At 37.5% G+C, this 106,854-nt stretch carries 87 protein-coding genes and 14 pseudogenes; 25 read left to right on the plus strand and 76 right to left on the minus strand.

Annotated features, from left to right (window positions below; genetic code table 11):
• Positions 1-15: 15 nt before the first annotated feature.
• The 6 genes and pseudogenes from PVV70_RS05170 to PVV70_RS05195 form a co-directional block, all read right to left on the minus strand.
• Positions 16-242, minus strand: a pseudogene (locus PVV70_RS05170) (hypothetical protein).
• A pseudogene (locus PVV70_RS05175) lies at positions 239-684 on the minus strand (lysozyme); the annotation flags it as partial. The pseudogenes PVV70_RS05175 and PVV70_RS05170, both read right to left, overlap by 4 nt.
• Positions 623-1,018: a hypothetical protein gene (locus PVV70_RS05180; RefSeq protein WP_273758233.1), complete on the minus strand. Its 396-nt coding sequence runs from the start codon at positions 1,016-1,018 to the stop codon at positions 623-625. The pseudogene PVV70_RS05175 and the gene PVV70_RS05180, both read right to left, overlap by 62 nt.
• Positions 1,019-1,180: 162 nt before the next feature.
• Entirely contained in the window at positions 1,181-1,600 is a 420-nt protein-coding gene (locus PVV70_RS05185; RefSeq protein ID WP_273758234.1) for a hypothetical protein, read from the minus strand.
• Positions 1,590-3,374 carry an MFS transporter gene (locus PVV70_RS05190; protein WP_273758235.1) on the minus strand — a complete coding sequence of 595 codons (1,785 nt, stop codon included), beginning with the start codon at positions 3,372-3,374 and terminating at the stop codon, positions 1,590-1,592. The genes PVV70_RS05185 and PVV70_RS05190 overlap by 11 nt, the downstream gene beginning before the upstream one ends.
• Positions 3,367-3,960, minus strand: a complete 594-nt coding sequence (locus PVV70_RS05195) for a hypothetical protein (RefSeq protein WP_273758236.1) — start codon at positions 3,958-3,960, stop codon at positions 3,367-3,369. Before PVV70_RS05195 ends, PVV70_RS05190 begins: the two co-directional genes overlap by 8 nt.
• 768 nt (positions 3,961-4,728) lie before the next feature.
• Here PVV70_RS05195 and PVV70_RS05200 point away from each other — a divergent pair.
• The 3 genes and pseudogenes from PVV70_RS05200 (at position 4,729) to PVV70_RS05210 (ending at position 6,523) form a co-directional block, all read left to right on the plus strand.
• Positions 4,729-5,370 (plus strand): annotated as a pseudogene (locus PVV70_RS05200) (integrase arm-type DNA-binding domain-containing protein).
• Between the two features lie 210 nt (positions 5,371-5,580).
• Positions 5,581-5,781, plus strand: a complete 201-nt coding sequence (locus tag PVV70_RS05205) for an AlpA family transcriptional regulator (protein WP_273758237.1) — start codon at positions 5,581-5,583, stop codon at positions 5,779-5,781.
• 103 nt (positions 5,782-5,884) lie between these two features.
• A complete protein-coding gene (locus PVV70_RS05210) occupies positions 5,885-6,523 on the plus strand; it encodes a hypothetical protein (RefSeq protein WP_273758238.1) in 639 nt (212 codons plus the stop codon).
• Between the two features lie 108 nt (positions 6,524-6,631).
• On the opposite strand, the gene PVV70_RS05215 is transcribed toward PVV70_RS05210, so the two are convergent.
• Positions 6,632-7,270 carry a hypothetical protein gene (locus PVV70_RS05215; RefSeq protein ID WP_273758239.1) on the minus strand — a complete coding sequence of 213 codons (639 nt, stop codon included), beginning with the start codon at positions 7,268-7,270 and terminating at the stop codon, positions 6,632-6,634.
• Between the two features lie 297 nt (positions 7,271-7,567).
• On the opposite strand from PVV70_RS05215, the pseudogene PVV70_RS05220 reads away from it, so the two are divergent.
• Positions 7,568-8,287: pseudogene (locus PVV70_RS05220) on the plus strand (DUF3987 domain-containing protein); the annotation flags it as partial.
• Between the two features lie 581 nt (positions 8,288-8,868).
• A complete protein-coding gene (locus tag PVV70_RS05225) occupies positions 8,869-13,848 on the plus strand; it encodes a type ISP restriction/modification enzyme (RefSeq protein ID WP_273758240.1) in 4,980 nt (1,659 codons plus the stop codon).
• 1,462 nt (positions 13,849-15,310) lie between these two features.
• Here the strand turns inward: PVV70_RS05225 and PVV70_RS05230 are convergent.
• The 12 genes and pseudogenes from PVV70_RS05230 to PVV70_RS05285 form a co-directional block, all read right to left on the minus strand.
• Positions 15,311-15,415 (minus strand): annotated as a pseudogene (locus PVV70_RS05230) (transcriptional regulator); the annotation flags it as partial.
• Between the two features lie 18 nt (positions 15,416-15,433).
• Positions 15,434-15,511, minus strand: a pseudogene (locus PVV70_RS05235) (Killer protein); the annotation flags it as partial.
• 13 nt (positions 15,512-15,524) lie between these two features.
• The gene (locus tag PVV70_RS05240) at positions 15,525-16,457 is read right to left on the minus strand and encodes a DMT family transporter (protein WP_273758242.1); all 933 of its coding nucleotides are present in this window, start codon (positions 16,455-16,457) and stop codon (positions 15,525-15,527) included.
• 11 nt (positions 16,458-16,468) lie between these two features.
• Complete coding sequence (locus PVV70_RS05245; protein WP_273758243.1) at positions 16,469-17,212, minus strand: SDR family oxidoreductase; 744 nt, start codon at positions 17,210-17,212, stop codon at positions 16,469-16,471.
• Between the two features lie 164 nt (positions 17,213-17,376).
• On the minus strand, positions 17,377-18,135 hold the full coding sequence (locus PVV70_RS05250; RefSeq protein WP_254492176.1) for an HAD family phosphatase: 759 nt from the start codon (positions 18,133-18,135) through the stop codon (positions 17,377-17,379).
• An 84-nt stretch (positions 18,136-18,219) separates the two neighbouring features.
• Positions 18,220-19,062, minus strand: a complete 843-nt coding sequence (locus PVV70_RS05255; RefSeq protein WP_273758244.1) for a hypothetical protein — start codon at positions 19,060-19,062, stop codon at positions 18,220-18,222.
• An 11-nt stretch (positions 19,063-19,073) separates the two neighbouring features.
• On the minus strand, positions 19,074-19,877 hold the full coding sequence (locus PVV70_RS05260) for an AfsA-related hotdog domain-containing protein (protein ID WP_254492178.1): 804 nt from the start codon (positions 19,875-19,877) through the stop codon (positions 19,074-19,076).
• A gap of 290 nt (positions 19,878-20,167) precedes the next feature.
• On the minus strand, positions 20,168-20,788 hold the full coding sequence (locus PVV70_RS05265) for a hypothetical protein (RefSeq protein WP_273758245.1): 621 nt from the start codon (positions 20,786-20,788) through the stop codon (positions 20,168-20,170).
• 86 nt (positions 20,789-20,874) lie between these two features.
• Positions 20,875-21,684 carry a carboxymuconolactone decarboxylase family protein gene (locus tag PVV70_RS05270; RefSeq protein ID WP_273758246.1) on the minus strand — a complete coding sequence of 270 codons (810 nt, stop codon included), beginning with the start codon at positions 21,682-21,684 and terminating at the stop codon, positions 20,875-20,877.
• Between the two features lie 767 nt (positions 21,685-22,451).
• The gene (locus PVV70_RS05275; RefSeq protein WP_273758247.1) at positions 22,452-22,736 is read right to left on the minus strand and encodes a type II toxin-antitoxin system RelE/ParE family toxin; all 285 of its coding nucleotides are present in this window, start codon (positions 22,734-22,736) and stop codon (positions 22,452-22,454) included.
• Positions 22,729-22,947 (minus strand): TA system antitoxin ParD family protein, encoded by a 219-nt coding sequence (locus tag PVV70_RS05280; protein WP_005773872.1) that lies wholly within the window; start codon positions 22,945-22,947, stop codon positions 22,729-22,731. Before PVV70_RS05280 ends, PVV70_RS05275 begins: the two co-directional genes overlap by 8 nt.
• Positions 22,948-23,435: 488 nt before the next feature.
• Positions 23,436-24,112, minus strand: a pseudogene (locus tag PVV70_RS05285) (DNA adenine methylase).
• On the opposite strand from PVV70_RS05285, the pseudogene PVV70_RS05290 reads away from it, so the two are divergent.
• Positions 24,084-26,158 (plus strand): annotated as a pseudogene (locus PVV70_RS05290) (type ISP restriction/modification enzyme); the annotation flags it as partial. The pseudogenes PVV70_RS05285 and PVV70_RS05290 overlap by 29 nt on opposite strands.
• Positions 26,159-27,267: 1,109 nt before the next feature.
• Here PVV70_RS05290 and ssb (PVV70_RS05295) read toward each other — a convergent pair.
• Positions 27,268-27,647: pseudogene (gene ssb, locus PVV70_RS05295) on the minus strand (single-stranded DNA-binding protein).
• 139 nt (positions 27,648-27,786) lie between these two features.
• Between ssb (PVV70_RS05295) and PVV70_RS05300 the strand changes: the two are divergent.
• The 4 genes and pseudogenes from PVV70_RS05300 to PVV70_RS05315 all read left to right on the plus strand — a co-directional run bounded on the left by PVV70_RS05300 (position 27,787) and on the right by PVV70_RS05315 (position 32,687).
• Positions 27,787-28,118, plus strand: a pseudogene (locus PVV70_RS05300) (type II toxin-antitoxin system RelE/ParE family toxin).
• Positions 28,099-28,416 (plus strand): addiction module antidote protein, encoded by a 318-nt coding sequence (locus PVV70_RS05305; protein WP_273758248.1) that lies wholly within the window; start codon positions 28,099-28,101, stop codon positions 28,414-28,416. Before PVV70_RS05300 ends, PVV70_RS05305 begins: the two are co-directional and overlap by 20 nt.
• A gap of 1,512 nt (positions 28,417-29,928) precedes the next feature.
• Positions 29,929-31,143: an NADP-dependent isocitrate dehydrogenase gene (locus tag PVV70_RS05310; RefSeq protein ID WP_273758249.1), complete on the plus strand. Its 1,215-nt coding sequence runs from the start codon at positions 29,929-29,931 to the stop codon at positions 31,141-31,143.
• Positions 31,144-31,259: 116 nt separating this feature from the next.
• Positions 31,260-32,687 carry an MFS transporter gene (locus PVV70_RS05315; protein ID WP_273758250.1) on the plus strand — a complete coding sequence of 476 codons (1,428 nt, stop codon included), beginning with the start codon at positions 31,260-31,262 and terminating at the stop codon, positions 32,685-32,687.
• A 43-nt stretch (positions 32,688-32,730) separates the two neighbouring features.
• Here PVV70_RS05315 and PVV70_RS05320 read toward each other — a convergent pair whose 3' ends face one another.
• The 7 genes from PVV70_RS05320 to ssb (PVV70_RS05350) form a co-directional block, all read right to left on the minus strand.
• Positions 32,731-33,930, minus strand: coding sequence for an MFS transporter (locus tag PVV70_RS05320; protein WP_273758251.1), 1,200 nt, complete (start codon positions 33,928-33,930; stop codon positions 32,731-32,733).
• A gap of 1,067 nt (positions 33,931-34,997) precedes the next feature.
• Complete coding sequence (gene tgt / locus PVV70_RS05325; RefSeq protein ID WP_273758252.1) at positions 34,998-36,116, minus strand: tRNA guanosine(34) transglycosylase Tgt; 1,119 nt, start codon at positions 36,114-36,116, stop codon at positions 34,998-35,000.
• Between the two features lie 1,341 nt (positions 36,117-37,457).
• Positions 37,458-37,970 carry a peptidylprolyl isomerase gene (locus PVV70_RS05330; protein WP_273758253.1) on the minus strand — a complete coding sequence of 171 codons (513 nt, stop codon included), beginning with the start codon at positions 37,968-37,970 and terminating at the stop codon, positions 37,458-37,460.
• A gap of 17 nt (positions 37,971-37,987) precedes the next feature.
• Positions 37,988-38,581: a peptidylprolyl isomerase gene (locus tag PVV70_RS05335; protein ID WP_273758254.1), complete on the minus strand. Its 594-nt coding sequence runs from the start codon at positions 38,579-38,581 to the stop codon at positions 37,988-37,990.
• Between the two features lie 2 nt (positions 38,582-38,583).
• Positions 38,584-39,090 carry a pantetheine-phosphate adenylyltransferase gene (coaD, locus tag PVV70_RS05340; protein WP_273758255.1) on the minus strand — a complete coding sequence of 169 codons (507 nt, stop codon included), beginning with the start codon at positions 39,088-39,090 and terminating at the stop codon, positions 38,584-38,586.
• Positions 39,091-39,114: 24 nt separating this feature from the next.
• A complete protein-coding gene (gene gyrA, locus PVV70_RS05345; RefSeq protein WP_273758256.1) occupies positions 39,115-41,892 on the minus strand; it encodes a DNA gyrase subunit A in 2,778 nt (925 codons plus the stop codon).
• 231 nt (positions 41,893-42,123) lie between these two features.
• Positions 42,124-42,630: a single-stranded DNA-binding protein gene (gene ssb, locus PVV70_RS05350; protein WP_273758257.1), complete on the minus strand. Its 507-nt coding sequence runs from the start codon at positions 42,628-42,630 to the stop codon at positions 42,124-42,126.
• 328 nt (positions 42,631-42,958) lie between these two features.
• Here ssb (PVV70_RS05350) and uvrA point away from each other — a divergent pair, with 328 nt between their 5' ends.
• The 4 genes from uvrA (at position 42,959) to PVV70_RS05370 (ending at position 49,470) form a co-directional block, all read left to right on the plus strand.
• Entirely contained in the window at positions 42,959-45,874 is a 2,916-nt protein-coding gene (gene uvrA, locus PVV70_RS05355; RefSeq protein WP_273758258.1) for an excinuclease ABC subunit UvrA, read from the plus strand.
• Positions 45,875-46,956: 1,082 nt separating this feature from the next.
• Positions 46,957-47,295, plus strand: a complete 339-nt coding sequence (locus PVV70_RS05360) for a P-II family nitrogen regulator (protein WP_273758259.1) — start codon at positions 46,957-46,959, stop codon at positions 47,293-47,295.
• Between the two features lie 56 nt (positions 47,296-47,351).
• Positions 47,352-48,761, plus strand: coding sequence for a type I glutamate--ammonia ligase (gene glnA / locus PVV70_RS05365; RefSeq protein WP_273758260.1), 1,410 nt, complete (start codon positions 47,352-47,354; stop codon positions 48,759-48,761).
• A 157-nt stretch (positions 48,762-48,918) separates the two neighbouring features.
• Positions 48,919-49,470 (plus strand): hypothetical protein, encoded by a 552-nt coding sequence (locus PVV70_RS05370; RefSeq protein WP_273758261.1) that lies wholly within the window; start codon positions 48,919-48,921, stop codon positions 49,468-49,470.
• 32 nt (positions 49,471-49,502) lie between these two features.
• On the opposite strand, the gene PVV70_RS05375 is transcribed toward PVV70_RS05370, so the two are convergent.
• Entirely contained in the window at positions 49,503-50,285 is a 783-nt protein-coding gene (locus PVV70_RS05375; protein WP_273758262.1) for an ATP12 family chaperone protein, read from the minus strand.
• A 659-nt stretch (positions 50,286-50,944) separates the two neighbouring features.
• Here PVV70_RS05375 and PVV70_RS05380 point away from each other — a divergent pair.
• The 4 genes from PVV70_RS05380 to PVV70_RS05395 are packed head-to-tail and all read left to right on the plus strand — an operon-like array spanning position 50,945 to position 54,893.
• On the plus strand, positions 50,945-51,502 hold the full coding sequence (locus PVV70_RS05380; RefSeq protein ID WP_273758263.1) for a prephenate dehydratase domain-containing protein: 558 nt from the start codon (positions 50,945-50,947) through the stop codon (positions 51,500-51,502).
• Positions 51,489-52,685 carry a DUF6421 family protein gene (locus PVV70_RS05385; protein WP_273758264.1) on the plus strand — a complete coding sequence of 399 codons (1,197 nt, stop codon included), beginning with the start codon at positions 51,489-51,491 and terminating at the stop codon, positions 52,683-52,685. The genes PVV70_RS05380 and PVV70_RS05385 overlap by 14 nt, the downstream gene beginning before the upstream one ends.
• A 4-nt stretch (positions 52,686-52,689) precedes the next feature.
• Entirely contained in the window at positions 52,690-53,637 is a 948-nt protein-coding gene (locus PVV70_RS05390; RefSeq protein WP_273758265.1) for a DMT family transporter, read from the plus strand.
• The gene (locus tag PVV70_RS05395) at positions 53,634-54,893 is read left to right on the plus strand and encodes an acetyl-CoA carboxylase biotin carboxylase subunit family protein (RefSeq protein ID WP_273758266.1); all 1,260 of its coding nucleotides are present in this window, start codon (positions 53,634-53,636) and stop codon (positions 54,891-54,893) included. Before PVV70_RS05390 ends, PVV70_RS05395 begins: the two co-directional genes overlap by 4 nt.
• A gap of 568 nt (positions 54,894-55,461) precedes the next feature.
• Here the strand turns inward: PVV70_RS05395 and PVV70_RS05400 are convergent.
• The 9 genes and pseudogenes from PVV70_RS05400 to PVV70_RS09825 all read right to left on the minus strand — a co-directional run.
• Entirely contained in the window at positions 55,462-58,215 is a 2,754-nt protein-coding gene (locus tag PVV70_RS05400; protein WP_273758267.1) for an autotransporter outer membrane beta-barrel domain-containing protein, read from the minus strand.
• Between the two features lie 608 nt (positions 58,216-58,823).
• Positions 58,824-59,274, minus strand: a pseudogene (locus PVV70_RS05405) (hypothetical protein).
• Between the two features lie 161 nt (positions 59,275-59,435).
• Positions 59,436-59,852 carry a hypothetical protein gene (locus PVV70_RS05410; protein WP_273758268.1) on the minus strand — a complete coding sequence of 139 codons (417 nt, stop codon included), beginning with the start codon at positions 59,850-59,852 and terminating at the stop codon, positions 59,436-59,438.
• A 365-nt stretch (positions 59,853-60,217) separates the two neighbouring features.
• A complete protein-coding gene (locus PVV70_RS05415; RefSeq protein WP_273758270.1) occupies positions 60,218-60,616 on the minus strand; it encodes a hypothetical protein in 399 nt (132 codons plus the stop codon).
• A gap of 11 nt (positions 60,617-60,627) precedes the next feature.
• Positions 60,628-62,423 (minus strand): annotated as a pseudogene (locus tag PVV70_RS09820) (hemagglutinin repeat-containing protein); the annotation flags it as partial.
• 358 nt (positions 62,424-62,781) lie between these two features.
• Entirely contained in the window at positions 62,782-64,158 is a 1,377-nt protein-coding gene (locus tag PVV70_RS05425) for an amino acid permease (protein ID WP_273758271.1), read from the minus strand.
• Positions 64,159-64,608: 450 nt separating this feature from the next.
• Positions 64,609-64,971, minus strand: a complete 363-nt coding sequence (locus PVV70_RS05430) for a hypothetical protein (protein WP_273758272.1) — start codon at positions 64,969-64,971, stop codon at positions 64,609-64,611.
• 432 nt (positions 64,972-65,403) lie between these two features.
• Positions 65,404-66,942 carry a histidine ammonia-lyase gene (gene hutH, locus PVV70_RS05435; RefSeq protein ID WP_273758273.1) on the minus strand — a complete coding sequence of 513 codons (1,539 nt, stop codon included), beginning with the start codon at positions 66,940-66,942 and terminating at the stop codon, positions 65,404-65,406.
• A gap of 100 nt (positions 66,943-67,042) precedes the next feature.
• Positions 67,043-67,177 (minus strand): annotated as a pseudogene (locus PVV70_RS09825) (class I SAM-dependent methyltransferase); the annotation flags it as partial.
• Positions 67,178-67,585: 408 nt separating this feature from the next.
• Between PVV70_RS09825 and PVV70_RS05445 the strand changes: the two are divergent.
• From PVV70_RS05445 to parE, 4 genes are all read left to right on the plus strand, one after another.
• Positions 67,586-68,212 carry a LemA family protein gene (locus PVV70_RS05445; protein WP_273758274.1) on the plus strand — a complete coding sequence of 209 codons (627 nt, stop codon included), beginning with the start codon at positions 67,586-67,588 and terminating at the stop codon, positions 68,210-68,212.
• A complete protein-coding gene (locus PVV70_RS05450; RefSeq protein WP_273758275.1) occupies positions 68,212-69,066 on the plus strand; it encodes a YgcG family protein in 855 nt (284 codons plus the stop codon). Before PVV70_RS05445 ends, PVV70_RS05450 begins: the two co-directional genes overlap by 1 nt.
• Positions 69,067-69,211: 145 nt before the next feature.
• Positions 69,212-69,949: a lipoyl(octanoyl) transferase LipB gene (gene lipB, locus PVV70_RS05455; RefSeq protein ID WP_273758276.1), complete on the plus strand. Its 738-nt coding sequence runs from the start codon at positions 69,212-69,214 to the stop codon at positions 69,947-69,949.
• An 82-nt stretch (positions 69,950-70,031) separates the two neighbouring features.
• On the plus strand, positions 70,032-72,098 hold the full coding sequence (gene parE, locus PVV70_RS05460; RefSeq protein WP_273758277.1) for a DNA topoisomerase IV subunit B: 2,067 nt from the start codon (positions 70,032-70,034) through the stop codon (positions 72,096-72,098).
• 17 nt (positions 72,099-72,115) lie between these two features.
• Here parE and recJ read toward each other — a convergent pair whose 3' ends face one another.
• Positions 72,116-73,900 carry a single-stranded-DNA-specific exonuclease RecJ gene (gene recJ, locus PVV70_RS05465; protein WP_273758278.1) on the minus strand — a complete coding sequence of 595 codons (1,785 nt, stop codon included), beginning with the start codon at positions 73,898-73,900 and terminating at the stop codon, positions 72,116-72,118.
• 294 nt (positions 73,901-74,194) lie between these two features.
• Between recJ and rplM the strand changes: the two genes are divergently transcribed.
• Together rplM and rpsI are read left to right on the plus strand one after the other, a co-directional pair.
• Positions 74,195-74,659, plus strand: coding sequence for a 50S ribosomal protein L13 (gene rplM / locus PVV70_RS05470; RefSeq protein ID WP_273758279.1), 465 nt, complete (start codon positions 74,195-74,197; stop codon positions 74,657-74,659).
• Between the two features lie 2 nt (positions 74,660-74,661).
• The gene (gene rpsI / locus PVV70_RS05475; RefSeq protein ID WP_273758281.1) at positions 74,662-75,147 is read left to right on the plus strand and encodes a 30S ribosomal protein S9; all 486 of its coding nucleotides are present in this window, start codon (positions 74,662-74,664) and stop codon (positions 75,145-75,147) included.
• A gap of 303 nt (positions 75,148-75,450) precedes the next feature.
• On the opposite strand, the gene PVV70_RS05480 is transcribed toward rpsI, so the two are convergent.
• The 6 genes from PVV70_RS05480 to PVV70_RS05505 form a co-directional block, all read right to left on the minus strand.
• Positions 75,451-75,816, minus strand: coding sequence for a response regulator (locus PVV70_RS05480; RefSeq protein WP_005773308.1), 366 nt, complete (start codon positions 75,814-75,816; stop codon positions 75,451-75,453).
• Between the two features lie 561 nt (positions 75,817-76,377).
• A complete protein-coding gene (locus PVV70_RS05485; RefSeq protein WP_273758282.1) occupies positions 76,378-76,575 on the minus strand; it encodes a hypothetical protein in 198 nt (65 codons plus the stop codon).
• A gap of 1,054 nt (positions 76,576-77,629) precedes the next feature.
• Positions 77,630-78,418, minus strand: coding sequence for an ABC-2 family transporter protein (locus PVV70_RS05490; protein WP_273758283.1), 789 nt, complete (start codon positions 78,416-78,418; stop codon positions 77,630-77,632).
• On the minus strand, positions 78,402-79,226 hold the full coding sequence (locus PVV70_RS05495) for an ABC-2 family transporter protein (protein WP_273758284.1): 825 nt from the start codon (positions 79,224-79,226) through the stop codon (positions 78,402-78,404). Before PVV70_RS05495 ends, PVV70_RS05490 begins: the two co-directional genes overlap by 17 nt.
• A complete protein-coding gene (locus PVV70_RS05500) occupies positions 79,201-80,220 on the minus strand; it encodes an ATP-binding cassette domain-containing protein (protein WP_273758285.1) in 1,020 nt (339 codons plus the stop codon). Before PVV70_RS05500 ends, PVV70_RS05495 begins: the two co-directional genes overlap by 26 nt.
• A 768-nt stretch (positions 80,221-80,988) precedes the next feature.
• Positions 80,989-81,972, minus strand: coding sequence for an RluA family pseudouridine synthase (locus PVV70_RS05505; protein WP_273758286.1), 984 nt, complete (start codon positions 81,970-81,972; stop codon positions 80,989-80,991).
• Positions 81,973-82,209: 237 nt separating this feature from the next.
• Between PVV70_RS05505 and PVV70_RS05510 the strand changes: the two genes are divergently transcribed.
• Positions 82,210-83,997 (plus strand): glucan ABC transporter ATP-binding protein/ permease, encoded by a 1,788-nt coding sequence (locus tag PVV70_RS05510; RefSeq protein WP_273758287.1) that lies wholly within the window; start codon positions 82,210-82,212, stop codon positions 83,995-83,997.
• A gap of 425 nt (positions 83,998-84,422) precedes the next feature.
• On the opposite strand, the gene alaS is transcribed toward PVV70_RS05510, so the two are convergent.
• The 32 genes and pseudogenes from alaS to PVV70_RS05670 all read right to left on the minus strand — a co-directional run.
• Entirely contained in the window at positions 84,423-87,095 is a 2,673-nt protein-coding gene (gene alaS / locus PVV70_RS05515; RefSeq protein WP_273758288.1) for an alanine--tRNA ligase, read from the minus strand.
• A 207-nt stretch (positions 87,096-87,302) separates the two neighbouring features.
• The gene (gene recA, locus PVV70_RS05520; RefSeq protein ID WP_273758289.1) at positions 87,303-88,346 is read right to left on the minus strand and encodes a recombinase RecA; all 1,044 of its coding nucleotides are present in this window, start codon (positions 88,344-88,346) and stop codon (positions 87,303-87,305) included.
• A 1,012-nt stretch (positions 88,347-89,358) separates the two neighbouring features.
• Positions 89,359-90,678, minus strand: coding sequence for a replication-associated recombination protein A (locus PVV70_RS05525; RefSeq protein WP_273758290.1), 1,320 nt, complete (start codon positions 90,676-90,678; stop codon positions 89,359-89,361).
• Between the two features lie 9 nt (positions 90,679-90,687).
• Positions 90,688-92,082 (minus strand): DegQ family serine endoprotease, encoded by a 1,395-nt coding sequence (locus tag PVV70_RS05530; protein ID WP_273758291.1) that lies wholly within the window; start codon positions 92,080-92,082, stop codon positions 90,688-90,690.
• A gap of 275 nt (positions 92,083-92,357) precedes the next feature.
• Positions 92,358-92,786 (minus strand): 50S ribosomal protein L17, encoded by a 429-nt coding sequence (gene rplQ, locus PVV70_RS05535; protein WP_273758292.1) that lies wholly within the window; start codon positions 92,784-92,786, stop codon positions 92,358-92,360.
• Positions 92,787-92,810: 24 nt separating this feature from the next.
• Complete coding sequence (locus tag PVV70_RS05540; protein WP_273758293.1) at positions 92,811-93,824, minus strand: DNA-directed RNA polymerase subunit alpha; 1,014 nt, start codon at positions 93,822-93,824, stop codon at positions 92,811-92,813.
• 95 nt (positions 93,825-93,919) lie between these two features.
• Positions 93,920-94,309: a 30S ribosomal protein S11 gene (gene rpsK, locus PVV70_RS05545; protein ID WP_005773294.1), complete on the minus strand. Its 390-nt coding sequence runs from the start codon at positions 94,307-94,309 to the stop codon at positions 93,920-93,922.
• 116 nt (positions 94,310-94,425) lie between these two features.
• Entirely contained in the window at positions 94,426-94,794 is a 369-nt protein-coding gene (rpsM, locus tag PVV70_RS05550; protein ID WP_100129410.1) for a 30S ribosomal protein S13, read from the minus strand.
• Between the two features lie 180 nt (positions 94,795-94,974).
• A complete protein-coding gene (locus PVV70_RS05555; protein ID WP_273758294.1) occupies positions 94,975-95,553 on the minus strand; it encodes an adenylate kinase in 579 nt (192 codons plus the stop codon).
• Complete coding sequence (secY, locus tag PVV70_RS05560; RefSeq protein WP_273758295.1) at positions 95,550-96,896, minus strand: preprotein translocase subunit SecY; 1,347 nt, start codon at positions 96,894-96,896, stop codon at positions 95,550-95,552. The genes PVV70_RS05555 and secY overlap by 4 nt, the downstream gene beginning before the upstream one ends.
• Before the next feature lie 162 nt (positions 96,897-97,058).
• Positions 97,059-97,526 carry a 50S ribosomal protein L15 gene (gene rplO, locus PVV70_RS05565; RefSeq protein WP_273758296.1) on the minus strand — a complete coding sequence of 156 codons (468 nt, stop codon included), beginning with the start codon at positions 97,524-97,526 and terminating at the stop codon, positions 97,059-97,061.
• A gap of 20 nt (positions 97,527-97,546) precedes the next feature.
• Positions 97,547-97,753, minus strand: a complete 207-nt coding sequence (gene rpmD, locus PVV70_RS05570; RefSeq protein WP_273758297.1) for a 50S ribosomal protein L30 — start codon at positions 97,751-97,753, stop codon at positions 97,547-97,549.
• 31 nt (positions 97,754-97,784) lie between these two features.
• The gene (gene rpsE, locus PVV70_RS05575; protein WP_005773287.1) at positions 97,785-98,333 is read right to left on the minus strand and encodes a 30S ribosomal protein S5; all 549 of its coding nucleotides are present in this window, start codon (positions 98,331-98,333) and stop codon (positions 97,785-97,787) included.
• Between the two features lie 112 nt (positions 98,334-98,445).
• The gene (gene rplR / locus PVV70_RS05580; RefSeq protein WP_273717727.1) at positions 98,446-98,808 is read right to left on the minus strand and encodes a 50S ribosomal protein L18; all 363 of its coding nucleotides are present in this window, start codon (positions 98,806-98,808) and stop codon (positions 98,446-98,448) included.
• A gap of 12 nt (positions 98,809-98,820) precedes the next feature.
• Positions 98,821-99,354 carry a 50S ribosomal protein L6 gene (gene rplF / locus PVV70_RS05585; RefSeq protein WP_273758298.1) on the minus strand — a complete coding sequence of 178 codons (534 nt, stop codon included), beginning with the start codon at positions 99,352-99,354 and terminating at the stop codon, positions 98,821-98,823.
• Positions 99,355-99,393: 39 nt separating this feature from the next.
• Entirely contained in the window at positions 99,394-99,792 is a 399-nt protein-coding gene (gene rpsH, locus PVV70_RS05590; RefSeq protein WP_273758299.1) for a 30S ribosomal protein S8, read from the minus strand.
• A 14-nt stretch (positions 99,793-99,806) separates the two neighbouring features.
• Positions 99,807-100,112 (minus strand): 30S ribosomal protein S14, encoded by a 306-nt coding sequence (rpsN, locus tag PVV70_RS05595; RefSeq protein ID WP_005773283.1) that lies wholly within the window; start codon positions 100,110-100,112, stop codon positions 99,807-99,809.
• A 24-nt stretch (positions 100,113-100,136) separates the two neighbouring features.
• On the minus strand, positions 100,137-100,694 hold the full coding sequence (gene rplE, locus PVV70_RS05600) for a 50S ribosomal protein L5 (RefSeq protein ID WP_273758300.1): 558 nt from the start codon (positions 100,692-100,694) through the stop codon (positions 100,137-100,139).
• Complete coding sequence (gene rplX, locus PVV70_RS05605; RefSeq protein ID WP_005773280.1) at positions 100,687-101,001, minus strand: 50S ribosomal protein L24; 315 nt, start codon at positions 100,999-101,001, stop codon at positions 100,687-100,689. Before rplX ends, rplE begins: the two co-directional genes overlap by 8 nt.
• A 12-nt stretch (positions 101,002-101,013) precedes the next feature.
• Positions 101,014-101,382 carry a 50S ribosomal protein L14 gene (gene rplN, locus PVV70_RS05610; protein WP_004855715.1) on the minus strand — a complete coding sequence of 123 codons (369 nt, stop codon included), beginning with the start codon at positions 101,380-101,382 and terminating at the stop codon, positions 101,014-101,016.
• 146 nt (positions 101,383-101,528) lie between these two features.
• Positions 101,529-101,768: a 30S ribosomal protein S17 gene (gene rpsQ, locus PVV70_RS05615; RefSeq protein ID WP_273758301.1), complete on the minus strand. Its 240-nt coding sequence runs from the start codon at positions 101,766-101,768 to the stop codon at positions 101,529-101,531.
• Positions 101,769-101,779: 11 nt separating this feature from the next.
• Positions 101,780-101,980: a 50S ribosomal protein L29 gene (gene rpmC, locus PVV70_RS05620; RefSeq protein ID WP_273758302.1), complete on the minus strand. Its 201-nt coding sequence runs from the start codon at positions 101,978-101,980 to the stop codon at positions 101,780-101,782.
• Between the two features lie 12 nt (positions 101,981-101,992).
• Positions 101,993-102,406, minus strand: coding sequence for a 50S ribosomal protein L16 (rplP, locus tag PVV70_RS05625; RefSeq protein ID WP_139413397.1), 414 nt, complete (start codon positions 102,404-102,406; stop codon positions 101,993-101,995).
• A gap of 36 nt (positions 102,407-102,442) precedes the next feature.
• A complete protein-coding gene (rpsC, locus tag PVV70_RS05630) occupies positions 102,443-103,153 on the minus strand; it encodes a 30S ribosomal protein S3 (RefSeq protein WP_005773275.1) in 711 nt (236 codons plus the stop codon).
• Complete coding sequence (gene rplV / locus PVV70_RS05635) at positions 103,153-103,542, minus strand: 50S ribosomal protein L22 (protein ID WP_273758303.1); 390 nt, start codon at positions 103,540-103,542, stop codon at positions 103,153-103,155. Before rplV ends, rpsC begins: the two co-directional genes overlap by 1 nt.
• 2 nt (positions 103,543-103,544) lie before the next feature.
• Entirely contained in the window at positions 103,545-103,823 is a 279-nt protein-coding gene (rpsS, locus tag PVV70_RS05640) for a 30S ribosomal protein S19 (protein WP_004855734.1), read from the minus strand.
• Positions 103,824-103,838: 15 nt separating this feature from the next.
• Positions 103,839-104,672 carry a 50S ribosomal protein L2 gene (rplB, locus tag PVV70_RS05645; RefSeq protein WP_273758304.1) on the minus strand — a complete coding sequence of 278 codons (834 nt, stop codon included), beginning with the start codon at positions 104,670-104,672 and terminating at the stop codon, positions 103,839-103,841.
• Positions 104,673-104,693: 21 nt separating this feature from the next.
• Positions 104,694-104,987: a 50S ribosomal protein L23 gene (locus PVV70_RS05650; protein ID WP_005773270.1), complete on the minus strand. Its 294-nt coding sequence runs from the start codon at positions 104,985-104,987 to the stop codon at positions 104,694-104,696.
• The gene (gene rplD, locus PVV70_RS05655; RefSeq protein ID WP_273758305.1) at positions 104,984-105,604 is read right to left on the minus strand and encodes a 50S ribosomal protein L4; all 621 of its coding nucleotides are present in this window, start codon (positions 105,602-105,604) and stop codon (positions 104,984-104,986) included. The genes PVV70_RS05650 and rplD overlap by 4 nt, the downstream gene beginning before the upstream one ends.
• A 2-nt stretch (positions 105,605-105,606) precedes the next feature.
• Entirely contained in the window at positions 105,607-106,344 is a 738-nt protein-coding gene (gene rplC, locus PVV70_RS05660) for a 50S ribosomal protein L3 (RefSeq protein WP_273758306.1), read from the minus strand.
• Positions 106,345-106,371: 27 nt separating this feature from the next.
• Positions 106,372-106,680 carry a 30S ribosomal protein S10 gene (gene rpsJ / locus PVV70_RS05665; RefSeq protein ID WP_005773267.1) on the minus strand — a complete coding sequence of 103 codons (309 nt, stop codon included), beginning with the start codon at positions 106,678-106,680 and terminating at the stop codon, positions 106,372-106,374.
• Positions 106,681-106,741: 61 nt separating this feature from the next.
• Positions 106,742-106,854, minus strand: a pseudogene (locus tag PVV70_RS05670) (elongation factor Tu); the annotation flags it as partial.

Raw genomic sequence — 106,854 nt, forward strand, 5'->3', positions numbered from 1 at the left:
ACACAAGAAACTGTCCTATTTGCCCCGCACCCAACGAGACAAAGCAGAACGCACACCAGCATCAGTTTTTTGATTAACTTCATTTTCTACCTCAAAACGGGTCCTTGCCGTCTTTAAAGCATGCTCTGTTTGCTTTTGCCGTTCGCTCTTCTTTCCAAGGTGAAAGGCTTTCGCTAAAGCCACTAAAAAACGGCTAAAGCCGCTAACAGAAGAGACAGATTTCTTTTGAACCAAAGCATCACAAGCGCTGTTCCTTAAACCGCTTGGCAACAATCACCAGTCCTGTACACGCCGCTAAAACCATAATCCCTGCTAACGCCCACTGAATCGGTCCATTACCAACCAAAAAGCCTCCAAAGCCTGAACAAGACCCTATAATCGGGGCTAGCGCTTCTACCTTTAACAGTCCTCTTGCCTCACGTGTTTCTACCCTGTGATAGTTCGAAGTAACATAAGAACCTTTTACCCACAAACCGGCTTCGGCTGCTCGACGGTTGGATAATCCCACAAGAGGCTTCCCCCTACCTTATTCCATTTCTGTAATTCACTAGGAACAGCTTCATAATCCCCTTGATTAAGCTTCTTCAACAACGTTGGCTTACAAAAAGCTTTCGTGCCTACGTTATAACAAAACGATACCAATGCCGCGAATTGGCAATCCGTTAACGAAACCGTCACCGATTCCTATCGTTTTAATAGATTTTATTAATCCAGAATTAATAATTTTAGCCATTTCAACTTTTTTAAAAAAATCTTCCAACCCAAAGAAATAGCTTAAAGAATTTGAAAAGTGTTTACTTTTATTTATTGATCTTTCATCTACAGATTTTATAAAATCGTCCGGCATTTCTCCGTAACTAGGTGACAATGGCAACTCCATAGCAAAGGGCGAAATAACTTTATCCCGAACAGTAAATAAAATTATTAGTTCTGTTTTTTCAACTAACACACCAGAAGAACTGTGAAAAGAATCCGATAGTTTATATTTATTGGTGTAAACTCTGATGCGTATATCCATATTTTATCTCACAGCCAGAAAAAAAATCCCGTATCATATTTAACTGAAATGTATTCTCGTACTTTTTTCTATTTTCAAAATTAACTAAAATAAACTCGGGAGTAGCGATACATATTAGAGCTAACACTTCTGCCAAATCGAATCTCTCCGATAAAGTAATCGTCACACTATATGGTACGCTATTTTTTTCATACATTCTATGTTACGCACCCACTTTTGTTTATATTTTTTACTGTCTAGATTTCTTATCTCTGAAATAACATCTGTGCCTATTTGTATCCCTAAAAAGAATGGATTGCTCTTTAATAGCTTCAAATATGGTTGAATATAGATGTGCCCCCCTGTTGCAATCCGAAAATATTTTTTACAAATGAGACACATACAAGTATATTTATGAAGTAAATTATTATCGAGCTCAAAAGGCTCTCCACCAGAAAGAATAATAAAATCAGATTTTATGTCATTTATTGTATATAAAGATTCAGGCAAAGCGTCATCTCCCACCATACATTCCATCGAATACGGACAATGATTGCATCCCGCACTGCAATTTTCATTACAAATTACAATATTATCGCCCATGAAATTTCTCATTCAAGTTCATATAATCCAATACTAATTGTTTCATGAAAATATTTTGGTATAGACAAAGATCAGAAATTTTTTTAGCTACAAACGCTTTTATCATTGGGAAAGCTTCATCCTTTGATATAGACAGCAAATGAGAAATATAGTCTACCCGTTCTTCTAAATTGAGAGATAATCTTGGACTGGTAAAAAATGTTAAGATATCCAATTCCGGACTGGCTTCTTGACATAAATCCCAATCCACTACCACAAAAGAACTATCAGGAGTAACAATGATATTATCAGGATGTAAATCTCCATGTGATAAGATTATATTCTTGCTTAATCGATCTTGAAAGATCTTATTGATTTGATCAATAATCGCCTTTTGATGTAGCAAATCCATTTGGCTCAATACAGTACCCCGGATAAACTCCCATTCGACTACTTCATCGCAAAGTGTTATCAAATTTGGTGCAGGATAGAGACTTTGTCGAAAAGAGCCATCCTTGATGTTTTCATTAATGCACGATGCTTCCGGATAAATTTGCCCATAGCAAAACTCTTGATGCTTGCGTTTCAAGAAATGTTGTTTTGACGATTGTGCATTTTCAGGCTGTAACCAAATGATTTCTTGTTTTCTGACAAAAATAATTAAAGCAGACACCCCAAAAATCACAGCCATAATCACTGCCAACCACAAATTAGCTTGCCAGAATGTTGAAAAAACATGACCGTATAAAAAACTGAATGCAAAGGATACAACAGCTGTAATAATGGCTGTAAATGATAAAACAGTCGCGATAGCTTTGCGATCAATCAGTGAATTTATAAGAAGAGACGACAGATAAGATCGATAAGCAGATTTAAAAACACATAGCAGTAAAAATCCTAATATAAGAACCGCAATGATTTGAAATGACATGAGAAAAAAAGCAATGGTTACCATACAACCAATCATTAAGACGGGAAAAATAGGATTTTGAAACTTTGAAAAATACTTCTGAAAGAATATATTGGAACTTGCTGAAAAAAAATTCCCAATGATAAAAATAATCGAAACCAAAATAGCAGGTTGAAATGGCAAAAAATCAGAAAATGCGATAGAAACAGTCCGATTATTAACCAAAATAGCAAAAGCTGAAACTGCACTTAAAAAAATAAGAGTGAAGCGATAAGGGTTTTTGACTTCTTTACGGCTGGCGCACATAACTGTGAAAATACTCGGATGAGCGTTGATATGAAAACTATCTAATCCCTTCGTCAGTTTTGAAAACATAAAAATAGCAAAAATTAATGAAAGGACTTGAAAAATCACAGGCAATGCAGGATGCACATAATAAAGTATTCCCCCTAAAAAAATAAGTACCGTTGTCACACTATAGGTAACAGCAGCCACTTCGGACTTAACGGAAAACAGTGTGCGATGCTTTGGTACTATAGAAAAGAGTAAACTATCTTCCGCACCTGAGAAACAAGCAGCTGCTAATGTAATACACAACAAATAAGTGGCGTAAGCAAAATATGCATAATTGATAAAAAGAGCTAAAAAACCGCAAAGAAAGAAAAACAGCCCAGTATAAATAACGCGCTTACTTCCATAAACATCTGATAATAAACCCAAGGGGACTTCTAAGACCAAAGGAAGCAATAAAAAATAACTACCGATTAAAACAATATCCGCTTGCGACAAATGCAATTTTTCCGACAAAAAAAGTGGTAAAACAGCAACCACTAGAGCAGTAGACTTGCTAACACTATAAATCTTAAATTGCTTAACCTTATCCACAAAATACCTTCCCACGACATCCGCTACATGCGCCAGATTCTTTCAAAGATTTTAAAACGCTTTGGGCAGACCAATCTATTGCCTCATAATTTTGTAGATTCCCAAAAGCTTCTGAATAAAAGCAATTTTTTAAATCTCCATTATAGTCCAACACCAAGGATGAAAATGGAAATAAACACATTAACGGCGACGAAACGTACGTAGAATTTTCGCCTAAGTAATAATTAATACAATTTACAAAATTTTGTGACGTCCATGAGATTTTCCTTTCTTGGAACTTTTTATCTATATAAATCTGGAGGGGAGATTCTTTCCTTGATAATTCATCTCTCAAATGAAAAAGTGAGGCGTTTGGCGGAAGAGTTTTGTTTCTCAAAGCCTTAGATCGATTCTCTGTATTATTTTTTCTAGAAAAACTAAATGACGACGTATCGAGCGTGCTGAATCCGATATAATCGACATCTTTGCTTATACAAAAATCGATAAAATTAATAATATTTTCTAGAATCTCTTTGGTAACTGTCGCTCTTATTCCTATACTTTGCAGAGGTTGAAGATTTTTAACGGTTTCAATGTTTTTCCACACGCGATCAAATTTATTCGCCCCCCGTATATCATCATAATATCCTCCTCATATTGTTATTGTGTACCTTATTTATATTCAAGACAATTAGTATTTTGTAAAAAGTCTAAGGACCTACAACTTTATAATTGTAAAGTCAATTTAACTGTATTACGCAATATTCAGTTTGGAAAACAAATTGGCCTATACCGATATAAATCGAAAAACTCTTGTACTCAGCTAATTTCCATTTTAATTATTAAGTTCATTCAAAAAGTATTATTCCTGATTTCAATGGCTATTTCACTTCAATCACAATAAGAAATATGCAATGCTCTGCTTGATCAAGTAATTTTAAAAAGTTTTTTTTGGGGCTAAAATAAAGAATAGTTGTTGCGTAAATCAGCTTCTCAGAAGAAAAATTTTTCAATTATTTTGCTGTTTTAATTGTAATTTTGTGAAATACTACTTGCGGTGAAATTACCTTTAAAAGAGGTTCTACTCGACACCAAAATACAAACTTTTATTTCTTATTAAAGATACAATCATATTGATTTATAATGATAATTTAGCGTTATTCATATTGGATGAGAGTCCCGAATACCGTAAGATTCTCTCATTCCAAACCTGTTTATCTTGAATCAATCAAAACCACTCGCTTGCATGTCATAAGCGGGGCTGGTGTGTGGGTAAAATTTGTATAAGAAAGGAGTAAAAATGGTCCTTATGAACCGTCTTAATGCAAGATCTGTCGCAACATTGGGGGCTGGCAAATAGTGTGATGGTGCCGGCTTGCTTCTTCATAAGCGTAAAGATGGCGGTGCTCAATAGATTTACCGTTATACCATTCACGGTCGGCGCCGCGAAATGGGATTAGGTGCTTTAAGACATGTCTCTTTAAAACAAGCCCGTGAATTAGCAAACCAATGGCGTGCTGTTTTACGTGAAGGACGTGACCCCATTAAAGAACGCAACAAACAAAAGCGTGAGGCAATAAGCAATCTTCATATTCATAAAGATCAAGTTGATGGGGATATATGGACAATTCCTGCTGAGAATATGAAAGGAAAGCGTGATGCTACAACAGAATTTCGCGTGCCTTTATCTTCTGAAGCATTAGACATTCTAAAACAAGCGCGCTCGCTTTCACGCAATGATTTCTTTTTTTCTGCTAAAGGTCGTGGTCCTCTTAGTGAGTGTTCCATGTCAAAATATATGAAACGTATTGGACTTGAAGCCTGCCCGCATGGGTTTCGCTCTAGTTTACGCGATTGGCTTGCTGAAACAACCGATGCCCCCTATGAGGTCGCTGAAACCATTCTAAGTCATACGGTAGGCGGCAAAGTAGAGCGTGCTTATCGTCGTACTGATTATCTAGAACAGCGCCGTGTCTATATGGATAAATGGGCGGCTTATGTCACGGGTCAATCTTAAGATATGGGGTGCATAACCCCATTATCTGTGGATAACTTTAGCTCTCTCTTCTCTCATTCTTTCTCAATGAGACTCATAAATTATCACATGAGAAAATGTATAATAAAATATTGTTTTCTATGAATAAAATACCTTAAAAAATGAACCAAAATGTGTTTAATAAATAGGCATGATTTGTTCTCATTTTTTAATATTTGAAAGGATTTTACGATGATAGAAAATGATATTCTTTTAACAGACCGTGAAAGTGCAAAATTACTTCATATGAGTGTTTCAACATTCCGCCGTCATGTGACCAATGGCTCTCTTCCAAAACCTTTAAAATTTGGTTTTTTATCCCGTTGGTTACAATCCGATCTTTTGAATGTCATAGAGCAAGCCAAACAGCAACGTTATAGCGACGTCGCATAAAAGAAAACCTTGTCACGTAAGGACGGACAAGGCTTTCCATTTTCACACGAGGTTTATGAATAGCAGAGTCCGTCCTATGATGCAATCATTATAGGATCAAAAAATGTCTTCTGATACAAATGCTCGGGGCATTACACGTGACTTGCGTGGAGTTTGGCATGGGCGTTATGGACTTGCCCGTTGTCCAGCCCATGATGATAGGTTGCCTAGCTTATCCCTTGCCAATGGACATGATGGGCGTCTTTTACTCACTTGTTATGCTGGCTGCTCTTTTAGAGAGATCATACAAGCGCTTAGAAGAATTGGCTTGCTTGGAAAACAAGCCTTTTGGGATAAAGCTTATGATCATACGCTTTCTTTCTCAAAACAGTTTTGTGCTGATCTCAAACGAGTAAAACAGAAAGCAGAAAGAGCAAGAGAGATTTGGCAACAAAGTCAACCGATCAAAAATACGCTAGCAGAAACCTATTTACGCAAGCGGGGTATTACCTGTGAATTACCTGCTGATTTACGTTTTCACGATAAATGTCCACACCCATTAGGAATAACACTGCCCGCGTTGGTAGCGCTTGTTAAGGGGGCTGGCTCTTTTGCCATTCATAGAACCTTTTTACAAGCCAATGGCTGCAAAACAGATCAGAAACCAGCAGATGATGGGAATCGTAAAGCAGGTTTTACCCTAGCAAAGCGTGCTTATAGGCAAGGCTTTGAAGTCTTTATCATGCCATGCAAGAGGCAATAAAAGAAGCTCAACATCTTTATAGACAGTATAACCTCTAAGCAGCACTACAATACCTCGTTATAGAAGATCAAGAGTTACCACATCTTGTAAGTTCACTAAGAGTTGCTTTTAATGCTCTTCAGAAGTACTTTTATTAGAGGTTTTATCTTCACCTTTATCTGAATTTATACTCTTGTAAATGCAATAGAAAATAAATATTATGACTAATATTAGTCCTACCGTTTCGAGCCAAAAAATTACACACCACATTATAGGTACTGCGCAATAAAATTTAACTATAAATTTACTATAGTTTTTAATATCGTTTTCAATATCTCCGTTCCAATGAGCAAGAGTGCGTATGAACGAAAAAACAGAATAGGTAAGCGCTGTCGCAAAAGACATGGTTGCTATATTCTCGATGTTACGGTAGTCTCCACCACTAGCTTTAATGCTGTTCGTCAAATCCGTAAAAACCCATGTAGTAAGCCATGACAGAAGCAGTGGTAAAAATAGTGTAGCGCAGTATAAAACTGTTTCTTCCCATGTTTTCAGGTTCGATTTAAGGGCATGAATTGCAATTAATATCATTGCTATGAACACTATTATTGAACATAATAGAAATCCTAAGGCGTTTGCTCCCAGTACGAGTAGGACAATAAGACCTATCGCTATAGCGCCCATAACTAAATAGCCTAAACCTTCCAGTATAATTCCAATAAATGGGATTAATAGTAGAATACACAAGATAATTAATACGATTGTCATGTTTATTACTTTTTAACTAGTTCTATTGGAAATATCGTCTAACAGATTCCCTTTAAAATTATCAATATGTGTTATTTTTGTGTTAAGAAAGTGATGCAAATCGTATTTAATGACATCGCTGTACTTAGGTGTATTGTATCTAAATGAGGGTAGGATACAGTTAAAATCCCCGCAAATGCGGGGTTTTTTTATTATCTGGAGGGAGGAATTTATGACATCAGAAAACACACAAAAGGTTTTACAACCGACCAAAAAGCCTCTGCCTCCTAATGCTAGAAAAGAGCGTGTTAAAGGGGTAGAATTATTCCCATTATTCAAGCCATGCACCATGGAACCAATAATGACGGTTTATTGTAACGGTTTCAAATGCTGGTCTTTCCCGATGAACTAAAAGAGCAGTTATGGATTGATAGACCTCCCAATCAAGAGGACTGGCAAAAGTATGAAAGCGTTTTTCGCTCTTTTCGTGATAAACGATTAGGTTCTCCCGAACAGCCGCTGATCATGCGTTTTATGCCAAAAGCACAAGAGAAATTTTATGAATGGCTAGAAAATCTTCACAGAGAGGCAAAAGGAGGTCATTTCTCAGAAAGCTTACAAGCGCATCTTTTGAAAATGGATAAAACCATACCAACCCTTGCGTTGATTTTTGAATTGAGTGAAGGCGGGCGTTTTGAAATCAATAGAGATGCCCTTGAGAGAGCTTTGTGTTGGGAAAAATATCTGATAAGCCATGTCAAAAGGCTCTATGCGGCGGGGAATACATTAACAGCAGAGCGTGCAAAATTGATTGTCGAACGCTGTGATTGTTTACCCGATGGTTTTACTTCACGTGATGTTTATAAACGTGATTGGAAATGTTTAAAGGACAATGGAGCCGTTAAGCAAGCTTTAGAGCTTTTATGCCGTTGTAACTATATTCGTGAAATCTCTGAAAACAATAACTCCCAAGGCGGTCGACCTACCATACATTATGAATGGCATCCTTTAGTGAAAAGTCATAAGACACCACAATGAACAATTTTAAATTCCGATAAAGCATCTAACTTTGTAGTCATAAAATAAACCTTCAAAGTACTCCCCACTCTATTGGTTTTGGAGGTTTAGGGGGTTTTGGGTGTTCTTTTTACACCCCCCTTTATATATTTTTTAGTCAAAAATAAAAGTTATTATATTTCAATAAGTTAATGTTTTAAATAAACAACCTATATTAAACACAACACATAAATACAATCTTTAATATATATTTAAGAGGGTTTTGTAGGTGTTTTGGGGGTTTTAAAAACCGACAAAACCTATCTATTAAAGTCACTCATAAAACCTATCAAAATACTCATTATGATGTTTTAAAAGCCCATAGTGTATTTGTTTTGATTGACAGGTCAAATAAATAGCAAATTTCACTATTGTGCTGATCTAACCATGCGTCATAGGCTGTGGATAAATAGCCTTTTAAAGCCCCTTTTGAAAAAATTTATCCATTTTTATGCATTTTTCTGCATTTTTTCTCATTTCTCTCAAAATGGATTTAATACGCTTCATTTTGATTCTTTTGAAAAGAATTAAACACATTATAAAAAAATGGGCTCTGTTATAATATGCTGCAATCTCTTAAGTCTGATAATAAACACGTCACGCTACGCTCTTTGTTGGAATATTATCGTAAACAGGCAAAATCACCCCGTGAATTAGGAACGCTGTTTGAAAATCTTGTCATGGCTTATCTGTCTGAAGACCCGTTGCAAAAGCAGGAATACGAAAAGGTTCAGACTTATTCGGAATGGGCTGAGGAACATGATGAAGATAGGCGTGATATCGGCATTGATCTGGTCGCTACAATCCGTGATCAAGGAGGTTATGCGGCTATTCAATGTAAATGCTATGATGCTTCTCACATCATTAAAAAAGAAGATATTAATAGTTTTATCGCTGCCTCTGGGAAGAAAATATTCACGCGTCGTATTCTGGTTGATAGCACCGAAAGCAATTGGAGTGATAATGCGAACAATACGTGTGATGGTCAAGAAGTTCGTATTCAACAGATTAATCTGTTTGATTTAGAAAATAGTCAAATCGATTGGGGGGCTTATAAAGAAAGAGGACAAGCTGTCCTTAAAGAACAACCGAAAAAAAAACTTTTAGATCATCAGATAGAAGCGCTTGAGAAAGTTTGTGAAGGTTTAAAAGAAGCAGACCGTGGCAAGCTGATTATGGCATGTGGTACAGGCAAGACGTTCACCAATCTTAAAATAGCAGAGGCTCTCGCCGGAAAAGGCAAGCGTGTGTTGTTTTTAGTGCCTTCTCTTGCTTTGCTGTCACAAACAATCCGTGAATGGACCCTTGATACAGAAGTGCCCTTGCGTTCCTTTGCCGTGTGTTCGGATACACAAGTAGGCAAGCGTCGTAAAGGAAAACATGATGATGAGGCTGGTCTTGATGCTTCTGATCTTGTTTTACCGGCTACCACGGATGCGAAAGAACTTGCACGTAAAGCCAATAAAACCTCTCTTGATGTGATGACCGTGGTCTTTTCGACCTACCATTCCATTCAAGTGATTTCCGATGCACAAAAGGAATATGATTTACCCGAATTTGATCTGATCATTTGTGATGAAGCCCACCGTACAACGGGGGTTGTATTGGGAACAGACAAGCATGAATCTGAGTTTATCAAGGTTCATGATAACAGCATCATTCGGGGTAAAAAACGTCTGTATATGACAGCAACCCCGAAGATCTTTAGTGACAAGCTAAAAAGGAATGCTGTCTTCTCCAATAACGTTTTGGTGTCCATGGATAATGAAAAACTCTATGGCAAACAACTTTACACTTACAACTTTTCACGTGCTTTAGAGGATAAGCTGTTATCACCTTGTAAAGTTATCATATTAGTTGTTAACGAAGAGGAAATAAGCCAATCCATTCAACATCTTATTACCGATAAGGATTATGAACTTATTCTTGATGATAGGACCAAGATTAATGGCTGTTATAGAGCCCTTACCAAAATGGATCTGAAACTTGATCTTGAAGATGACCCTAAGCCCATGCGTAGAGCTTTGGCTTTTTGCAAAGATATTGAGACTTCTAAACGCATATGCAAAAGATTCAAAAAAGAAAAAGTGCAAGAATCTTTGCGCGCTCTTCATAAAAACCATAAAGATATTCCCCCTCTTAACTGTACCCTTGCCCATATTGATGGAACCTTTAGTGCTAAAGAGCGTACAAAACAACTCGACTGGTTAAAGGAAGATGCGGGGGAGCATGCGTGTCGTGTGCTCACCAATGTACGTTGTCTTTCTGAAGGTGTTGATGTTCCTGCTCTTGATGCCGTTCTATTTTTACACCCGCGCAAAAGTCAAATTGAGATTATTCAAGCGATAGGACGCGTCATGCGTCGAGCAGAGGGTAAAAAAAGAGGTTATATCATTCTCCCCATTGGGATACCCGCTGATATTCCGCCGGAAATAGCCTTAGAAAAAAACCAAAAGTATAATGTCATCTGGCAAGTTCTCAATGCTTTACGTGCCCATGATGATAACTTTAATAAAATAATTCACCATATGCACAAAAAACAAGACGTAAGCCATGCTCTTGAAATCGTTGCTGCTTCTCAAGAACTTGCGTTAGAAGATACGACCACGGTTATTGATGATTTACCTACACGCTCAAAATTAGAATATTCAGGACTTAATATTGGGTTAGCAACTTATGAACCCTCTCAAACACACGAAGTACAAGGAGAACTCCCCCTTTTTTCTAAATGTAAAGATGTCATTAAAGCTGCTATTGTTAAGAGATTTTACGACCCTAGCTATTGGAAAAAATGGGCAATAAATGTTGGTGATCTTGCTCAAACTCATATCACACGCTTAACTGAAGTTTTGACGAAATCAGAAACTGAAACACGGCGGGTGTTTAATGATTTTATGACCGAATTGCGTAGCAATTTAAATACGAATATCTCAGAACAAAATGCGATTGAAATGCTTGCGCAACATCTTGTGACGCGTCCAGTCTTTAATGCTTTATTTGAGGGGCATCAGTTTGTTCAAGAAAATCCCGTATCTTGTGCTTTACAACGTGTACTCAATGCCCTTGATAACTTTACTCTTAAAGAAGAATCTCAAGATCTCAAAAATATTTCTAGGAGTGTACAATTTTACACGCGTGGAATTACCACCCTTGAAGCACAACAAAGCTTAATTGTAGAACTGTATAATGAATTTTTCCGTTATGCTTTTCCACGTACAGTAGAAAAATTAGGAATTGTTTATACCCCCATTGAGGTTGTTGATTTTATTATTCATTCCGTTGATGATGTCTTGCGCAATGAATTTGGAAAAAGCCTAGGATCACGTGGTGTTTCTATTCTCGACCCTTTTACAGGTACTGGTACCTTTATCACACGGTTGTTACAATCTAATCTCATAAAACCAGAAGATATGGAGTATAAATACCGTTATGATATCCATGCTAATGAGATTGTCTTGCTAGCTTATTACATAGCCGCCATTAATATCGAAGCAACCTATCATGGTCTTATGAAAGGGAATTATATCCCATTTAAGCATATTGGTTTAACTGATACATTCCAAATGCTTGAAAGAAAAGATTTGTTGCAAGAACTATTTAAAGAAAACAGTGAATATTTAGAACATCAAAAAAATCTAAATATTGAAGTTATCTTTGGTAACCCTCCGTATTCGATAGGACAAAAAAGTGAAAACGACAATGCAAAAAACACTCCTTATCCTATTTTAGATAAACGCATTGCTGAAACTTATGCTATTCAATCAAAAGCAAATCTATTGCAATCACTTTATGACAGTTATATCCGTGCTATTCGCTGGGCTAGTGACCGTATAAAAGACCGTGGTGTTATTGGTTTTGTCACAAATGCGGGTTTTGTAGATACGAAATCTATGGATGGTTTGCGAAAGTGTCTCGTTGAGGAATTTTCAAGCCTTTATATTTTCCATTTACGGGGGGATGCTCGGACTTCTGGAGAACAACGAAAAAAAGAAAGTGGTGGAATTTTTGGAGAAGGTTCTCGAGCGCCTATTGCTATCTCTATTCTCGTGAAAAATCCAGAATCTCAACAGCGTGGGAAAATATATTTCCATGCTGTAGAAGATTACTGCACAAGAGAAAAAAAGCTTAAGACAATTAGGCGTTTTGGTAGCATTGATGGTATTACACGTAATGGCGGTTGGCAAATAATTACACCAGATAAGCATGGTGATTGGATCAATCAACGTGATGACAGTTTTAAAACCTTTTTAGCCATGGGTTATAAGAGTTATAAGAAAGAACATGGTAAAAAGCTTTTTGAAACGTTTTCTTGTGGTATCGTAACTAGTCGCGATGCTTGGGCATATAATACAAGTCATAAAGCTTTAGCACAAAATATGAGTAGTATGATTGCTTTCTATAATAGTGAAGTAGAACGGTTTAATGAGATCTATTCACATGCTGACCGTAAAGAACGTATAAAGGCTGTAAATAATTTTATCAACACAGATGAAACAAAGATCAGTTGGAGTCGTTCTATCAAACAAGATTTGGCAAAAGGAAGGGTATACAAATTCGAAGAATCTTGCCTTACACAAAGTCTTTATCGTCCTTTTACGAAACAGAGGCTTTATTATAATCGCGCTTTCAATGAAATGGTTTACCAAATGCCGCGGATATTTCCGATAGGACAAGCGGTTAAAAATAGAATCATACAAATTACAGGTACGGGAGCAAAGAAAAATTTTTCTGTACTTATGATTAGTACTGTATCTGATTTCCAAATGATAGAGAACGGTCAATGCTTTCCAAGGTATTTTTACGAAAATGTTGAATCTTCAAAAAATAAAAAACAATCCCATTTATTTTTAATTTCTACAGAAGAAAGTAAAAATGCTGGTTTAAAACGACGTGATGCCATTACTGATGAGGGATTAGCACATTTTAAAGAAGCTTATCCTAATGAGATTATCACTAAAGATGATCTATTCTATTATGTTTACGGGCTCTTACATTCAGAAGATTATCGTGCCCGTTATGCTGATAACCTCTCTAAAGAATTGCCTCGCATTCCTTGTGTAAAGAGTGCTGATGATTTTTGGAAATTTGTTACAGCAGGGCGTGAACTGGGTCATTTGCACGTAAATTATGAAGATGTAGAACCTTATCCAGTGACCTTTAAAAAAGGTAATCCTAAACAGACTGATATTCTTAATCCCGAAGAGTTTTACTACGTTACAGAAATGAAATTCTTTAGCAAAAATAATGTAAAAGATAAATCTATCGTTTTTTACAACAGCAACATCATCATGACGGATATACCTAAGGAAGCTTATGAGTATATCGTGAATGGCAAACCCGCTCTTGAATGGGTTATGGAACGTCAATGTGTAAAAACAGATAAAAAGAGTGGTATTGTGAATGATGCTAATCGCTATGCTGTTGAGACCATTGGCAACCCTGCCTACCCTCTAGAGTTGTTTCAAAAGGTTATTACCGTAAGTTTAGAAACAATGAAAATCGTAAAAAACTTACCAAAATTAGAAATAAGAGAAACTGAATAACTTATAAAGCATGCTCACATAATGGGTATGTTAATCTCACAAGGGGTATAAGGTCTTATACCTATAGGTTCTATACCCCCTTTATACATTGCTTACATACAATCTTTAAAAGGAGTGTTTATATGCGTTATTCTAAAAAGAAGAAACTTGCACTTTTAGATACTCTCATTTGGATTGCTTTAAGACTTATAAGAAACCCCATCTTAAAGTGAATTAGATTTTTTTACATTGCCTTTAAGAGGTTATACCGTAATCTCAAATGAGTGCTTTATTGTTTTCAAAAGCTTTGTTTAAAGAGAGTTATGTATATTCATTTTACTTATAGGTTTTGTCTGTTCTTAAAACCCCCAAAACCCCTTTTTATATATATTATAGATTGTATTTACGGATTGTATTTAATATAGGTTGTTTCTTTAAAACATTAACATATTGAAATATAATAACTTTTATTTTTGTTTAAAAAAATAAAATAATACGTACAAAAAGCACCCCCAAAACTCATAACCTAATGATCTTGATAGCATTTCTTATGAGTTATAAACCATCTTTTGAAAAGCTTTAAAGGATCACATGCTTTTTATAAAGCACGTTGTAATCATTCTCTAAATCATAAGGTTATCATTCAAAAGAACTGATAAAATTCATAAAAAGGATTTTGATAACGTAATCAGTTTTTAATTTCATATGCTTTTCATAAGACACGTTTTAATGACTCATTAAAATGATCACTTTTGTCAGTTCAATTTACTGACACATAACTGACAAGTTTTAATCAATTCACATCATTGGCTATCTTTAAAGATTGTACTCTTGATATAAGTTATGTTTTAAAGATATTAACATATTGAAATATATTGATTTTATTTTTTACCATTCAAAAAAAATAATAGAGCGTCTAAAAAGAACTGACAAAACTGATATCACTGACAAAAGCCTATTAAAAGGAATTTTACTGATCTCTATAATTATCAATCTCTCTTTAGATGTTTTCATAACAGTCTATAAATTACAATTATCCTACTTATCGTTTCTCTTATGAAAATGAAAAATGATGCCATGGCTATAAAGCATATAACAGCTATAGAAAATGCGTAAAAACAGCAGCTTCAAATAACTAAACTGTAAATGAACGCATTGATTATAAAGAGAGCACCTATAAGAGGCTATTAAATTTTAAATGTATTATAAACAAAATTCACAAAAAAATTTAAATTCATTTAGTAAAAAAACTGATAGGTTATAAAGATAAAAATACGCATTATGAGAGCCTTTTTAAATATTATAGATTTATAGATTCAAAACATAACGCAATCGTTTCATAAAGCCCATAATATAGCTTTAAACGCATATAAATATAAAAGAAGCAATTCATAATCATAAGATATTATCAATACACAACGTATTTAAAAAATACAAAAAAACATCAAAAAAAGATAAAATATTACTTGACAATAAATACGTACTTTGTTACATGAAGACGATACGCTAATTTTTGTATTGTTATCCCCATCTCTTCTAAAAAAGCTACTTTTAGAACTTCACTAGAATGGGCGGGGTTATGCGTCATTTGTTTTCATTCCTTTCATCAATGGTAATCTTGATAATCAACAAGCTCTACATCTGTTCCGATAAAGCGAAAAATAACACGCCAATTTCCATTCATCTTAAAAAGTATATTACTCTTTATGCACATTGGGAACGGCTTTTCTAGATCCTAGTAAGCTGAATATATAGCCTTGTCCGATTAGAACTCCAAAAATCGTAACAAAAACGCCTATGATTTGCATGATTTGAGGGATGAAGCCGAACAGGATTTGCACCAATAAGGCTGAAATAGGTACAAAATTGAAAAATATCGCCGTCTTACCCGGACCTCGGATCGCTATTCCAATATTCCAAAATAGGTAGGCTAAAACTGATCCTGCAACCCCTATCCAAAGGAGTGCGAATAAACTAGCGCCGGACATAGACATCGTTTCTTGAAGAGGGGATTCGAATAAAAAGGTTAGGACGCCAAGGGCGACGGTGCCAGAGAGCATCGTCCAGCTTGTTGTTTCAAGCGGGGTTGCGTTCTTGACAAATGACCGCGTGCCAACGGTATAGAACGCCCAACCAATGGAACCTAAAAGAATCATAATATCTCCTTTGGCAAAGGAAACATGGTTAGACAAAAATCTCCCATTTGTTATGACTAAATAGACCCCGAACATGCTAATGAGCATCCCTATAACCCTCTCACAGGTTGGGAAAGATTTATTCATGATAGCTTCAATAATATTAGCACTAATAGGGGTTGTCGCCATGATGAGGGAGGCTGTTATGGGATTTGACGTTTGCAAGCCAACAAATAAAGCGCCATTAAACCCTGCCACACCGATAATCCCTAGGAAAATATAAGAAATAAAATTTTGCGATAAAACATGCCACCGCAAGCCTTCTTTGAAAATCATAATTAAAAATATGGCGATTACGGCAATGAGAAACCGCTCAAAAGAAGCGGTCCATGGAGAAACAGTCGTTAAAACTATCTTAGTGGCTTGGAAATTGGAACCCCAAAAAAAGGTTCCTACGAGGGTTAAGACAAGAGCTATTCTGGGCGTGATTTTCATTGGATAGATCCTTATACTTGATACCAAAGTGGAGCATCGAGACGTATGGAAGAAATTTGTGCGGTATTAGATGAGGAAAGAATAAAGTTGACCGCGGAAGCAATGTCATCTGGGTGAAGCATTTTGGCAAGATTCTCTGGAGGTATCTCTGGGAATCCTTTAAAATTGCGACGAAAATCCGTATTAACTTTATCAACTTGGATTGAACAAACACGAATATTTTGTGGCATTCCCCATAAGCGCAACCCACCAGTATAGCCCTCTACAGCAAATTTAGAAGAAGAATATGAAATTAAAGAAGGATTGTATTCTACACCCCATATGGATGAAATATTTATAATATCGGCGCGAATTTCCTTTTTTAGATAGGGTAAAGTAGCAGCTGTTATATAGAACATTCCTTTAATATTCACATCAAATGTTTCAGCACATTCTTGAGCATCAATTGTTTCTGGATCGCCACTATAACAAATGCCTGCTACATTAACTAAGACATCAAGACCACCAAATTCTGAGATAACCTTATGGACAGAAGAGTCAATGGCTTCTTTATCGCGGATATCAACAATCAATTTACATAAGCTTGCCGTATCGATGGAGGTTGGTAGTTCTATGTCAATGATGTCTGCACTTGCTACCTTATGACCATTTTTCAATAAGTTTAGAACAATTGCTTTACCGATGCCGCGAGCGCCTCCTGTGACTAAAATACGTTTCTGTTGTTGTGAGTAAATTCCGGTCGTGTTTTTTATCATTTCGTTTAGCATTTTCTATACCTGAAGTTGTAATCATTAATATTCAGCTAGTTTATTTTTAGCCATGCATTATGTATTACTGTATTATGTTTAATGTATTGAGTATTATTAAATTGTTTAAATAATAAGATAGCCTTAAAGTTTATTGTGATTAGGTTGAATAACTAAAGAACTGATATTTCATGTAAAGACGTCTCATTAAAAGGAAATACCTTTTTAGAGGAGAATGCTAGAGTTTGTGATTCTTTAGGTAGATTTAAACAGCGCCAACCATGCTTGTGAGCATACGCCTCAAGCAAAGGATCGCCAATAACAGCGACAGGATGACCTACAAGCTTCAGCATATGCTCATCGGAAATATCATCACCGTAGGCCCAGCAGTTCTTAAGGTCACCACCATGTTTTTCAATAAAATCCTGAATCGCAAGCGCTTTTCCAACGCCGATCGTTTGCGGAGGGACGAAACGGCCATTATATTTTTGCCCATCATGCAATAGTTTTGTGGCCAAGATGTAAGGTACACCTAGATGTTCTGCAATGGGGGCTAGAATTTCTATAAAAGAGCCGGATACTAAGACCGGCTCAATTTTTTGGCTATGATGGGATTTTAGTTCTGTTACTACTTCTTGGATTAAGAAAGTAGGATTAATCAACGCGCGCTTTGCCCAAGTTTCTGCACATCTTGTTACTTCTGCTACAGCACGTCCGGCAAAAAATTCATAAAAGCGACGGTTTATTACGCTGCGCGGACTCTGGTTATCATGGTGTGCACGTAAAATAGCAGTAGTATCTGCATATTCCTCTTGGTGAGCGTTGGTTGAAAAACCTAGCCAAGATTTATACCAGAAATCGTGGAAAGCGAGCATACTTTTGCTCCGAATAAGGGTGCCATCTACATCGAAGAATGCATACGCAAGGCTCATTATTAATTTCTCCCTTCAAAAAAAATTAAATACTTTATAATGTTGTTTGTTCTTTATAAGCATGGATATGATTTATTCGTAATATTAATCCTTTGTTGTGAATTCCCAGAAACCTGTTTTTTTGAGCTTTAGCTGCGCGTGGACATCCCCTCCTAAGCCATACCATCCGATCGCACCGCCTCGATTCATTTGATAACTCATCCAAAGCAAGACGATATTTACTATTCGATTAGCAGAGGGATCGTTCACAGATGGAAACGGATTGGGTAATATTGCTTGATAAAAGGCATGCCCATCAGCATCTGCCAGTAGTATATTGGGAAGACCAAGTGGGCCGGGTCGTGTAGGTGCATGGGGATTCAGATCATGTTGCCGTAGTGCCATAATTGTGTAAAGACTGTTAGGAATTAACCCCAAAAATTCAAAACGAAAATGTCCTGTTCGTTGGTCGTTAGGGACGGAAACTTCCATGGATCCTTTCGCTTTACACCATTGTTCAAGGGTTATCGGCGCAGTAATCTTTCTACCATCTTGGTTTCGAGCGTCTGGTATTGGTACTTCATGGAAGCCATAGCTTGGCAGATAAATATTTTTCGCATTAGGGCATTGCGCTGGTGCAAATATTACTGGATAATTATTGCATGGTAATGGTAAGGGCAGAGTATGTAATACAAGAGAGGCATCACTACTAGAAAGAGGATCTGAAAGTTCTTTTATGATATCGTAGGGAGCATTCTTGCCGAATTCAGGAGTTACAGTAGAGGTTGATACCAAAGCTCTTCCCCACTCTGAGGTAAGTTCTCCATGGGAATTCATGCGATTGATTTGTCCAATAACAATAAAATTTCCCTTTTCATCCATTACTTCGCTCGGAGGATAAGTTGGTCCTTGTGTAGTCAAACTTAGTTCGTACATTATTGTTTTCATAGATAATGCCTCTACGCAAGATAAACATTTTCAAGGTTCTCAGCTTTCCGCGAGACAGAGTCCCTACCTGTTTGCTTGTTAAGAAATTTAATCGCTTGTTTGTGTTCATTCTTCTTTAGTTTTTCTGCATGATAAGCAGTAAACTGAAAGGAAAGAGTAGCGGCGCTCGTGTCGCCTTGGTTAACTGATATAGTTATATCGAAGTGAAGGCGAGATAATCTGGATATATCGCTAGAGTTAATTCGATAGTTAAAAACAACGTCAAGAGGGAATACAAACCCTGTAAAATTGGCAGCCAGGCTATTTAACACGAAGTAATACGGCTCCGTCCAGTTATCTCCGATAAAATATTCCTCAGTAACTGCTAAAAACATTTGACGAGCTGCTTCAATCAACACCATACCTTGTATATGTTGTCCAGTTTGATGATCATTCATTAGTTCTGACCGTTCATCCAATATTAAGTGAGATTCAAAATTATGCTCATCTAAACGTTTCGGGTGAGAGATAATCGCATTTCTGATGTAGTGCTTATGACTTTGCAGGCGGCTAACGCGAAGTGGACGCTGTAGTAGAGGAGAAATATCAATCCCGTGGGCTGCGAGTGGATATAGTCCTTGGTCATAAAGAGCTTGAGCTTGAACTTCTGTTAACCCTTGACCGCTAACAAGTTGACTATTACTAGGTAAATTGGCAAAGGAATTTGTACGTATCATCTCTAAAATTTCCCCAAAAGTCTTAACGTTTTCATGTATACTAAATTCATGAAATTTATTGCCAACTATAAAAATTTTCTTATTAGATGTATTTTTCATTGTGCTCCCTGCCTCAAAATTATAACTAATTTTAACTCTCTTTTTATATCTCTTTGATTTATTTGAAATAAAAACATACTCTTCATAAAATTATTATATGGCTTTAAAAATCGGTAACTACGTTATTGATCAAATATAAGCAAAAATTTACCAAAATAATTACATTACTTACAACATATATGGCTTTTCGGTAATATTATAGAAGAGTAAGCGCTCATTTTTAGCAATCACTACCCTCCACTCAAACCAAAGCTGCAGCTTAGTTTTACAGCTGTCGCCGTAGTTCGTTGTTAATTAATAAAGCGTTTGTAAATTTTTGTATAAAGTCCACCTTCTCCACCCGTGATAAAATTGTCTCCGGCCTTTTTAATTATCTCTTGATAGCGCGGAGAAGAAAAAAGGCTCTTATAGATCTCAGGATCAACAGAAAAACCGGAGAGAAACATAACACCCGGCTCTGTACTAATGATGGAATGATAAGCAATAAACTCTTCAACCTCAGATGCCTTGCGTACTACGTCAAAAATGGTTTTGTCTCGCCATTGGCGGTAGGAGGTAAAACGGCTTGGAGGAACCTCAATATGACGCAGCTGCAGATACGGTGTGCTAGGCAAAGACTGCTTGAGCACTTTTACCGATTCAACATAGGTCAAAAGTTGACGACGAAAGTCGTTCACAAGATCTTCTCCCAATAATTTTAATTCAAGCTCCCATATCCCCGGCAAGCTCTCAATCTGTTTTAATGAGGGCAAGGCTCTCAACTGCAGAACAGTCCTATTATCAAGAGATACAAACACCGTAGCCTGCTGCTCAGATTTTTCTGCTGTGATCTGCCTCCATTTCTTAGCTACTGTAAGAGTTTGGTTTTCTTTAGGATATATTTCTGTAATTAAAAGATACGGTGTAGACATTAAATTCTCCTTGAAATTAAGAAAAAAATTAAATTCGTAAGTATCACGCTTTTGATAATAATGATGTTGCTGGCAAATAAATTTCTCTATGTCTCCTTGCGTGAGGCAAAAACTTCTTTAGCAATTTCAACGACATTAATCGCTGCAGGAAAGCCTGCATAAGGAGCAATGTGAATTGCTAATTCAATCACCTGTTCGGGCGTGCCACCTACATTAAGCAGACCCTGTATATGCAGCTTCAGCTGTGGAATCGCAGTTCCTAACGTTCCTAACGCTGCCACCGTTATAATTTCCCGTTCAAAGAAGTTGAGGATAGGCCGTGTGTAGATATCACCAAACCCAAACTCAACAACAAAACGAGCTAAGTCTGGAGCAATGCTACCCAGTGTCTTAATAATCATTTGTCCATCGGGGCCATCAATATGTTCTAGTGCCTTCAGTCCAGATTCGTAGCGATCCTCGCATACTAATGGCGAGCCGCAACTAGATATGAAGTCTAGTTTCTTTTCATCAAAGACCTCTTTTGCAGCAAAAACACTATTTAAGGCTGCTGGAAACCCTGCATAAAGTGCCAACTGTATCATTACTTCAATCAGCTCAGCAGGACTACACCCAATATTAAGAGCACTGGTAAGGTGGAATTTGAGTTGCCGTCTTGCATTACCGAGAGTTGCAAAGATGGCAACGGTGGCAAGCTGCCGAATACGGCTTGTTAAGTGAGGTCGCTCATAAATTTCTCCATACACAAAAGAGATGATGAATTTTGCGAGATCAGGGGCAACATCGGCCATTTCTTCAAGAATTGAAGGGGTCTCGACCAATTCCATAGAGCGTAAACGCTCCACGCCCAATTCATAAGCATTTTTCTTATAATTTACAAATGTTTGTTCTTGCATGTAATGGCCCCCTCCCCACGGAGCCTTAGGATAAGGCTTTTACTTTCCTTAAAAACTAAACCTTCAATTAAAATGCAATACCTTATCTCCTCTTGCGGACTTGCATTGCATGAATTATTGTACTTTAATATCCTAGTCAATCATTTTTGTAAATTTATTTTATATTATTTTTCATTTTTTACATTATAGGCAATCCTTATGAAGCTATAGCAGATAGTAAGGGATTTTTCTATGGCATTAATATTACGTTGATGCAGCAGGCACGTGTAGCCTTTCCAGACGTTGTACTTAAGACTGAGCTAAAATTAGCAAATTAAACCCTTCTTATTCGTATTTGCGCAAGAGAACTGAGGTGTAACTTGTTGAGCGTAGAAACACCATGCATGATTATGTGCGCATTGAGCTATAGGACTTAGTTGTATTTAGTATTTTGCGGCTTGAATTTACCGAGGAAAGTGCGAAGCGTTAAATTTATAACAGATGCTACTGACTTACCTCTAATCTAGTAAAGTTCTATCATGACAAAGCCATTTGTTGGGGTGTACGGAAGAGCTTTGTTTTTAACTCAAGTTAGAGGTATGTAATAGCAGATGAGTGCAGTACTCCTTTGCTGCAAAGTCCTCCAATCGCTTTAGCTAAAAATATTATGCCGCAATTAGGTGCCCAATATAGCTTGATCATGTCTATAAATTTTGGTTTAATACCTTTAGCACTGGAGAACTTTAGTAAAATTAATGCTGTGTGCCTCTATCAAGTTGTAAAATATATTATGCTTTAAGATCTCGGTAAAAATTTTCATGAGAGCCAAGTGCTAACAAGGTCAAAGTAATCGTGTGATCTTCATAGCCGTAAGCAAGCAGCGTCAATTGCTTGGCCATTTTAAATTTATAGACAAAAACACCAGAAAGATCACCTGTTTTGGCTTGACCAATGGTGGGCGTTTTCATAATGACGCGAACAGCTTGGTCTAGATCTTGTTTTTGGTTGGCATGCAGTTTTTTGATAGTTTTTTTAAATGAATGGGTTTGTAAAACTTGCATAGATTCAGCCAAATTCGAATGCTGTTACATCGCCATCTGCATTTTCTTGTTGTCCAAGTAAGATTGCTTGAATAAATTGAAAGGAGAGATCTGGATTTTCTTCGGCTATTTTGCCCATACGCGACCAATATTCAATTTGCTTAGGAACCGAGCGGCTATAAACAGACGCGTAACGCTTAGCCTCATTAATGAGATCATCAGACAGTTTAACAGTTGTAGCCATGACTATACTCCTACCTTACAATAAGGTGGTAATATAGTTCAAAAGGTGTTAAAAAGCAACCTTTGAAACACAATAACCTTAGCAGATCTCTAACACAATTCCTTCTCTCACAGCCATCTTTCTTAATATCTGAAAGAAGAGAAAATAAAAGATAAATTTAGAACTAAATGATCGAGAATAAGCTCTAAAAAGGTTCGGGATAGGCAGAAAATAAGTTAAAAGAATCAACGGTATCAAAATTCCCAAACTTCTATATAATCTATTGATTTTATATAAATATAGCATTCCTACCCCCTCCGCCACAGCACTTTTATCGTGCTATAAATTATTGATTCTATATGTCTTGTATGTAGCTTGTCAGCAGGTTTTGCAGCAATTCATTTTTAAAATTCACGTCTTTTTTAAAAAATTAAAGAGGTTTTCAAAGGGTCTTCAAAGACCTTTCAAAGATCATTTAAAGACCCTTTAAGGCAGCTTTTTCTCCTTTGCTAAAAGTCGCAATTTGAGATGATGAGCTCTTGAGCTGGAATTGGATTATTTGAACTGCATGTATAAGATATGGTGACCTCTTTTATCTTAAATGGGCTAAAGCTTTTGCGAATCTCCGGCACATCATTGAGTGACAGAAGAAACTTTCCCTTTAATTGTGCAAGCAGTGTGGATATCCTCTGATAATCCTCTCGCTTAAACAAATCCTTGCCATAGTAATCCTCAACACCCCAATAAGGCGGATCAAGGTAAAACAAGATGTTGGGACGATCATAGCGCCTAATAAACTCAAACCAATCTAAATGTTCAATGGTCACACCTGCTAAACGACGGTAAATAAGCTTTAAGGAGGCTTCAAGTTTGAGACTATTAAACCGTGCACCACGGTGTGGATCAACTCCAAACGTCTGTTTTGCCACTTTGCCACCAAAACTCAACCGCTGCAGATATAAAAACCGCAATGCCCGCTCTAAATCTGTCAGGGTCTTGGGATCTTGGGTGCGTAACCGTTCAAACGCCTCACAGCTACTCACCTGGAACTCCAACAGATCCATGAAAGGGTAATAATGGCGTTGCAACACCCGAAAAAATTCACCACATCACCTGAACGATCATTGATCACTTCATATAAAGGAACTAATTTTCTCCTTAAAGATATCCTTTCTGATAAAACCAGTAAAGCCTATCATGCCTTTGAGAGCTTTCATAAGGAGTTAAAGAGTAATTTAAACGACAGTATTACCCAAGAGGAAGCGCTTGAGATGTTAGGACAACATCTTGTGACGCGTCCCGTATTTGAAGCCTTGTTTGAGGGCAATGAATTTGTGCAAAACAATGCCATTTCGCAAGCCATGGATAAAATCTTAACTGAACTGGATAAAACAAATATTGAAGAAAAAACCAAAGATCTTGATAAATTTTACAAAAGTGTCACGTTCTATACAGCAGGGATTACCGAAACTCATGCAAAACAGAATCTTATTATCAAACTTTATGAAAGCTTTTTTGCCAAGGCATTTAAGAAAACCACCGATAGGCTTGGGATTGTTTATACCCCCATTGAAGTTGTGGATTTTATCATTCATTCTGTTGATGAAGTGTTACGCAATGAATTTGGAAAAAGCTTAGGATCACGTGGTGTTTCTATTCTTGACCCTTTTACAGGTACAGGGACCTTTATCACAGGACTTTTACAATCCAATCTTATAAAACCAGAGGATATGGAATATAAGTTCCGTCATGATATCCATGCCAATGAGATTGTCTTGCTAGCCTATTACATAGCAGCGATTAACATTGAATCGACCTATCATAGTCTTATAAAAGGAAACTATATTCCTTTCAAACATATTGGCTTAACCGATACGTTTCGGATGATTGAAAAACAAGATTTGATGAAAGGCATACTTAAAGAAAACAGTGAATATTTAGAACATCAAAAAATCTGGATATAAAAGTTATCTTTGGCAATCCTCCTTATTCAACAGGGCAAAAAAGTGCTAATGATAATAATCCAAATACATCCTATCCGATATTAGATAAACGTATTGCTGAAGCTTATGCCACTCATTCAACAACAAGTTTATTACAAGCACTTTATGACAGTTATATCCGTGCTATTCGCTGAGCGAGTGACCGTATAAAAAACCTTGGTGTTATTGGTTTTGTCACAAACGCGGGCTTCATTGATGGAAGTTCTATGGACGGGTTACGCAAATGCCTTGTTAAGAAGTTTTCGAGCCTTTATATTTTCCATTTACGTGGTAATCAACGAACCTCTGGAGAACTTTCTCGTAAAGAAGGTGGCAAAATTTTTGGTTCTGACTCTCGAGCTCCTATAGCCATCTCTATTCTCGTAAAAAATCTAAATGCACAGCAGCATGGTAAGATATATTTTCGTGATATTGGAGATTACCTTACGAGAAAAGAAAAGCTTAAGACAATTAAGGACTTTGGTAGCATGGATGGTATTACACACAAACAAGGATGGCAAATAATCGAACCGGATAAGCATGGGGATTGGATAAAACAAAGAGAAGCCGATTTTAATCAGTTTATACCCATGGGTATTAAAAATAACTCAATAGATGCTGCGCTATTTAGGAAGGCATCACGTGGTGTGAATTCTGCTCGAGATGCTTGGGTTTACAACTTTTCAAGTAATGCATTAAATTTATCTATTCCAAAAACAATTGAATTTTTTAATATACAAAAACGTCTTATTGCTGAGAATCCATCTGTACCTATAAAGAAGATTATTGATTATGATGCTACCAAAATTAGTTGGGCAAATGCTCTTATCTCTAAATTAAAGCAAGGAATCAACGCAACTTTTGATGTTCATTTAAAGGTTCCAGTTCTTTATCGCCCGTTTATGATAACATGGCATTATGCATCACCATTACTAAATGAAGCGTTAGGGCAAACTCATCAATTTTTTAATCGGGATATCCCTTATAACCTTGGAATTTGCATTTCGGGAGAAGGAAGTCAAAAAGCTTTTTCTTGTCTCATGACAAATAAGCCTATTAGTTTTGACACATTAGAAAAATCAAGATGCTATCCACTTATGCTCTATTGTGAAGAAGAAAAACATCATGAGCATAGTTTATTTTCTACAGAAGCAAAAAAGAAAGTTCGTGATGGCATTACAGATGCGGGATTACAGAAGTTTCAGTCTGCTTATCCTAACGAAAAAATCACTAAAGATGATTTATTCTATATCAAGTAACCTTTAAAAAGGTATACATTATAATATTTATAAACGCTCTCATCATACGTATTTTTAACTTTATAACGTATCTATTTTTTCACTAAATAGTTTTTAAGATTTCTGTTAATTTCTTTTATAACACATTTGCAATTTAATAGCCTTTTTAGAGGTATTATCTTTATAACTAACGCTTTTATTTGCATTGTGATTATAAAACCCTGCTTTTTTCACGCATTCTCTATAGCTGTTATCTTTTCTATAGCCACCGCATCATTTTTCATTTTCATAAGAGAAACGATAAATAGGATAATTGCGATTTATAGCTTTTTATGAAAACATCTAAAGAGAAACAGATAACTATAGAGATGAGCAAAATCCCTTTTAATAGACTTTTGTCGTTTTTGTCAGTTCTTTCTAAAGCCTATATTATTTTTTTAATGAAAAAACATTTAAAACATTATATTTTAATATGTTAGTATTTTAATGATACAACCTATGTCGACAATACAACCATAAATACAGTCTATAATATATATTTGTCAGTTATCTGCCAGTAAATTGAACTGACAAAAGTGGTTATTTTAGTGAGTGATTAAAACGTGCTTTATGAAAAGCATGTGATCTTTTAAAATCTTCAAAAGACAGTTTGTAATCATAAGAAATGCTTCAAGAGTATTATGGTTATGAGTTTTGAGAATTTTGAAGGTTTTGAAGGTTCTTTTTACGCCCCCTTACATATTTTTTTTCAATCAAAAAATAAAAGTTATTATATTTCAACATGTTAATGTTTTATTGACACAACCTATATCGACAACTCAACCATAAATACAACCCAAGATATATTTTTGAAGGTGTTTTGAGGGGTTGAGAAACCTTCACAACCTATAAGAAAACAAAACTTTTGAAAACAATAAAGCTATCATTTTAGATTACGGTATAATCTCTTAGAGGTAATCCAAATAAAAGTGTTTAAAAATGCAAATGTTCTTTTTTTAGAATAACGCATATAAACACTCCTTTTAAGATTGTAGGTAATCAACTTAATAGAAGAGGTATAGATTATGATTATAAGGCTCTATACCCCCTTATGATTAGCATACCCATTATATGAGCATACCTTAATAAGCTGATGACTGATCTTGATCATCATCATTTTTGCCATCTAAAAGCTTTAAGTCGTCTTTGTATTGGGGGGCAATATGATCTCTGTTACGTAGCGTTCACTACCGTTTTTATCTTGCCATTTACGAGTTTGTAAGCGCCTCTCGATATAGACTTTGCTACCCTTCTTAAGATACTGGAGTGCTACTTTTGCAAAATGTAGATTAAAGACCACAATAGAATGCCATTCTGTTTTGTCTATTTTCTTATTGGTTGCCTTGTCTGTATAGCTCTCAGACGTTGCCATGCGAAAATTAACTACCTCGCCACCCAAAGGCATTGTTTTACTTTCGGGGGTTGCACCTAAATAACCAATTAAAATCACTTTATTAAGCATGTTTGCAAGTTCCATTAAATGATGTAAAGATCATAATATATTTTATATGTTTTTACAATTATTTCAACAATATAACAACAGTATTCTCACATAAAAGATTAGAATTTACATTACTTATTTTGTAGTTTATAAACTACATATGTTTATTATTAAGAAAACAATATACTTCACTAAATGGTTAAATTCTTTAAGACTAAATGGTTAAATTCTTTAAGAGAAAAACAAGCACAAAAGAAGATTGCTATGCGCATTTTGCGTCTTGAATATGGTCTTTTAGGTGATGTTAAATTCTTTCATAGCATAGGGAAATTACGTATCCATTATGGTGCCGGATACCGAATTTATTTTGTAAAAAGAGAGAAAGAGATTATTTTATTATTAAACGCAGGCGATAAATCGACCCCAAAAAAGGATATCGAAAAAGCCCTTCAATTAGTAAAAGAGATTAACAATGAAAATAACACCATTTGATGCTAGCGAATTTTTTAAAACCACTGAAGATTTTAAAGAATTATTACAAGATGCTTTAGAAACTAAAAACAGTAGCTATGTTTCGTATGTATTAGGAATTATTGCACGTAAACAGGGAATGACTGCAATTTCTCACGAGACAGGGTTAAATCGTGAATCTCTTTATCGCTCTTTAAGCAAAAAAGGTGATCCACGACTTTCTACTTTCTTTAGTGTTTTAGATGCTTTAAATTTACAAATCAGTTTAAAACAAACTCCTAATAATGGTGAGAAAACAACAGCTTTAGAGAAGATTTAAAAGCTGTTTTAATATTGCATTTTGATACGATTTGTGCAATAAAAGAGATGTTTGTAATACTTATGAATAACGATAACGCTCATGCATTGCAAAACAGAAGCTGCATCATTATTTTGACGCGGCTTTATTATTTGAAAATAATAGAGAAAACCTATAGCTAACATAAAAGAAAACCCTGTTATGTAAAAAACATAACAAGGTCTTCCTCAATTTCTCAAGTCTCATGCAAGAGATAATACTTTGTGTGTAAAGTTACAAGCGCTAACACACAAAAGAACGCGTCTTTTAAAGGACACGGCTTTCTTTTGTAGCGATTTTTAAAAAGTGCATCATTTTAACCGAAGGAACGGTTAAAACACAACGCCATCATGACGTTGCAACAGAAAGTTTTTACGCTTTCTATATTTTAAAATATAGCACACTATGTTGATTAGTTCAATTTGAATAAAAACACACTTGCCTTTATACACAAAGTATGTAATCTACTAATGAAAAGATTTTTTTATTAAACTATATTTTCGTTGATTCTTTTAATATAAAAGCCGTATCAATTCATTTTGATGCGGTTTTTATGTATTAAGGCTTGGGATTTTACACGTTTTATGTAATAAAGAGATCTCCTTTTGAGAAAGTAAAATTATTAAAATCCATTCTAAAAAGACTAGCTCTTGAAGCTCCAAAAAAGTTAGGGATAGATGCAAAAAAACATAATAGAATCAAGACTCAACTATTCCCTTACCTTAAACATAAGTGCTGTATTTTACTTACTTTTTATTTGCCCCTTGAGCGTACCATTCCTTCTTTTCCTTCTATATAAGACATTCATTTTACTCATGTTTTTAAAGATGAGGGATCATAAATGAAAGGATAGTTTTTTAAAGAAGTCTTTTCATAAAAAAGGTGCAAGAGTGATCATGTGATTCATTTTTTGCTTCTTTTCAGGAAAAACGCTCTAATGTAGACGTCGATAGCAATATAAATCAATAAAATATAAGTTAAAGAGAGAGCTTTCTCTCGTAATAAGGTAATTTTATAAGCTACATTCATACGTATGCTGTTAATTTTTAAATAAAAACCGACCACAGCCTTTATGCATTTCTTTTAACTTTCAAAACTGAAATTGACCACTAAAAATCCATTTTAGTTGAATTATTTCTCATTATAAGGCCTTTGTATCACATTAAATTTCTCTATAAACAAACAGTCCGTAATTTTAGAATCAAATAGCGATATAAAATGGAAACTTGGAAAATAAAAATACATCCGTCTCATTCCCCAATGAGCTACTTACTTTATCGATTAAACAGACTTTTTATCCTTTATACAATGGTGATAAGTTTGCAAACACATCACTTCTTTTCAAAGAATTAAACTCTTTAATAAAAGTTTACACTCTATTGATCATATATTCTAACACCCATATTTACATATCCTTTTTCCCTTGTTTTTACTTTTCATTATAAACCTGAAGGTGCTATAAAGTAATATCACTTAAAAGAAAAAGGACTTCTAATGGCAAAGATCAAAGTAGAAAACCCTGTTGTTGAACTCGATGGGGATGAAATGACCCGTATCATCTGGAAATATATCAAAGATAAATTAATCCATCCCTATCTCGACATTGATCTCAAATATTATGATCTTTCCGTCGAAAACCGTGATGCAACCAATGATCAGGTAACGATTGATTCTGCCAATGCTATCCAGAAATATGGGGTTGGTATAAAATGTGCGACCATCACACCTGATGAAGCACGCGTCAAAGAATTTAACCTAAAAAAAATGTGGAAATCACCCAATGGCACCATTCGCAATATTTTAGGCGGAGTCATTTTTCGCGAACCCATTATCTGTAAAAACGTTCCCCGCCTTGTTCCTAACTGGACAAAGCCAATTATTATCGGGCGTCACGCGTTTGGTGATCAGTATAAAGCTACAGATTTTAAATTTCCAAGTAAAGGAAAATTAAGCATTAAATTTGTCGGGGATGATAATCAAGTTATTGAGCATGAGGTTTTTAATGCCCCAAGTGCAGGGGTTGCCATGGCGATGTATAACCTTGATGAATCAATTCGTGATTTTGCCCGCGCATCTTTTAATTATGGACTACAACGGAATGTTCCGGTTTATCTTTCAACAAAAAATACCATTCTAAAAAATTACGATGGTCGTTTTAAAGATATCTTTCAAGAAATATTTGATACGGAATTTAAAAATGAATTTGAAAACCGTCAATTATATTACGAACACCGTCTTATTGATGATATGGTAGCTTCTGCATTAAAGTGGTCCGGTGGATACGTATGGGCATGCAAAAACTATGATGGTGATGTTCAATCTGATATTGTTGCTCAAGGCTTTGGTTCTCTTGGTCTTATGACTTCCGTTCTCATGACACCAGACGGTAAAATTGTTGAAGCAGAAGCCGCACACGGCACCGTAACACGCCATTATCGTCAGCATCAAAAGAATGAAGAAACTTCAACAAATTCTATTGCATCTATTTTTGCATGGACTCGGGGACTAGCACACCGTGCCAAACTGGATAATAATGAGAAATTAAAAAACTTTGCCACGACATTGGAAGAAGTTTGTATTAAAACCGTTGAAGAAGGTTTTATGACGAAAGATCTCGCACTTTTGATTGGACCTGAACAAAAATGGCTTTCTACAACAGGCTTTCTTGATAAAATTGATGAAAATCTCAAAAAAGCAATGAGTAATTAAGCAATAATTTAATCAAAATTCAAAGCTCTTAACAGAGCTTTGAATTTTTCTTGGAAAATTTAAAGAACTGCCTTATAAGCGAAAAGAGAATAAATTTTTATTAAATAGCAAAAACAGTGAAAAAACAAAGCTGGTCTACGCTTTTAGTGGGTAAAAATGGTCTTTGCTTTTTAACGTTTACAGGCGGAGTTGTGCTGCACGCCACCAACGTTTATATTGTTATTACTATTTTACCCTCTCTTATGGATCATATTGGGCATGAGATATATTATTCTTGGGTAGCGACTGTCTTCATTACAGCTTCACTGGTAGGGACTTCCCTTGCAACAAAAATATTAGGAAAATTAGGTCCTCGCAATGCTTATGTTATCTCTGGGCTTATCTTTACCCTAGGAACTTTCTTGTGCAGCATTTCTTCATCTATGCCATTATTTTTAATAGGACGCTTCATTCAAGGATTTGGAAGTGGTTCTTTGTTATCCCTATCTTATTCCATGGTACGTATCGCTTTCAGCCCATCTTTATGGTCACACGCATTAAGTGTTATTTCTGGAATGTGGGGAATATCAACTTTGTTAGGACCAGCGATCGGGGGACTTTCTGTATATTATGGCCTATGGCGAGCATCCTTTTGGATCATAGGTGCATTGGCTATATTCTTCTCATTCATCGCCTTTAAATTTTTACCCAAAAAGAATGAAAACGATATTCCAACAGCCCCTCTCCCTCTTCTCCAGCTTCTCACACTCACCTTATTGATTTTTATCATTTCTGTTGGAGGGACTATGGAGTCAACAATGGCAAAAATCTGCGGGCTCGTTATCGGGCTTAGTCTTCTCTTTGTTCTAGCAAAAATCGAAACATCTTCCTTTCATCCTATGTTGCCCCGTAAAACCTTTTCTTTTTCTTCTGAAATTTTTCCTGTTTACGCATTGATACTCGTTATGACAATAGTCGTATACAGTATAGAACTTTATTTTCCACTTTTTCTTCAAGAACTTCATGGGCAAGCTCCACTTATTGCTGGTTATATAGCAGCACTCATGAGCCTAGGGTGGACATGTGGAGCCCTATCAAGTGCTGGTATCTCCGCACAAAAAATTCGCAACATCATTGTATACTCCCCCTTATTAAAACTGTTAGGCATCACCATTCTTTTATGGCTTATTCCAACAGAAGTTTCCACACTTGGATACATTTTTATTATTTGCTTAGCACTATTTTCTATTGGGATCAGTGCGGGCATAGCGTGGCCACATTTGCTCACAAGGATCTTACAATGTGCAAATGATGAAGATGCTCTCCGCGCCAGTGAATCCCTTACTTCTGTACAACTATTTTCAGCGGCCTTAAGTGCAACTCTAGCGGGGGTCATCACCAATCTTGCTGGCCTCTTTAATCCTGGAGGAACAATCGGAATGATCTTAGCAGCAAAAACTCTTCTTATAGTGCTCATGGGGCTTTTATTTTGTCTTGCTATTCCATTAGCGCTGCGCATTTCTTACTGCATATTAAAAAATCCAACAGGACATTCCAATAACTAAAAATAAATATAAAAACTCCTTCTTCACTCAAAAAAGAAAAATATTAAGCATGCTTCTCCATAGACCATGAGACGCAAAAAATCATTAATCCACACAAAGTTAGCACACTCCCTAAAACAGCTGTATATTCATAACTATAGCCCAATTTTAAAACCAATGCTCCAGCTTCTGCACCAAGAGCGTTGGCAATATTAAAAGCAGATTGCATTAATGCTCCTGCCAAAATCTGTCCCTGTAGTGCAACATCCATAATTTTTGTTTGTATAGAAGGCATAGCAGCAAAAGAAGTCCCAACAAAAAAGCATCCTATTGCTGCTGTTAAGGGAGCATAGGATAAAAAGAAAAAAAGAAAAAAAACAAATACGCTCCAAAGCATAGAAAAAAATATCATCGGCGAAATGCCTATTTTAACAGCCAATTTAGGCCCCAAGAGATTTCCACCCACCATCCCCAATCCAACTAAGGGCATGATAAATGGCACCCACTCAAGCGAAACACCAGAAATATGCATTAATGTTGACTTAATATACGTGAAAACAGAAAATAATCCTGACGCTCCCACCGAAACCATTGCCAAAAGAAGCCATACCTGCTTTTGCTTTAATGCCCCCATTTCGCGTAAAGGGCTCGTTCTTGGAGGCATTGAATCGCAAGGCAAAAAATTCCAAATAAGTAAACAACACAATAAAGCAATCATACCCACAAGGAAAAAAGCAATCTGCCAACCAATAAGTTGACCAATCCAAGTTGCACTTGGTGCTCCTAAAACGGTTGCAATGGTTAAGCCAAGCATCACAGACCCAACAGCTTTAGAACGTTCATTCATTTCCACCATTGAAGAGGCAACCATAGCCGCAAGCCCAAAATAGATTCCATGGGGAAGACCACTGAGAAAGCGTAATACGACTAATATGCTAAAATCAGAAAAAAAAGCACTCGCAATATTTGCTAAGGCATAAAAAAACATCAATCCTATCAAAACAGTTTTTCGTGATATCTGAGCTGTCGCAACAGCTAAAAGAGGGGCTCCAATCACAACCCCTAATGCATAAGCAGAAATATATTGACCCGCAGTAGGAATATCAACAGATGAACTTCGTGCCATCTCTGGTAGAAGCCCCATTGCAACAAACTCTGCCGTCCCGATAGCAAAGCTTCCCACTGCAAGGGCTAAAATTGCTAAACGTCGTATTCTCGAATCAGTCTTCAATGCAAGAATGTTTTGTTTATGAGAATCCTTCATATCATCACTTCTGGATAAGAATTTTTGCTGTAGATATCTGTAATACGTAAAATAAAAATTCAAAACATGGTTACATGCATGCAAAACCGTCCCCAGTAAAATTTTAAGTAAGATTCTTTAATGAAGGATCTTTCAAAAAACTAACGGTTAAGATGTATTCAACTATTTTTATGAGCCCTACCAGATAATAACCCCAGATAATAAACTTTGTCTCCTCTTTTCAGCATTTCAATTGTACCCTAAATCTTTATTTAGAACGATGTACCACACGCTATAAACAACTCTAAAATTTATCGAAGAATGCATTCCAAACAGGTGAACAATATCTCATCATTCGCTTGATACAAGTATAAAATTTCTCCCCAATTTATTATTACTTCGTTTTTATGACCTGAATATCCCCTTCCCAATCGATAAGCTATAATTTCAACGAGTATGCCATTTTATGGGTTATTGCAGAATCTTTTTAAAATACTCATGATAAGAGTGCTTGATTTCTCCATGATTAAATAATCTTATTCTAGAGACATTTACCCTCATCTCATCGAGAAAGAACATAAGATTGTTTTTGATCTGATTCACTATCTGTAAATTTGAAATATTCACATAATATATTATAATTTTTATATAAATAGAACAGAGAATAAATATGATAATATCAATTTATTATTACTTTAGTTTTCTAAAAGTTTATCTGTTCTGCTGCATGTAACACATTCTTTACCTTGATCAATAAAAAACATAAAAGAACTCATAAAAATACAATTTTCATACTTCTTTAAGAGTTCGCTAACGCCTCATTAACATTGTTGTTTTAAACAGTCATCAGAAACAGAAATAAACTGTTTTTCTCCGGATCAGGTAGCGCGTACCGGAGTAACAGTTTCTGTTTTATATGGTAATACCAAAAAGAAATATGCCCCATAAAATAGCACCATCAGGTTTTAAGATAGTGCAATTTTATATTTTTAAAAAGTATTTATAATTTCATTTTTTTAGTAAAATTTATAAGTAAAAAAATGCATTTAATAAAAAATAAACTAAACGCTATATTAGATGAATATTTTTTAGCGTCCTTGTGCCCATAGAGCACGCGTTTCAGCGCAAAAATCAGCATAACAGCCTTCTTCAATGGCATCACGAATTCCTTGCATCAATTGTTGGTAATAAAAAAGATTATTCCAAGTCAACAACATCCCCCCCAGAGATTCACCAGATTTAATCAAATGATGTAAATAAGCACAACTATAATCATTTGCTGCTGGACAAAGTGACTGTGGATCAAGAGGATGGGGATCTTCTGCATAACGTGCATTCCGTAAATTAATTCTACCAAAGCGTGTAAAAGCTAAACCATGACGTCCTGCACGCGTTGGCATAACACAATCAAACATATCAATACCACGCACAACACTTTGTAAAATATCATCAGGTGTCCCCACTCCCATAAGATAGCGCGGTTTATCCTCTGGCAAAATCGGACAAGTCGTATCCAACACTGCTGTCATAACACTCTGCGGCTCCCCAACAGCAAGCCCTCCAATCGCGTAACCTTTTAAATCCATTTCTTTTAACGCTTGAGCAGAACGTTCACGCAGTTTCATATTATCACCCCCTTGAACAATCCCAAACAATGCTTTATCTGGCTGTTCTCCAAAAGCTGTTTTACAACGTTGTGCCCACCGCAATGAAAGTTCCATAGCTTCTTCCATCTCTTTTTCAGTGGCTGGTAATGCAATACATTGATCCAACTGCATCTGGATATCTGCATCAAGAAGTCTTTGAATTTCGATAGAACGCTCTGGACTCATTTCATAGTAAGCTCCATTAATGTAAGAGCGAAAAATCACACCTTGTTCAGTAATTTTACGGATTCCCGCCAATGACATAACCTGAAAGCCACCAGAATCGGTTAAAATAGGTCCATTCCAGCGTGAAAATTCATGTAATCCCCCCAAACGGGCAACACGTTCAGCGCCTGGGCGTAACATTAAATGATAAGTATTCCCCAAAATAATATCCGCCCCAAGATCACGTATTTGATCCATGTACATAGCCTTAATGGTTCCTGCCGTCCCCACAGGCATAAAAGCAGGTGTACGAACACACCCACGTCCGGTAATAATTTCGCCTCGACGCGCACATCCATCTTGAGCAATTTTTCTATAATGAAATGTCTTTATCATCACTCTTATCTTCTTGATTTGATTCCATCAATGCATACTTCTATAGAAAGAAAAAAGATATCTCCCTTAGAAGCATTGCCATAAATTTTATGAATTAATTTTTGATTCACTCAAGCCAGTATAAAAAGATAAACGAGATAAAAGAACATTTGTTGTTAGAAATCACCATAATAAAGAAATAATCTAGCTTCAGAAAATAACAAAAATATCATACCTTAAAATATCGATGCTTAACGCACCAAAACCTTAAAATAGAACTATGAAATTACTATCTCAATAATCTCATCTTTACGTATTTTCATAAGCAATGTTTTTGTACGAATAGAGGAAAATTTTAATCACATTCGCTTTCAATATTTTTCACTTTGAAAGATAAATTTTTACCTATTGGGCAATAGATTGATTTATAAAAATAATTTACTTTTTGCATATTGAATAAAAGACCTCTATAGCGTCAGATCCTCTCATTCCAAACTTATACCATATTGAATCACCAAAAATCACTTTCTTACACGTTATAAGAGACTAGACCCATGTGGAGTAAAACGGTACAAGAAAACTAAAAATGCTACTTGTAAATACCCTCAAATGCCAAGAACTGTCGCAACCTCAAGAACTGGCAAAGTGTGTGATGGAGCCTTCTTACTCTTTTATTAAGCTATTAAGCGTAAAGATGGTGCTACTCAATAAGTTTTATATAACTCATAGCGGCGGCTTTACCGTTAGATTATTCAAGAAATGGAATTAGATATGCTCAGAGCATATTTCTTTAAAACAAGCGCATAAATATGCAACACAAGTGTATTCCGTTTAAAGCATTCCTCCATAAAAAACGAGAAAAACAAAAGCGTAAGACCATACATAATCTTTGCCATTTAAAAGATACGGCTTTAAATGATTTTGAAAAAAGTAAAGCTGAATTAAAAAGAAAATGGCAAGATTAACTTTTTTTGTTCACTTTTACGCCTTTATATTCTTCCCAAATTAGACAACCTTCCTGTTTTAGGAATTATACCAATAAGAATATACACAATACACTCGCTCTTTCACCTTGCATATGAACATTGAAGCAGCCAAGCTTTTACCCGTCTCAATATATATTTCGAACATGCTGCAGCATTGGAATGAGATGTTGATATAAAAACCGCAACAAAAGCACGTTCTTTTTCAGGAAAATAACAAAACTATTAAGAGACCAGCAATGGATTGAAGAGAATAATAGAGAATTCTTAACTCAAGAATATGAAAGGGAAGCATGATATTAGAATTTCGTATACTTTTATTGCTCAGAAAAGAGTATTTTTTTTAGACAATTTATAATTGAAATGCGTATGACTTATACTATGTTGCATCCGCAGCAATAACAGCTTTGGTAATTGCATCAGGATCGATAACAGGTTCACCGCGCTTAATTTTATCAACATTTTCCATACCTTCAACGACCTTACCCCATATGGAATATTGACGATCAAGCCACAGAGCATCTTCAAAACAAATAAAAAACTGGGAATTAGCGGAATTTGGATTCTGACTCCGTGCCATAGAAACTGTACCACGCTTATGAGAAAGATTTGAAAACTCTGCCGTTAAATCTGGTTTTTCTGAACCACCCATCCCCGCACGTGATAAATTAAATTTTTCACCATCCTTCTTTCCAAATTGCACATCACCAGTCTGTGCCATAAAACCATCAATAACGCGATGGAAAATAACATTATCATAAGCACCTTCACGGACCAGTTCTTTAATACGTGCAACATGACAAGGCGCTAAATCAGAAAAAAGCTCAATAACAACTCTGCCCTTCGTTGTTTCAAGGATCAAAGTATTCTCTAGATTTTTATTCTCAGCCATATGGAAACTCCTTTGATTTATCTCTCAGTTTGTAAAGTGGCAGCATAAATAACATCAGGATTTATTACAGATCCATTATTACTTGTGGTGCCTTTTTTAATTTTATCAACAATATCCATCCCCTTTATGACCTCCCCAACAACCGTATACTGGCCATTTAAAAAAGGCGCATCATCAAAACAAATGAAGAATTGAGAATTAGCCGAATTTGGATCTTGTGAACGTGCCATCCCAACAGTACCGCGCCTAAACGGCTGCTTTGAAAACTCAGCCGGTATATTGGGATAATTTGAACCTCCCATACCAACGCTTTTCAAATCAAAATCTCTACTGCCTTTTTTTCCAAACTTTACATCACCAGTTTGTGCCATAAAGCCAGGAATAACGCGATGAAACACAACATTATTATAAGCCCCCTCCTCTGTTAGCTTTTTGATTTGCGCAACATGTTTTGGCGCCAAATCAGAACGCAAACGAATAATAACATCACCATCTTTGAGAGATAAAACAAGCAGGCCTGCATCAGTTGCTGAGTTAGAATTATCAGCAACAGCGGACAATGAAAAAAAGCAAAAAACACATATCAAAACAGCAAAAAATCTACGAGACACAATTATTCTTCCCTAAAAGACTGAAATTTTAAACGCAAAGCTTGTGCAATATTGGGCGGCACAAATGGTGTCACATCCCCTCCCATAGAGGCAATTTGACGGACCAATGTAGACGTTATCGCACGTCCAGAAACGCTTGCTGGCAAAAAAACAGTTTGCAATTCAGGAGCCATAATGCCATTCATCCCTGCCATTTGCATTTCATAATCAAGATCAGTCCCATCACGCAACCCACGAATGAGAAATGAAGCACCAACTTCACGCGCCTTCTCAATGAGAAGATTATTAAATGAAAGAACCTGCAAACGATTAAAATCTGCACTGAACACGTCTTTCCCTACCTGCGTAATGAAACCAACACGCTCTTCAAAGCTAAAGAGTGTCTTTTTATTAGCGTGTATACCTATAGCGACGACCACTTTATCAGCTAACACAAAACACCCCTTTAAAACATCAAGATGACCGTTTGTAAGAGGATCAAAGGAACCTGCATAAAGAGCAATTTTCATGATTTCATTCCACCCTCTTCCAAATTATTTTTCTTCGCTCATATCAACTTTATCGGAATGCTTTTCACCTTCATCTTCTAATGAACTCGTATCATCTTCAGGCTCAGAAATACGCTCAACCGATACGACTCTTTCACCTTTGGCTGTATTAAAAATTGTCACACCCTTCGTTGAGCGCCCTGCCGTACGAATTCCCTCAACAGGGACGCGAATAAGCTGTCCCCCATCTGATACCAACATAATTTGATCTTGCGCTTTGACCGGAAAAGCCGCTACTAATTTACCAATTTCAGCTGTTTTAGAGGGATCCGTTGCACGAATCCCTTTTCCACCACGTCCCGAAATCCGGAACTCATAGGAAGAAGAGCGTTTACCATAACCAAATTCACTCACCGTTAAAAGCATTTGTTCACGTGCATGAAGTTCTGCATAACGTTCATCTGTTAACTCTGTCTCCATTCCTGCATCTTCTTCATCCAGAGTTACAATATCCTCTATATCAACACCAGCAACACGCCGTTCATTCATCACACGTTTAATGTAAGCAGAACGCTCAATGGATGTCGCCTCAACATGTTCTAAGATTGTCATCGAAATGACTTTATCGCCTTGAGCCAAATTGATACCACGAACCCCTACAGAATTACGCCCTACAAAAACACGAACATCTACCACTGGAAAACGGATACATTGTCCATTCGCTGTTGTGAGAACAACATCATCATGTTCCATACAGGTCTCAACAGAAAGAATCTCATCTTCTTCATCAAGTTTCATGGCAATTTTACCATTACGATTAACCTGAACGAAATCTGATAACTTATTACGACGCACAGTTCCACGTGTTGTCGCAAACATGATATCCAATGCGCTCCAGCTTGCTTCATCTTCTGGCAAAGGCATAATCGTTGTAATGCGTTCGCCTTGTTGTAAGGGAAGCATATTGATCAAAGCCCGTCCGCGCGATTGCGGTGTCCCTAACGGTAGTCGCCAAACTTTTTCCTTATAAACAATCCCCCTTGAGGAAAAGAAAAGAACCGGAGTATGCGTATTGGCGACAAACAAACGCGTGACAAAATCCTCATCTTTCGTCGACATACCAGAACGTCCCTTACCGCCACGGCGCTGTGCACGATAGGTATTAAGAGGGACACGCTTAATATAGCCACTATGGCTCACCGTTACCACCATATCCTCTGGCGCGATAAGATCTTCACTCTCCATCTCAGCGCTACCAAAACCAAATACGCTCCGTCGCGGCGTTGCAAATTCCTCACGAAGAGTACTCAACTCGTCTTTAACAATACCCATAATGCGTACACGTGATGCCAAGATATCAAGATAATCAGCAATATCCACGCCAATTTTATTCAACTCATCAGCGATTTCATCACGTCCAAGGGCTGTCAACCTTTGTAAGCGCAATTCTAAAATAGCACGCGCCTGTTCTTCAGAAAGATTATAAGTACCATCCTCATGAATAATATGACGGGGATCATCAATAAGTTTAATCAAAGGTGCAACATCCATTGCTGGCCAGCGTCGCTCCATTAATTGTGTACGTGCTGTCTGTGGATCAGGAGCTTTACGAATAAGCGCTATAATTTCATCAATATTGGCAACCGCAAGAGCAAGACCAACCAAAACATGGGCCCGTTCACGGGCTTTACGCAAAAGATATTTTGTTCGCCGACTAACAACCTCTTCCCGGAAAGAAACAAATGCACGAAGCATATCCAGCAACGTCATTTGTTCAGGTTTTCCCCCGTTCAATGCAACCATATTACAACCAAAGGAAGTTTGCAGCGGCGTATAACGATATAATTGGTTTAAAACAACTTCCGCAACAACATCTTTCTTCAACTCAATAACGACACGATAGCCATCACGATCAGATTCGTCACGCAAATCAGAGATTCCCTCAATGCGTTTATCACGTACCAATTCGGCCATTTTCTCAATCATCGTTGCCTTATTAACCTGATAAGGAATCTCACTCACAATGATTGCCTGCCTGCCGCTGCGAATTTCTTCAATATCAACTTTAGCACGCATAATAATTGAGCCACGCCCTGTTTCATAAGCTGAACGGACCCCAGAATGGCCGAGGATAATCCCCCCTGTAGGAAAATCTGGACCAGGAATAATTTCAATGATTTGATCGAGTGTGATACTGGGATTATCAATCAGAGCGATACAACCATCAACAACTTCACCAAGATTATGGGGGGGAATATTGGTTGCCATTCCCACAGCAATCCCCCCTGATCCATTAACCAAAAGATTAGGGAAACGCGCTGGTAAAACAATCGGTTCACGTTCACGCCCATCATAATTATCTTGAAAATCAACAGTATCTTTATCAATATCAGCTAAAAGCGCTTCTGAAACTTTTTCTAAACGACACTCCGTGTAACGCATTGCCGCAGGTGGATCACCATCCACGGAACCGAAATTTCCCTGACCATCAATCAATGGATTTCTCAAAGAGAAGTCCTGCGCCATACGCACCAAAGCATCATAAATTGAAGCATCACCATGGGGATGGAATTTCCCCATAACCTCCCCAACAACACCAGCAGATTTACGATACGGCTTATTAAAAACAAGCCCCATCTCATTCATAGCATGAAGGATACGTCGATGAACAGGTTTAAGACCATCACGGACATCAGGGAGTGCACGCGAAACAATTACGCTCATCGCATAATCGAGATAAGAGCGTTGCATTTCATCAATAATGCTGATTGGCTCAATACCGGTCAGCACATCACGTTCTAGCTGTGGAGTAAGATCGGTCACAATTTTAAAACTTTCAAAAAAGAATCATTTCACTTTGTTTATATCGAAAAACACACCAGAATGCTAATTTCTCTCCCATAACAAAGGAAAAATTTAACAATATTTTTCAAGATGTTATTAATTTATATTAAAAATTACCAATAATAATAAACAGCTTCCACTCTGCTAAACTTCAAAAATCTGAAACAAACAAACCATAAAGAAATCGTAATACTGTAAATTTAAAGACTCTTAGAAAGGTACGTCATCATCTAATTTGTGAGAAAAACTTTCTTCCATTTGGCTATTATTTTGGCCAAAAGTATTTCTCTGATTTGAGCTACTATCCGCAAAGCCACCACTGTAACTGCCCCCTTGACTTGCTCCTTGCTCTCCACTAGCTCCCCCGCGCCCATCAAGCATTTGTAATTCACCACGGTATTTTTGCAAAACAACCTCCGTTGTATAACGATCATTTCCATTTTGGTCTTGCCATTTCCGTGTCTGTAACTGTCCCTCAATATAAATTTTGCTCCCCTTTTTTAAATATTGCTCTGCAATTTTGACAAGGTTCTCATTAAAAATAACAATATTATGCCACTCGGTGCGTTCTTTTCGCTCATTTGTATTCCGATCACGCCAACTTTCCGAAGTAGCAATACGCAAATTTGCCACTTGATCACCAGAATTCAAACGGCGGATTTCAGGATCTGACCCGAGATTACCAATCAAAATAACTTTATTAAGGCTACCAGCCATCGCATAAACTCCAAAATTTTAATTCGTAAATAGTCTTTATAGAACAGTTATAACCATCTTAACTTTCAATTTACATGTCTGTAATTAACCTTTAATATGGACGTTGCTATCCTTTCCCAATATTGGATCCGTGTAATTATAACAAAATATGATAACGACGCATAGTTTATTCCATCACTAGAGAATAAAAAGCTGCTCATTTGTATTTTTTTCACAAAACTTATACCTTCTTTCTGCGTTAAAGCAGTTAAACACATTGTAATTCTACAAAAACAGTTTTATTCCATTTTAGATGCTCAATTTTTGTCACATATACCAAGGATAAAATATGACTCATCAAAAATATATCTCCATTCGCGGTGCACGTGAGCATAACCTTAAAAATATTGATCTCGATCTGCCTCGTGATAAACTTATTGTTATAACAGGACTTTCTGGATCAGGGAAATCATCTTTAGCTTTTGATACAATTTACGCTGAAGGACAACGCCGCTATGTCGAAAGCCTCTCGGCTTATGCACGCCAATTTCTCGAAGTCATGCAAAAACCCGATGTCGACCGTATCGATGGCCTTTCCCCAGCCATCTCCATTGAACAAAAAACAACCAGCCGCAATCCTCGTTCAACGGTCGGCACTGTCACTGAAATCCACGACTATATGCGTCTCCTTTTTGCACGTATTGGTATTCCTCATTCCCCTGCTACAGGACTCCCTATCGAAAGCCAAACGGTAAGCCAAATGGTGGATCAAATTATGTCCTTACAAGAAGGTACACGAATTTTCATTATGGCACCTCTTGTGCGAGGACGAAAGGGTGAATATAAAAAAGAGCTAACCGAGCTTTTAAAAAAAGGTTTTCAACGCGCTAAAGTTGATGGGAAATTCTATGAGATCCCTGATATTCCACCTCTTGATAAAAAGTATAAACACGACATCGATGTTGTGGTAGACCGCATTGTTGTACAAAAGGATATCTCCTCTCGCTTGGCTGATAGTATAGAAACCTGTTTACAGCTAGCAAATGGACTTGCCATTGCTGAAATGGCTGACCAACCCTTGGCACAAAAAGAAACAACAAAAGAATCTGCTCATAAGTCAAAAAACGACACACACAAACGGCTACTTTTTTCAGAAAAATTTTCCTGCCCTGTATCAGGTTTTTCTATCCCTGAAATTGAACCACGCCTTTTTTCATTCAATAATCCTTTTGGAGCCTGTCCTCTCTGCGATGGATTGGGAATCAAAAAGGCAATGGACCCATTGAAAGTTGTACCCAATAAAAATCTTACCTTAAAGAATGGCGCCATTGCGCCTTGGGCTAAATCAGATTCACTTTATTATAGCCAAACCTTAGAAGCATTAGGAAAAACTTACGATTTCAAACTCACAAATCAGTGGTGCGAACTCTCTCATGAAGCACAACAAGCTATTCTCTACGGTACAAAAAAAAATGAAATTTCTTTTATCTACAAAAATAATTCTGGTTCGCATAAAATGACTCAACCTTTTGAAGGAGTCATCCCCAATATGGAGAGACGCTGGAAAGAAACCGATTCTGCTTGGTCCCGTGAAGAAATTGAGCGTTATATGTCTTCTTCCCCTTGCCCAGCTTGTCACGGTTATCGTTTAAAACCAGAGGCGCTTGCTGTGAAAATCCATGGGATGCATATTGGGCAAATATCAGATCTTTCTATTCTAAAAGCAGATGATTGGTTTGCCAACATCCATCAATATCTTACGGAAAAACAACGCAATATCGCAGTACGTATTTTAAAAGAAATTCGCGAACGCTTAGCTTTTTTAAATCATGTAGGATTGGAATATCTTACCTTATCTCGAAATTCAGGAACACTTTCGGGGGGAGAAAGCCAACGCATTCGGTTAGCCTCCCAGATTGGTTCTGGTCTTACAGGCGTCCTTTATATTTTAGATGAACCATCCATCGGTTTACACCAACGTGATAATGAACGCCTTTTGGAAATGCTACGCCATTTACGCGATCTTGGTAATACAGTCATTGTCGTTGAACATGATGAAGATGCTATTCGCATAGCAGACCATGTTGTCGACATGGGCCCCGCTGCAGGGGTTCATGGTGGTAAAATCATAGCGCAAGGAACACCGCAAGAAATTATAGAGAATCCAGCCTCTCTCACAGGCCAGTATCTTTCAGGGAAAATGGCGATTAGACTGCCGACAGAGCGACGCAAAATATCAAAATCAAAAACCCTTAAAGTCATCGGCGCCAAAGGCAATAACCTTAAAAATATCAGTGCAAATATCCCTCTTGGAACCTTCACATGCATCACCGGTGTTTCTGGAGGAGGAAAATCAACATTTCTTATTGAAACGCTTTTCAAAGCAGCATCCCATCAGATCATGGGTAGTCATCATAGCCCTGCCAGCTATGATAAAATTGAAGGCTTAGAATTTCTTGATAAAGTCATCGATATCAACCAATCCCCCATTGGACGCACCCCACGCTCTAATCCTGCAACCTATACAGGTGCTTTTACACCGATTCGTGACTGGTTTGCTGAACTTCCAGAATCAAAAGCCTGTGGTTATAAAGCAGGGCGTTTTTCATTTAATGTTAAAGGAGGACGCTGCGAAGCCTGCCAAGGTGATGGAGTCATCAAAATTGAAATGCACTTTTTACCGGATGTCTATGTAACTTGCGATGTCTGTAAAGGAAAGCGCTATAATCGAGAAACACTAGAAATAAAATTCAAAGGGCAATCTATCGCCGATATTTTAGATATGACAATCGAAAAGGCTGAGGAATTTTTCCACGCTGTTCCCGCTATTCATAATAAAATGGAAACCCTCATGAAAGTAGGATTGGGTTACATAAAAGTAGGACAGCAAGCAACCACGCTTTCTGGTGGGGAAGCACAACGTGTAAAACTTGCAAAAGAGCTTTCACGCAAAACAACGGGACGTACACTTTATATTTTAGATGAACCGACAACAGGTTTACATTTTCATGATATTTCTAAACTTCTTGAAGTTCTCCATGAACTGGTCGAGCAAGGCAACACTGTCATCGTCATTGAACATAACCTTGACGTTATCAAGACAGCCGACTGGATTATTGATTTAGGCCCAGAAGGTGGAGATCGTGGGGGTGAAATCGTTGCAATTGGACGTCCTGAAGATATTATTAAGGTTCCCGCGTCCTATACGGGAAAATTTCTAAAAGATGTTTTACAGCGCCACTCTCTCTACAATTCTAATTCTTAAAAAGGCTTACCCTTGAAAATACAGCATACTAACAAAGCCTGTACTTTTATTGTTGCCTGTAAATTATGTGTCTTATGCCAGTGCAACAGCATGTTTAAAACAAAGACTGAAAAGATTTTTAGCGCTTTATAAGCTGCTTCAGTTTTCGTATCGCTCAATAGGAACGCGCGTATAATGGTGTATCTTTTCTCTTATTTTTTTATATCTGAAACAACCAGACAGTCTAATTTGAGAAGAATATGAAGATTTAAAGGTATAAAAAATTTTTCATCTTTACCATCACCTTTTAATTCATCTTGATCTTGACGATTCTCACAAGCATCTCCTAAAAAATCTTATAATAAAAGATTGCATATTGCTTCATGTTTTTGCTTATCGCGTTCCTTAACGAGATTCATTCCTCACGAAAGGACAGAAAACCTTCAACGGGATATTTGCTTTGCCAATTTCAGACTCTTATTTTAAAGAAATATTTCTCAATTTCTCCCAAGCCTATTTCACGACATCCCCTGTAAATTGTATCTTAATACATCAATTATCGATTATTGTACACCAACATCTTTATACTTATGATGGAGCAAAACGCCGCTATCATGATATTTGCCAATATTTGCTACTCCCCCTTTCTACCTAAAAGCCATTGTATTTGATATGCCGTCGATTATGGGCATATTTTATTTCTCTCTTAACCGTTTTTATCCACACACTCGTACGATTAGGATATATAAAGATATTGTTTTGATCGATTAACGATAAAAAGATCTAAAATGAGAAAATCTCACGCAATTAAAGTTTCTCATTCGATATGAGAAACGTTGAATTATCCTTATAAGTCAATGTATTATTCAACAAAAAGAAACACAATACTCTCATTATATCATTTTAATCTGTACAAGGAATTGTAAGATTTTTTTCCAAAACAACAGCATTGCGCTTTATTCTACAAAAAACTCTCCTTCAAGAGCACAGAGCATCATTGTTTTCGAGTTTTTGTGCACAAAGTATCTATTGGACATCTTAGAGTTGTCAATATAATGTGATGCAGTCTAAAAAGACAAAATAACGTTGGAGATAATTTCAGCATGAAAAAAATTGAAGCCATTATAAAACCTTTCAAACTTGATGAAGTAAAAGAAGCGCTTCAAAAAATTGGACTACATGGTATTACAGTCACAGAAGCAAAAGGTTTTGGTCGTCAAAAGGACCATACAGAACTTTATCGTGGTACAAAATATGTTGTTGACTTTCTCCCTAAAGTAAAGATTGAAATTGTTGTATCCGATGAAAAACTGGAGCAAACTGTTGATGCAATACGCAAAGCAGCTCAAACAAAACATATGGGAGATGGAAAGATATTTGTCTTTTCCATTGATGATGCCATTCGTATAGGAACTGATGAAACTGGGATCGATGCTCTTTAATAAACAACGAAAAATTCACCTTTATCACCCTCAACGCCATATTAAGGAAATTGAATATGACAACCGCATCAGATATTATCAAACAGATTGCAGACAACGAAATCCGTTTTGTTGATTTACGTTTTACTGATCCACGAGGAAAATTGCATCACATTACAATGGATATCGCAGAGATCAGCGAGGATACCTTTAGTGATGGTGTTATGTTTGATGGTTCTTCAATTGCTGGTTGGAAAACAATTAATGAATCTGACATGGTTTTAATGCCTGATCCCAAAACAGCGCATATTGATCCTTTTTTTGCTCAGTCTACTTTGGTCATATTTTGCGACATCCTTGACCCTGTTTCTGGTGAATTTTATCGTAGAGATCCTCGTTCTATCGCCAAAAGGGCTGAAGTTTATATGAAATCTTTAGGTATTGGAGATACAATCAATATAGGTCCAGAAGCAGAGTTTTTTATCTTTGATGATGTGCGCTATAAAACAGACCCTTACAATACAGGATTTAAACTCGATTCAAGTGAACTTCCTTCCAATGATGATACGGAATATGAAACAGGCAATCTAGGACATCGTCCACGAATGAAGGGAGGCTATCTTCCTGTTCCACCGATTGATTCCTGCCAAGATATGCGTTCTGAAATGCTCACAGCACTCAAAGATATGGGCGTGCAGGTTGAAAAACACCATCATGAAGTCGCAGCGGGTCAACATGAATTGGGGATTCGTTTTGATACGCTTGTTCGCGAAGCTGATAAGATGCAAATTTTTAAATATGTTGTGCATCAAATAGCAAACAGTTATGGAAAAACAGCAACTTTTATGCCAAAGCCCATTTTTGGTGATAATGGCTCAGGAATGCATGTCCATATGTCCATTTGGAAAGATGGAAAACCCATCTTTGCGGGAAATGAATATGCCGGACTCTCAGAAACCTGTTTATTTTTTATCGGTGGTGTTATTAAGCACGCAAAAGCAATCAATGCCTTTACCAATCCATCCACAAACTCCTATAAGCGTTTGGTTCCTGGTTATGAAGCCCCTGTCCTTCTTGCCTATTCGGCTCGTAATCGTTCTGCTTCTTGCCGTATTCCAATGAGTTCTTCGCCAAATTCAAAACGCGTAGAAGTTCGTTTTCCAGACCCAACAGCAAATCCCTATTTAGCATTTGCAGCTCTCTTAATGGCTGGTCTTGATGGCATCAAAAACAAAATTCACCCTGGACATGCTATGGATAAAGATCTTTATGATCTTCCCTTAAAAGAACTTAAAGAAATTCCTACCGTTTCGGGAAGTCTGCGTGAAGCACTTGAAGCGCTCGACAAAGATCGTGGCTTTCTTAAAGCTGGCGATGTTTTTGATGATGATCAGATTAATTCCTTTATTCAAGTAAAGATGCAAGAAGTCTTGCGTTACGAAACAACACCTCATCCTGTTGAATTCGATATGTACTATTCTGTTTAAACAATAAAATACGCATTCTTTTGATTTTTAAAATGGAGGCGAAAGCCTCCATTTTTGTGGATATCCGTCTTGTGCAAGAGTGCAAAAGACTTTTTGCTTATCTACTTTTCCTTTATAATCATTTTGAATCTCTTCAAATTAATTAACAAGGTTTCTAATGCCGCGAATTTGTTTTCTCATTTCTATTCTTTTATGCATTGTCCTTATCCCATCAACAACTCTAGCGCATACAATTAGAAACCAAAAACTCATAACCCTTGAACTTGAAAAAGCAACATCTGCTTATAGTAAAGCACTTAAAAATGCCGATGCAGATACCATTTTAAATGCTATCCCCCCCCAAATTATTAACCACTTAACAGCTAAAAAAAATCTTAGTCAATCACAATTTCAACAAATCATGAAAGGCCAAATCGAACAATTGGCAGAAAATTATAAGATTGAAAGTATCCACATTGACCAAAAACAAAAACGTGAAGGTAAACTTGATAATGGCATTCCTTATTTTGTTATCCCCGTAGAGCTTGTAACCACAACAAATGCTGGAAAAAAATGTTCTATTCAAACTGAAATTATTGCCCTACTTCATAATAACCAATGGTATTTTATCCGAGGTAATGACGACGCAATCTTAAATATAATCGATAAAGTGTTTCCTGGACTTGAAAAAGTAAAAACCAATCCTCTAAAAGTTACAAAAATACAATGATCGAGGAAAATATATAAATAAAAGCTTTAACCTTATAAACAAGTTGTAACGATTGTAACAGCTGCATTAAATTCAATTTTTTTATGAGCACGGCGTACCATTGTCTCTTTATCCATTTCCCATTGTTCCATCATCCAATCTTCATCTAAATGAGCAATAGACCAAGCATGATCCGCATCAATTTCTCCCGCAGCGACCGCAAGAGCAATAAGAGCAGATCCCGTTAAAGTTGTCATCACATGGAGTGCTGCAAGCATATAAGGAGACTCAACGCTACGTAAATAATGGCTCACAGCTTGAAGTGCTTCTGGTGATTGTTCCACATGCATCAGCCCTTCTGTCAAATAAAAGCGTGCTCCTAGTTTTTCTTCTGCCCAATTCAATAAAGGATCCCATTGTTTACATTGCCGTTGTACCAACTCTTTAGGGGTTTCTGCACGATAAAAAATCATATCACAAGAAACAAAACGCAATAAATCTTCAAAAACAGCCTGCATATCATCAGCGATACCATCAATAACAGTGTTAACAAGACGTGTCATCGGCATTGTTGCTGGGTCAACAACGTTCTTTTGGCTCTCAAATTCCTGAGCAATGAATTCAGCAAACATTTGCGTTGGTACAAGAAAATGACGCTTTGCAGGCGTTTTAACGGGACGTTCATCTAATAAGATCGCAAATCCCCCCTCCTCACAAGAAATCTTTACTTCTCTATAAAATCGTTTAGGATGTGGTTGGCATAAAAGATTTTGACTCTTCTGGACAGAACTATTTTTATTCGAAGGTCTATCAAAATGATTCAAAATTTCACGCATATTGTTTTACCTCTGACATTTCAAAAAAATGACTTTTTTTCAAAGCTCTATATATCTGATTTAAGATTTAAATTTATCTCTTTCTCTATCTTACAAGAAAAAAATCTTACTAATCCAAACTGATTTTAAAATATATCCTTTATTGAACACACAAGACAATAATGATTGCCTTTCATATATTCAATACAATCACAACTATAAAACAATTTTTTAAAGTATTTATCTTAATTAAAAAGCTAAATATATTGAATTCTATGGCAAAAATGTTCACGCTTTATCACTATGCTCATTATCCACCCACAATAGCATTATTGATATGAACAGTTCAAAAACGCTGCTCATCCCCAAAATGATAGAGCAGTACGGTTTACTATCATCCGCCTTCGCTTAAACCATTTTAATCATTCTCTAACATATCCAATAAATACCCCCTGCGTAGAATTTTTTCTGTTCAATATCTACCCTAAACGACCATGTTCTATGGCATGATAGGATAATAACAAGACTAAATTGTATCGTAAATTTTCTTTCACATATACATATATTTTATAAAATACTATATTTTATAAAATACTAAATTAATTAGTTTATTGTGCTTCATATACTATACATATTGCACTAGTTTAAATTTATTTACATAATTATAAAGAATAGATATCATGCAATCTGAAAATAATATTTTTATCTATACACTTGGCCCTGCAGATACTAACTGTGCAGCTGCAGCACAATGGTGGCTTGGCAATCACAATAAAAATATTTCATCCACTGACTTAAGATCCCGTATTATATTATATGCAACTCTTGAAGAAGCCTTTGAGGAACTTGTCCAGAAAAAAGATGGTTATCTTCTAAGCTGTGCTACTTACCCTGATTTGCATACACTCATATTTACCCGTTTAGATGATATGCAATTATTTGACAGCTTTATCATGCCTACTCACTCTATGGTTTTAGCTAAACGCAACAACACTGATGAAATTAAAACCGTAGCGACTCATCCTGCCCCTCAATCTTTGGCTCATCAATACGACAAAATATTTGCCAACAGCAATGCTGATGCAGCCGTTCTTTGTAATGCTGAAAAAGCAGATGCTTGTATTACAACGTCGGTCGCGGCAAACCGCTATAAGCTGAATATTGTAGAAAGTTTTGGACAAGTGCCAATGGCCTTTTTTCTCCACTCACTAAAGTCAGCTTATCATGAAACAATCTGAAGCACTTCTTTCCATTGTTAACTTGGTTGACAAATTCCGTATGCGCCAAGAACGAGATGGGAGCATTAAAGAACCAATTTTAGCAAATCGTAATATGATCAATGAATTGATCACTTTGTTGAACCACCACGTAGATATCATTGACGGATTATCTCCAGAACTTTTAGCTATCACTTCTGATGATCTTCATCAGTGGATGCTCAACGGTCTAACTATCCCTCCTAAATTTGATAACACTTTAGCTGCTTTCAAAGCACCATTACCAGATGCTCCTTTGTTTTTCTTGGCTCCAATGCGTGCAACAAATGGACCTGATCCAGAAGGATTCCGGTTGGAATTAGTTACAGGATATCATCATGAAACAGCCTATCTGGCTGACGCCTCAAAATATACAAATAATTATGTAGCACCATTTCAATGTATAAAAATGGGAATAGCATCAAAGGGGTTTTTAGAAGGCAATTGCATTGTACTATTTCCAGAATCTGTAGCAACTGCTAAAAAAATTGATAAGCAAGCATTTGCTTTGTTTTTTTTCAGTAAATTCTTTGATATTTACAACAAGCAGACAATTGTGGAAGCTGAACGTTTACTCGGTCGAGATAGTAAATTCCTGTTCGGTCAATTGCATAGTCGTAACTTATCTAAGGAAGACATTTACGATGCTCGCTGTTTGTGGGGCTATTACCATGACTATGCACATCATACTGGACCGCGGCCATTAGATAAAAATCTGTATATAAAATTAAATTGGTTTACAGGTCTTCTAGAAGAAACTAAAGTTGATTTAATTACAGTGCGTATTATGCTACAAAATCATCCAAAATTTTGGAAAGAAATAACGGAGTTTGTCCTATTAGAACGCATATTCCGTTATCCAAAAGGTTCTGATCAGCATATGACATTCGATGCTGGTACGGGGGTCTTACTTTTTGAAATATTGATGCGTAACAAAGCATTGATTGAAACAAATCAAGGTTATCTTCAATTTGATTTGGAGCGTCTTGAAAAAGTAATAACATTGATGATAGAAGATATAGAAGCACTTGAAACATTAGATGATGACGCTTATTTGGCAGGAGCTAAAGATTATATCCAAAATAATCTTGGAAAGCCGCAAACTTCACAGTCAAGATTTAATTTTTCGACATCACACTATGCACAGCGCGTTATTGGGGATTAAATCGTTGAATTTCTTAAAAGGACGGTTATTCTTATTTACCTTTGCCATTCTCGCATTGTTTTCCATAAGTTGGTTATTATCTAAGAGTTTGGTGAGCAATATACCAGTCATGCATGCAGTTGGACTGAGGTTGTGTGCAACTGCCGCCGCTTTATGGTTGATGGCACTTTTTCGTGAGAAAGCTGTTTTCAGATCCCTACCATTACTTTCTATGATACCTTCTTTTTTAATTCTCTCAGTGTTAGGATTCTCGCTGTATTTTGTATGCAGCTTTGGTGCATTAAAATCGCTCAAAGCCAGTGATTTAACGATGGTGCTTGCTACTATTCCAGGTATTACCTATATATTGGGAACACTGACGAATAGTCTTATGTTTTCATGGTTCAAGCTTATCGGTATGATCATTGTCAGTGTAGCGGCTATAGCATTTAATATAAACAGTGTAGAGGTGGGATATTACAGCCTAATAGGCATAGCTCTTGCTTTAACAGCAGCATTTTCTTACTCTGCTTATGGCTTATTGTCTAAACGTTATCTTAAAAATTTACCTTTGCTCACCTCATTGGCTTGGATCACAACAATTTCTGCAGCATCGTTTATGCCATTATTCATTTTTGATCCTGCTCCACTCTTATATCTTAAGTTAGAAGATATATTGAAGATATTGATTTTAGGAACTGTTTGCTCGGCACCCGTTTACGTATTATATCAAAAAGTTTTAGCTGAGGGAGGCGTATTATATGCCAACACTATTGGCGTATTATCTCCTTTTGCAGTGGTTGCATGCGAATGGATCATCGGCTCGAGCTCTTCTCTCAACATGATCAAAATAATTACCATGATGATGGCTGTTATAGGGATGTCACTCTTATTTATAGATGCATCAAAGGTATCTAAATGGCAACAGAAACGCCATTCCAAAAATTCCAAATTTAATGAGGAAATAAAATGAAAAAACTCGCGTTAGTTTGCCAACGCAATGCAAAACTACCCTTTATATTTGAAGCAGCACAAGCCGCTAATATCGAATTAGTCATGATCTATGATACCGCTGAAAACGCTCCTATTCAGCTACCTGCAGCAGTCACTTCAACTTGGCAACTTCCCATTTTTGATAATCCAGAGGCAGCTCTAGACGCTTTTGCAGCAGGCGTAAAAGAACGCAATATTTGTGGGGTTATGACCCTGCGTGAAGAAGCCATCCTATGGACCGCTTTAGCTGCAAAAAAAATCAATACTCCAAGTATTGAACCAGAAGTAGCAGCATTAACCCGAAATAAATATCTCATGCGTCAAGCTTTTGCTAAAGCAGGACTTAGAACACCAAGATTTCTTTATATAGATAATCCAGAAGACCTATCACAAGCGCATGCCTTAGACTATCCGCTCATCATTAAACCCATCTCTGGATGGGCAAGTACAGGCGTAATGTTAGCTAAAAATTCCACCGAACTTCCTGATCTCATTAAAGCCGTCTGGAATGTTCAACATAAAGACATGGCACGTTTTAATGATACAAATAAGCCTTTAGGTTTAGTTGTTGAACAGTATTTGTCAGGAAAAGAGTTTGTTGTAGAATGCTTTGTTGATACAGCAGGTGTACATGTTCTAGCGGTTGGCGACAAAGGACAACCGGAAGGACCATGGTTTGAAGAAACAATTTATCGTCAACGCCGTGATCTAGATGATCCTCTCGTTATTGCTTTATGTGAGGTTGCATGCTCTGGGGTTAAAGCTCTTGGTATAAATATGGGTGCTGCCCATGTAGAACTACGCCTAGATGCCAATAACTTGCCTTATATCATTGAGATCGGTGCTCGTATCGGTGGATCGGGTGTCTCCCATTTTATTGTGGAGCAAGGCACAGGGGTTTCATTTGCAAAACTTTGTATGAATGCCGCTTTAGCTGAACAAACCCCCGACCTTCCTGATATACTCCCAGCTAAAAAAGTAGCTGCAAATTACATTATCCCTCTTCATGGGTATGGACGCTTCTGCGGATTTTCAGGTCTCGATAAGGTTGCACAACATCCTCAAACTACCAGAACAATAATTTTCTTTAAAACTGATCATATCTCACCACCTCCACCAGCATTTGGTGGATATCCTGGTTTTATTTTCTCTGTTCATGCCTCAGATCAAGAAGCACACGATTACCATAAATGGCTTGATGATACCTTAAGTATTATATGGAAAACCGATATTTAAACACCCTGATAGAGATATTTCTACAACTCTTAATGTTGATATGAATCTTATCAAGACAAGCACAATTACAATGCGATTACCTAAAATTTTGCAAAAGCCTTCTCCTTAAAGGAAATGTTGAGTTTAATAATGATAATTGATCCATAACTTTGCATACTCTCCCTCTAAAAGAGAGGCATTTACACACACTCACATGCTTTTAAAATGCTTCTTATAATCTATAAAGCGAAGTGGAAATACGAAACTGTGCATTTTACGCATCATCTTTTTTTACTTAACAGAAAAAGCACCCAATTAAAAACCAACACTCCTTCCTATTATACTTGATATTCACCTCCTTAAACAACGGTATTTTACAGCATAATAGGATAACAGTGTTGCTATTTTAAAAGCTAATGACGGATGCATCTCATATATTCGTAGCCCCAAAAATACAAATAGATTTAGAGTTTCATTGATAAATTTTTTTAAAGCATTTGAATTCTCTATCAACCAGATAAAAAAATTTAAATCAAAATGATCCTTTTATATTTATGAAAACACATGGATTATTTTTAAAAAAGATTTACTAAAAATGATAACGCAATCCACCAGAAAAACGAATGCCAGAAAAGCCTGCCTTGGTTAGCTTATGCTGATAGCTAAGATTACTGTGAAGTGTAACTTTAGAAGAAAATTGTGCATTAATCCCCAAACCTGCTTCTAAAGAAGAACCAAAAGCCCCTAACTGGAAAACATCTTTTAGATGAACAAATTGTTTTTCACCAAAACGATGAGCAAGATGAATATTGCCATTTAAAGAAATAATACGATCCTTTTCAGATGCCGTAAATGTTTTACTTAAATACCCTCCAATACGCATCAACCATTGATCTGCTTTTTTCATCTCAACATCAAATCCATCAATATCACGAAACTTATCAAATTGAAGATGTTGATAAATAAGCTGAATCTGCGGATCAAAAAGAAGACCAGCCTGTCCTGTCATAAACGCTTTACCAACAGACAACGAAACGCTCAGAGGATTTGCTTTTAATGTCGCCGTCTTACCCCAAGCATGAGTAAGAACATCGCCTTTAACCAAACCATAAGATAAAAGACCATCTCCATAAAAACCCGTATTGTGTTTCACACGACCGTATGCCGTAAATGCCCATTTATTAAACGGACTCTTTTGACTTTGTCCCACGCCACAAGGCTGTAAGGAAAGTTGTCCATAGGTTCCCATAATCCCAAAAGATGTCGTACTATGTGCCCTCTCTATTGTTTTGAGTAAAATATCTGTTTCTATAGCGTTATAATCAACACTACCATCATACCCATATTCAAAGGCAGAAAGATCTGAGACATAACGATGACTCCCACTATAACCATGAACAGATAAAGCAAAATTCCCTTCAGATTTTAATAACTTACGAGAAATAGACCGCGTCGCTTGCAACTGCTTTTGTTGATTACTGATATTGATAATCCCCACATGAAACAAAGCATTTTGTAACAGAAGATAAGTCGGAACTTGTGGAACAACTTCCCTAATCTTTAACTCAGAATGAGGAATAACAGACGTCCCTAAAGCAGGCTGAATATATTTACTTTCAAGGCGGAAATCCCAAAAATCTCCCTCTCCTTCAACCAATCTTTGAGAAGTTTGCGCTTGTCCAAGAGAAGAAGTTGGACCATAGGCGTTAAGATAATACTGGTAAGGCGACCCCTCTAATGCAATATAAGCATGATTTAACTGAAAAGAATCTTCTGCTGCTGTTCCAGAAACCTGAATAAGTGAAATACTATGAGCATTCTCACCCGTTGCTATTTCCCCCTGATTTTCTACAACAAATTGCACATAAACTGTCGTTTTCCCAGAAACATCCCCCTGTATCAAAAGCCGATCGGTCTTTGTATGATCAAGCAAACCATCACTCCTGAGATGTGTATTGAGATAAATATCCGCCCTATCTTGTGCACTATAAACTTCTTTTTCTCCCTTCCCAATATAAAGCGTCTGATACTCGTGCAATATTGGCGTTTCAAAAGCAATAAAACTATCAGAAAGTTTTATAAATGAAATAAACGAACTTGTACGATTTTCAACGTGCGAATCTATCTCTCTTCTTCTTGTCAAAAACCACTTTGATCCTCTTGTCAAATAAAGCTCAGCAATAGAAGCATCATCAACACGAGTCCCTCCTATCAATGAAGAAGAATCAGCCAAAACTGCCACACTCCCCCCTTTTTCAGCTGTTAATAATAAATCACCAGAAATTTTTGTGCCTTCTGTTACTCCAATATAACTCCGACTGTCATTACTATGAATAGCTGTTCCAGCTGGAACCTCAAAAACCGTCCTTTTCAAAAAAACAAGTCCCTGTCCATACGTATTATTCTCCCCTCCCATTTCAAAATTCATACCATGTTTGTTCCCTATTGCTTTAATTGTTGAATCTTCAATATTAACCCGCGAAATTAAAACATTTCCTTCCCAAACGTCCCCAGATTGTGTGTTAAAATCTTGTCCAACCGTTAAAACATGAACATCCGTAGAAACAATATTCGTATTTTTTAAATAAACAGAACCCTGCTGTTTTACATTGAAAACTGTATGTGCAATTTTTTTATTTATATTTTCTCTATCTTCTATTTTTTGACGTTTTGAAGTAATGGTAACATTATCTAAAGTTGCACGCCCCCCTCTCCCCACATAAAGCGCAGCGGCATCATTCACATCAATAAATCCTCCTTTCATCTGAATATCCGCATCAGCACTAACGAAAAGAGCACTCTCTTGACCAATACCCTGACCCTCTACTTTAATTTTTGTATTCGTTAACGTAACAGATGTCCCTACCTTCTCTGCATAAGCAGCGACCTGAGAAGCTTCAATTGTTCCACGATTGACCTCAATTATTCCACGATCAGCTTTAAGACCTATTGACACATTTTTAAAAGCTGAATCGTTCAAGACAATTTTTCCCCCTCGTGATACATCAGCCCCATAAATATCTTCTATACCTGCAGTACCTTCAACCTCTATACGCATTGCCTGAATAACTGTATTGGGCTCCTGTACACCTATAGCAGCAGACAAATTGATAGAACTCTCCTCCTCATTATTTGATTTAACAGGTGCCGTGAATTTATATATTTTATCGCTAATTGTATGCTTTGCACCATCACTGCATTCATAGGGTAATTTGTTTTCGTCACATGACAGTGATACCAATGAGCGAGAATGCGCCTTAACATTTGTGTTTAACAAAAAAGAAAAAATAGCTGCTGTAAAAACGCACGAATACAAGCGATTGTGAGATACCTTGATTATCATTGCTTTTCAAAACTTTCTTTTTTCAATAAAAACAAAAAATGCTGGCAAAACAATAAACTGTAAATTAAATGCAATAAGAATAAAATAAACAAAGTTATTTTATTATTTTTCTGATAAATGACATCGTTTCATAATATGTTTTGTATTTTATGTAAAGAAAGAACAAAAAATTTAAAATATCATTGAAGATGGCAATCTCTTTAAAGATTCATACCACAAATGCTGGGAACTATAACCCAAAGCATCAGAAAATTAATCTCAAAAAAACGCGCCGAAATGTAAATTTTGAGGGAAAATAATATTTAATTTATCTCATTTTTCAAAAATAAAAATACAACAAAATGAGAACAATTTTTAAGATTCAAGTGATCAAAATATATTAATAAAATATCATGCAATGAGATACAGTAAAATCTATAACCACATTATTTTTTAACCACAACAAAAGTCCCAGGAAACGCGCGCTGAGATGTAAGCTAATGTACATAATTTCTACATTAAAGCTGCCAGCTATCTAACAAAAAATTGAATAAACAAAAAAACTTCTCATTAATGTCCTACCCTCAATGATTTGAATGAATTAATGAAATATTTTAAAGATGAATATTTCACTTTTTCAAAGCTTTTTTTATTTTCTGGCTTTTTTTATCACTCTCAAGCCGTAACATCAAATCTCACTCTTGTTTTGTCGAATTGGCTACAGCACAAAAATATCATTGTCCATAACCTGCTGATAGGCTGCTACCATTAAATTGACTAACAATGAATCACTTCGTGGCACTGATGAAAAATAAATTCCTTTTTATCCTGCAATTTGTAGTGATAACCTGCTTTATGTCATACACTCATAAATTGCTGCAAATTCACTCGCGCGCGAATCCATATTTTCAGAAGAAGTGTAGATTGGTTTCCAACTACATTTTGACAATACTTGTAGACCACAGACTTATTAACACCAAGCTTTTCCCATAATGCCAAAGTCGATGGAGGAGGTTTGTTGACACACCCAGCCGAGCTTAATAAAACTATAGCACTCAATAATTTCATTATCTCTTTCATTCCCCCTCCTTTAATATTTACGATAGAAAGACTGCTAAGCTTGGTAATATTTGCTCACATACAAGATGACTTTCGTTAATATATAAACATTGAAAAAAATAACTCCACCCCCATACAAGAACGAGAATGTGAGAACTTTTGATTACAATAGCCTTAAATACTTAAGGTTGACATTCAGGTTGTTCTTTATGTTCTTCACAATGAGGACTATTTAAGCGCTTCTCTACACTTCGCTGAGGAATAACAGCATCAGGCTGACAAATTGGAAGGTTTTCATATTTCTCACACCATTTTACCCTTCCCAACTTATCTTGGAAACCTGCTTGTATCATGCATGCATTCACAGACTCCTCTGCATTGAACTTTTCATCGGTGAACTTTTCATCGGTACTTTTTTCTGTATCAAGACGCCCATCAAGATGCTGAATTCCACACTCCAACAGAGCTTTTTTAATCTCAAGTTGATCTGCACCAGACTTTTCCCATGCATCTACAGCCGTTCGCGAAGGCTGTTCTGGATAACACCCAGCCATAACAAGTAAGGCTACCCCGCTTAATAATTTTGAAATCTGCTTCATTTTCCTATCCTTGAATAATTTTGATATTACGAAACAATCTATAAATTATTTTACATGCTGCGTTTTCATTTTAAAAACAATGATGAACATTATCAACTTTTATTATTGTTTATCTTTTCCAATAATTATACCGTTTAATATTATATCAAAAGTACAGCAAAATTACTACTAAAATCATATTCTATAAACGTTATGCTTAATAATTATGCTCAATATTTTGATTACAATTGAAACAGATATTTTTATAAATTGTTGTCCTACATTTGTAGACCTCCTAGATAAAAAGTGATTAGTTGAGGAAACAATCCCGCATGAGGACGGGAATACATGGAAGTGGGGATTGTGCTTTCCATAAACAACAAGACTTAAGGTTTGCATTCAGGTGCATTTTTATATTTTTTACAATAAGGGCTGTTTAAGCGCCTCTTGACACTTGGTTGTGGGAAAACAACACCAGGACGACAATTGGGAAGGTTGTCTTCTTTAAAAGTATAACACCAATTACTTCCGCTTTTATGGTGAAAACCTGATTGGACCATGCAAGCATCAATGGCAACCATGTCATTAGGAGTGAGCTTTTGAGTTTCTGGATCGACATCATAAGGGGTTGGCATGCCACATTCTAACAATGCCTTTCCTACTTCGGTAAAATCTGCTCCTGGTTTTTTCCATACCCCTAAAGAAGATGTGGGTGTTTTATTAAACTGACATCCGGTGATATTGAACAGAGTTACAGCGCCTAATAGCTTTAGAGTTTGTTTCATTTTTTACTCCTTTATTTAATTGAAAAAACTTGTACTCTATGAGGTAAGCCATAGCGCCATGTACATTTATCACTCATATCTCCAAGGCAAGTATGGGAACTTATGGGATTTCCGATTACTTTCCACCATTCCGTCAAAGCATTGCTGCCAGCAGGGATTGTCTCGTAAGTATAGCCATTGCCACCAATCCATCGGCTTACAAAGTCATATCTATGCCCATCAAAACCAACAGTGGTTTGTTTGCCATCACTAAACATAAGCTAACAGACCTCTTGCAGCCAAAACATTCGCCGCTGGTCCATGGAAGCTAATCGTTGTGTTTTTAGCTATCCCGTGCACGCCTTCTTGTTTGAAAGAATTCATCATATTAGAGCCTGTTAAACTGCCACGACTATGGGCATCAAAATGCAATCCTGTGTTACCATAATGAGACATCAGATCTTTTGCTTCTTGTGTGGAATTGGTCAGACCCCAAAAATTATTTTCCATAAACTTCTGATATCCCGCCACCAAAAGTTCTGAAATGGCAGAATCAGCTTGCGGAAACACAACAAAATAAAGCGGTACATTTTTATCTTCCGCATGCTGCACTGCATAAACAGCCGCCTCATAAGCTGGCGTAAAGATGCCATTGAGAGACACATACACCTTGCCATCAGAGCCTTCTTGCAAATGCTGCTTTTCTTCTTCCGTTAAATAATGAAACTTAGGGATTTTTTGTCCACGAGCGTCTTCTATAGGCTCTCCATTTTCATCTTTTTCGTAGATTATATTGCCCTGTTCATCACGGTCGACCACAGCGAGAGGATGTTCTTTGATAAACATGGTTTTATAAGAGTTATCGCTGTATTTAAACCCTTCTTCTAAGAGTTGCGTGGCCATTTCACGGTTTTCGTGGACGATTTGTTCTAGCTTGCCTACATCGATGGGTGAGACACCCTTATGGGCTGTCGCAATATCGCAGTTAAGGGAAGCAATAGCTTGGTCCCCATTTTGCCCCGTCAGTGCCATTTGCCCGTCTTCATTGGTTATCACAATGGTGCCATCGCTGATGGCGGATTTGGTGTAACCTTCCTCTGAATCCTTAACTTTGGAATGATCTAAAACATTTTTGGCAATATTTTTTGCAACGCCATATTTGCCTTGATCCATCGGCTCCCCCAGAAATGCTAAAACCATGGCTGTTGGCTTGAGCATGGGCACTGTTGGCAATATCACTGGTGCTGATGCTTCCGGTGGTCAGTGTTGTTTTGTCTTTAACAGTAATCTCAAAGCCACCATCACCCGCTTTGATGCCGGATTGCTCCACAACACTATGATAATCGCTAGAGGTTTTATCCTTGTTCAAGGCAATATTGGTTGAAGCTGCATCCGCATTTTTCCCACCATTATAACCAATGGAAAGAGAGTTTTGCTTGCTAGTGGTTTTTCCCGTATCACTCTGGCTGGTTATGGTGAAATTGCCCCCCACGTCTGCTTTGACTTGGTTTCCAGAAACTACGACGCCATTCAATGTGGTATCTCCTCCACTGCTGGTATGAACTGTTCCGGTACCTACAACATGGCTGTTCTTGTGTTGCACTTGTTCACTAGAACCTTTTACTTTACCAAAGGACGCATTCCCCATCCACCCTGAACCACTCGTGCTATAGATGTAGCCAACATTCATGGAAGCACTTTGCGAATGATTTTGCATATTTTGCGTGTTTTTTGCACTTTCAAAGGTGATATCTTGCACCGCTATCAGATTAATATTCCCGCTCTGTTCATCATTGATCAGAGGATTTGTGCCAGCGATAATATCGGCTTTTTTAATAACAAAATTTAAAAACTCAATTAAAAAAAAGCTTATAAAATAATTTCATTGGCCAATTGAGTATAGATGAAAAAAACATAAATCGAATAATAGGAATAATTCTGACGATAACTTCTCTTATGAAATAGAACCTCATTAATAAGTTTAGAAAAAGATATTCCCTCTAGCCTTGTATTTAGTATTTATATGATGGAGTTATTATCATAAGCAATGGCTCACAAAATATTCCAAAGCAAAACGACAACGAGCAGATTGTTTTCAGTTTAGATTATCTCAATCTTTGGAAGATAACAATCGAATACCCGTTTTCCTGAAGACATCAGCAATTTCTTTTCAGCTTAATCTTTATTTATTGCAGTTTCTTTTGCTTAAAATTGTAAAATTTAAGGGTATAGAAACAAATAATAAGCCAAGCAATCCAACTAACACCAACAATTAAAACTGGTCGCGTTTCATCAAAGTACCATAAGAGAATAAAAATAAAAACCATAAATAAAATAGAAAAAATCGACCCCATTGGCCAAAATGGAATAGGAAAGTTTAAACCATTCTGTGCTTCTTTAGGCATCTTAATTCGCATAAAAATTTGCGAAAGTAGAATCATCATCCAAACAAAAACTGTCGCAAATGTTGCCATTGCTGCAATAAGAAAAAAAAGCTTTTCATGATAAAAATAATTAAGAACAGCACCAAGAAGAAAAATAGCAAAAATCATCAAAATAACAAAAACTGGTATACCGTTTTTTGATAAATATTGAAACTTCTTTAAAGCATAACCTTCCTGCGATAAACCATGGATCATACGACAAGCACCATACATTCCACTATTCATTGCCGAAATAGCCGCTGTAACAACAACAATATTTAAAATATTTGCTGCATATGAAATCCCAAGATTTTCAAAAATGGATACAAAAGGACTATCCATAAGACCAATCTCATTCCAAGGATAAAGAGACATTAAAATAGCTAATGTCATGATGTAAAAAAGCAAAATACGAACTGGAGTAGAATTAATTGCCTTTGAAATCGTTTGATGAGGGTTTTGAACTTCCATGACTGCCATTCCAATGATTTCTATACCACCAAAAGCAAAAACAACAACACTAAAGCAAGCTAAAAAACCAAACCAACCATTGGGAAAAATACCACCATTCTTCCATAAATTATGAACAGTAACAGTAGAAAAATGAGTACCTTCACCCCACCCAAAAAAAATAATTGCTATTCCTAAAATAATCATCGCAACGATAGCAATCACTTTAATAGAAGACAGCCAAAATTCTAGCTCACCATAGACTTCTACAGCAGCTAAATTAATACCTGTGATGATGAATGTAATACTCAGTGCCCATACCCAAGGAGCAACATCAGGATACCAAAACCCCATATAAGTCGCAAAGGCTGTAATATCAGCCAAACCAACAAGAATCATCTCAAATACATATGTCCACCCCGTTAAAAAACCTGCCAATGGCGATATGTAATTTGCCGCATAACGAGCAAAAGAACCAGGTAATGGATTATGAAGAATCATCTCTCCTAAAGCCCGCATAACCATAAAAATAGCTAAACCAGAAATACAATAGGCAATCAAAACACTGGGACCCGCAAGCTTAATTGCTTGGGCTGATCCATAAAAAAGACCTGTTCCAATAGCTGAGCCAAGAGCTAAAAAAATAACTTGGCGCTTACTCATCCCTCGTTTCAGTTCATTTATTGCCATTGCTTTCCTTCTTTATTAAAATGTTGGCGAAAATCCACACCACAATAAACAGCTTTATGATAAATAAAGCCTCATATTTCTTTCACAAATATATTTCAAAAACCAGCTAGTCCAACGCTTTGCTCTAAACAATAAAAAATACTTATATGGCAAATTATACAGTTTTTATAACCTGCAATTTCGTATTATTTTATTGAAATAAAGTGATAATGAATTTTTTTATAAATGTCATTTAATTCATTTCGTATTCTCTAATTTTTTTACAAAGAAAATTAGCCTTAATGTAGTGTGATAGTGTAAACTTTTAGGCTTCTATTTCGGTGCACTGAAATAGAAGCCTAAAAGTTCATAATAAGCGCATTAACTATGCGTACAATTAATTTTTTGTGACTTTAAGCAAACTCTCTTTGGGCCCATAAACCAACTTTTAAAGCCAATTGAAGAACTCAATCAGTGATAAAGCGAGTCTCGCCAGTTTTTAAAAGTATGAGAAAGTGTATCTACAGCCCATCTTCTAAGGACTCCAACAGCCTTAACGACAAGCTTTCCGATGAAAAAAAAATATACGGTAAAAATAGCATCTTTGACTGTTGGTCCAATAATATCTCTCTCCTTTCCTCTGGGAGTTTGCCCTGAGATATTACTAAAACTTTTGTTTTTCGCCGAAACAAGAAGCTCTTTCTCTTGAGCTACCATTATAATAAAAATGTCCTCTGGAAAGCTACCTATCCTAAAATTTGCATGAACCTCAAGAATTTGTGAAAAACAAAAAAGAGTTGTTGTTAAAATACATAATCTAGTACTTTTAAACATTTAGTTCTCCTTTTTACTTAAAATACAAAAATTGAACTATAAGATTCATGAAGTATTAACAAATAATTATAATATAAAATAAAATTTTTATTTTATATAATACATATAAGATAATTTATAATTATAAAAATATAATATTACAATATATAATTTTTGGATATTATTTAACTTAGATTAAAAATCTCTGATAGGAATCATAAAGTATATTTACTTTAAATTTATAGATTATAAACTTATTGTGATAAATTCAGATCACTATAAAGTAAATATAATAAAATATCTAGTTTGTTACAAACAGCAGATATATACATAATTGATTAAATTATTCAAATATAGTATTGATATTCTATATTTTTATATGAGGAAGTTTCAAAATCCAATATCCGCCCTTCCTCATTGACCTTAAAACAAATATCGACCTTAAAACAAATATCATTGAAAACTTAATGAAGGAAAAATTGGTTCTGGTAAAACAGATAATAAATGCCCTTCACGCACTAATATATGCACTTGATGAAGATCTGGAGCCATATAGCGATCTTCCTTAAGAGAAGCGATATTTTTGCGTAAACATTCCATAACAGACTGCAAAAGAGTACTTGTTTTTAAAGGTGCACGATATTCAATTCCTTGTGCTGCAATAAGCGTTTCAATGCCAATAATTGTAAAAAGGTTTTCGCTCATTACCAATAACCGACGAGCACCATGGCAAGCCATTGAAACGTGATCTTCTTGATTGGCTGAAGTTGGTGTTGAATCAACGGAAGCAGGATGAGCCATTTGTTTATTTTCAGACATTAAAGCTGCTGCTGTTACTTCAGCAATCATAAAACCTGAATTAAGACCTGCATTGTGGGCTAAAAAAGCCGGAAGACCATAAGAAACTGCTGGATCAACCATAAGAGCAATACGCCGTTGAGAAATAGATCCTATTTCACACAAAGCAAGAGCAATCTGATCAGCAGCAAATGCTACAGGCTCAGCATGAAAATTGCCACCTGATACAACCTCACCATTTCTTAAAATTAACGGATTATCTGTAACAGCATTTGCTTCAATAATCAGTGTTTTTGCTGCTGCTCGCAAAATATCAAAACATGCCCCCATAACCTGTGGCTGACAACGTATACAATAAGGATCTTGTACACGCTCATCACCCCGTAAATGTGCTGTACGAATTTCTGAATCTTCTACAAGCTTTTCCAATGTTTTTGATACGGCAATCTGCCCATAATGGCCTCGTAAAATATGGATATCAGGATGAAATGGTGCCGTTGATCCCATGATGGCATCTGTCGTCAAAGCCCCTGCCAACAATCCACCACACAATGCCCTATAACCTCGAAAAAGACCGGCAAGTGCAAGTGCTGTTGATGTTTGTGTCCCATTAATGAGAGCTAAACCTTCCTTTGCCTCTAAAATAATAGGAGATAATCCTGCTTTTTCTAACGCAGCCGCTCCACTCATACGAACATTTTGAAAAAACGCTTCTCCTTCTCCCATCATAACAGCTGCCATATGAGCGAGTGGAGCAAGATCACCTGAAGCGCCAACAGAGCCTTTTTCAGGGATAACAGGAATAACGCCCTTTTCAAGCATATTTTCCAGCAAATTAACCAACTCTAGACGAACTCCAGAGGCTCCTCTTCCTAAAGAGATAAGCTTCAAGCTCATCATCAAACGCACAATATTTTCAGAGAGAGGTTTTCCCACTCCACAACAATGGGATAAAATAAGATTTCTCTGTAAAACAGTGACTTTGTCCGCCCCAATTTTAATGGAAGCCAATTTCCCAAAACCAGTATTAATCCCATATACAGGATCGCTTCCAGAAGCAATTTCAGCAATGCGCCGTGCTCCTTTCTCGATAGCTAAATGCGTGTCATGATGAAGTTTACTCACTTCACCATTAAAATAAATAGCTTCAAGTTCGCTAAGTGTTACCTCACTCGGTTTTAGTATAATCGTCATAATTTTCTTTCTTTATTTAATTGAAGTATAATTTTTAACATTATTAACCCTTCTATAAAACCTATAAAATAAAAAAGATATAATCACTCTTTGAATAAAAATGCTTTTTATTCTTAAAAGGGAGCAACATGATCTTGAAAAAGTGAAGGAGGCAGCGAGGAGGATAGCGATCACAATCATCAGCTAATCCGTCAAACTTTTCATTTTGCGATTGAACGTTTTGCAATGTAGGAATTTTCCCCCTTCTTCATAATTGTTGATACCCATAATTCAAAAGCTTTTTATCTAATAGGTTAAGCATGACTTCTAAAGGAGGAAAAATGTGAACTGCCTCTTCTTTTTATAAGCTTGATACCGACATTCTTCTTTTCCTCAATTGTTATTTGCTACGTTCTAAAACAAAAAATCCTATGAAAATAATATAATCTTCTGTAAGAATAATTGATAGGAATAGTGTTGATCTTTCACAAGATGACATTTATACTCTCACTATTATTTTCATATCAACAAGTCACTTAAGCGTGCTAAAAACGCAGAGATATGTCAATTTATTGATAACAATAACTGTTTATAAAATTCAAAATACTTTCCACCAGTAAGATAAACCCTATATGATACATAAAATATCTGTGGAGACCTCTTTATGTTAAATGGACAAACTTCTTCAATGTTTAAAATATTAAAACAATTTTCAATCATTATTTTTTTGGTAGGGTTCATACCATTTTTAAGTGGCTGCGGATTTAATACGATACCAACAAATGAAGAAAAAGCACACGCAGCGTGGAGTGAAGTGCTCAATCAATACCAACGCCGTACAGATCTCATTCCCAATCTTGTAGAAACTGTCAAAGCTTACGCAGCCCATGAACAAAGTGTTTTTACAAATGTCATTGAAGCACGTGCCAAAGCAACACAAGTCAACATCAATGCAGATATGTTGAATAATCCGGAAATTATGCAGCAATATCTCAAAAATCAAGCAAATTTATCAAGTGCACTTTCACGGCTTATGGCAGTTGTCGAAAACTATCCGGATCTTAAAGCAAACCAGAACTTTCTTGCTCTTCAATCGCAACTAGAAGGAACTGAAAACCGTATCTCCGTTGCGCGCCGCGATTATATCGAAACAGTTCGTGCCTACAATACAGCACTCAAAACAATGCCGACAATAATTTGGGCAAAATTATGGTTTCGTGATGCTAAACCGATGCCGACTTTTACCATCGATACGGATAGCCAACAAACTCCAAAGGTTAATTTTAATTAATGAAATCATTTCAACACACTATAAAACGTCGTTTTTTTCGATGTTTATGGATTCCTTTGAGCATTCTCTATTTGATCATTGCATGGGGGAATGTCACTCACGCACACACTCAATTTCCTCCCTTAACCGGCTATATCAATGATATAGCTCATTTACTTGATCATGAAACAAAGAAAAATTTAACGGAAAAACTTGCTACACTCGAAGAGAAAACAGGAGATCAAATTGTTCTTGTAACGCTCCCTACTCTTTTGGGCAATGATATAGAGACATACAGCAATTCTCTTTTTCGCACATGGAAGTTAGGTCAAAAACAAATCAATAACGGCGTATTAATCGTCATTGCCCCCAATGAACGTAAAGCACGTATTGAAGTAGGCTATGGTCTGGAGGGAGAACTAACAGATGCCATTTCCTCTGTCATCATTAATAGCTTCATGATTCCTAATTTTCGTGAAGGAAATTATCAAAAAGGAATTGTCGAAGCCGTTCATGCAATTATCAAAGTGATCACACAAAGCGATGCTGATTTTTCTTTTCGAATCAATCAAAAAGCTAAAGCTGTTGAAGAACAACGTAAGCAAGCTGCAAAAGAAGAAATGATTATAAATACAATCATGTTTCTCATTCTCTTTATAGCAGTGGGGTTGCCCATTCTTGCTATGATTTTTGGTCAAAAAATAGGTCCACGAAAGTATCTTTGGATGGGTATTGTCTTCACACCTTGGTTTTTAAACTTAAATGCGAGCGGTAGGACCCCTGGTGGAATTTTTGGTGGACATTCAGGAGGAGGAGGAGGATTCAGAGGAGGAGGTGGATCATCAGGTGGTGGTGGTGCAACAGGAAGATGGTAAAACGAACGTAACGCGTTTTTTTAATAAAATTCATTACATTTCTCATTAAAATTCATTGCATTTCTTATAAAGTGTCTCTTAATCTTACGCTTTTGTTATTTTTCTGATTACAATACAAACTCAAACATTAAGATAAATATTGCCAATGACATTTGAATTGAAACATAGAGACCGTAGTCACTTATCACATCATTTTAATGCAATTCTAGGGAATCCACCCGTTGAATGGAAAATAAGTGATCATTTGATTGAATATCCTGAAGCACTGCGTTACATGCAAGAACGTGTGGAAAAAATTTTTGCAAAAATGGCCCATGAACAGGTTTGGCTTCTTGAACATCCTTCCCTTTATACAGCGGGGACGAGTGCAGATAAAAAGGATCTTTTAGCGCCTCATTTATTTCCTGTTTACGAAGCAGGACGTGGAGGTGAATTTACCTATCACGGACCAGGACAGCGTATTGCTTATATTATGCTTGATCTTAAACGTCGAAAACAAGACATCCGTGCTTTCATTAGTGCATTAGAAGAATGGATCATACAGATGCTTGCGCGCTTTAATATTAAAGGCGAACGCAGAGAAGATCGCGTTGGTGTCTGGATTAAACAGTCTCATGGTCCATTAAAGCAAAACGATCTTTCTTCCGAAGATAAAATTGCAGCGATTGGCATTCGAGTGCGCAAATGGATAAGTTTTCATGGCGTCTCTATCAATGTTAATCCTAATTTAGCCCATTATTCAGGAATTGTTCCTTGTGGAATTACAAACCATGGTGTAACAAGCTTTCTTGATCTAGGGTGCCCTGTAAAAATGCATGATATTGATATTGCTCTCAAACAGGCTTTTGAACAAATTTTTGGTCCAACAATTGATGTTCCCTAACTGCATTGATTTTTAAATAAAAAACAGGCATAAAATTTATTCTAATAAATATTTTATTTTATGAGGTAGATAGTTAAACGCTATGAGCGATAACAACAAGGATCTTTTTAGTGTTGTAAATAAAGCCCAATCTAGGGTAAATACAAAAGAAAGCACTCTGCAATCTCCAATGAAATCAAAAGCAATGATTTCAAAGAAAAGTGCAAAAAATACGCAAGAAGACGACTATAATGCCCTCTCTATTCGCGTGCTTGAGGGGTTAGAGCCTGTACGTTTACGCCCTGGAATGTATATTGGTGGAACAGATAGTAAAGCCCTTCACCATTTATTTGCCGAAATTATTGATAATGCGATGGATGAAGCTGTTGCTGGTTATGCAGACTCCATTGAGGTCTCATTAGATAGGAACGGTTATATAACCGTTACAGATAATGGACGCGGTATTCCTGTCGAAAATCATCCTCAAATGCCTGACAAATCAACTCTAGAAGTTATTATGACACAACTCCACTCCGGAGGAAAATTTGATGGGAAAGCGTATCAAACCGCGGGCGGACTTCATGGAGTAGGAATTTCTGTCGTCAATGCTCTGTCAGATGATATGGAAGTTGAAGTTGCACGAGAACGAAAACTTTATCGCCAACGCTTCTCACGCGGTATTCCTCAATCTGGATTGGAAGATTTGGGAGACGTTTACAATCGCCGTGGTACACGTGTTCGTTTTCATCCTGATCGTGAAATTTTTGGTGAAAAAGCAGCTTTTGATCCGGAAAAAATTTATCAGATGGCACGTTCCAAAGCCTATCTTTTTGGCGGTGTAAAAATTCGCTGGACTTGTGATCCCGTCATACTTGAAGGCGTAAAAAATATTCCTGAAAAGGCTGTTTTTCATTTTCCCAATGGGCTTAAAGACTATTTACTTGCGTCATTAAAAGATGAATATCGCGTCACGTCAGAAATTTTTTCTGGAAAAACACAACAAAATAATGATCACGGCTGTGTTGAATGGGCCATCGCTTGGCATGGCGGTGATGCTCATGTGCAATCTTATTGCAATACTATTCCCACCGGAGAAGGTGGAACGCACGAAACAGGACTGCGTCAAGCGCTTTTGCGTGGCTTAAAATCTTACGCTGAGTTAACAGGAAACAAACGCGCAGCGATCATTACATCAGACGATATTATGATTTCGACAGCCGCAATACTTTCAGTTTTCATCAAAAATCCTGAGTTTGTTGGACAAACAAAAGATCGATTAGCAACAATCGAAGCACAACGTATCGTTGAAAACGCAATCCGCGATCCTTTTGATCATTGGTTAGCAAATTCCCCCCAAGAAGCAACAAAACTTCTTGATTGGGTTATTGAACGTGCTGAAGAACGTGTTAGACGACGTCAAGATAGAGAAATAAGTCGCAAAACAGCTGTCCGTAAATTACGTCTTCCCGGTAAACTTGCAGATTGTAGCCAAAACCATGCTACGGGTGCTGAATTATTCATTGTTGAAGGAGATTCTGCAGGGGGATCTGCTAAACAAGCAAGAAATAGAGCAAACCAAGCAATTTTACCTCTTCGTGGTAAAATCCTCAATGTTGCCAGTGCTGCCCATGAAAAAATGAGCTCAAGCCAAACAATTAGCGATCTTATCTTAGCTCTTGGATGTGGAACACGCTCTAAATATCGTGAAAAAGATCTCAGATATGAACGTATTATCATCATGACAGATGCAGATGTTGATGGTGCTCATATTGCATCACTGCTCATTACCTTCTTTTTTCAAGAAATGCCTGATCTTATTCATCAGGGGCATTTATATCTCGCCGTCCCTCCCCTTTATAGAATATCGCAAGGGGGAAAAGTTGCTTATGCACGCGATGACATCCATAAGGATGAATTGCTCAAAACTGAATTTACGGGAAAAGCGAAAATTGAAATCGGTCGTTTTAAAGGGCTGGGTGAGATGCGTGCAGAACAACTTAAAGAAACGACGATGCATCCCCAAAAACGTACATTGCTTCGTGTTTCTATTGATGCTGTGGAAATGCAAGAAACAAAAAAGACTGTAGAAAGCCTCATGGGAACAAAACCAGAAGCACGATTTCGTTTTATACAAGAAAATTCTACTTTTGCTTCTAATTTAGACATCTAATGTAAAAGATATCTCTTTTAAACTACTGCGGCAGCATCAATCACACGTAGTTGTGGATTGATCGTCCCATTCCAATAATTCAAACTAAGATGACCAGCCAAATGAATCATTTCACCAATATTTCTCGACAAAAAATCACCAAGCGATGTCCCTACAGCACGAAAAGCTATTCCTTGCAGTTTTTTTCCTTCCATATTAGATATAATGAGGCGCAGATGTCCTTTACCAACTTCAGATAGGTTTATTAATCGATGAGAGGGAAGAACAAAAACAGGTGTTGCATTCCCTGTCCCAAAAGGCCCTGCCTTTTCAAGCAACTCAAATAGTGCTTGATTAACACCGGAAGCAGAAAGGGAACCGTCTATACTAAGAGACTTTTTTGCATGCAATTGCGAAACCATTACAGAAACTTTTTCTTCTAGCCATGTTCGAAAAATTTCAATTTTTGTCGATTGAATTGTAATACCTGCTGCCATACTATGTCCCCCTCCTTTTTCTAATAAATTGAGTGTAACAGCCTCACGAACGAGTGCCCCTAAATCTATACCGCTAATTGAGCGTCCCGATCCTACGCCATTTCCATCTTCTTTCAATGCAATAGCAAAAACAGGACAAAAAAAACGCTCTTTAAGGCGGGAAGCAAGAATACCAATGATCCCCGGATGCCATTCTTTATGAGAAATGACAAGTGACAACGGTGTTTCTTGATCTTGATAAAGAGAAGCAATATAAGACTCCGCCTGTGCTAATTGAATGTTCTCCATTTCTTGGCGTTCTTGGTTAAGTTGATTTAATTGTTCTGCTATTCTGTCCGCCTCATCTTTATCCTCACAACTGAGCAAACGTGCCCCCAAAGCTTGGTCGCCAATGCGCCCTCCTGCATTAATTCTAGGACCTAACAAAAAACCTAAATGAAAACTATTAAGCGGCTCGCCTATCCGTGCAACCTTTGTTAAAGCTGCCATCCCAAGATTATGCATAGAACGAGCGACTTGAAGTCCTTTCATCACAAAAGCACGGTTAACACCCTGCAATGGAACGACATCACATATGGTTGCCAAGGCAACAAGATCAAGCATACTGAGAAGATCAGGCAGCGGCCCTTTGAATTGTTTTTTTCGCAACAAGTGATGAACCCAAGCTAACGTAACAAAGACAACACCTGCTGCACATAAATGCCCTTGTCCAGAAAAATCATCAGGGCGATTAGGATTAACAAGAGCAACGGCTTCTTGATGAACCTCTGACATTTGATGATGATCTAAAATTACAACATCAGCACCTGAAAGCCTTGCTGCTTTGACGGCTTCTGAACTGTTCGCCCCACAATCAACAGTGATAATTAAACGGGCGCCTTCTTGCACAAGCATCCTCATTGCTTGTTCATTCGGTCCATAACCTTCAACAATACGATCAGGTATATAAATTTTAACTTCAATTCCAAAATAACGAAAAAAACGCGCTATAAGTGCCGACGAACAAGCACCATCCACGTCATAATCACCAAAAACAGCAACCTGTTCCTGATTGAGAAGAGCCCTTACGATACGCTCTGCTGCGCATTGCATATCGACAAAACTTTCTGGATCAGGCATGAGCGTACGCAATGTCGGATTAATAAAAGCAATAGCTTCAGTTTCATCCACGTCTCTTGCTGAAAGGACTCGCGCTAACTGATCAGGAAAACCAAATTTTTGAGAAATCGCACGTGCATTATTTATCCCTTGAATATCAAGAGCATCTAACCACGCCTGACCACAAGCAGAAGATTCAACATTGAGAAAATAACGAGACAGCTGCATTACTATTTATTTTATAATGAAGATTAATAAAATACAATCATGTGTTAAAGACAAAATAGCCTTTTGCAACATTCACCCCCAAAAATGTACATAAGCACCTCCTCATAGGAGGTATCATAATACCTCACTTATAACATACTGTTTTATAAAGCTTTTATTTTCTCTTGACGTCAATCAAAAGACATTATATCAGAGTGAAGAGTGTGCGTTAGATATTTCGCTATGAGAACAATTTTCAACACACAACAATAAAGTTTCCCTCATGATAGAGGGCGTTAATTAAAGGATACTTCTATGGCAACTTTTTCACAAAAGCCAACTGAAGTGGTGAAAAAATGGGTTATTATTGACGCAGAAAACCTTGTTTTAGGGCGTCTTGCTACATTTGTTGCAAACCGCTTACGGGGCAAACATAAAGCTACATTTACGCCACATGTTGATGATGGAGACAACGTTATTGTCATCAATGCTGATAAAATAGCTCTTACCGGTAAAAAATATACAGATAAAAAATATTATTGGCATACCGGCTATATTGGTGGAATCAAAGAGCGTACAGCGCGTCAGATTCTCGAAGGACGTTTTCCTGAACGCGTTGTTGAAAAAGCTGTAGAACGTATGATTCCGCGTGGTCCCCTTGGTCGCCGTCAATTGAAGAATCTCCGTGTTTATGCTGGAAGCCAACATCCGCATGAAGCACAACAGCCCGAGTCTCTTGACGTTAGTGCTTTAAACCGCAAAAACAAAAGGATTGCTTGATTATGGCTGAAATTAATTCTCTTGCTGAGCTCAGTGTCATAACAAATACTGTAGAAGCTCATGAAAATGTCGCTCCTGTCCATGTACAAAAGCTTGATTCACAAGGGCGTGCCTATGCAACAGGAAAACGTAAAGATGCTGTTGCTCGTGTATGGATTAAACCAGGTTCTGGAAAAATTACCATTAACAACAAAGAATTTGACAAATATTTTGCTCGTCCTGTTTTGAGAATGATTCTTCGTCAACCAATTGTTGCAACAAATAGGGATACCCAATTTGATATTATTGCAACCGTTGCAGGTGGTGGTCTTTCTGGACAAGCTGGTGCAGTACGTCATGGTATTTCCAAAGCTTTAACTTATTATGAACCAGAACTTCGCCCAATTTTGAAAAAAGGGGGATTTCTTACCCGCGATAGTCGTGTCGTTGAACGTAAAAAATACGGTAAAGCGAAAGCGCGTCGTTCTTTCCAGTTTTCGAAGCGTTAATTTCAATATTTGTGCAATACATAGATATAGAGCCCCGTTTTCATCGGGGCTTTTTTCGTTCTGATAAAACAGACTTTTAGATCAATGTAGGAATAAATCTATACCACTTAAAAGAAAACAAGAGTGCAAAAAACCACTTCTCTTAAAACAAAAACTAAAAAATCAAAATTTCCTTTCGATTTTTCAAGTCTGTTTTGGTAACTTAAATATATCCACCTGCTAAAGTACAAAAATACTTGCACAATAACTTTAGCGATCTCATACGCTTTTCAACGTCTTTTTCTATCATCACGTAACAAATCTTTAGTCCACAAAATGCTTTACCATTGTGATAAAATGAGGGACAGAAATAGGCTTTGACATATATTCTTCACATCCACTGGCACGAATTCGTTCCTCGTCTCCCTTCATAGCAAAAGCTGTTACAGCAACAACAGGGATTGATCTCAGTTCCTCATCTTCTTTTAATTGTTTAATAACATCTATTCCAGAGACCTCTGGCAACTGAATATCCACAAGGATAAGAGATGGCATCGATGAACGCGCCAAATCTAATGCCATAAGACCATTCCTTGTTTCAACGGTTTCATAGCCACTCGCTTCTACAAGATCACGGAATAACTTCATATTAAGCTCATTATCTTCCACGATCATGACTTTCTTTGACATTCGTATAACTCCGCCCTTCTCAGATAAAATAAAGAAATAGAAATGAATCCACATTCTCTTTGCTTAAGATAAAATGATAAAAAAAATTGTAAACTACAAAGAGACGAAAAGCTTCTAATAAAAGAATTTTTACGAATATTTATAAGACGCATCACTATGCTTTTTCAGTTCATTAAAAAGAAAATCCACAATAATCATGATTGTATGACTCTGTGTTTTTTAAGTGAATACACAAAGTTTATGGGTATCTCAATTAAAGCATATGCATTTTCATCATAGAAAAAATATCAACTACAAACTTAGTTCAAATGCATATTTTGAAGATAAAAAAATTAATTAACTTTAAAAAGCAGCTAATTATTTAAATTTAATCCCCCCTACACTGCCATCCTACAAACAATATCTTAACGATATAAAAGGATAAATTTATCAATATTATTAAGTATGAAAATTAAATAACAGAATAATTTAAAGTTCATCAAGGATTAATAGCCCCATGTGCTTCGAATATAAGAAGTAAATGCTCTTTGACTTGGCGTTTGGTGATGGATTAGGGGCTCTCTAGTAAACAAGTATTACAAAATACGCAATTAAACCAAAAGTCGCTGCCTCCATTCCCATTAAACCAGCTACTTTCTGGACATTTTTTTCAACGCTTTGTCCTACAAATTGACTCATAATTGCATTAATAGTTTTAATAACTCCATTTTCTTGTTTCATGGCAGAAATAAAACCAGTGTTTTGAAATCCACCATTCACAGAATGAGCATTTGCTCCTAAAACCTGTGAAAAAAAATAAATCCAAATTTTTACATCACAACATAAAAAAATATTACTCTATTGTATTTCGCCATTAAAACATAATGAATTTTTCTCATTGTATGTCGAGAAGAAAGAGCTAAGCGAGTAAAAGTTAGCGTAAGCACAAATTTAGTTTTTTGATTGCAAAAGCAAAATCAGATGAGATAATAATGGCTTTAATGAATAGACCAATTTTAATCCACAAAGCCATTAAAACATTTCAACGGTTTTATGGCCTTTTGTTTCTAGAGAATTGCGAAATAACCTCAGTTTAAGTTCGTTATCTTCCACGATCATGATTTTTGATATTGATATAACTTCACCCTTCTCAGATAAAAGAGAGAAATAGATAATGAATACATTCACTCTCTACCCAAAATAAAATAAATAAAAATATAAACCATAAAAAACTCAATAACATTTAATAAAAGTATTTCGTCACAAATAATTGTAATTCTCAGCATTATATTTCTTCAGTTTATAAAAATGAAATCCACCATAGCCGTAAAATTGTTATCGTATATTTTTTAAGTGAATATGCAAAATTCATGAATATCCAATAATATCCATATTTTCATCGTAGAAAAGCTATCAATCACAAAATTTACCTCAAATACGCATTTTAAAGAGGAAACAACTCAACTAAATTTGATATGCATAGATTTTTTGATCTGTAAGCAATCGATAGTCTATATATCTAATCAAAAATTTATTCTTATAATCTTATGTTGTCTTAAACGCTTTTGGCATCAAACTGCCATCTAACTCAAATAAACTTGATCTAAAATCGAGCCATTATCTCTGGCTTTTGTTCTCCCTTACTAACAGCTGTGATAACATGCCAATATCACTCGTCAATATATCTAACAAAAAACACCTCTGTATAAATTTTACATGCCTTATAGCGTCAGCATAAATAACAAAATATTTTACGGCACAATAAAATTATTCGCTCAATTTTTTATTTTTATACATCAGGTTTTTATTTTTATACATCAAGCAGAGTTTTACATTATCCCCCTAATCCATTAAATTTACGCATTGTTTTCTTATAGACGATAACAGTCATAGCAATGGAAAGAAAAGTGCTCAGCAGAAGATATCCGATATTCCATTCATTTTTACCAAGTAGGAGTGACACTGGGAGAGAAGCAGAAAAAGCTAGGGGTTGCAGAAATAGCAACCATTTTACAAGATTTAAGGGATAAATTGCTATGGGGATAAAGGAAAGTTGGTACAGCATTGCATGAAAATAGGCAACGGGCATCTTACGGCTAGTTATGAATGTTATAAAGTTGAACATCATGAAAAAACAGAGATTAACGATAAAAACACAAATGATTGCAACGATAAAAGAAAACCATTTCAGCTTTATCTCTGACATATCTGGTAGTGAGACAAATGAATAAACACTCACACAAACAATAAAGAACTTGATCAAATAAAGAGGCTTACACCAGCCAAACAGGATTAACAGCCAAATTGAAACTGGCTTTGTCAGATAAACTTCAATTTTCCCTTTTGCAACTTTTTCAAAAAATGTTTCAATAGAAGTGGTGAAAATATTCAAAAATATCCCAAGCAAAATGAAAACAACAAAGATAAGATGAATTTCATCTCTTCTATAGTTCCCAATGCTATCTGAAAAGCAAGAGATTTTGTCAATAAAGATGAATTGAATAAAATAATAGCACAGAGAAAGAATAAATTCTCCCGTGAAATTTTTACCGTAAACAATTTGTCGGCGCACATTCATGCTGATAAAGTAAAGGATTGTTTTCACCTCATCCCCCTGCTCCATGATAGGCTTTCATTCCTTTTTTCCAAGCAATATGAATGAAGAATAAAAGACTCAAAATATACAAAACACTCCCCACAATAAATTGCTCGAACACTTTTAGATCATGCGTGGAAAGAAATTCGGCAGGAGCTGATATGGTAAAACGATAAGGATTAAACTGCATCAATGGAATGAGCCATGTTGGCCAAAAAGAGGGAGGCAGAAGAGTGCCACCAAGAAGGGCTGAACTAAGAATACTAAAAGAAAGCAAGATATTGTATTCAATTACCCAAAAACTTAATAAGGCAATGGCAAAGGAGAGAAAAAAGCACAGCAATTGCGAGAAAACAATAATAAGAAAAAATAACAGGAAAGCTATAAGCAATCCTAAAATATTCTCAGAGGATAAACTAAGCTTTACAGCAAAGATAGCGAGTAAGGGCATAACATAGAGCACACTTTCACCTAAAAAGATAAACAGCATTTGCATCATGTAACTGAATGGTTTGGTGAGATAGACTTCTAACTTCCCTTCTTTAACATGCTGAGAGAAAGATTGAATGACGCCATAACCATTATTTAAGCGTGAGAAAATTAAGGCAAAGGCATAATAATATATCATATCATGAAAACCAAAACCGTTTATGCTATTGCTTGTGTCAGAAAAAAGTGCATTCCACAACAGCAGTTGAATCACAAAGGGTGAGAGTGTCCCCATAACAATATCGGTAAAAAACATTGCTCTGTCACTAAGGATCGTGAGCAATCCATTCTTGGCAAAGAGCAAGAGAGCAAAGCAATGGTTAGAGAAATTCTTTAAATTTAACACGGAGCATCTCTTCAAGTGAGGGAGTGGATACAGAGAAAGGACAGTTAAGTTTTATTGCAATTTCCCTAATAAAACGTGGCACATCTTCACGCGAGAGTGAAATCTCCAATGTACATTTTTCATCATTAAAGTGTTTCTCTTTTAAAGGAATGGATAATTTTATTGCTAGTTCATCAATGTCCTTTATAAGCGTTGAAGCTGTTGATAAATGTTCACAAGAAAGCATTATTCTTACACTTGAGGGGATCATCTCTTTCAACGTATCAATAGCGCCATGAAACTGTTTTTTTCCTTTATGCAAAAGAAGAATATCATCAACGTAACCATCGATATCTCCCATGTCATGACTGGTGATGATGTATCCAATAGCTTGCTCTTTTTTGAGTTTTTTAAGCAGCTCCCTGATTTCATGTTTGGAGGTAATATCAAGACCAATCGTTGGCTCATCGAGAAACAATAATTGGGGTCTAAAGGACAAATTAAATGCTAATTCGCTTTTTACTCTCTCACCAAGGCTTAACATACGAACGGGTTTATCCATGATGTACTCAATGTTCAAGAGCTCCGTAATTTCTTTAAGATCGCGGTGAAAAGAGCTCGCTTCAAGACCATATAAAGGGAGAGCCATTTCCAAACTATAGCGTAGGGGTAAATCCCACCACAAGCAATTTTTGTGACCAAAGACCACACCCAGAGACTTGAACAGATTTTTTGGGGCGTTATAGGGATTAACTCCTAAGACTTTAACATCTCCCTCATCAGCAGTTTGTATGCCAGAAAGTATTTTAATCAATGTTGATTTGCCCGCTCCGTTAGGACCAACGATTGCGAGTGCTTGCCCTGAAAACAAGGTAAAACTGATCTCTTTTAGCGCCTGATATTTTGCATAAGTAGGCTTGAAAAGAGAAAACACTTTATTGGTAAAACCCGTTGCATTGTTTATGCTGCAGTATATTTTTGAGACGCTCTTAACGTCAATCAATAATGATCCCATCAGTCACTCCTCATTTCAACTTATTATCCCTTCTTGGAACATTTCTACAATCTTTGAATATTTGTTTTTTCACTGGAAAGAACAAACGTATTCAAACCTTCTTTAAAACACTAAAACGCACCTGATGCTTTCTCTCCAATTTTCAATATGGCACATATGATGAATTTACTTCAATGAAGCGCTAAGACTCTAAAAACTTTTTTCTTCTTTTGTAGAAGATAATCTTTCAGAAAAACGAACAGAAGAATAATTGATCATTGAAAGGAGCACTTTGCTCATAAGTTCTCATTGTATAAGCAAAGGTACGAACCATAAATCTATAAATATACCAAACCCCACCGCTAATAGGATAAACTTCCTTGAAAACAATAATTTGTTGAGAATCTGCTCCCCCTAAGAGTTTCTGTAAAAGTCCTCAATTATTTCCCATGAAAAAATCAAAAATTGCCATTACTTTTTCAGTCAATATCCTTCAGATTTTATCTCATTCATCTTCCTTAACAAACATGCCTTCCCAATATATGACCTCTTTAGATAATGCAAAGGAACAGCTTCATAAGCCCAGATTATTAAAGATATACCCTATCCAGAAATAACAATACAATCAAATAAAAAACTGTAGGAAGAAAATTTATGATATTTGAAAATTCATTACTCAAAAACACAATTTTCTTATAGCGATTACTAAGGCTCTTTACAATACCCTCTCCATCTTAATCAAATTTATAGACAAAATTTGCACCAACCAAAAAAACAAATAAAGATAAATTATTCTGTTTCAGCATCACGCTCATTAAAAGACAAAAGATTAAAACTTTGGACCATATGAGGAGGTAAAGGTGCAACAATATCCAGTATGCCTCCTGAAGGATGAGGAATACGAATACGACGTGCATGAAGGTGAAGGCGGTTTTGTATGCCTCCTGGTAATGTCCAATTACTATCAGAAAAAAAATACTTTGAATCGCCAATGATAGGATGATCCATATGGGCAGCATGCACACGGAGCTGATGTGTTCTCCCCGTATAAGGTTCCATTTCAAGCCACGAAAGAGCCCGCCCACGCGACTCTAAAACGCGGTAGTAGGAAACTGCATGATGTGAATCCGGCTCTCCATGGTCACAAACACGCATTTTGTCACCTTGTGCGGTTATTTCCTTAACCATCCATGTCGAGATTTTGTCCTGTTTTTTTTTAGGAACACCCCGAACCAACGCCCAATAAGTCTTTTTTGTTTCCCGTTCTCTAAAAGCAGCTGTTAAGGCCTGCGCAGCTCCCCTAGAGCGGGCAACAATAAGCACCCCTGATGTCTCACGATCAAGACGATGAACCAAACGCGGCTTTTCACCTTTTTTATTGCGCCATACCTCAAGCATACTGTCTATATGACGAGTTAAACCAGAGCCTCCTTGTACAGCAAGGCCTGCTGGTTTGTTAAAAACAAAGACCTTTGGGTCTTCATAAAGCAGCATTTTTTTCAAAACAGTTCCATCATCTTTCCCACGAAGTGTTTTATCCGTTATTGGAAGACTTATCGTATCATCAAGAGGGAGAGGTGGAACACGAACAGACTGTCCCATACAAAGACGCGTATCGGCTTTAACACGTCCACCATCAACCCGTATCTGGCCAGAACGCAACAATTTTTGTAAAGCTCCAAATCCCAGTCCTGGATAATGCACTTTAAACCAACGGTCTAAACGCATTCCATTTTCGTCTGTCTCAACCTTTTTTATTTCAACACCTGCCATAAAAGTTCCCTTACCTGATAATTTTCCCTACCTAATATTTTTTTCCTGATAATTTTATTGATCTATTTTGTGCCTTTATAAACACAAAAATTCATATTCTCGTTGGCTTTATCACACCATATTACAATGAGTATCCAAAATTGCCTTTTCTTAACGTTCAATTTTTATTAGCTAGAAATTCAAGTGTTATAAAAATCAACAGCCTTTACGCTTAACAGCGAATGGAGATCATTAACCGTGTCCTTATTCAAAACCTATGCACGTGTTCTCACTTACCTAAAGAGAGAAAAAAATGCATCCCTTTTAATCTGTAACGCTAATGTTATGTTAGCAATTATCACCATTGCAGAACCTATTTTATTTGGACACGTTATTGATTCCATTACAGAAAAATCATGGATCATCCCTACCCTTGCCATTTGGGTTTGTTTTGGCCTTTCCCATATTATCGCTTATGTCCTTGTTGCTCGTAGTGCGGATCGCTTAGCTCATAGGCTCCGTTTAACAGTTTTAACAGAATCTTTTGAACGTATCATTGCAATGCCTTTAATTTGGCATCAACAATGCGGAACATCCAACGCACTCCATACACTTTTGCGCGCAACAGACACCATGTCAAGCATATGGCTTGATTTTATGCGTCAACATCTCTCAACACTTGTCGCCTTATTAATTCTCATCCCCACAGCCTTTAACATGAATTGGCGTCTTTCAATAGTCTTAGTTGTACTTGCCGTCATCTATATCTTAATTGCCCGTTTAGTGATGCGAAAAACAAAAGACGGACAAGCCGCTGTAGAATGCTATCATCATAACCTTTTTAAACATGTCAGTGATTCAATCTCTAATGTTTCTATTGTACAAAGTTATAATCGAATAAAAGAAGAAACGTCCATACTGTACCAACATACAAATGACCTTCTTAAAGCACAAAATCCTGTTCTCAATTGGTGGGCGCTCGCCAGTGGCTTAAATAGAATGGCTTCAACAGTTTCAATCGTTTGTGTTCTTCTCCTTGGGGCTTTTTTTGTTGCAAGAGATCAATTAAGGGTAGGTGAAGTCGTTGCTTTTGTCGGATTTGCACAACTCATGATTAGCCGTCTAGACCAAATGAGCAATTTTATTCATTGCGCGATATCCTCACAAGCAAAACTGCAAGAGTTTTTTGAAATGGAAGACTCAACCTTCCCTATCAACGAACCACAAAATCTTCCTTCCCTCCAAAATGTTAAGGGCGCCATACAATTCCACCACGTTACCTATAAATTTCCAAATTCTTCTCAAGGTGTTTTTGACATTTCCTTTGAGGTTGAAGCAGGACAAACTATTGCGATTGTAGGACCAACAGGAGCTGGGAAGACAACATTAATCAATTTATTGCAGCGCATATACGACCCTACTTTTGGGCATATCTCCATTGATGGAATAAATATACGCTCAATCAATCGCGAATCTTTACGAAAATCTCTAGCGACAGTGTTTCAAGATGCGGGTCTTTTTAATCGCAGTATTCATGACAATATCTCAATAGGAAAAGCAAACCCAACAAACGAAGAACTTTATGAAGCAGCAAAAATAGCAGAAGCTCACGATTTTATTCTAAAAAAAGCTGATTGTTATAACACAATGGTGGGCGAACGAGGAACTCGATTATCAGGTGGAGAAAAACAACGGTTAGCAATTGCACGTGCTGTTTTAAAAAATGCCCCCATTCTCATTCTCGATGAAGCAACAAGCGCTCTTGATGTTGAAACAGAAGCACGTGTCAAAGATGCTCTTGAGAGCATAAGCCATAACCGCACCACTTTCATTATAGCACATCGCCTCTCAACAATACGCAATGCTGATGTGATAGTCTTTCTGGAACAAGGTTATTTAATTGAAAAAGGAAGCTTTCAAGAATTGATCGATAAAGGGGGCCGTTTCTCTAAATTTTTAAAAGCAAGCGATTTAACAATCACGCCACCAGAAAGAGAAGGAGAAAATGAAAACGTCATCCCCTTACATGAAGCCATAGCATCATAAAAATAACACTCTTCACAAATCTTATGCCAAAAATCTCTCAAAGCAAGACATTGCAAAAGCGAGCTATCATTTAAGCAATTTGAAAACGAAAAAGCGATAGCTTATAATCTCATAAGCTTAAGAGACTGTTATGTAATAAATCTTGCGTTATCCTCCTCACAATTACTATTGTGAAATAGGATAGATATTTTTCTTTTAAAATCAATATAATAGATGTTATATATTCATGAAATGTATGATTCGTTATGCATCATAAACAAAAGCATGAAGTACAACACAATCTTTCTAACGAACACCCTTTTTTATCTTTATGATTTTATCTCTCTCAATGACGCTGTATCTGCATTTTAGCAATACACCAGACAGATATCCGTTTAGACGCCAATTCGACATACCAATGTAAAAAACACCGATAAGAAAATTTTTTACTTTTTAAATTTTTCTAGAAAATCTTTTAGTGCTGCAAATGCCTCATCAGCCTTGTTCCCCTTAGGACCACCAGCCTGCGCCATATCAGGACGCCCACCACCGCCTTTCCCACCAAGAACAGATGAAAGAATACGAACGAGATCAACAGCATTTAACTTATCCGTTAAATCATCCGTAACACCAACAACAGCACTCCCTTTTCCATCTTCTGAAACACTAATAAAAGCAACCACTCCAGATCCAATTTGTTTTTTTCCAGAATCAACAAGTACTTTAAGATCCCGTGGTGGAATATTATTTACAACACGTCCCATAAAAGAAAGTTCATTGATAATAATAATATCACCTTGACCACTTTCTGTTATTCTCCCACTCAACGCCATTTTCTTGCGTACATCATTCAACTCTTTTTCAAGTTTACGACGATCATCAAGCAAAACTCTTACCCGTTCTTCTAAATCAGAAGAAGAAGTTTTTAAAAGATCAGCAATTTCACGAATACGTATATCTTGGCAGCTAAGATAAAGACGCGCTGCAGTACCTGTTAAAGCTTCAATACGCCGCACTCCAGCTGAAACAGAACTTTCAGAAACAATATGAATCAAACCAATATCCCCCGTTCTTTCCACATGTGTTCCTCCACAAAGCTCAATGGACCAAGACCTTTTTAAGTCTCCCTTTTCAAGCAACTCTCCCATAGAAACAACGCGAACTTCATCACCATATTTTTCCCCAAAGAGTGCCATTGCTCCTTTAGAAATTGCATCATCAACAGCCATAAGGCGGGTTGTTACTTTATTATTTTGCAAAACAATCTCATTTGCTAAATTTTCTATTTTTTTCAATTCTTCCAAAGAAATAGCTTTTGGATGAGAAAAATCAAAACGTAACCGTTCCGGCGACACCAGAGAGCCCTTTTGAGTAACATGAGATCCCAATACTTGGCGTAAAGCCTCATGTAACAGATGGGTAGCAGAATGGTTCGCACGAATTTTTTTACGACGAACACCATCAACGGTTAATTCTACACAATCAGAGATCTTAGCATGACCAGATTTAACTTTTCCAAGATGAATAAAAACACCATCAGCCTTTTTCTGAGTATCATGCACCTCAAAAATAAAATTTTTACCCGAAATAATACCGCTATCACCAATTTGTCCACCAGATTCACCATAAAAAGGAGTCTGATTTAACACAAGAATGGCTTTCTGCCCTGAAGAAACCTCATCAACAATTTTACCATCACACACAAGAGCTGTAAGAATACCTTTAGCTTTTTCTGTTTCATACCCTAAAAATTCTGTACCCCCTACCTGATCACGAACAGAAAACCAAATTGTCTCCGTGACAGCTTCTCCAGAACCCGACCAATGAGCACGGGCTTCCTCTTTCTGGCGTTCCATCGCTTTATCAAAGGCATCAACATCAACAGATATTCCGCGACGCCTAAGCACATCTTGCGTCAAATCAAGTGGAAAACCATAGGTATCATAAAGCTTGAAAGCAACGTCACCCTTTAAATGATCCCCTTCCTTAAGCTGGGCACTTTCTTCATTTAACAAACCCAGTCCTCGTTCAAGCGTTTTACGAAAACGTATTTCTTCTAATTTTAAAGTTTCTGTAATTAAAGATTCAGCCCGCACCAATTCAGGATAAGCTTGTCCCATTTCGCGAATGAGAGCAGGCAAAAGCTGCCACATTAAAGGTTCTTTAACACCAAGAAGATGTGCATGACGCATAGCACGACGCATAATGCGACGTAAAACATATCCCCTTCCCTCATTGGAAGGAAGAACACCATCCGCAATTAAAAATGCCGATGAGCGAAGATGATCAGCAATAACACGATGACTGGCAATAAAATCACCCTTTGCCTCAATCCCTGTAATTTCTTCTGATGCTCCAATTAATGCACGAAAAAGATCAATGTCATAATTATCATGAACACCCTGTAAAACAGCTGCAATACGCTCTAATCCCATACCGGTATCAATAGAAGGATGAGGCAAGTCAACACGATCTTCCTTAGAAAGCTGCTCATACTGCATAAAAACAAGGTTCCAAATCTCAATAAAGCGATCACCATCTTCTTCTATACTTCCAGGGGGACCACCCCAAATTTCATCACCATGATCATAAAAAATCTCCGAACAAGGACCACAAGGGCCTGTTTCTCCCATTGACCAAAAATTATCAGCTGTCGCAATACGAATGATTTTTTCATCTGGAAGACCTGAAATTTTACGCCATAATTCAGCAGCAATATCATCACTTTGATAAACGGTTACCAACAATTTATCTTTTGGTAGACGAAATTCTTTTGTTAAAAGATCCCATGATAAAAAAATGGCCTCTTCTTTGAAATAATCGCCGAAAGAAAAATTCCCCAACATTTCAAAAAATGTATGATGGCGTGCCGTATAGCCAACATTATCAAGATCATTATGCTTTCCACCCGCACGAACACATTTTTGTGCTGTTGACACCTTTTTATAAGGATACTGTTCAAGTCCAGTAAAAACGTTTTTAAACTGCACCATCCCTGCATTTGTAAACATGAGTGTAGGATCATTACGTGGAACAAGTGGGCTAGAAGAAAGAACTTGATGCCCATGATGATGAAAATAATCCAAAAATGTTGACCGGATATTATTAACACTATTCATATCTACACCTGCAGAATACCGCAAAAAACCTTAAAAGAAAAATCCCCCCATTAAATATCCTCTTTGCCACGCATGGAGTCAATTTAATCAAAGAACGGAATATTTATTAAAAAAATTGAGCGAAAAATGACTGTATATTTAAAAACTCAAACAAATAAAAACAGAAAAAATCTTAAATGAAAATATTATAGACGAAAAAACGGACTATCAAAGGACTTCATCACTTTCCGTATTTTCAGCCCCTGCATTTTCTAACAATTCAATAGCAATTAAACCAGCATTTTGACGCAAAGACGTTTCAATTTCTGCCGCTATTTCTGCATGCTCGCGTAAAAACTGTTTTGCATTTTCACGTCCCTGCCCTAAACGCTGAGAATTATAAGAAAACCACGAGCCAGATTTTTCTACGACACCCACTTTGACTCCTAAATCAATCAATTCACCTAGCTTGGAAATACCTTCCCCATAAATAATATCAAACTCAACCTGTTTGAAGGGAGGAGCCAACTTATTCTTCACCACTTTAACACGGGTCTGATTGCCAACAATCATATCGCGATCTTTAATAGACCCAATACGGCGAATATCCAAACGAACAGAAGCATAAAACTTTAAAGCATTTCCCCCTGTTGTTGTCTCAGGCGAACCAAACATCACACCAATTTTCATGCGAATTTGATTAATAAAAATCACCATACAGTTAGAGCGAAAAATAGAAGCCGTGAGTTTTCGCAAAGCTTTACTCATTAACCGAGCTTGTAATCCTGGTAAAGCATCTCCCATTTCACCGTCAATTTCTGCTCGCGGTGTTAAAGCTGCAACAGAATCCACAACAAGCACATCAACCGCACCAGAACGAACCAATGTCTCTGTAATTTCCAATGCCTGTTCACCAGTATCTGGCTGAGAGATGAACAAGTTCTCTAAATCAACGCCGAGCTTACGCGCATAAATAGGATCAAGCGCATGCTCCGCATCGATAAAAGCACAAATTCCCCCACTTTTCTGTGCCTCAGCAATAGCATGCAGAGCCAATGTTGTCTTCCCAGAACTTTCTGGTCCATAGATCTCCACAATACGCCCCTTGGGTAACCCACCAATCCCTAAAGCAATGTCCAAGGATAATGATCCTGTTGGGATTGTTTCAATTTCAACAACCTGTTCTTTTTGCCCAAGACGCATAATCGAGCCTTTACCAAAAGAACGTTCAATTTGTGAGAGAGCAGCATCGAGAGCTTTTGTTTTATCCACGATTATATCCTTGACCGATTCATAATAATCTAACACTTAAAGTGTATATTGCCCTTTTAATTTAACTAAAGCCCTGAGTTTAGATTTTCACAGACTATTTTCATTTCTATCCCCACGTTATGTCTATAACATATCATGACCACCAAAATAAAGAACTGGCATTCCCTATCTTATGACACAACATAAACTCCAAATAAAATAATACTTTCTATAAGAGAGCAAGTTAACACATTTATCTCTCTCTAGAAAAGCAACAATTTAAATTTCAACACAATGTTTAACCTTCCTGCGTTTAATCTTCCTACTTACCCTTATGATTAAGTCCCTAAGCCCCCCTTAATCACATAAAAACGCCTCATCAATCAAAACCACACCCTACTGCATCAAAGAACAGAACACCTTTGTATTTGCATATTCATGCACTCATTTTAAAGAGATATCTTTTAACGCTTCTCACTACACCCATTTCGCCACAGCACTCGTGAATGGTATACAGTAAAATTCATCAAGCACCAATGTGTCTTTATGCTTGGAACAATTCGGCACCACGATCATTACACCACCACACACTTCCCCAGCCCCCAATGTTATGTTACAAGGGCTCTCGACATTTTAAACTCTTCATAAGAGTTATTTTTAATTTTTTCTTGTAGAGTTTTTATCACACGTTAATCCAGCATGTAACATACAAGCCAATAGTTGTGATTGATGAGATTTGGAATGAAAAAACCATACAGTATTTGAGCTCTCATTCAATATACAAAACAGTATAATATCACTATAAATCAATATCTTAGTTAATTAAAAATACAAAAATAAAACAGCTTAAGCATTAAATGACATATTTCTTAAATTGGAATCTATAAAAAGATATGTATTTTTCAGAGACCAAAAAAATTGTTCTACAGATAATGCAATAAGTGTTTAAAACATAAACTAAATTGTTCATACAATGACATGAGGAATAAAAAATAAAGTCAAAATCAATAAAAAATGTGTTTCAATCCCAATTTTATGGTTCATTTTTACGTTTTTTGCGCAATTGTTTCCACCATTCAAGACGTTTCACAATTTCACGCTCAAAACCGCGCTCAACTGGTTTGTAATAACTCTGGCGTCCAAGTTTTTCAGGAAAATATTCTTGTCCTGAAAAAGCATCGGGTTCATCATGGTCATAACAATAACCCTCTCCATACCCTTCCTCCCTCATTAATTTCGTCGGTGCATTAAGGATATGTTTAGGAGGCGGTAAAGAACCATTTTTTTGTGCACAACGCCGTGCAGCTTTATACGCGAGATAGGTCGCATTTGACTTTGGTGCAGTTGCAACATAAAGACATGCCTGTGCCAAAGCCAATTCTCCTTCTGGTGACCCTAAATAATCATAAGCATCTTTTGCCGCATTACAAATGACAAGAGCTTGAGGATCCGCCAAACCAACATCTTCAACAGCCATACGAACCAATCTTCGCCCAATATAAAGGGGATCTTCGCCAGCATCCAACATACGTGCTAAATAATAAAGCGCCGCATCAGGATCAGAGCCACGAACGGATTTATGCAATGCTGAAATAAGATTATAGTGTCCATCTCGTCCTTTATCATAAATGGGTGCACGACGCTGAATAACTTTTTGCAACGCATTAGCATCAAAGATTTCTCCCGCGCGCGCAACAGACCAAACTTCCTCTGCTAATGTCAATGCTACCCGTGCATCACCATCAGACATCCCTATCAAAACGTCTCTGGCCCCATCATCCAAAGGAAGCAACTTTCCTACCACCTTTTCAGCACGCTTCAAAAGCATCCCTAAACTTTCATGATCATGAGAAAGAAATGTTAAAACCCGTGCACGCGAAAGAAGAGCAGTATTAAGTTCAAAAGAAGGATTTTCAGTTGTTGCACCAATCAGGACCACCGTACCATCTTCCATCACAGGAAGAAAACTATCCTGCTGTGCACGATTAAACCGGTGAATTTCATCAACAAAGAGAAGCGTTTTATTTCCAGACATAAAACGCCTCTGTGCAACTTCAAAAATCTTTTTAAGTTCGGAAACTCCTGTAAAAATAGCAGAAACTTGTTCAAATGCAAAATTTGTTTCAAGTGCTAACAAACGTGCAACCGTTGTTTTTCCCGTCCCTGGTGGCCCCCAAAAAATCATCGATCCAATCGAACCCGCTGCCACCATCCGTGAAAGCAAACCATCCTCTCCAATTAAATGCCTTTGTCCCACAACATCATCGAGAGAACAAGGACGCATTCTTTCCGCAAGTGGCTGATTTTGATTACCTTTAGGATCAATCGACGAAGTAAAAAAATCTTTCTTCAAAAAAAAACCTCAACGAATAAATTGGCGAATATACATACCATCACGTTCATATTCCAATTGCCAAGTACGCGAACGCGTTTGCATAAGGATCTTTTTCAACTGATGAACTGTTTGAATCTTATAGCCATTGACAACACGTAAGATATCTCCGGACCGAAAAATTCCTGCAGCATTGCTCATTTCATCAAGATTGGTAATCACAACACCCTTTGCCGATATAGGAAGATGAAAACGTCGACTATTTTGCGGTGTTAAATCTAACACTTCAGCACCAGCAAGAGGACTGTCACCTGTAATTTTTTCAGATTTTAAAAATGCAGTTTCCGATATCGATGCAACCTTTATCTGTGTTTTTAAAATTTTTCCACCTCGTAAATATTCTAAAGCAAGACTATGGCCAACATCCGCTGTCATTAAACGATAGCCAAGACTATCTGGACTATCAACGCGCACCCCCTGCACACTCAAAATAACATCACCTACTTTCAAACCGGCTTTTTCAGCAGGACTATCTTTGACAACTTCAATAATAAGAGCACCATAGGGGCGTTCTAAACCTAAACCACTAGCAATATCAGGTGTAACATTTTGAAAGGATGCCCCAATATAAGGTGGCACAAAATATTTTCCACCGCGTTTAACTGTATCAAGCATCACTTTTACAAGATTAACTGGAATAGCAAAACCAATCCCTACAGAACCACCGGAACGTGAATAAATAGCCGTATTAATCCCTATTAATTGACCTTTCATATCAATTAAAGCACCACCAGAATTTCCTGGATTAATGGCAGCATCTGTCTGAATAAAAAAGTCAAAATCGGAAATCCCAACACGTGTACGCGCTTGCGCTGAAACAATCCCACTTGTAACCGTTTGACCAACACCAAAAGGATTACCAATAGCTAGAACAAGATCACCAACTTCAACAGTATCAGAATCCCCCAAAGGAAGAACAGGAAACTGAGTATTTTTTACATCAACCTCAAGAATAGCAATATCCGTTGCTTCATCTTTAAGCACGACCTTACTCTCAAACTCTCGCCCATCAGAAAAAGCTACCTTAATTTCGCTTGCATCTTTAATGACGTGGTAATTTGTAACAATCAAACCACGTGCATCAACAACCACTCCTGACCCTAATGATGATTGCTTACGAACAGGAAAATTATTTTGCAAACGACCAAAAAACTGCTCAAAAAACGGATCACCTTCAAAAGGTGATCGCGCTCTAATTTTTCGAGCTGCATAAATATTGACAACTGATGGTACTGTCTTTTTAACTAAAGGAGCAAATGAAAGAGTGATTTCCTTTTGTGTTTGAGGAACATGAGCATATACATGATCAAACGATATCAGTATCATAACCGCAAAAAAAAGCCGTACCCAAAAAGAATACCTCATAATCTACTCCTTATAAAATCAGCCCATTCTGTTGAAGATTCATAGAATTTTAAAAAGCAACCCCGCAAATAAAGGATCTCTATTAATATTTCATAATAGAGGATAAAAACAACCCATCTAAACAATAAATATTATAAAAATCAAATAATTCAATATCCTATAATCTTCTCTCACCATCTATTTCTCAAATAAAAATAAAAACAAACTTAAAAAAATACGTATAAAAAAACCGCCTAAGAAAAGGCGGCCTTTTAAAGTGCAGTAGAATAAAAAACTTATGAGGACGTACCCTTCTCATTCTCTGAAGCCTCGATACGAGCACGATCCGCTGCCCCCTTTGCGTCGACATCACGATCAACAAATTCTATGACAGCCATGGGCGCATTATCACCGGTACGAAACCCCGCTTTCATAATACGCAAATACCCACCGTTGCGTGATGCATAACGCGGCGCCAATATATCAAATAACTTTGCAACTTTCCCTGTATCGCGAAGCGCAGCAATTGCTTGTCGACGAGCATGTAAACCACCACGTTTACCAAGAGTAACAAGTTTTTCAACAATAGGACGAATTTCTTTAGCCTTTGGAAGTGTTGTCACAATCTGCTCATGCTCGATCAACGAAGTTGCCATATTTGCAAACATGGCTTTACGGTGACTGGCAGTCCGGTTCAACTTGCGGCCTGAGTTACTATGGCGCATAAGCCCTCTCCTTAAATTCTAATTTCAATACTGATCTTCATAGCGTTTAGCAAGATCATCAATATTTTCAGGTGGCCATGCAGGAATTTCCATTCCAAGATGTAATCCCATACATGCCAAAACTTCTTTAATCTCATTCAATGACTTACGACCAAAATTTGGCGTCCGAAGCATTTCAGATTCCGTTTTTTGAATAAGATCACCAATATAGACAATATTATCATTCTTAAGACAATTTGCCGAACGAACAGAAAGTTCTAATTCATCAACTTTTTTGAGAAGTGCAGGATTAAAGGAAAGCTCAGAATCCACCTCCTCAACAGGCTCCTTCTGTGGCTCTTCAAAGTTAATAAATAACGATAATTGATCCTGAAGAATGCGCGCTGCGAACGCAACGGCATCTTCTCCATTAACAGCACCATTCGTTTCGATCGTTAACGTCAATTTATCATAATCAAGAACTTGACCTTCACGCGTATTTTCTACTTTATAAGACACTTTACGAATTGGCGAATAAAGACTATCAATTGGAATAAGTCCTATGCGACCATCATCAACATAATTACGATCCGATGGAACATACCCCTTCCCTGTATTGACAATAAATTCCATACGAATTTCAGCCTCTTCATCAAGGGTACAGATAACATGATCTGGATTGAGAATTTCCATATCCCCAACCGTATTAATATCCCCTGCTCTCACCACACCAGGACCTTCTTTATAAACGACGAGACGTTTAGGCCCTTCTTCTTCCATACGAAGTGCAATTTCCTTTATATTCAGGATAATATCCGTCACATCTTCACGAACACCTGGAATGGATGAAAATTCATGTAAGACACCATCAATCTGTACAGCAGTAATAGCAGCCCCACGAAGCGAAGATAACAACACACGACGAAGCGCATTCCCTAATGTCAAACCAAATCCTCGCTCCAGAGGCTCAGCAATTACGCTTGTAATATTCGGATTATCATGCACACATGATTCAACCTTATTGGGTTTAATAAGTTCCTGCCAGTTTTTCTGGATCATATTTTTATTCCCGTTCTTTAGTTCCGTTACCATTCAATCGTAACGACCAATGTGAACATCAGAGAAATCTCCGACAACAAAAAAACAACACCCAATTAAACACGCCGCCTTTTCCGCGGACGACATCCATTATGAGGAATTGGTGTTACATCACGAATAGAAGTAATGACAAAACCAACAGATTGCAACGCACGTAAAGCAGACTCACGCCCTGCCCCAGGACCACAAACTTCAACTTCCAAAGAACGCATACCATGCTCTTGTGCTTTTCTCGCACAATCTTCCGCAGCAACTTGAGCAGCAAAAGGTGTAGATTTACGTGCCCCTTTAAACCCTTGAGCCCCCGCAGACGACCACGCAATCGCATTTCCTTGAGCATCAGTAATCGTAATCATTGTATTATTAAATGTTGAATTGATATGCACAACACCCGATGAAATATTTTTACGTTCGCGACGACGAACACGTGTGGCTTCTTTGGCCATAATTTTCCTTTCAACGATCTCAACACTGCCGTAATATCAGCAGCTCCACCTTCTTTTCCTTGTCAAATCGACTTCAACAAGAAATAGAATATACAAAAAACCTCTCACAAGGATCCTTATTTCTTCTTACCAGCGATTGCCTTAGCAGGCCCCTTACGCGTACGAGCATTTGTATGCGTACGCTGTCCTCGAACAGGTAAAGACCGACGATGACGCAACCCACGATAACAACCAAGGTCCATCAAACGCTTAACATTCATAGCAACTTCGCGACGAAGATCACCTTCAACTTGATATCCCTGATCTATCGCCTCACGAATCTGCAACACCTCAGCATCTGAAAGCTCATGCACACGACGCCCCGTGGGAATGCCAACCTTTTCAATAATTTCTTGAGCGAATTTTGGTCCAATCCCGTGGATATATTGAAGCGCAATAATTACACGCTTATTTGTCGGGATATTGACGCCAGCAATACGAGCCACGCCTACTCTCCTTAGTTATGTTGACAAATTGTTATAAAATACCTGATGTACCTTACAGAAAAAAATAGACTCAGAACAAAATCCTTCCGAATCCGCTTATTTAACCGAAATAAATTAAAGTTGTTTGTGATAGATTTTATCTCAAAAGTCAACTCTTTTCATTTACTTCTAAAAAAAATCTTATGAAAGAAAACCTTTAATCATACGTGAGACTTCAGCAATACCAATCATTCCATCAATGACCTTCAACATTCCTCTCTCTGAATAAAATTTTGATAAAGGAGATGTTTTTTCACGATATTCTACTAATCTTTTTGCAAAAGCAACAGGATTATCATCTAAACGGACTTGTCCACCAGCCGCGACCGTCTCCTGAACACGCTTTTTCATACGTTCAATCAATGCGTCTTCATCAACACACAACTCAATAACAGCATCAAGCGGCATATTTTTTGACTCAAGCATCTGTTGTAACGCTTCTGCCTGTCCTACAGTTCTTGGATATCCATCCAAAATAAAACCGTTTATACAATCAGCTTCATCAATCCGATCTGACACGATTTGATTAACAAGACTATCAGGAACCAAAGAACCAGAACTTATAATAGCTTCAGCTTTTTTACCAACTTCCGTTTTTTTAGCAATAACTTCACGCAACATATCTCCCGTTGATAAATGAGGAATATTATATTCCTCAGTTAACATCTTAGCTTGCGTTCCTTTCCCTGCTCCAGGAGGACCTAAAAGAACAACTCTCATCGATTTCTTCGACCTCCACGAAGTTTTGATTTTTTTATCAACCCTTCATATTGGTGTGCAACAAGATGCCCCTGGATCTGAGCAACCGTATCAAGCGTAACAGTCACAACAATCAACAAAGACGTCCCCCCAAGATAAAAAGGAACTTGGAATGCAGATATCATAAACTCAGGAAGCAAACAAACCAAAATAATATAAAGTGCACCCACAACAGTAATACGCGTCAAAACATAATCAATATATTCCGCTGTACGCTCACCTGGACGAATTCCTGGAATAAAACCAGAATGTTTTTTCAACTGATCTGCAGTATCACTTGGATTAAACACAATAGCTGTATAAAAAAAGCAAAAAAACGCCATTAAAAACGCATAAACAATCATATAGAGTGGCTGCCCATGACCAAGAGAATAAGAAATAGTTTGCATCCATTGTGGCATTTTATCAGAAAAATTATTAATAGTGGCGGGTAATAACAATAAAGATGAAGCAAAAATAGGTGGAATAACACCAGCAGTATTCAATTTTAAAGGAAGATGCGACATATCACCCTGAAACATTTGATTACCAACCTGACGTTTCGGGTACTGAATAAGAATTCGCCGTTGCGCACGCTCTATAAAAACAATAAGTCCGATAACCAAAACAGCAATAAAAACGATTGCGATTAAAAGAAAAGTTGATAAATCAGCCTGACTATGCGCAGTTAAAAGCTGAGCAAAAGTAGAAGGAAAGTTAGCGACAATCCCTGTAAAAATGATAAGAGAAACCCCATTACCAACACCGCGTGACGTAATTTGCTCGCCAAGCCACATGAGGAACATCGTCCCGCCAACAAGTGTAATAACGGAAGAGATACGAAACATGAGACCTGGTTCTACAACAATTTGAAGCCCTGTCCCTATACCACTTTCAAGGGCAACCGCAATACCAAAAGCTTGTAGAATAGCCAATACAACTGTCACATAACGCGTATATTGATTAATCACTTTGCGACCAACCTCACCCTCTTTTTTAAGAGTTTCCAAAGAAGGAATAACGGACGTGAGTAATTGTACAATAATAGAAGCCGAGATATAAGGCATAATACCCAAGGCAAAAATTGCCATACGCCCAACAGCGCCTCCAGCAAACATGTTAAAGAGTCCTAAAACACCTGATGCATGATGCTCAAATGTTTGTCGCAAAGCATCGATATTAATACCTGGAAGAGAAATATAAGTGCCGAAACGATAGACAAGTAGTGCCGCTAGAGTAAACCAGATACGTTTCTTTAATTCAGTTGCACGCGAAAAGGCACCGAAGTTTATATTGGAAGCAAATTGCTCTGCTGCTGATGCCATAAAACGTCTCCACTTCACACTCCAGTTCTTTAAATCGCAGAACTATAACTCTAAAATTCATATCTTTATATATAAATAATTGCAGAACTTAAACAATTCTCCACAAAATATTCAAAAGAATAGATGTATCTCTTCTTTTAATCATGACTTATATCAAAAAAATTATTGGACAACATCAGGAAAAATAACCTGACCACCCGCTTTTTCGATTTTAACACGAGCAGCTTGTGAAGCACCAGAAACATGAAAGGTAATCTTAGCTTTCAAATCACCATCAGAAAGAAGACGAACCCCATCCTTCTCGCGACGAATGATACCAGCCTCTTTCAAAGCAATCATATCAACAGGTTTTTCAATATTCAACTTACCTGCATCAACAGCCAACTGAATACGTCCCAGTGAAACTTCATTGTAGGTTTTAGAAAAGAAATTTTTAAATCCACGTTTTGGTAAACGCCGATAGATAGGCATTTGCCCACCTTCAAAACCATTAAGAGAAACACCAGAGCGAGATTTTTGCCCTTTTACACCACGACCACCAGTCTTACCAGTACCTGAACCAATACCACGGCCAACACGCTTACGATTTTTTGTTGCACCTTCGCAATCACGCAGTTCATTGAGTTTCATATTTAATACTCCCGCAACCCTTAATCTTCATCTATAACGCGAACGAGATGGCGAACCTGAGCAATCATACCTCGTACACAAAGTGTATCTTCTAAAACGCGCCGCCGACGCATTTTATTGAGCCCAAGCCCCTTCAAGGTTGCACGCTGAATCTGTGAGTTCCGAATAGGGCTTCCAATTTGCTCTACTGTCACAGTTTTACTACTCTGAGATTTTTTCTGAACCATTTCCTAATTCCTTTTCTGACAATCTCAGAAACTACCCTTCTACGTCGACTAGATGGCGACGACGCGCCTGCAAAGTCGAATATTTTATACCACGCTGAGCAGCAATATCTCTCGGATGCATTTGATGCTTCAACGCATCAAATGTTGCACGAACCATGTTATAAGGATTTGATGATCCCAGTGATTTTGCAACAACATCCTGCATACCAAGAGCTTCAAAAATAGCACGCATCGGCCCCCCAGCAATGATACCAGTACCAGCAGACGCTGAACGCAGCAAAACACGCCCAGCCCCGTGACGACCTTCAAGATCATGATGCAGTGTACGTCCAGACCGAAGTGGGACATAAATCATACCACGCTTTGCAGATTCCGTTGCTTTACGAACGGCTTCTGGAACTTCACGGGCTTTACCATGTCCAAAGCCCACGCGCCCTTTTTGATCGCCAACGACAACAAGAGCAGCAAAACCAAAACGCCGACCACCCTTTACAACTTTAGCAACACGATTAATATGAACGAGCCTATCGACAAATTCATTATCGCGTTCTTCTCTTTCACCACGTTCTTTTTGTGCCATTCCTCATTCCTTTTTCTTTTCCGGAAGCACGATAATAAAGCTCCTCATCAAATCAGAAGAACTTAAACGAAATACTCTAAAGTACCCAGCCCCATCCATTAAGGAGGAAACTTTAAAAGCTCAAACCACCTTCACGAGCAGCTTCAGCCAAAGCTTTGACTCGACCATGGTACACATAAGCGCCACGATCAAAAACCACTTCATTGACACCAGCTTGCTTCGCACGCTCAGCAATCAACTTACCCACAGCGAAAGCGGCTTCTTTATCAGCACCACTTTTTAAGGATTTTTTCAAATCACTTTCAAGAGTAGAAGCTGAAACAAGTGTACATCCCCGCAAATCATCAATAACTTGCGCATAGATGTTCTGATTTGAACGATAAACGCTAAGCCGAGGACGATCATGAGAAACCATCTTGATTCTACGACGAACACGCCTCGCACGACGCTGGATAATGTCCTTAGATGAAACCATAATACAAAATCCTTATTTCTTTTTACCTTCTTTACGGAAGATACGTTCATCTGCATGCTTAACACCTTTACCTTTATAAGGCTCAGGCCTACGATACTCGCGAATCTCCGCTGCAACTTGTCCAACTTGCTGTTTATCAATTCCAGAAATAACAATCTCTGTGGGCTTAGGAACAGTTACAGTAACACCCGATGGAACTTTATAAACCACATCATGCGAAAAACCTAGAGAGAGTTGAATATCCTTACCCTGCAAAGCAGCACGATAACCAACCCCATTGATCTCTAACCTTTTTTCAAAACCATCTTTTACACCACAAAAAATATTCTCAATCATTGAGCGTGACATCCCCCATTTAGAGCGCGCATCCTTTGACTGATCCCGAGGCATAACGGATATGACATTTTCTTCGAGTTTAACTAAAACCTCATCATTAACGACGTAACTTAGTTCACCTTTTGGACCTTTTGCCTTAACCAGCTGACCTTCAACAGTAGCAGTAACCCCAGAAGGAATTGAAATGGGTTTTTTTCCAATACGAGACATTGTTCTAACCTACTTTTTCTTCCGTTTTCTTGACATCCCTTAGAAAACACGACAAAGGAGTTCTCCACCAACATTCTTTTCACGCGCCTCATGATCAGCCATAACACCTTTAGGAGTCGATAAGATCGAAATACCTAAACCATTTGCCACCTGCGGAAGTGACTTAGCAGAAGCATACACACGACGACCCGGCTTTGATACACGCGAAATCTCACGAATAGCAGCCATCCCTTCAAAATACTTCAATTCGATTTCAAGTTCAGCTTTTCCATCACCCAAATCAACTTGATTATATCCGCGAATATAACCTTCTGACTGAAGAACATCAAGAACGTGTGCACGAAGCTTTGAAGCTGGAGTAACCACCTTGCCTTTTTTACGACCAAGTGCATTACGAATACGTGTTAACATATCACCAAGAGGATCTGACATAGACATTAAATAATCTCCTCTTACCAACTAGACTTTACAATACCAGGAATATGGCCAATAGAGCCAAGTTCACGTAATGCAATCCGTGACATTTTTAACTTGCGATAATAAGCCCGCGGACGACCTGAAACCTCACAGCGATTACGAATACGAACTTTCGAAGAATTACGCGGCAATTCTGCCAACTGAACAGAAGCTTTAAAACGCTCCTCAAGAGAAACCTTCTGATCCATAACGATTGCTTTCAAACGTGCACGACGCGCAGCATAACGCTTCACCATCACCTCACGACGCTTATTTTTTTCAACGGCACTTACTTTGGCCATAATTTCACCTCGCTACGTTTGCCGTTACGAACGAAAAGGAAAGTTAAAAGCACGCAATAACTCACGCGCTTCATCATCCGTTTTCGCTGTCGTACAAACGATAATATCCATGCCCCAAATTTGATCAACTTTATCATAGTTGATTTCTGGAAACACAATGTGTTCTTTAATACCCATAGCAAAATTACCACGACCATCAAAGCTTTTTGGATTTAAACCCCGAAAGTCACGAACGCGCGGAAGAGCAATCGTAACAAGACGATCTAAAAACTCAAACATACGATCTTTACGCAATGTCACTTTAGCCCCAAGAGGCATTCCTTCACGAACCTTAAATGTCGCAATAGAATTACGCGCACGGGTAATAACAGCCTTCTGACCTGTTATGAGTCCTAAATCCTCAGCAGCAAGGGAAGGCTTCTTTGAATCAGCAGTTGCTTCACCTATCCCCATATTAATTACAATTTTATCAATCCGCGGAATTTGCATTGCATTTTTGTAATTAAACTTTTCTTGAAGCGCTTTACGAATCACTTCAAAGTAATACGCTTTCATACGCGGTATTTGTTTTTCCTCAGCCATTAATCAACTCTCCCGAACGCTTGGCAAAACGTACCTTATTACCATCTGCATTCATACGAAAACCCACGCGTGTAGGCTTACCATCTTTAGGATCAGCAATCGCCAAATTAGACAGATGAATGGGAGCTTCTTTAGAAATAATCCCAGCTTCTTGCTTCTGTGTTTGACGTTGATGACGTTTAATCATATTAATCCCACGAACAAAAGCCTTATTCTCTTTTGGACTAACTTTAATTACCTCACCAGTAGATCCTTTATCCTTACCGGACAAAACAACAACTTTATCACCTTTTCGAATCTTCTGCATAACATTAACTCCTTACAGAACTTCAGGAGCGAGCGAGATGATCTTCATATGATTCCTTCCACGCAATTCACGGGGAACAGGTCCAAAGATACGCGTACCGATCGGCTCTTTTTTGTTATCGACTAAAACTGCAGCATTACTATCAAAACGAATAACGCTACCATCTGCGCGACGAATATCCTTAGCAGTACGCACCACAACAGCTTTCATAACATCACCCTTTTTAACACGGCCACGAGGAATAGCATCCTTAACCGAAACAACAATAATGTCACCGACCGAAGCATACTTCCGCTTTGAACCGCCTAACACCTTGATGCACATGACACGACGAGCACCAGAATTATCAGCAACGTCGAGGTTTGTTTGCATCTGAATCATGACTGGCCACCTTTTCTTAACACATATACCTGCTTGTACCTTTTATTATACACTCAGATTTGCCTGCCAAATAAACATAAAGTCATCGTCTTCAAATTTATCAACGAAAAACCACTGTTAAATTCTAAAACAATAAACTTAACTGATTACGCTACATTGTCTTTTACAACAATCCAACATTTATCTTTCGAAATTGGTCTAGATTCTTGAATAGAAACTTGATCCCCAATCCTAAATTGGTTGTTTTCATCATGCGCTTTATAATTTTTAGACTGCCGAACAGTCTTCTTAAGAAGCGGATGAGAATAACGACGCTCAACTTTAACAACAACAGTCTTATCGCTTTTGTCGCTAATAACAACACCCTGCAAAACGCGTTTAGGCATCTCTTATTTCCTTAAACTTTACTTTCACTTACCTTTTGACGAAGAAAAGTCTTAATGCGCGCAATATCACGACGAACCTGTCTAACACGTGCAGTCTTTTCTAATTGACCTGTTGCTTTTTGAAAACGCAAATTAAATTGCTCTTTCTTTAATTTAGCCAACTCATCTTTCATTTGGTCGAGCGTTTGCGCCCGTAATTCTCTGGCTCTCATCGCTTAACCTCTTTATTCAGCAATCCGCTGGATGAAACGCGTTTTTATAGGCAACTTTGCAGCACCCAACCTCAATGCTTCACGTGCAACATCTTCAGGAACGCCATCAAGCTCAAACATGATGCGCCCAGGAGCAACACGCGCAGCCCAATAATCAACACTTCCTTTACCTTTACCCATACGAACCTCCGTCGGTTTAGATGTAACCGGAAGATCTGGAAAAATGCGAATCCATACACGACCAGAACGTTTCATATAACGTGTAATCGCACGACGCGCGGCTTCAATTTGACGAGCAGTAACCCGCTCCGGCTCAACAGCCTTCAAACCGTAGGCACCGAAATTCAAATCCGTACCACCCTTCGCAACACCGTGAATACGGCCCTTGAACTGCTTACGGAACTTTGTGCGCTTTGGCTGCAACATTGTTCTCTACTCCAAATTTTAGTTCAATCTCAAAAACTAAGCATTCTCGCGGCGACGATTCGATGAAGAACCAGATTGATCAGCTTCCGTTGCACGACGTTCTGAAGCCATCGGATCATGTTCAAGAATCTCACCCTTAAAGACCCAAACTTTAATACCACAAATACCGTAAGCGGTCTTAGCTTCTGCTGTACCGTAATCGACATCAGAACGCAAGGTATGAAGTGGAACACGACCTTCACGATACCATTCCATACGCGCAATTTCAGCACCACCAAGACGACCAGAACAATTGATACGAATTCCTTCCGCACCAAGACGCATAGCAGACTGAACAGCACGCTTCATTGCACGACGAAAAGCAACACGACGCTCTAACTGTTGAGCAATCGATTGTGCAATAATCGTCGCATCAATCTCTGGCTTACGAATCTCCACAATATTTAATGAAGTTTCAGCATTGGTCATTTCTGAAAGCTTACGACGAAGCTTCTCGATATCAGCACCCTTTTTACCGATAATCAAACCAGGACGTGCAGAATGAATCGTAACACGACACTTTTTATGAGGGCGTTCAATCACAACTTTAGAAATCGCCGCCTGTTTAAGCTCTTCAAGCACATAAGAACGAATTTTCAAATCTTCATGAAGAAGACGCCCATATTCACCACTATCAGCATACCAACGAGAATCCCAAGTCCGATTAACACCAAGACGAAGTCCTATTGGATTGATCTTCTGACCCATTATGCGGCCTCCACTTTTTCGCTAACTTCACGAACAATAACAGTAAGATGTGAAAATGGACGCTCAATTCGGCTTGCACGCCCGCGACCACGAACATGGAAGCGCTTCATCACGATCGACTTACCAACATAAGCTTCTGCTACAACAAGCGAATCAATATCAAGATCGTGGTTATTCTCTGCGTTTGCAACCGCTGATTCAAGCGTTTTTTTCACAGTAGCAGCAATACGTTTACGCGAAAATGTTAAATCAGCAAGCGCCACATTAACTCTTTTACCACGAATCATTGCAGCAACCAAATTAAGCTTCTGCGGACTAACACGAATTGTTCGTGTGACAGCCTTCGCTTCATTATCTTTAAGCTGGCGCGGAACCTTAGCTTTTCCCATTCCTACTTCCTCTTCGCTTTTTTATCGGCACCATGACCATAATAAGTCCGGGTAGGAGCAAACTCACCAAACTTATGCCCAACCATCTCTTCAGAAACAGAAACAGGAATATGCTTATTGCCGTTGTAAACACCGAAAGTTAAACCAACAAATTGCGGCAAAATAGTAGAGCGACGACTCCATATTTTTATAACCTCATTGCGCCCACTTGCACGTACCTTCTCTGCTTTACCAAGAAGATAGCCGTCAACAAACGGACCTTTCCAAACTGAACGAACCACTTCAGACTACCTCTCTTATTTCTTGCGCTGATGACGCGTGCGCATAATAAACTTATCAGTGGCTTTATTGGAGCGCGTACGCTTACCTTTCGTAGGTTTACCCCAAGGAGACACTGGATGACGCCCCCCCGATGTACGACCTTCACCACCACCGTGTGGATGATCAACGGGATTCATTGCAACACCACGAACATGTGGACGCTTACCACGCCAACGTGACCGACCTGCCTTACCATCATTAATATTCCCATGATCAGGATTTGAAACAGCACCAACAGTTGCAAAACAGCTGCTAGAGACCAAACGCTGTTCTCCAGAATTCAAACGAAGAATAGCCATTCCTTGATCACGCCCAACCAACTGTGCATAAGTACCGGCTGAACGTGCGATCTGCCCTCCTTTTCCTGGCTTCATTTCAACATTATGAATAATTGTGCCTACCGGCATATTACCAAGGGGCATAGCATTTCCTGGTTTTACATCAACATTTGAACCAGCAATAATAGAATCTCCAACACCAAGACGTTGTGGTGCAAGAATATAACTTAATTGCCCATCTTCATAGCGAATGAGTGCGATAAAAGCAGTGCGATTAGGATCATACTCTAAACGCTCAACTTTCGCTGAAACATCACGCTTAAGACGCTTAAAGTCGACAAACCGATAACTCCGTTTATGGCCACCACCCTGAAAACGAGCAGTAACACGACCGCGATTATTACGTCCACCTTTTGAAGACAAACCTTCCGTCAAAATCTTTACAGGTTTTCCCTTATAAAGACAAGAACGCTCCACAATGACAAGCTGACGCTGCCCAGGTGTCATTGGATTAAATTGCTTAAGTGCCATTATTCCTATCTCCGAGCCTCTTTAAAGACCTGTCGAAACGTCGATAGTCTGACCACTGGCCAGAGTTACGATCGCTTTTTTGACATCACTCTGCCGACCAACAATACCTTTAAAACGTTTCACTTTACCCTTACGAACGATCGTGTTAACCGCTTTTACTTTTACGCTAAAAAGTGCTTCAACCGCAGCCTTAATTTCAGGTTTCGTCGCTTTCGGCGCGACATTAAAAGCAACCTGATTATATTCAGAAATCATAGTCGACTTTTCAGTAATAACTGGACTAATAATTACATCATAATGGCGAAGATCTGTCATTTAAAACGCTCCTCAAGAGCCTCGACAGCTGCCTTTGATAAAACAAGTTTGCTGCGACGCAAAATATCATAAACATTAATTCCCTGAATGGGCAAAATATCAATATTAGGAATATTCGATGCTGCACGAGAAAAGCTAACATCAATCTCTTTACCACCAATCAACAGAGCATTATTAAAGCCAAGCTTAGAAAAATGGGAAACAAGCTTTTTCGTTTTAGCATCCTTAACAATCAACTCATCCACAATAATTAAATCTTTTGCTTTTAATTTTGCAGATAAAGCAAGACGTAACCCAAGAGCACGAATCTTTTTAGGAAGATCATGCGCATGGCTACGAACCACCGGCCCATGGGCCTTACCCCCACCTCGAAACTGTGGGGCACGTGCAGATGAATGCCGAGCACGGCCAGTTCCTTTTTGTTTAAACATCTTTGCCCCCGTTCGTGACACATCAGACCGACCTTGGGACTGATGCGTTCCCTGTTGACGACGAGCAAGCTGCCAACGAACAACACGCTGCAAAATGTCCTCACGCGGAACAAGATCGAAGATAGATTCAGAAACTTTTAATTTACCAGCTTCATGACCATCAAGTGTTTTGATTACAAGATCCATTATTAGGCTCCCTCAACTTCAGAGGTTTCCGTCACCGGAGTAACCATTTCTGTTTTCTCCTTCACAAGACGGCGAATACCAGCAGGCTTTGGAGCATTATCAGGAAGAGGTTTTTTCACGGCATCTCTTACCAAAATCCACGAACCCTTCGAACCAGAAACAGCACCACGCACTAAAATTAAACCACGCTCAACATCAGTGGAAATAACTTCAATATTTTGTGTTGTTACACGCACCTGCCCCATATGGCCAGCCATTTTTTTCCCTTTAAACACTTTACCAGGATCTTGACACTGTCCCGTAGAACCATGAGCACGATGTGTGATCGAATTACCATGGGAAGCGCGATGCCCGCCAAAATTATGCCGTTTCATAACACCAGCAAACCCCTTACCAATACTGCTACCGGTCACATCGACTCTCTGTCCTGGAACAAAATGTTCCACTGTAATCTCTGTACCGATATCAAGAAGATTATCGGGGCTCACGCGAAACTCTGCTATTTTGGCTTTAGGTTCAACAGAAGCCTTAGCAAAATGCCCACGAAGAGCTTGTGAAGTATTCTTAACCTTAGCAAAGCCTACACCTAATTGAACAGCAGTATAACCATTCTTTTCAACTGTACGCTGAGCAACGACTTGACAATTCTCCAAACGAAGTACTGTCACCGGCACATGCTCACCAGCATCATTATAAATACGGGTCATGCCCAGCTTCTGTGCTATTACACCTGAACGCATCGGGTCTGTTCCTTCTGTCCTCAAACCTCAGAGCTTAATTTCTACATCCACACCAGCAGAAAGATCGAGCTTCATAAGCGCATCCACTGTTTGCGGCGTTGGATCAACAATATCAAGAAGACGCTTATGGGTACGCATTTCAAATTGCTCACGGCTCTTCTTATCGATATGCGGTCCACGATTGACCGTAAATTTCTCAATCCGCGTTGGAAGCGGAATAGGACCACGGACATTTGCACCAGTCCGTTTAGCAGTCGATACAATTTCACGTGTCGACGTATCAAGAATTCTATGATCAAACGCTTTCAAGCGAATGCGAATATTTTGACTGTTCATGCTCTTTATTTCCCTGTCATATAAAGCGCCTTCAATAATCAAGGCGCTCAACAAGCATTATTTATTCAATGATTTTAGAGACGATACCGGCACCAACAGTACGACCACCTTCACGAATAGCAAAACGAAGCTTCTCTTCCATCGCAATTGGAACAATCAGAGACACATCCATCG

Source organism: Bartonella sp. AU55XJBT, from assembly GCF_028618525.1.

Bases quoted from the DNA above. Each gene is read 5' to 3' on its own strand.
- PVV70_RS05180 (WP_273758233.1), bottom strand. From the start codon at position 1,018: ATGGATATACGCATCAGAGTTTACACCAATAAATATAAACTATCGGAT.
- PVV70_RS05185 (WP_273758234.1), bottom strand. From the start codon at position 1,600: ATGGGCGATAATATTGTAATTTGTAATGAAAATTGCAGTGCGGGATGC.
- PVV70_RS05205 (WP_273758237.1), top strand. From the start codon at position 5,581: ATGATAGAAAATGATATTCTTTTAACAGACCGTGAAAGTGCAAAATTA.
- PVV70_RS05210 (WP_273758238.1), top strand. From the start codon at position 5,885: ATGTCTTCTGATACAAATGCTCGGGGCATTACACGTGACTTGCGTGGA.
- PVV70_RS05215 (WP_273758239.1), bottom strand. From the start codon at position 7,270: ATGACAATCGTATTAATTATCTTGTGTATTCTACTATTAATCCCATTT.
- PVV70_RS05225 (WP_273758240.1), top strand. From the start codon at position 8,869: ATGCTGCAATCTCTTAAGTCTGATAATAAACACGTCACGCTACGCTCT.
- PVV70_RS05240 (WP_273758242.1), bottom strand. From the start codon at position 16,457: ATGAAAATCACGCCCAGAATAGCTCTTGTCTTAACCCTCGTAGGAACC.
- PVV70_RS05245 (WP_273758243.1), bottom strand. From the start codon at position 17,212: ATGATAAAAAACACGACCGGAATTTACTCACAACAACAGAAACGTATT.
- PVV70_RS05250 (WP_254492176.1), bottom strand. From the start codon at position 18,135: ATGAGCCTTGCGTATGCATTCTTCGATGTAGATGGCACCCTTATTCGG.
- PVV70_RS05255 (WP_273758244.1), bottom strand. From the start codon at position 19,062: ATGAAAACAATAATGTACGAACTAAGTTTGACTACACAAGGACCAACT.
- PVV70_RS05260 (WP_254492178.1), bottom strand. From the start codon at position 19,877: ATGAAAAATACATCTAATAAGAAAATTTTTATAGTTGGCAATAAATTT.
- PVV70_RS05265 (WP_273758245.1), bottom strand. From the start codon at position 20,788: ATGTCTACACCGTATCTTTTAATTACAGAAATATATCCTAAAGAAAAC.
- PVV70_RS05270 (WP_273758246.1), bottom strand. From the start codon at position 21,684: ATGCAAGAACAAACATTTGTAAATTATAAGAAAAATGCTTATGAATTG.
- PVV70_RS05280 (WP_005773872.1), bottom strand. From the start codon at position 22,947: ATGGCTACAACTGTTAAACTGTCTGATGATCTCATTAATGAGGCTAAG.
- PVV70_RS05305 (WP_273758248.1), top strand. From the start codon at position 28,099: ATGAAAATAACACCATTTGATGCTAGCGAATTTTTTAAAACCACTGAA.
- PVV70_RS05310 (WP_273758249.1), top strand. From the start codon at position 29,929: ATGGCAAAGATCAAAGTAGAAAACCCTGTTGTTGAACTCGATGGGGAT.
- PVV70_RS05320 (WP_273758251.1), bottom strand. From the start codon at position 33,930: ATGAAGGATTCTCATAAACAAAACATTCTTGCATTGAAGACTGATTCG.
- tgt (WP_273758252.1), bottom strand. From the start codon at position 36,116: ATGATAAAGACATTTCATTATAGAAAAATTGCTCAAGATGGATGTGCG.
- PVV70_RS05330 (WP_273758253.1), bottom strand. From the start codon at position 37,970: ATGGCTGAGAATAAAAATCTAGAGAATACTTTGATCCTTGAAACAACG.
- coaD (WP_273758255.1), bottom strand. From the start codon at position 39,090: ATGAAAATTGCTCTTTATGCAGGTTCCTTTGATCCTCTTACAAACGGT.
- ssb (WP_273758257.1), bottom strand. From the start codon at position 42,630: ATGGCTGGTAGCCTTAATAAAGTTATTTTGATTGGTAATCTCGGGTCA.
- uvrA (WP_273758258.1), top strand. From the start codon at position 42,959: ATGACTCATCAAAAATATATCTCCATTCGCGGTGCACGTGAGCATAAC.
- PVV70_RS05360 (WP_273758259.1), top strand. From the start codon at position 46,957: ATGAAAAAAATTGAAGCCATTATAAAACCTTTCAAACTTGATGAAGTA.
- glnA (WP_273758260.1), top strand. From the start codon at position 47,352: ATGACAACCGCATCAGATATTATCAAACAGATTGCAGACAACGAAATC.
- PVV70_RS05370 (WP_273758261.1), top strand. From the start codon at position 48,919: ATGCCGCGAATTTGTTTTCTCATTTCTATTCTTTTATGCATTGTCCTT.
- PVV70_RS05375 (WP_273758262.1), bottom strand. From the start codon at position 50,285: ATGCGTGAAATTTTGAATCATTTTGATAGACCTTCGAATAAAAATAGT.
- PVV70_RS05380 (WP_273758263.1), top strand. From the start codon at position 50,945: ATGCAATCTGAAAATAATATTTTTATCTATACACTTGGCCCTGCAGAT.
- PVV70_RS05385 (WP_273758264.1), top strand. From the start codon at position 51,489: ATGAAACAATCTGAAGCACTTCTTTCCATTGTTAACTTGGTTGACAAA.
- PVV70_RS05395 (WP_273758266.1), top strand. From the start codon at position 53,634: ATGAAAAAACTCGCGTTAGTTTGCCAACGCAATGCAAAACTACCCTTT.
- PVV70_RS05400 (WP_273758267.1), bottom strand. From the start codon at position 58,215: ATGATAATCAAGGTATCTCACAATCGCTTGTATTCGTGCGTTTTTACA.
- PVV70_RS05410 (WP_273758268.1), bottom strand. From the start codon at position 59,852: ATGAAGCAGATTTCAAAATTATTAAGCGGGGTAGCCTTACTTGTTATG.
- PVV70_RS05415 (WP_273758270.1), bottom strand. From the start codon at position 60,616: ATGAAACAAACTCTAAAGCTATTAGGCGCTGTAACTCTGTTCAATATC.
- PVV70_RS05425 (WP_273758271.1), bottom strand. From the start codon at position 64,158: ATGGCAATAAATGAACTGAAACGAGGGATGAGTAAGCGCCAAGTTATT.
- PVV70_RS05430 (WP_273758272.1), bottom strand. From the start codon at position 64,971: ATGTTTAAAAGTACTAGATTATGTATTTTAACAACAACTCTTTTTTGT.
- hutH (WP_273758273.1), bottom strand. From the start codon at position 66,942: ATGACGATTATACTAAAACCGAGTGAGGTAACACTTAGCGAACTTGAA.
- PVV70_RS05445 (WP_273758274.1), top strand. From the start codon at position 67,586: ATGTTAAATGGACAAACTTCTTCAATGTTTAAAATATTAAAACAATTT.
- PVV70_RS05450 (WP_273758275.1), top strand. From the start codon at position 68,212: ATGAAATCATTTCAACACACTATAAAACGTCGTTTTTTTCGATGTTTA.
- lipB (WP_273758276.1), top strand. From the start codon at position 69,212: ATGACATTTGAATTGAAACATAGAGACCGTAGTCACTTATCACATCAT.
- parE (WP_273758277.1), top strand. From the start codon at position 70,032: ATGAGCGATAACAACAAGGATCTTTTTAGTGTTGTAAATAAAGCCCAA.
- recJ (WP_273758278.1), bottom strand. From the start codon at position 73,900: ATGCAGCTGTCTCGTTATTTTCTCAATGTTGAATCTTCTGCTTGTGGT.
- rplM (WP_273758279.1), top strand. From the start codon at position 74,195: ATGGCAACTTTTTCACAAAAGCCAACTGAAGTGGTGAAAAAATGGGTT.
- rpsI (WP_273758281.1), top strand. From the start codon at position 74,662: ATGGCTGAAATTAATTCTCTTGCTGAGCTCAGTGTCATAACAAATACT.
- PVV70_RS05480 (WP_005773308.1), bottom strand. From the start codon at position 75,816: ATGTCAAAGAAAGTCATGATCGTGGAAGATAATGAGCTTAATATGAAG.
- PVV70_RS05490 (WP_273758283.1), bottom strand. From the start codon at position 78,418: ATGGAGCAGGGGGATGAGGTGAAAACAATCCTTTACTTTATCAGCATG.
- PVV70_RS05500 (WP_273758285.1), bottom strand. From the start codon at position 80,220: ATGGGATCATTATTGATTGACGTTAAGAGCGTCTCAAAAATATACTGC.
- PVV70_RS05505 (WP_273758286.1), bottom strand. From the start codon at position 81,972: ATGGCAGGTGTTGAAATAAAAAAGGTTGAGACAGACGAAAATGGAATG.
- alaS (WP_273758288.1), bottom strand. From the start codon at position 87,095: ATGAATAGTGTTAATAATATCCGGTCAACATTTTTGGATTATTTTCAT.
- PVV70_RS05530 (WP_273758291.1), bottom strand. From the start codon at position 92,082: ATGAGGTATTCTTTTTGGGTACGGCTTTTTTTTGCGGTTATGATACTG.
- rplQ (WP_273758292.1), bottom strand. From the start codon at position 92,786: ATGCGCCATAGTAACTCAGGCCGCAAGTTGAACCGGACTGCCAGTCAC.
- PVV70_RS05540 (WP_273758293.1), bottom strand. From the start codon at position 93,824: ATGATCCAGAAAAACTGGCAGGAACTTATTAAACCCAATAAGGTTGAA.
- rpsK (WP_005773294.1), bottom strand. From the start codon at position 94,309: ATGGCCAAAGAAGCCACACGTGTTCGTCGTCGCGAACGTAAAAATATT.
- PVV70_RS05555 (WP_273758294.1), bottom strand. From the start codon at position 95,553: ATGAGAGTTGTTCTTTTAGGTCCTCCTGGAGCAGGGAAAGGAACGCAA.
- secY (WP_273758295.1), bottom strand. From the start codon at position 96,896: ATGGCATCAGCAGCAGAGCAATTTGCTTCCAATATAAACTTCGGTGCC.
- rplO (WP_273758296.1), bottom strand. From the start codon at position 97,526: ATGAAACTCAATGAACTGCGTGATTGCGAAGGTGCAACAAAAAATCGT.
- rpmD (WP_273758297.1), bottom strand. From the start codon at position 97,753: ATGGTTCAGAAAAAATCTCAGAGTAGTAAAACTGTGACAGTAGAGCAA.
- rpsE (WP_005773287.1), bottom strand. From the start codon at position 98,333: ATGGCACAAAAAGAACGTGGTGAAAGAGAAGAACGCGATAATGAATTT.
- rplR (WP_273717727.1), bottom strand. From the start codon at position 98,808: ATGGTTTCATCTAAGGACATTATCCAGCGTCGTGCGAGGCGTGTTCGT.
- rplF (WP_273758298.1), bottom strand. From the start codon at position 99,354: ATGTCTCGTATTGGAAAAAAACCCATTTCAATTCCTTCTGGGGTTACT.
- rpsH (WP_273758299.1), bottom strand. From the start codon at position 99,792: ATGTCTATGTCAGATCCTCTTGGTGATATGTTAACACGTATTCGTAAT.
- rpsN (WP_005773283.1), bottom strand. From the start codon at position 100,112: ATGGCCAAAGTAAGTGCCGTTGAAAAAAATAAGCGTCGTGAGGTGATG.
- rplE (WP_273758300.1), bottom strand. From the start codon at position 100,694: ATGGCTGAGGAAAAACAAATACCGCGTATGAAAGCGTATTACTTTGAA.
- rplX (WP_005773280.1), bottom strand. From the start codon at position 101,001: ATGCAGAAGATTCGAAAAGGTGATAAAGTTGTTGTTTTGTCCGGTAAG.
- rplN (WP_004855715.1), bottom strand. From the start codon at position 101,382: ATGATTCAGATGCAAACAAACCTCGACGTTGCTGATAATTCTGGTGCT.
- rpsQ (WP_273758301.1), bottom strand. From the start codon at position 101,768: ATGCCTAAACGCGTTTTGCAGGGTGTTGTTATTAGCGACAAAAGCGAT.
- rpmC (WP_273758302.1), bottom strand. From the start codon at position 101,980: ATGAGAGCCAGAGAATTACGGGCGCAAACGCTCGACCAAATGAAAGAT.
- rplP (WP_139413397.1), bottom strand. From the start codon at position 102,406: ATGTTGCAGCCAAAGCGCACAAAGTTCCGTAAGCAGTTCAAGGGCCGT.
- rpsC (WP_005773275.1), bottom strand. From the start codon at position 103,153: ATGGGTCAGAAGATCAATCCAATAGGACTTCGTCTTGGTGTTAATCGG.
- rplV (WP_273758303.1), bottom strand. From the start codon at position 103,542: ATGGGAAAAGCTAAGGTTCCGCGCCAGCTTAAAGATAATGAAGCGAAG.
- rplB (WP_273758304.1), bottom strand. From the start codon at position 104,672: ATGGCACTTAAGCAATTTAATCCAATGACACCTGGGCAGCGTCAGCTT.
- PVV70_RS05650 (WP_005773270.1), bottom strand. From the start codon at position 104,987: ATGACAGATCTTCGCCATTATGATGTAATTATTAGTCCAGTTATTACT.
- rplD (WP_273758305.1), bottom strand. From the start codon at position 105,604: ATGGATCTTGTAATCAAAACACTTGATGGTCATGAAGCTGGTAAATTA.
- rplC (WP_273758306.1), bottom strand. From the start codon at position 106,344: ATGCGTTCAGGTGTAATAGCACAGAAGCTGGGCATGACCCGTATTTAT.
- rpsJ (WP_005773267.1), bottom strand. From the start codon at position 106,680: ATGAACAGTCAAAATATTCGCATTCGCTTGAAAGCGTTTGATCATAGA.